We start from the raw sequence: 111957 nt of genomic DNA, 5'->3' as shown, positions 1-111957 counted from the left end.
GGGATCCACCCGGCGAAGCGCGACAGATCGAGGACGACCGCCTGCGGATAGCGCGACAGGTTGTTCACGCACAGGATGACGTCGCTGTAGTTGCGTTCCGGGCCGGGCGACATCTCGCGCAGATAGGACAGGATCGCGGGATTCGCGCTGCCGAGTTCGGTGAACGAGGCCTCACCGAAGGCCGGATGCTGCTTGCGGACCTGGATCATCCGCCGCGTCCAGTGCAACAGCGAGTTCGTCGAGTTCATCTGCGATTCGACGTTCACCGCCTGGTACCCGTAGGTGGGATCCATGATCACCGGCAGGTACAACCGGCCCGGATCGGCGCGGGAGAAGCCCGCGTTGCGGTCGGGGGTCCACTGCATCGGGGTCCGCACCGCGTCGCGGTCGCCGAGCCAGATGTTGTCGCCCATGCCGATCTCGTCGCCGTAGTACAGGACGGGGGAGCCCGGCAGGCTCAGCAACAGAGCGGTGAAGAGCTCGAGCTGGTTGCGGTCGTTCTCCAGCAACGGCGCCAGACGACGGCGGATGCCGATGTTCGCGCGCATCCGCGGGTCGGTGACGTACTCGGCGTACATGTAGTCGCGTTCCTCGTCCGTCACCATCTCGAGGGTCAGCTCGTCGTGGTTGCGGAGGAAGATGCCCCACTGGGCGGTCTTCGGGATCGGCGGGGTCTGGGCGAGGATCTCCGAGATCGGGAAACGGTTCTGTCGCCGCACCGCCATGAAGATGCGCGGCATCAGCGGGAAGTGGAAAGCCATGTGGCACTCGTCGCCGATCTCGGGTTCGCCGAAGTACTCGACGACGTCGGTGGGCCACTGGTTCGCCTCCGCCAGCATCACCCGGCCGGGATATTCGGCATCCATCACCGCACGGCACTTCTTGAGGAAGGCGTGCGTCTCAGGGAGGTTCTCGCAGTTGGTCCCCTCACGCTCGAACAGATAGGGGACCGCGTCGAGGCGGAACCCGTCGATGCCGAGATCGAGCCAGAACCGCAGGACGTCGAGCATCGCGTCCTGTACTTCGGGGTTGTCGTAGTTCAGGTCGGGCTGGTGCGAGAAGAACCGGTGCCAGTAGTACTGCTTGCGCACCGGATCCCACGTCCAGTTGGACGTCTCGGTGTCGACGAAGATGATGCGGGCTTCCTGGTATCGGTCGTCGACATCCGACCACACGTAGAAGTCGCCGTACGGCCCGTCGGGGTCGCTCCGGGATTCCTGGAACCACGCGTGCGTGTCGGACGTGTGGTTCATGACGAGGTCGGTGATGACGCGGATACCGCGTTTGTGCGCCTCGTCGAGGAAGGTGACGAAGTCCTCGACCGTGCCGAATTCCGGTAGCACCGCCCGGAAGTCGCGGATGTCGTAGCCGCCGTCGCGGAGCGGTGAATCGTAGAAGGGCGGCAGCCAGATGCAGTCGGCGCCGAGCCACGCGATGTAGTCGAGTTTCTCGGTCAGCCCCCGCAGGTCGCCGGTGCCGTCGTTGTTCGAGTCGTTGAAAGCGCGGGCGAGAACCTCGTAGAACACCGCGGTCTTGAACCAGTCCGGGTCGACGGGCAGGCTGCGCGCATGGGCGAAGTCCTCCGCCCGGCTCTCGACGAGATGACCGTCTTCGGTGTGTTCGTATTCGGGTACTCGGTCGGACGGATCCGGCATGGCACCTCCGTGCTCGTCGCGTCGCAGGATGGACTCGCCCCAGAATGCCCCGGCGGACGGATTTCCACACCCGGACAGGACGGAACGCTATGTGAGTGCACGTGTGCGCCGATAGATTGGCGGGCATGACTGCGAACCGGCCCGAAGGGCGGGTGGCCGAGCTGTGCACCCGCATGCGTTCGTTCATCGACGACGAGGTGATTCCTCTCGAACTCGTCCTGAGCCGTCACGACGACAAGGCCGCCGAGGCGCTCGTCGGGCTGAAGGCCAGGGCGAAGGAACTCGGGCTGTGGGCTCTGGGGCATCCCGAGGAGATGGGAGGGGGCGGGGTTCCCTTCCTCGACTTCGTCTACCTCAACGAGATCATCGGCCGCTCCGAGTACGGTCAGCTCGCGGTGGGATCGGTGTCCATGCAGGACGCCCTGATGATCCAGCGGCACGGCACCGCCGAACAACGCGAGCGCTGGATCCCAGGGCTCGTCTCCGGCGACATCCTGCCCTCTGTCGGCATGACCGAGCCGGAGGTGGCGGGATCCGACCCCGTGCTCGTGCAGACCACCGCCCGGCTCGAGAACGGCGAATGGGTGATCGACGGGCACAAGTGGTTCACCACCGGCGCCGCGCAGGCCGGCTACTGCACGGTCTTCGCCCGGACCGAACCCGAGTCGACTCCGCTGCACCGCAGCATCAGCGCGATCATCGTGCCCATCGACACCCCCGGACTCGAGATCGTGCGGGCGATCCCCACGATGGGGCACGACCCGAGCGATCACTACGAGGTGCGGTACGACGGTGCGCGCGTTCCCGAGGAGAACGTGCTCGGTGAACGCGGCAACGGCTTCGTCGTCGCGCAGGACCGGCTCGGGCCGGGACGGATCTTCCACTGCATGCGGTGGCTCGGGCAGGCCCAACGGGCCTTCGAACTCATGTGTGCGCGCGCCAACTCCCGCTTCGCCCACGGATCGCTGCTCGCCGAGAAGGGTGAGATCCAGCGCTACATCGCCGAATCCGCCGCCGACATCCAGGCCGCCCGTCTGATGACGCTGGACGCCGCGCGGGTGATGGATGCGGGGGAGGACGCCCGGGTCCGGATCGGGCTCATCAAGTTCCGCGGCGCGCAGATGCTGCACGATGTCGTCGACCGTGCGATCCAGGTGTACGGGGCGCTCGGTCTCACCGCCGACACGCCGCTCGAGGGGATGTACCGGCGGGCGCGCTACGCCCGTATCTACGACGGCCCCGACGAGGTGCACCGGATGTCCACGGCACGGCGGATGCTGCGCGACCCGGAACGCGTGCCGTGGCGGTAGACCGCCGGCCGCTCGTGACCGGTGCGACCTGCTCTTCGCACTAGGGTTCTTCGGCACGCCGGGAGGTCGATGCAAGTATGTGGCGTGGCATCGGGGGAGGTCGGCAACAGGGAGCGGTCGAGCGGCGCGCGGTCCGAAGGGTGATCTCATGGAACGCTTCGCGGTGGGTGCCGACGATGCGTTCGTCCTGCTCCGGAAGTTGTCCGAGGAACGCAACGTGCCCCTGCGACGGATCGCGGGGCACGTGGTCGACGCGGGCGGTGAGGTATCTATGCCAGTTCGGGCGGGAAGCCTCCCGTGGCCACCGGGCTCCAGCGGGTCGGGGTGATCCGGATCAGCGACTTGCGCTGATCGCGCATGGCCTGCCGGTACTCGTCCCAGTCCGAATGTTCCCCGGCGATGTTGCGGAAGTACTCGACGAGCGGTTCGACGTCGTCGTGGGCATCGATCACCTCCGCGGTTCCGTCGACCTGCACCCACGCGTCGTTCCAGTCGTCGGACAGCACGACGACACCGACCTCGGGCCGGCTGCGGGCGTTGCGGGTCTTGGCGCGCCGGGGATAGGTCGCGATCACGATGCGTCCGCGGTCGTCGACGCCGCCGGTGACGGGGGAGGCCTGCGGTGTGCCGTCGTCGCGTTGCGTCATGAGGATCATTCGGTGCCGGGGCCGGACGAAGTCCAGCAGTTCCTGCAGGCCGACTGCGGTGTTGGTGGCGATCTTGCGGGCCATTCACGTTCTCCTGTTCCGAAGGGTCACGACTCGAGGAGCGCCGCGAGTCGCGCGAGGTCCTCTTCCACCATGCGCGTGTCGCGGTCGAACTCGTCGTCGGTCAGTTCGATCTGCCGGACGGTGAGGACGACTTCGGCACCGTCCGGATGGGGGAGTACCCGCATCGGGTTGTGCACCGTCGTACCCGACGGCAGTGTCACCTCGTGGTCGAGCACCCCGTAATCGTTGGCGCCGACGAACCGCACGGTGACCTCGCCCATCGGGGAGTCCGCGACGAGGGCGTCGCCGATCCGCCGCACCTCGCTTTGTGCCAGACCGGCCGCCCACTTCGGCAGGTTGTCGGGATCCGCGGCGAATTCGTAGACCCGGCGCGGTGGGCATCGGACGACCCGAGCGACATGGCGGCTGCGGACGACGTGCGTGCTCATGCTCGCCACATTAGAAGTTCGGGAGGTCGATCGCCGTCGGAATGTGGGAGTTCCTGAAGCGCAACGTCTTCGGAGCGACGGCGTTCAGCCGGTACCCGGATCGGCGCGGCCCCCTTCGTCACCTTCTCGGTACTCCTCGCCGTCTTCGTCTTCGTCTTCCTCGCCCTCGGAGCGCTACTGGAGCAGACCGGTCCGACGAGGGTCGGGGGTTATTTCGGGCTCGCCGCTGCCGCCGGCGCCTGGTACACCTCCGCTGCAGGGGTGCTGAGCACGACCTTCGGGCGTGTCGTCCTGCCCACGGGCCCACGCTGACGGGGCACCTCTTCGTTCCCGTGCGGGGGCGATTTGACAGGCGCATCGGCCTTCCTGGTACAGTCCGGGGCTATGCAGCGTGCATATTTCTGGTTTAGCAGGCCGGCCCGGGGTGGGTCGGTCGGCGTGACCGCGCGCTGACTTCTTCACCTACGAGCCGGATCCAGACCGGCTCGTCGGAATCTCAGGTTCTCTCGGGTCGGAATCCGAACCACCGAGAACAGGAACCATCGATGAGCCCCAGCACCGGAACCGCGACCACCGGAATCTCCACGTCGAATCTCGACGAACAGCGCACCGTCAAGGTCAGCCCTCTCGTCGCACCCTCCGAGATCCGTGCCGAGTACGCACCCGACGCCGTCGTCGCAGCGACCGTCCGTTCGGGCCGCGCCGGCACCGTCGACATCCTGAACGGCACCGACGACCGTCTCGTCGTCGTGGTCGGCCCCTGCTCCGTGCACGACCCCGCCGCTGCGATGGACTACGCGCGCCGTCTGGCCGCCAAGGCCGAGGAGCTGCGCGACGACCTGCACGTCGTGATGCGTGTGTACTTCGAGAAGCCGCGCACCACGCTCGGGTGGAAGGGCCTGCTCAACGACCCGCACCTCGACGGCACCTTCGATATCAACACCGGTCTGAGCATCGGCCGTAAGCTGCTGCTCGACGTCTCCGGTCTCGGCCTGCCCGTCGGCTGCGAGTTCCTCGACCCGATCCTTCCGCAGTACTACGCCGACCTGGTCACCTACGGAGCCATCGGCGCCCGCACCGCCGCGAGTCAGGTTCACCGCCAGCTGTGCAGCGCGCTGTCCATGCCCGTCGGCATCAAGAACTCCACCGAAGGTGACGTGCAGGTCGCGGTCGACGGCACCCGTGCCGCAGCGGCCAGCCACGTCTTCCCCGGCACCGACCTCGACGGTCAGGCCGCGCTGATCGAGACCGTAGGCAACCCGGACTGCCACGTCATCCTGCGCGGTGGCAGCGCGGGGCCGAACTACGACGCCGAGACCGTGGCCGACACGATGGCCCGCCTGCGCAAGGCCGGTCTGCCCGAGCGTGTCGTCATCGACGCAAGCCACGGCAACAGCCGCAAGGACCACAACAAGCAGGTCGACGTCGTCACCGATGTCGCCGAGCGCATCGAGGCCGGCGAGAAGGGCATAGTCGGACTGATGCTCGAGAGCTTCATCGAGGCGGGACGTCAGGACCTGACCCTCGGCGAGGCCGACAAGCTCGACTACGGCAAGTCGATCACCGACGCGTGCATCGACTGGGACACCACCGCCGCGCAGCTCGACCGCCTCGCGCAGGCCGTGCGCACCCGTCGCGGCTGAACCGTCTGCGGCGCGAAGGGTCGGCGGAGTCGTCAGCGATGACGAACCGCCGGCCCTCGTCGGTTCGGTAGCGTCGTTTCCATGACTACGAACAGGTTGTCGATCGTCGTGCCGGCCCACAACGAGGAGCGTTACATCGCGAAATGCCTTGCGGCGCTGCTCGCCCAGAAGTCGGAGATCCACGAAATCCTGGTCGTTGACAACAATTCGACCGATCGCACCGCGCAGATCATCGAAGCCATCGCCGCCGGCGAGCCCCTCGTGCGACGGATCGTCGAGCCAAGACCGGGTGTCGCATTCGCGCGCAATGCCGGATACGACGCGGCCACAGGAGATCTCATCGGACGGATCGATGCGGACACGCGGGTTCGTCCCGATTGGGCGCACACCGTCCGCAGTTTTTTCGCCCGCGACGACACCGCCGAGGTGGGAGCGATCAGCGGACTCAGCAACTCCTACGATTCCCCCTACCGCAGGCTCAAACAGTGGTACATCGACAAACGGGTCGCGCAAGGAACATTCGGCGGGGAACGGCGGATCGACAATCTGCACGGCGCGAACATGGCACTGCGACGCTCGGCGTGGGAGCGTGTCCGGGAGGTCGTCAGTACGGACCCGAGAATCCACGAGGATCTGGATCTGGCACTGTGTCTGCGTGAGATGGACATCGAGATCGCCCAGCTGACCGATCTGTACGCCGACCTGTCGCCGCGTCGGGCCTACACCCCGCCCCGTGAGTACGCGGCCTATATCCAGTCGGGAATCGACACCTTCGAACTGCACGGCCGCCTGACGCCGGAGATCCTCAGGCTCATCCGTCTACAGTCACGTCTCCACGTCCTCGTGTATGCGGCATACCGGCCCTACGACCCCGACCTGGGCAGATTCACCCTCCGGCGAGCGATCTTCGGCTCCGGCGGACGTGCGATGCCGATCGACACGAAGGGCCGCACGCCGTCCCCCTGACGACGGGTGGCCGGGACGCCGCAGGACCGTCCCGGCCACCATCGTGGGATCTTCTCGCCTCAGGTCACCTCAGCGGCGTGAAATCGCGGCTGCCGAGATAGGGAGGACGCGGCCTCGAGGCGGCGAACGGCTCGACGAGCGTGTTCTCGACGCTGTTGAACACGACGAACAGATTCGAGCGCGGGAACGGCGTGATGTTCCCGTTGGAACCGTGCATGCAGTTCGAATCGAAGACCGTCGCCGACCCCGCCGGGCCGGTGAAGGTCGCGATACCGTGCTCGGCGGCCAAACGGGTGAGGGTGTCCTCGTCGGGCGAACCTGTCGGCGGAACGTGGGTGACCAGCGACTCCCGGTAGTAGTCGTCGGGCGTCTCACCGGCACACGAAACATACGTCTTGTGCGAACCCGGCATGATCATCAGACCGCCGTTGTAGCCGTAATTCTCGGTGAGGGCGATCGAGATGCTCAGAGCACGCGGCTTGGGCATGCCGTCCTCTGCGTGCCACGTCTCGAAGTCCGAATGCCAGTAGAACGGTCCACCGCGGAAGCCGGGCTTGACGTTGAGCCGCGACTGGTGGACGTACACATCGGATCCCAGCAGTTGCCGTGCGATTCCGGCGATTTCGGGCCTGCGGACGATCGAGTCCACAAGATCGCTGAGCCGGTGCACGTCGAAGACCGAGCGGACGTCGCCGCTGCCCTTTTCGCGGACCACACGGTCGTCGTCGCCGAGTTCCCGGCCGAGTCGTGAGGTCTCCTCCAGGAGGTTCCCGACGTCGTGGGCGGCGAGAAGTCCTTCGGCGGTGTGGAACCCGCGGCGGTCGTACTCGATCACGGCCTCGGTGTCGAGCGGCCCGCCGGCAGCCGAACCCCAGACGACGGGATCCTTCCTCTCGACGGACTCGCAGGCGGTGCGACCGCGGGTCGGATAGTCGTCGCGAACGGTCGTGCGCATAGCTCGTAGATCACCCTCTCGAAAGTCGATGACGGTTCGCTTTCGACGTTCCCACTGAAAATGCAGGAATGCAAGCCGGGCCCCGACATGTCCGCGTACCGACTCCTCGCCCATAACTCCTGGTCGAATCGAGTTTCGTTCCGGAACCGGCCGGGTATCCGGCGGCGTCGCGACGGTCGGCAGCCGATGCGCGTCAGCGGTGCTCTCGGTATGCGCGAGGGGTGTTTCCGGTCCACCTCTTGAACGCACGGCGGAAGGCGCTCGGCTCGGAGAAACCGAGCCGGGACGACAGATCGTCGACCGCTTCACCGCGTCTCAGGCCCGCGATCGCGAGGTCGCGGAGGACCTCCTCGCGCAACTGCCCCAGCGACGTGCCCTCCTGGCGGAGCAGGCGTCGCAGATGGGGAGGGCTCACCGCGAGCCTGCCGGCGATGTCCTCGGCGGTCGCCGTCCGGCCGTCGATGCCCGATTCGAAGATCCGCCGCACCTGGGACGACACCGTCGACTCGTATTCACGTTCGGAGAGAATGAGATTCGGAGAATCCCGCAGGTACTCCTCGAGTGATTCCTCGGTCTGCACGAGTGGCGACTTCAGTGCAGCATTGTCGATCTCGAGCGCGGCCCGCCCCGCACCGAAGGTCACCGGCACGCCGAAGATCGCGTCGTAACTGCGGGCCAGGACGGGATCGGGTTCGGTGTACGGCAGGAACACCGACCCGAGGGGGACACGCCCACCCACCAGCCACGCGGCGAAGCGGTGCAGCAGCATGAGAAGGAAATCCACCACCACGCGGGTCTTGTCGTCCACGACCTCCGGCAGTTCCACGTCCAGGAAGGTGGTGGACGCACCCGGGGTCAGGCTCAACTGCGGCAGGGACCGGATGACATGGTTCACCTCGATCATCCGTTGCAGAGCGTGGTCGAGATCGGGTCGGTGGATGAGGGTCAGGCACATAACCCGGAAGGTGCCGCGGGGCACGGGAGCCGCTGCGATGCCGAAGAGTTCGTCGTCGGTGATCTGCCAGACCACCTGCGTGAAACGACTGACCTGGGCGGGCGTGAGCCGGGCATGGGGATGGGTGAGCACCGCGCGGCTGATGCGTGCTGCCTCGAGGGCCGGTTGCAGATCGATGCCCTCCTCGGCTCCCACCTGTACCGCTCGCGACACGAAGTCCGACGGGATGGTCGGTCGCAACATCTAGCGCGCCTCCTGCAATCCGTTCAGACGTGCCACCGCTTCGGTGAGCACCTCGTCCCGTTTGCAGAACGCGAAGCGCACCAGATGGTTCCATGACGCGGTGTCGTCCACGAAGACGCTCACCGGTACCGCGGCCACTCCGACGCGGCCCGGAAGTTCCCGGCAGAAGGCCACCGCGTCGGTCCGGCCGAGGGGTGTCAGATCGGCGCACACGAAATACGTTCCGGTGGAGCCGAACACTTTCAGGCCGGCCTCGGAGAGTGCGTGGGACAGGAACGTTCGCTTGCGCTCGAGGTCGGCGCGCATCGACGCGATCCATTCCTGTTCGTGCGTCAACGCATGTGCGACCGCCGGTTGGAAGGGCGCCCCACCGACGAACGTCATGAACTGTTTCGCGGCGCGCACCCCGTCGATCAGCTCGCGCGGGCCCATCGCCCACCCGATCTTCCATCCGGTGACGTTGAAGGTCTTGGCGGCACTCGAGACCGTGATCGTCCGTTCGGCCATGCCGGGCAACGATGCGAGCGGGATGTGCGTGCGGCCGTCGAAGACCAGATGCTCGTACACCTCGTCGGACAGCACCAGCAGTTCGCGTTCGCAGGCGAGCTCGGCCAGGGCGGTCAGCGCTTCACGGTCGTAGACGGTGCCGGTGGGATTGTGCGGGCTGTTGACGACCAGCATCCGTGTCCGGTCGGTGACGGCGGCGCGCAGGGCGTCGACGTCGAGCACGAAACCGTTCCCGGAACGGGTCAGCGGCACGGTCCGTCGCGTCGCGCCGGCGAGCGCCACCGAGGCCGCATACGAGTCGTAGTACGGCTCCGTGAGGAGCACCTCCTCTCCGGGTTCGACGAGCCCGAGGATGGCGGCGCTGATCGCCTCGGTGGCACCGACGGTGACGAGCACCTCGGATTCGGGGTCGTGGTGCAGGCCGTACCGTGCGGCACGGTCGGCGGCGATCGCCTCGCGCAGGACCGGCATGCCGGACCCGGGCGGGTACTGGTTGACCCCCTCGGTGATGGCGCGGCGGGCGATCTCGAGCATTGCGGGCGGGCCGTCGACGTCGGGAAATCCCTGCCCGAGGTTGATCGCGCCGTGCCGGACAGCGAGTTCGGTCATCTCGGCGAAGATCGTCGAGGCGAACGGTCGTAACCGGGAGACCGTACGAACTCGTCCCGAAGTCGTCGAATCAGCCATTCCTGCAGCGTAGCGCCCGCGGTGTCACATCCGTGAGGTCTGCCTCGTCTCCATGATGTAGGCCACCTCGAACCGGCGGAGTATCCGTCGGTCGCACCGGAAGGACACCGTCATGGCACGACTCGAAGCCGTCGCTCCCGACCGCACCGGTCCGATGACCCGTGCGATGTATGCGCTCGCCCGCCGCAGGTTCGGTTCGGTCCCCGAACCCTTCGCGGTGGCCGCGCACCATCCGCGGTTGATGCGTACGAGCGGAGTCCACGAGATGCTCGCCCAACGCGCCTCCACCGTCCTGCCCGCCGCGGTCCGGGAGATCGCCGTCTACCGCGTGGCGTGGACCGTCGGATGCTCGTGGTGCCTCGACTTCGGGACGATGCTGCAGCGACTGGACGGACTCGACACCGAACGACTCGCCCACATCGCCGAGTACGAGACCTCCGATCTCTACAGCGACGACGAGAAAGCCGCGATCGCCTATGCCGATGCGATGACCGGCGACGTGGCGAAGGAGGTCACCGACGAACAGGTCGCCGACCTCGAGCGTCGTTTCGGGCAGGCGGGCGTCGTCGAACTCACCTATCAGATCGCGCTCGAGAACATGCGTGCGCGCATGAACTCGGCGCTGGGCATCCACGATCAGGGATTCAGCACGGACGCCTGCCGGGTACCCTGGGCCGACGAAGCCGGGAACGCATGACGCCTAGTCGAAGATGCTGTAGGGCAGGAGCACTCCGCGTCCGAGCTTCTCGGGGTTCGCGATGTCGTAGGCCGCCCAGATCCGTCCGTCCCGCACGGTCCACGCCGTCACGCGCGGAGGGAAGCCCGGCCGACCGTCCTCGGCCGGGCGACCGCGGTTCAACAGACCCATCTCGCCGTTGACGAGGACCGGTTCGAAGGCCGTCAACGCCTCGGCTCCGTAGAGCCGCAGCAGTCCGAGGATGAACCGCGCGACCTTCTCGGCTCCGACCACGACGTTCAGCGCCGTACGGGTCGTGCCGCCGGCGTCGCCGATCATGCGGGCGTCGGGATGGAGCGCGGCGACGACGGCGTCGAGGTCGGCGCCCGCGAAGGCCGCGACGAGCCGCCCGACGGCCTCCTCGTGTTCGGCCGGTGAACTCGGCGGTGGAACGGCCGAGACCGTACGGCGGGCGCGGGAGGCCAGTTGGCGGGCGGTCGGGGTGGCGACGCCGAGGATGCGGGCGATGTCGTCGAACGGGATGTCGAACGCGTCGTGGAGCACGAACGCCACGCGCTGTGCCGGCGTCAGGCTGTCGAGGACGACGAGCGCGGCCAGGCGGTTGTCCTCGTCGCGCACGATCTCGTCGAGCGGGTCCGGGGGAGCGAGGGAGCCGAGGGGCGCCACGACGGGTTCGGGCAGCCACTGGCCCACGTAGGTCTCGCGGCGCACCGCGGCCGAGCGCAGTCTGTCGAGGCACAACCGTCCTACGACTGTCGTCAGCCAGGCACGCGGGTCGCGCACCTCGGAGACATCCGCGCCCACGAGTCGCAGCCATGCGTCCTGCACGGCGTCCTCGGCGTCGGCGATGCTGCCGGTGAGGCGGTACGCCACCGACAGCAGGTGGGTGCGGTTCTCCTCGAATGTCTTCTGGGTGCTCTCGTCGAGCATGGGGACGATGCTAGACGCGATCGGCTGCGGGGCGAAGGGGTGTCGATCGCGCGTACGGATGCTGTCGGGCGCCTATTCTCGTCCTCGAACGGAAGGGGCGCCGTGGACAAATACGACATCAAGCGTGAGCACCGCGAGCTGTACTCGTGCTCGGCCGAGGATTTCGCCGAGGTGCACGCTCCCGAGTTCGACTACCTCGCCGTGGACGGCAAGGGTGATCCGAACGGTTCCGAGGAGTACGCCGATGCCGTCGAGGCCCTCTACTCGGTGGCGTACACCCTGAAGTTCACCTCCAAGAAGGAACTCGGGCGGGATTTCGTCGTCGGACCTCTCGAAGGCCTGTGGTGGAGTGAGGACATGACCACCTTCCTCACGCGGGACAAGGACTCCTGGTCGTGGCGCATGCTCATCGCGCAGCCGCCCTGGATCACCGACGACATGATGAACGACGCGATCGAGACGGCGGGCGACAAGGCCCGGGCGAAGAAGAATCCGCTCCCGTCCCTGCCGCGTGTGCGGCCGTTCCGGCTGGCGGAGGGCAGGGCGCTGCAGATCCTGCACGTCGGGCCGTACGACGACGAAGGCCCCGTCCTGCAGTGCCTGCACACGCAGGTGATGCCCGAACGAGGGGTGACGTTCGCCGGCGACCACCACGAGATCTATCTGTCCGACCCTCGCCGCACGGCCCCCGAGAAGCTGAAAACCATTCTGCGTCAACCTGTCGCAGGCATACAGGAGCAATGATGGCCGTCACCAGCGCAGGTCTGATGTTCTACCGCGTCGACGACACCGGTCTGCTCAGCGTGTGGCTCGTCCACCCCGGCGGCCCGTTCTGGAAGGGGAAGGACGAAGCGGCCTGGTCGGTGCCGAAGGGGGAGTACGGGCCGGAGGAGGACCCCCGGGAGGTCGCCCTGCGCGAGTTCACCGAGGAGTGCGGGGTCGAACCGCCGGACGTGCCGCTGTCGTTGCTCGGTCGCTACCGGCAGTCGTCCGGCAAGATCGTCAGCATCTACGCAGGAGAGACGACGGACGAGCTGGAATTTGTCGAAAGCAACACGTGCGAGGTCGAATGGCCGCCGAAGTCCGGTAAGCGGATCACGATCCCGGAGGTCGACGATGCGCGCTGGATCGTCGCGGCGGACGCCGAGACGAAGCTGCACAAGGGGCAACGGCCGGCAATCGACGCGTTGCGTGCACGATTGGACGACGCCGGGCGGTACTACCGCGTCGACTGAACATCCGGCAGCGCAATGGGAACGAGGAACTGCCGGGCGGAAGAACTCTCGGCCGTCGCCCTGAGGACTTCAGAACGACCTGCGCGACTTCATGGAACACGCCCGGCAACTTCCGTCCTGGTCCGACCCGGCGGAACTCGAGACGGCCGGCGAAGGCCGGCACAGCTCTGTGCCGGCCTTCGTGGTTTCTGTCGCCTTCAGTTCTTCGGTACGTCAGCCTTCAGCGAATCGATTGCGGCCTGCAGGGCGGTGGTGGCGTCGTCGGCGACCTCCGCGAGTCCCGGTTGATCGGCGACCTGCACCATCATCTGCGGGTTCATCGCGTCGACCACGACCGTTTCCGGGTTGTTCGGATCGGTGCGGACCACGACGTTGCAGGGGAGCAGGAGCCCGATCTGCCTGTCGACCGTCACTGCGCGGTGTGCCAGTGGCGGATTGCATGCCCCGAGGATCACGTAGTCCTCCATGTCCTCGCCGAGCTTCGCCTTCAGGGTGGCCTTCATGTCGATCTCGGTGAGCACGCCGAATCCCTGCTCGGACAGCGCCTTACGGGTGCGTTCGACCGCGTCGGGGAACGAGGTGTGCAGGGTGGTCGAGAGTGCGAGTGTCATGGGTGTCCTGCTTTCTCTCGGAAGGGGGAGGGGTCAGGCCAGGGCGAGGAAGAGCTTCTCGAGTTCGACCTCGGTCATCGGTTCCTTGCCGTCCTCGGCATTGCCGTTCATGCATTCCTTCAGCCCGCTCGCCACGATCTTGAAACCGGCGCGGTCCAGCGCGCGCGACACGGCTGCAAGCTGAGTGACGACGTCCTTGCAGTCCCGGCCCTGTTCGATCATGGCGATCACTCCGCCGAGCTGACCCTGTGCGCGGCGCAGTCGGTTGAGTACCAATGCGATGCTGTCTTCGTCGCCGACCATGGAGGCGTCCTTTCCTAGTTCTGCAGACCAGTGTACCCCCGGGGGTATCAAATCGGCGTGTGAGTCGTGCGACCGACGGCACCCGGCGAGCGACCCGACGATCGCGGTGGCGCGTATCAGCGTCTTTGCCGTTGACGCACCACGCGGAGCATGACGACGAAGAACGCGACGAGCGTGACGATCAGAAGAATCGGGACGACGGGCACCTCCTGTGTCCACCGGCCGAGTGCTACTTGCAGATCGAACTGCTCGTCGACACCCATCGGCCCGGTGAGATTCGCGGTGCCGTCGGTGACGAGGAAGAGCGCGCCGATGCCGATGAACAGCAGCCCCGAGATCAAAGACGTGGTATGGGTTCGCAGGGGGCCGAGGGTGATGGGACGTCCTCGTAGCCAGGTGCGCTTTCGCAGCTCGAATCGTTCCCACGCGAGGGCCAGTGCGAACAGCGGCAGCGCCATACCGAGGGCGTAGACGGCCATCAGCACGGCCCCGTGCAGCGGGTGCCCCCCGGCGACCGCGATGGTCAGCACGCTCCCGAGCAGGGGTCCGGAGCAGAATCCTGCGAATCCGTACACGGCTCCGAGCGCGAACACCGACAGGGCGCCGGAGCCGGTCAGCGAGTTCGCGGCTTGCTGCGCCGACTTCGATGCGAAGCCTCCGCCGGCAACGGTCATGATGCCGAGACCGATGAGAATGATGCCGCTGACCAGGGTGATCACGGAGCGGTGCTGGGTCAGGAGCGCACCGATCAATCCCAGTCCGGCTCCCAGGGGCGCGAGTACCGAGGTCAATCCGGCGTAGAAGAGTGCGGTGCGTGCCGCCAGGCGCCCCGCACCGTCGAAGGCATACGCGAAGAACGAGGGCAGCAGCAGCGCCGAGCACGGGCTGAGCAGGGAGAGCACGCCGCCGAGCAGAGCGCCGAGCAGGCCGATCTCGGTCACTCCGCCGCCCCGGCTGCTGCCTCGATGGCCTGATCGAAGACTCCGAGCGGCTGTGCGCCCAGGATCGGGGTGCCGTTGATCACGAACGACGGCGTACTCGATACGCCGATGGTGTTCGCCTCGAGCATGTCGGCGTAGATGGACTGGTCGACGGACGGGTCCGCGGCCTCCCGGTCGAATCGATCCAGGTCGGGCACTCCGGCCGCAGCTGCGAAGCTGCGCAGAGATTCCGGCGTCAGGTCGGGATGGCCGCGATCGGGGGAAGCTGCGTAGACGGTCGCGTTGAATTCCCAGAACTTCCCCTGTGCGGCAGCGGCGCGTCCGGCACGGGCAGCGGCCATCGATTGGTCGCCGAAGATCGGAAGATCGCGCCATTCCATGCGCAGAATGCCCTCGTCGACGTACTTGTCGATCAGAGCCGGCTCGACGTCTCGGCTGAACTTGGCGCAGAACGGGCAGCGGTAGTCGGAGTACTCGATCAACACCACGGGAGCATCCACCGCACCGATCGCCAACGGGTCACCGTCGATGCGCCGGGACATATCTCCGACCGGTCCCATCTGCGGAGCCGTCACAGGGTCGGCCGCATCTTCGGCGCCGGTGCGGCCGACGACGAGAAACGCGAGCAGAACCGCGACGACGACGCCGAGCGCGCCGAGCAGCCACAGGTCCCGCCGGGTGCGGACGGTGTGTTTCGTCGGGGTCATGCGTGCCTCCACGGTCGGTCGCGCCGGAGTGGATCGACCGCCCCGAACTACTAAGCAGGATAGTAGCTCGAGCTACTAAGCTGGTTAGTAGTTGTGCCGCTCTCCGTCGACAAGGATCCCGATGTGACCACCCCTCCCGCAGCTCTCGAGACTCGCAATCCCGCAATCGCTCAGAAGAATTCGTATCGGATCAGAGCCCTGTTCCGAGCGGTGGCCGCGGGGGTGATCACTCTTCTGGTCGTCGGCGTACCGACGGACATCCTCGCGAATCCGTGGTTCGGCCGGGAGATCCCGGTGCGCTGGTGGGAATACCCGGTGCTCGGCGCGACCGTGGTGCTGACCGCGCTGTGGTTCGGTCTACAGAACTCCCACTCCGGCAGTCCGCGGACGGCGACACCCGCGGCCGGAGTGATGCTGACCGTGTTCGCCGTGGGCTGCCCGGTCTGCAACAAAGTGGTGCTCGTCACGATCGGCGCGTCCGGAGCACTCGGATGGTGGGCCCCGCTACAGCCGATCCTCGCCGTCCTTTCGCTGGCCCTGCTCGCCGGCGCCGTTCTCTACCGGTGGCGGCGACGTCCCTGCGACGACTCCTGTGAATCGCCGATCACACGGTGAGGCAGGACGCGGTCACGATTCCGACGACGGAGACTCCCGTGAGGAATGCGGGAAGAGCGGACAAGGCCACTGCGAAAGGACGAGTGGCGAAAGGACGAGCGAGTACGCCGTGCGAACGGCCGGACCGGCGAACCGGACTCAACCACCGGAGCCTCGCGTCGAGATACCCGTCGGATGCTTCTTCTCGTGCCGCCGGATCGAGCGTCGTTGCGCACCGGATCAGAGCATCGCGGACCGCATCGTGTCCGCAGGACTGCGCGGCCCGGCGATCTGCTGCCAGCTCGACGAGCACACGTATCCACGGCGCTCCCTGGCGGCACAGCGGCACGAACGGCAACGCCGTCCTCAGGGCCCCGCTGATCGCCACCAGCACATGGTGGCGACCGCGGATGTGTGCGTACTCGTGATCGAGTACCGCCCGACGCGTCGGTGGGTCCAGCGCTTTCAGTCCCTCGCCGGCCACGACAGTGCCGTTACGGCCGCCGATGCTGTATGCCGCGCAGGCGGTGTCCTGCAACCAGATGACTTCACCCCCGGCGTGTCTCCGGATCCTTCCGAGGATGCGGACCAGGTTGAGGTGGGCAACGGTTTCGCGGCGGTGCCTGCGGTACGAACGGGACACCACCACGGCGATCCGCACGAGAACCGCGCCCGCGACCACCCACAGCGCTGTCTCCAGATAGGGCAGCCACGGCAGCAATCCTTCGTCCCGCGCCGTACGCACACACGACGCTGGTACCGGCAGATGATCGATCTGCGAGCCGGGTCGCGTGGCTACCGCCAGGGGACCGCCGGCCAGTGCCGCGACGAACAGGACCTCGGTCGACACCCACGCGGTGAGCGCACCGCGCGGATCGCGGCCCGGGGAGGCCAGATGCGAAAGCCATCGCGGCGCTGTGAAACCGAGGACGAGCGCTGCCACGAACAGTGCTGCTGCAACGATCACGAGGGCAGATTCCTGCGGTTGCGGGCCGTGGTCCGCCGGGCGGCGCGGCGCAGGATCCGGGATTCGTCCTCCGTCGCAGAACTGGCGAAGTGCAGCATGACCTGTTCGGCGTCGCCGGACGTCCGGAGCACGTGCCGCAGCAGTTCTGCCGCGGTTTCCTCGCGGCTACGGGTTGCGCGGTAGCTGTAACCACGGCCGATTCGGCTGCGGGTGACCATGCCCTTGTTGTGCAGGTTGTCCAGGACCGTCATCACGGTCGTGTAGGCCGGCGACCGGTCGGGCTCGAGGCGTGCCAGCACATCGCGTACACGAAGGGGTTCGTCGCTCTGCCACAGCACGTCCATGATCGCCGATTCCAGCTCGCCGAGGCCCATCACGTCCGTGTCACCGCTTTCGTTTCACCATCGTCCGGGCCCGGCCCGGCGAAGTTCCACTCTACGGCCTGCATGCCGTCATCGAAGGCGGCATGCAGGCCGCTGGTGAAGAAGTTCGGCGCGGCGCTCAGGGGGTGGGTCCGCGCCGCACTTCCCGACCCGCGGAGACCCACGCCCTCGTCCCGCCGGCGACGGACACTGCGGACCGTCCCGCGGATTCGAGGATCTCGGCTCCACGCTTGCTCCGGTTTCCGGACGCGCAGATCACATAGACGGTCCCTCCCGGCGGTACCTCCCCTACGCGGGCGGACAGTTCGGGGAGGGGGATCGACCGAGCGCCGGGGACGTGGCCCCGGAGGTACTCGTAGTCCTCGCGGACATCGAGCACCGGAGCTCCGGACTCCCACGCCGTGATCAGAGCGACAGTGTCGACTTCCTGCATGGTGAACTCCTCGGTTCGGGTCTGTCGAGAACGGGTGAGCGCTTCCGCGTCGTGCGTTCAGACCGCCGCCGCGGCTGTGCGAGAGTGTCCTCCGAGGCGTTGCAGTGGGCAGTGCTCGCTGCGGTTGCAGACATAGGTGGCGCCGGCGGCGACCATAGTGAGTGCCGCCGTGGCAATGCCGACGCCGGGGTGGATCTCCTGCGCGAGGATGACGGAGGACATGATCAGCACGAACCAGCCGAAGCTCTTGCGCAGGGTGTCCGGATCGACCAGCGAGGTCAGGCGGCCGCCGATGAGGCTGCCCACGACGGCGGCACCGGTGACCATCGCCGCGAGACGCCAGTCGATCTGCACGGTGGACAGATAGCCTCCGAGTCCGGCGAAGGACTTCATGGCGATCACGATCAGCGACGTGCCGACCGCGATCGGCATGGGCAGGCCGCCGAGCAATGCCAGGGCCGGCACGACGAGGAAGCCGCCGCCGGCACCGACGAGACCGGTGACCAGGCCGACCACGACACCGTCGAGCAGGATCTTGCCGACGGGCATCGCAGCGTCGCCCTCACCGGGCGCGGCCTTGTTCTTGCGGCCGCGGAGCATGGCGATCGCTGTGGCGATCATCATCACGGCGAAGCCGAGCAGCAGTACGGTGCCCGGAATGAAGCGCGAGAGCAGACCACCGCCGTAGGCGCCGACCATGCCGGCCAGGCCGAACAGGATGCCGGTACGCCACTGCACGCGGCCGGCGCGAGCGTGGGAGATCGCGCCGACCGCGCTGGTGACACCCACGACCAGCAGCGAGGTGGCGATCGCCTCCTTTGCGTCCATCCCTGCGACGTAAGCGAGTAGGGGGACGGTGAGAATCGAGCCCCCGCCACCGAGCAGTCCGAGGGTGACGCCGACCAGGACCGCCAGGGCTACGGTCAGCGCGACCATGCCAGTTTCCTTTCGGCCGGGCAGGACGGACCTCCGGTCAACTGGGTGACGACGTTCTGGAGATCCCACTGTGCCCCGCGGTTGTAGGGCAGCTTGGACAGCAGCATGCCCATCGCGCAGGTGTCCGACAGTGCGGCGAAGGTCAACCCGCCGCCGATGCCGGCAGCGAGCCACTTGAGTTTCGGCACGGCGATGCTTCCGAGAACCGAGCCCAGGACGAGCGAGCCGGCGACGAGCCGGACCTGGCGTTCGAGATCCCAGCGATCTGCGCCGCGGTTGACGGGCAGGCCGGCCGATTCCCAGCCGAGCATGCCGCCCTCGAGGATGTGGAGGTTCGGCAACCCTGCTTCACGCAGGGCCTGTTCGGCCTGGCCGGCACGCTGACCGGAGCGGCACACCAGTACGACGTTCTCGTCGAGATGGGCGCAGAACTCGTCGCGATGCTCACGCAGCAGGTCGAGGGGGACGTTGTAGGCGCCGGGAATGTGCACGGACTCGAATTCGCCGGGAGTCCGGACGTCGACGATCCGTACGGGCCTGCCCGAATCGATCGACTCGTGCAGCGAATTCGGATCGACGGTGGCGGTAGGGGACTCGGTCATGAGTGGCCTTTCGAGCGTGAGGATCGGTAGGGGTTCGAGAAGGTGCCCCCGGGGGTATTGCAGGACCATCGTATACATACCCCTGGGGGTATATGCAAGAAATGTGATCGTCCGGGCAGGGCCGGGCTCCGGGAGCGAACTGATACCCCAGGGGGTACTTGACATACCCTAGGGGGTATATGCCACGATGTCCATATCACCGGAACGCCATCCGGATCCAGCAACGGAGGAATCCATGATTCTCGAGCAGTACTACATCGAGTGCCTCTCCCATGCGTCCTATCTCATCGGTGACGAGAACACGGGCAGGGCGGTCGTGGTCGATCCCCGCCGCGACATCACCGAATATCTTTCCGACGCAGAGAAGTACGGCCTGACCATCGAGGGTGTGATCAACACCCACTTCCACGCGGACTTCGTCTCCGGTCATCTCGAGCTGGTCGACGCCACGGGTGCGTGGATCGGATTCGGTGAAGCGGCGGAGACCGACTACCCGATCCGCCGTCTGCGTGACGGCGAGAAGTTGTCGCTGGGGGAGGTCGAACTCGAGATCCTGTCCACCCCGGGCCACACCTGGGAGTCGATCTCGGTGCTGGTGCGCGAGCATTCCGGCGCCGTCCCGGCCGCAGTGCTCACCGGGGACTCGCTGTTCATCGGCGACGTCGGACGTCCCGATCTGGTCAACCTCGGCGACGGCTCGAGTGCCGATCTGGCTCGCGCGATGTACCGCACCGTGCACGAGAAGCTGCTGACATTGCCCGACGAAGTCGTCGTCATGCCTGCTCACGGTGCCGGTTCGTCCTGCGGGAAGAACCTGTCGACCGAACTCACCTCGACCATCGGCGAACAGCGCGCCACCAACCCGTCCGTGCAACCGATGAGCGAGGACGACTTCGTCGCCCTGGTCACCGAAGGTCAGCCGGCCGCACCGTCGTACTTCTCGGTCGACGCCGCGATGAACAAGCGGATGCACCCGCTTCTGGCGCAGGATCACACGATTCCCGAGCTGAGCCCCGAGCGGATGAAGGCGGAACTCGCCGCCGGCACGCGTGTCCTCGATGCGCGCAGCGTCGACGACTTCGCCGCCGGGCATCTGCGCGGTTCGATCAACGTCGGATTCGACGGGCGTTTCGCCGAGACCGGCGGCATGGTCGCCGAGGTGGGCGAGAAGATCGTACTGATCACCTATCCCGGCGAGGAGCAGGACGCCGCGGTGCGTCTGGCCCGAATCGGATCGGACGGCGCTGCAGGCTATCTGAACGTCGATCGGGACGGGGTGTTCCCGGCGGAACTGGCCGATCTGGTCGAGACCGCATCCAGGACATCGGTCGACGAACTCGACCGGTTGCTCGCCGCCGACGCGGTCACCCTCGTCGACATCCGCAATCCCGGTGAGCGCGAGTTCGGAACCATTCCGGGTGCGATGCCGATCCCGCTGGCCCAGTTGCGTACCCGCTTGGACCAGGTCCCGTCCGGCAAGCCGATCGTCGTGCACTGTGCAGGGGGATGGCGTTCGAGCGTCGCGGCCTCACTGTTGCGGGCCCAGGGCTTCGAGAACGTCACGGATCTGCTCGGAGGCTACAACGCATGGGCCGAATCCCACGTCCCCGCCTGATCGTGCCGACCCCGAGAAGGAAGCAGAACTCATGACGACGAAGAACCTCACGATGGCGGACTTCGAATCCACCGTTCTCGGCAACGACATCGTGCTCGTCGACTTCTGGGCATCGTGGTGCGGCCCGTGCCGTGCCTTCGGGCCGGTCTTCGAGAAGTCGTCGCAGGCGCACCCCGAGATCGTGCATGCCAAGGTCGACACCGAAGCCGAACAGCAACTCGCTGCCACGGCGAACATCCGCTCGATTCCGACGATCATGGCCTTCCGGGAGGGTGTGCTCGTCTACTCGCAGCCCGGGGCGTTGCCGGCGCCGGCTCTCGAGGACCTGATCACCCGGATCGAGGCCCTCGACATGACCGAGATCCACAACCGGGCTGCCGAACGACGTGCAGCCTCGCGCTCCTGACCCCGTCGCCGGGTCCGTAGCGAATTCTCATCGAGGAGGACTCTCATGTGTTACCCCGTCGCCTGTCCGAACTGCGGAAAGACCGGATGGGGTGGATGCGGACAGCATGTCGACGCCGTCCTGCGTTCCGTCCCCGCCGCCGATCGCTGCACCTGCGGTCAGGACACCGTCCCGACCCGCGCCGAGCGTCGGAGCATACGGTCGCTCTTCCGTCGCTGACCTCGGCCGCAACAGGGAGACGGTGTACGAAACCCACCCACCGCTCCCGGCCGATCGGTAGGGGGCGGAAGACGGACACGATCCGAGGCGGTGAAGCGCCCGCGCGGATCGTGTCCACCACGGCGAAGGCCGGCACAGTCGATGTGCCGGCCTTCGTCGTGTGTGGACGAGGATTCACCCACTTCGGATCACTCTGCGCACAATCGTTGTGACCACCTCTGCCGGGCGGGGATGCTGTCACCGTCGCAGAACATCGAAGGGGGACGAACCGTGTCCGAGTGTCGGTTGTGTTGTCGCTGAGCGACAGTCATACCATCGTCGCACCACCGGTGCGTAGTTCCTGTACCCGGAAGGGCCGGGTACCCATCACCGCGCCCGTACCCTCGGGCCGATACAAGGACTCGAATCCTGATGCCCGCATCCCCTCTGCGCAGAAGTAGTCTGCGCGTCGTCGCTGCCGCCGCAGCGTTTCTCACCCTCGCCTCCGTCGCGACCGCGTGCTCGGGTTCCGGGGCGACCACCACCGCGGACGGAAGAACCGTCCTCCGCTACGAAGGTTCGGCCGGCCAGGTCGGATTCCCCGAACTCGCCGAAGCGCTCGGGTACTTCGAAGACGTCGAACTGGAGTGGATCGGAGACAACGGCAACGGTCCCCAGTCGCTCCAGAACACCGCCACGAACCAGGTCGACTTCGGTGGCGCGTTCAACGGTGCCGTGATCAAGGCGCAGGCCGGCAACTCACCGCTGACCTCCGTGCTCGCCTACTACGGCTCCGACGAGCAGACCTTCAACGGCTACTTCGTCCTCGAGGACAGCCCGATCCGCACCGCGCGCGATCTGATCGGCAAGAAGGTCGGCATGAACACCCTCGGTGCCCACCACGAATTCCTGGTGCGGGAGTGGCTCGCTCAGCAGGGCCTGACCCCCGAGGAGATCGCGCAGGTAGAGCTCATCGTGGTCCCGCCCGTCAACACCGAGCAGGCTCTGCGCGAAGGACAGATCGACGTCGGGACGCTCGGCAGCGTGTTCCGCGAGACCGCGGTGGAACGGGGCGGCATCCGGCCGCTGTTCACCGACGAGTCCCTCTTCGGGTCGTTCTCCTACGGGACACTCGTGTTCCGCAACGACTTCATCGAGCGGAACCGCGATGTCGTCGCCGACCTGGTGCAGGGCACGGCCCGTGCCATCCGCTGGACCCAGGTGACCCCGCGCGACGAGGTGATTGCGAAGTTCGAGGAGATCATCGACGGTCGTGGACGCAACGAGTCGACGAGCCTCGTCGCGTACTGGCGCAGCCCCGGCGTCGCCGGCCCCGGTGGGGTGATCACCGACCAGGAGATCCGGACGTGGATCGACTGGCTCACGCGCAACGGCGAGCTCGACGAAGGGCAGATCGAACTCGACGACGTCTACACGAACGAATTCAACCCCTACGCCAACGGCACCTACGAGCCCACCAGCGGCCCGAACGGCGAACCCCTCGAGGAGGCGAAGTGAGCGAGCCCAAACTCCGGATCGACCACGTCACCAAGAAGTTCCCGGTGCGCGGCACGAACGACACCTTCACCGCGCTCGACGACATCAGTCTCGACCTCGCCGACGGGGAGTTCCTCGTCCTGGTCGGACCGAGCGGTTGCGGAAAGTCCACCCTGCTCGACCTTCTCGGTGGTCTCAGCACACCGACCTCGGGGCAGATCCTGCTCGACGGGAGGCCCGTCACCGGTCCCGGACTGGACCGTGGAATCGTCTTCCAGCAGTACGCACTGCTCCCGTGGCGCACGGCCCGTAGCAACATCGAATTCGGTCTGGAGGCGAAGGGTCTGCCCAAGCGGGAGCGTCGCGATCTCGCCGGGCACTACCTCGATCTCGTAGGCCTGCACGGATTCGGCGACCGCTACCCGCACGAGTTGTCGGGAGGCATGAAGCAGCGCGTCGCCATCGCACGCAGCCTCGCCTTCGATCCCGAAGTGTTGCTCATGGACGAGCCGTTCGCGGCACTCGACGCCCAGACCCGCGAATCCTTGCAGGACGAACTGCTCCGCATCCGGCGCGAGACCGGCAAGACGATCCTGTTCATCACCCACGGCATCGACGAAGCCGTCTATCTGGGACAGCGCGTCGCGATCCTCACGTCCCGACCGGGTCGGATCAAGACCGTCGTCGACGTCGACATCGACCGGAACGTCGACGACGTCCGCTCGAGCGAAGCATTCCGGGCGCTGCGGCACGACATCTGGTCGCTGCTGCACTCGGAGGTGGCCCGCGCGCACGACCTCGAACTCGCCACAGCAACGGAAGAGGCCCAGCATGTCCAGCACTAGTGCCGTTCTGACGAAGCCCGAGCTCGACGACCGCATCACACCCGCAGTCACGCCGGCCGGATCCTCGGTGCGCAGCGTCGGGCGGCGTACCGGTGCCCTGGTGTGGCGTTTCGTCAAGCCGGCCGTCGCGATCGTCGCCTTCCTGGCGCTGTGGGAGATCGCTCCCCGGGTCGGGCTCGTCGACGAGGTGTTCCTGCCGCCGTTCACCACCGTGGTCGGAGCGTTCCTCGACCTGATCGGCAACGGTCAGCTCGCCGACCATCTGGCGGCGAGCCTGTCCCGCGCGCTCGTAGGGTTCTTCGTCGCCGTCGCGATCGCGGTGCCGCTCGGGGTGGCGATCGGTTGGTACAAGCCGGTCGCGGATCTGCTGAACCCGATCCTGGAGGTCTTCCGCAACACGGCCGCCCTCGCGCTGCTCCCGGTGTTCATCCTGATCCTGGGTCTCGGGGAGACCTCGAAGGTCGCGCTGGTGATCTATGCGTGCACTTTCCCGATCCTCCTCAACACCATCTCCGGTGTGCGCACGGTGGATCCGCTGCTGGTGAAGTCCGCGCGATCGCTGGGTCTTCCGGCGCACCGCCTGTTCCAGAAGGTCGTGCTGCCCGCGGCCGTGCCGACGATCTTCACCGGTGTCCGGATGGCGGCGGCATCGTCGATCCTGGTGCTCATCGCCGCCGAGATGGTCGGCGCGAAGGCCGGTCTCGGCTACCTGATCACCGCGTCGCAGCTGAACTTCCGGATCCCCGACATGTACGCGGGCATCATCGCGATCTCGCTCGTCGGGCTCGTCTTCAACGGCGTCCTCGTCGCGATCGAACGCCGCCTGTCGCGGTGGCGCGCCGACCAGTGATCCCCGCCGAACCGTCCGAGCCCCGAGTCGTGGCCGCATGACGGAGGGATTCGACCCGAAATCGCTGATCACCGCGGTCTTCGTGCCGTCGGCGATCTTCGGGATCGGCCAGGGTGCCGGTGCCCCCGTCGTGGCACTGCTCGCGCGCGAACTCGGCGCGTCGGTGCCCGTGGCGGGGGTGGTCGTCGCACTCGTCGCGCTCGGCGCCGTGAGCGGCGACCTGCCGGCGGGAAGCATCGTCGCGCGGTTGGGGGAGCGTCGCGCGATCCTAGCAGGTACCGCCCTGGGAACCGTCGGTGTCCTGGTCTCCCTCACGGCCTGGACACCGGCGGTTCTCGCCGCGGGCGCGGTACTCACCGGGTTCGCCAACGCGGTGTGGGGTCTGGCGCGACAGAGCTATCTCGCCGAGGCCGTGCCGATCGAGCGACGAGCACGGGCCATGGCGGCCTTCGCCACGATGTGGCGACTCGGTTTCTTCCTCGGTCCGTTCGCCGTCGGCGCCGTCGCCACCCTGTCCCTGGCCGCCGGTGCCCTGACCGTGGGCGGTCTGGCTCTGCTCGGAGCGGCCTGCATGTTCCGCTTCGTTCCGCGATACTCGCCATGGCCGCGGCGCACACTGGAACAGGTGGCGCCGGCCGAACCGGCACTGCACAACGTCACTTCGACCCTAGGACACGTATGCGTTTCGGATTGTTCGTCCCCCAAGGTTGGCGACTGGACCTCGTCGGCATCGACCCCTCCGACCAGTGGCAGGTGATGCGCGATCTCGCGCTCCGCGCCGATCGCGGACCGTGGGAATCGATCTGGGTGTACGACCACTTCCACACCGTCCCTGCGCCCACCGACGAGGCCACCCACGAGGCATGGAGCCTCGTGTCGGCTTTCGCCGCCGTCACCGAGCGTGTGCGCATCGGCCAGATGTGTACCGCCATGGCCTATCGCAACCCCGCCTATCTCGCGAAGGTCGCGGCCACCGCCGACATCATCTCCGGCGGGCGCATCGAGATGGGGATCGGTGGCGGATGGTACGAACACGAATGGCGCGCATACGGTTACGGATTCCCGTCGCCGGGTGAGCGGCTGCGCCGACTCGACGAGGGCGTGCAGATCTTCCGACAGGCGTGGACCACGGGTTCCGCGACGTTCTCAGGTAGGCATTACACCGTCGACGGAGCCATCGTCCGCCCGCTTCCGCTGCAGGAGGGCGGTATTCCGCTGTGGATCGCCGGCGGCGGCGAGAAGGTGACCTTGAAGATCGCCGCGAAGTACGCGCAGTACACCAACTTCGACGGCACACCCGAAGGGTTCGCGCGCAAGTCGGAGATCCTGCGTGAGCACTGCGCCGAGGTCGGCACCGACTTCGACGCCATCGTGCGATCGGCCAACTACAACGTGGCGATCGGCCGCACCGAAGCCGAGGTGCAGGACCGGCTCGAGGCACTGCGGGCCCGTCTCGAACCGATCGTCGGAGCGGAGAAGGCCGACGGGGCGCTCGACGCCTTCCGGGGGATGCCCGCCGTCGGCACCCCCGAGCAGATCGTCGAGAACCTCACCGCGCTGAAGAAGCAGGGGCTCGAGTACGCGATCTTCTACGTTCCCGAGGCCGCCTACGACACCTCGGGGCTGGAACTGCTCGAGAAGGAAGTGCTCCCGCACCTCGCGTGATGCCCACTGCCCCTGAGCGCTGGAGGGGCCAGCCGTTCACGGGCCGTGTGGGTCGTCGGCCGACAATCCGGCGACCCACAACGTCCCGCGGCACGCCCCCGTCACCGCAGTTCGGGCGGCAGTTCCTTGCTCGCCAGTTCGAGGCGACGCTCGTCGGTGGCGTCGACCTGGTCCACCATCTTCAGCTTGTCCTTCAGCACGCGCCACTCCACCTCGGGGATCTGCGCGACCGCGTCGGCGATGACCTTCTGATCACGGGTACCCCAGGCGATCGGCATGGGGCCGACCATCTGCCACACCCCCGAGTCGTTGCGGGTCGTGCGGTCGGAAAGGACCGCGGCACACGGCACGCGCTCACCGATCGCGATCCGGTGACCCGGCACCGCCTCCACGTTGCGGGTGACCAGGGCGAAGTGCCGGCCGGACGTCTCGGGCTTGGCGATGTCGACGAGCGCGAGCAGCGTCAGCCCGCGGGCACGCTCGGCGGCGACGACGGCCGGGACGAGAGGGCTGTCGCGGTAGAGCTGTTCGATGGTCCCCACCTTGCGCGGCGCCCACAGCGCCACCCACACCGACGTCGCGGCCGCGACCGCCAGCACGGCGGCGACGATGTACGCCCAGGCTTCGCCGAGCAGGAACAGACCCGCCGCACCCGCGACGCACACCAGGCCGACGAATATCGCCGACCACCGCAGACGACGGACATCCGCGAGGGTCTGGTTCACGGCCTTGGCATGGGGCAGGTCCACAGGGAAGTCGAAGCGGCGCACGCCGCCAGCTTATTGGAGCCCTTGGGCCGACCACTGTCGGCCTCCGGCGGCGAGCCCGACCACGACGGGCTCGAGCAGAATGCGCACAACGGCGCTTTCGCGCGCAACGGTGACTCGGTGAGGGACGTGGCCACACACTCTGCTGTAGCAGAGATCACACAACCCTCACGGCTTCGAGCCGGACCCCCACACCAGACCTCCGGTCGCGCCCGCGACCCGTGGTCGACGTGTGCCCGGACCGGCCCCGATCACGTCAGAAAGTGGGCACCGCCATGCTCGTCGTCCTCGGCTTCCTGATGGTCGCCACGTTCATGTACCTGATCATGTCGAAACGGGCCACCCCGGTCGTCGGCCTGATCCTGATCCCGGTCGCGTTCGGCCTGATCGCCGGAGCCGGCACCGACATCGGCGACATGATCGTCGACGGCGTCGAAAGTCTCGCCCCCACAGCGGCGCTGCTGTTCTTCGCGATCATCTTCTTCGGCATCATGATCGACGTCGGCCTGTTCGACCCCCTCGTGCGGCTCATCCTGCGGCTCGTGCGCGACGACCCGGCACGACTGGTGATCGGAACCGCTGTGCTGGCGATGGTCGTCTCCCTCGACGGGGACGGGTCCACGACGTTCATCATCACCACCTCCGCACTGTTGCCGCTCTACCTGAAACTGAAGGTCAGCCCGGTCGTCCTCACCGTCGTCGCGGGCCTGGCGAACGCCACGATGAACATCATCCCGTGGGGCGGGCCGACGGTCCGTGCAGCCAGCGCGCTCGGGTTGTCCCCGTCCGACGTGTTCGTCCCGATGATCCCGTCGCTCGTCGTCGGACTCGTGGTCGTGCTGGGCTTCGCTGCTCACCTGGGCTTCGTCGAACGTCGCCGTCTCGGAAAGCTCACGTGGAAGCCCGACCTGATGCCGCTCGGCGCTGGTCCGTCCGGAGTGGGTACGACGGTCGGAAAGGGCACCGATACGACCGACGGGGAGGTCGGTCGGTTGGCTGCCGGACTCGACCCCGACCGTCCGACCCTGCGTCCGCGTCTGCTGCCCTTCAACGCGATCCTCACGGTGGCGCTGCTCGTCGTCCTCGGCCTCGACATCCTGCCGATCCCCGTGCTGTTCATGATCGCCGCCGGTATCGCGCTGGCCGTGAATTTCCCTCGCGTCGTCGATCAGTCCGCCGCGATCGCACGCCATTCGTCGAGCATCGTGTCGGTCGTCGCGATGGTGTTCGCCGCCGCCGTCCTGACCGGCGTGTTCCAAGGCACCGGCATGGTCGAATCGATGGCGTTGTGGCTCACCGGCGTCGTCCCCGACGCACTCGGCCCGTTCCTCGCCGTCATCACCGGCCTGCTCAGCATCCCGATGACCTTCTTCATGACCAACGACGCCTTCTACTTCGGGGTGCTCCCGGTGCTGGCGGAGACGGCAGCGCAGTACGGCATCGAACCGGTCGAGATGGCGCGCGCATCGATCACCGGACAGCCCGTCCACATGCAGAGCCCGCTGGTCCCGGCGATTCTGCTGCTGGTGACCCTCGCCGGGGTGCCACTGGCCGACCATCACCGCAAGGTGCTGTGGCGCGCCGGAGTGGTGTCGGTCGTGATGCTCGTCGTCGGGGTGGTACTCGGGCAGATTCCGTTCGGATGAGATCGGCCCCGGGCCACACTGGACGGATGGGACGAACGGGAGCGACGCCGTGAAACTTCGCACCCAGGTACTTCTGCTCCAGTCCGCGGTGGTGGCGGTGGCACTCGGCATCGGATTCACGGTGTTCGCCACCACCACCGAGGACCGAGTCACCGACGAGCACGGTCAGCGGGCGCTCGCGATCGCACGGTCGGTGTCCGCGGACCCGACCGTGCGGGACGAGGTCGCACGCTATTCGGCCGCCGACGACGGGGTGGTTTCCCCGGACAACCCGGAACTCGCATCCGGTGCGGTGCAGGAGGCCGCCGAGGCCGTCCGCACCGCCACCGGAGCGTTGTTCGTCGTGGTCACCGACGACCAGGGACTCCGGCTCGCGCATCCCGATCCGGAGCAGCTCGGCCGGAGGGTGAGCACCGACCCCACCGAGGCACTCGCCGGACGGGAGGTCGTGACCAGCGAGTCGGGCACGCTCGGCGATTCGGTCCGGGCCAAGGTGCCGGTGAGCGATCCCGTCTCGGGCAGGGTGGTCGGGGAGGTGAGCGTCGGCATCGCCACCGACCGGGTGCGCGCCGACCTGCGCAGCGACCTCGCCGATGCCGTCCTGATCGCGCTCGCAGCACTCGTGTGCGGTGCTGTCGGATCGTTGCTGCTCGCCAACCGCTGGAAGCGGCTCACTCTGGGACTCGAACCCGAACAGCTCACCGAGCTGGTCCGCGAACAGGAGGTCGTGCTGCACGGGATCTCCGACGGGGTCGTCGGCACCGACGCGCGCGGCAACGTCACCGTCGTCAACGCCGAGGCGCGTCGTCTGCTCGATCTCGACGACGCAATCGGTCGCAGTGTCGACACCCTCGGAATGACCCCGCGGTTGCTCGACGTGCTGCGCTCCGCGGAGGGCATCCCGGTTGCGGCGACCACCGGCGACCGGGTCGTCGTCGCCGTTTCGCGGCGTGTGGTGCGCGACGGCCGGGATCTCGGCACGGTGATGTCGGTGCGGGACCGGACCGACATCGAGACGCTCACGCGCGAACTCGACGCGGTCAAGGCGATGAGTACGGCACTGCGGGCCCAACGGCACGAGTTCGCGAACCGGCTCCACCTGCTCGACGGACTGCTCCGCCGGGGGCATGCGGAGCAGGCGCTCGAGTACATCGAACAGATCCTCGGTTCGGGTCCGCTCGGTGAACAGCTCGAGGGCATCGACGCGATCACCGACCCGTACCTGCACGCCTTCCTCGTCGCGAAGGCCGCGCATGCGCGCGAGCAGGGAGTCACGCTCGTGCTCGGCGAGAACACGTGGGTGCACGCCACCGTGCGGGCACCCGTCGACGTCACGACGGTGCTCGGCAACCTGCTCGACAACTCGATCGAGGCGGCACGCACGAGCGGGCGCGCTCCGGCCGAGGTCGAGGTGGAACTGATGGAGGACGGTGCCGACCTGCACGTGAGTGTCGCGGACACCGGCGACGGCGTCGATCCCGCGCTGCCCGACGTCTTCGCCGAGGGCGCAACGACCCGCAGCGATCCGACGGTGCCCGGTGGCCGGGGAATGGGGCTGGCGCTGGCACGGCGCATCGCGCGGCTGCACGGCGGCGACGTCGTGCTGGCGGACCGTGGCGGGCAGCGCACGCCGGAGAATCCGACCGGGGGTGCGGTCTTCCTGGCGACGCTGCCCGGGATGCTCGACGAAAGGGACACGGGATGGGCGGAACGGATCTGAAGGTCCTCGTCGTCGACGACGACTTCCGGGTCGCCGAACTCCACGCCTCCGTGGTCTCGGGTGTGGCGGGATTCGAGGTCTGCGCGGTCGCCGGGAGCATCGCGGCGGCCCGGGACGCCGTTCGGGCCGGTCCCGTCGATCTCGCCCTCGTGGACGTGTACCTACCGGACGGCTCCGGGATCGACCTGATCCGGAGCCTCGAATGCGACAGTTTCGTGCTCGGTGCCGCCGGCGAGGGCACGACGGTGCGCGCGGCACTCACCGCCGGTGCGCTGGTGTATCTGGTCAAGCCGTTCGCAAGCACCGAACTGGCCCGGCGGCTGGCGGCCTACGCGCAGTACCGCAGGGTCGTCGCGGGGGAGGAGCTCACCCAGACCGAGATCGACACGGCGCTGGCCGCACTGCGGCCGGTGTTGCCGGCCGCCCGCCCGGCACCCTCGCGTTCGATGACCGAAGAGCTCGTGATGCAGGCGCTCCGGGAATCACCGGAACCGATGTCGGCGGGGGAGGTGGCCGTGACGATCGGGGTGTCGCGCGCGACCGCACAGCGCTATCTCGCGGCGCTCGTCGCGAAGAAACGCCTGCGGATGCAGTTGCGCTACGGCACCACCGGCCGCCCCGAACAGGAATACCGGCCGCAGTGACACGAAGTCCCTGTGACGCGTCGCGCAGGGACGCTCCGCGTCAGCCGATCTGCGGTCCGAGCAGGTCGTCGGCGTCGGTGATCCGGTACGCGTAACCCTGCTCGGCGAGGAACCGCTGGCGATGCGCGGCGTATTCGGCGTCGAGGGTGTCGCGCGAGACCACGGAGTAGAAGTGGGCCTGCCCGCCGTCGTGCTTCGGACGCAGCAGCCGCCCGAGACGCTGGGCCTCCTCCTGACGCGAACCGAAGGTGCCCGACACCTGGATCGCGACCGAGGCCTCCGGCAGGTCGATGGAGAAGTTCGCGACCTTCGACACGACGAGCACCTTCAGCTCGCCCGACCGGAACCGGTCGAACAGCGCCTCGCGTTCCTTCGTCTTCGTCGAACCCTTGATGACCGGGGCGTCGAGCGCTTCACCGAGCTCGTCGAGCTGATCGATGTAGGCACCGATGATCAGTGTCGGGGCGTCCTGGTGCTGCTCGAGGATCGACTTCACGACCGAGATCTTGGTGCGCGCGGTCGAGCACAGCTTGTACCGTTCCTCGGGCTCGGCGACCGCGTACGCCATGCGCTCGGCGTCGGTGAGGGTCACGCGGACCTCCACGCAGTCGGCGGGGGCGATCCAGCCCTGGGCTTCGATGTCCTTCCACGGCGCGTCGAACCGCTTCGGGCCGATGAGCGAGAAGACGTCGCCTTCGCGTCCGTCCTCGCGCACGAGGGTCGCGGTGAGACCGAGGCGGCGGCGGGACTGCAGGTCTGCGGTCATACGGAAGACCGGCGCCGGCAGCAGGTGCACCTCGTCGTAGATCATCAGCCCCCAGTCGCGGGAGTCGAACAACTCGAGATTGCGGTATTCACCCTTCGACTTGCGGGTGATCACCTGGTAGGTGGCGATGGTGACCGGGCGGATCTCCTTCTTCTCGCCCGAGTACTCGCCGATCTCGTCCTCGGTGAGGGAGGTGCGGGCGATCAGCTCGCGCTTCCACTGGCGCCCGGCGACCGTGTTCGTCACGAGGATGAGCGTCGTCGCGCCGGCCTTCGCCATCGCGGCCGCGCCGACCATCGTCTTACCGGCACCGCACGGCAGCACCACGACACCCGAGCCGCCCGACCAGAACGAGTCGGCGGCCAGTTCCTGGTAGTCGCGCAGGTGCCAGGGGTTCGTCTCGAAGTCCAGCGAGATCGAATGGGCCTCGCCGTCGACGTACCCCGCGAGGTCCTCGGCCGGCCAGCCGATCTTCAGCAGCATCTGCTTGACGCGTCCGCGCTCGCTCGGATGCACGATCACGGTGTCGTCGTCGATGCGCGCACCGAGCATCGGGGCGATCTTCTTGTTTCTCAGGACCTCGGCGAGCACCGCCCGGTCGAGGCTGACCAGGGTCAGGCCGTGGGCGGGGTTCTTGACCAGCTGGAGGCGCCCGTAGCGGCTCATGGTGTCGACGATGTCGACGAGCAGCGCCTGCGGGACGGCGAACCGGGAATGCGAGACCAGCGCGTCGACGACCTGCTCGGCGTCGTGACCGGCGGCACGGGCGTTCCACAATGCCAGCGGCGTCACCCGGTAGGTGTGGATGTGCTCGGGGGCGCGTTCGAGCTCGGCGAACGGTGCGATCGCCTGCCGCGCCTCGTTCGCCCGGTCGTGCTCGACCTCGAGGAGCACGGTCTTGTCGGACTGGACGATGAGCGGTCCGTCGGCCACGAGTGCCTCCTGTGGATGGAAAGTAGAACTTTCCCATTCTCCAGGTTCGGGCCGTACCGCGCCACCACGACGGTGTACGGCCGTGCGTTCCCCCGTGGCGGGAACGCACGGCCGACCGGTTTCACGGCGTACTCACCGTGCGAGCGACTGCCGCACCTCCATCACGCACACCAGCGCCTCGGAGATACCGGACCGGTAGCCGGCGTCTTTCTCAGAGGTAGGAGGTCTCGAATCCAGTTCCGATTCGAGTCGTTCCTGGATCTTGTCCAGGGCATGCAGCGTCCGCTTCATTCCAGTACCGATTTTCTCTTTTCTCAGGCCGGCTGTTTCATCGCGCCGGCACGCTCGTCGAGAACGAACACCCGTGCACGCGCCAAGGCGGCGCGATATCCGTGCCGCTGTGCGTCGGTGCCCGTTTCCCGACCGGACAATCCACTTATCTTGTCGTACAGCGCTTCGAGCGCTGCGATTTCGAGATCCATGGCCTGCAACCGGATTCAGCTCCGCTTCCGCTTACGAATGAACTCGCCGGCTTCGGCGGCCTTCTGCCGCTTCTCCTGACGACGTTCCTTCAGGGACTTCGCTGGCTTCTTCGAATTCTTGCCCTTGTCGGCCATTGTCACTCCATCTTCGATGAACAACCACTCGACAAGACCACACCATACGTCATTTCCCGGAAAAAGCCAGTCGCTCGAATTATTCTGTGCGCCATCCGAACACGGCGCTGAAATGTTCCGTACTCCGGTGTCCGGAGTTGATTTCACCGTGCGCTGATCCCTGTCGGGAAGTTCCGCGCGGCCGATACCGTCACCGGCGATGCTGTGCAGACAGAGGACGTCCACAGCCCGGGCGGACGGGGGAGAGCGATGGGCCGGACCGTAATCGCAGGCCGCAGTGCCTCGCGTCGCGAACACCGTGCGTGTCGTGTCGTCCACCGATCGCGGTTCCGTGGCTGTCCGCACTGTCGCTGTTCTCCGTACCGTGACCGCTGATTTCGGGACTGCGGTTTCCGGGGCTGCTGTCCTCGCGGTCGGGCCCGCGCTCGGGTTCCCGCTCGTCTTCCGGTGGCGCACGTCGGCGTATTCGCGCGATGTCGCGCCCCTCACCTTCGCAAGGAGTTCTCATGATCGTGTCCTCACTCGTGCGCTCTCGAAGATCGCGCGCTCCGATCGTCGTCGCGGCCGCACTGAGCGTCGTGCTCACCGGGTGCGCCGGCGGTTCGACCGGGGGATTGTCCGCCGACGCCGAAACTCCCGAGGAGATTCCACCGGGGACGTCGTTGAGCATTGCCGTCAAGCCCACCCGTATCCAGCTCGAAGCGACCGGTCGTATCGACGAGTTGCCGTTCACGGTGTCGGACTGGCCCGACGTCTCGGCCGGTCCCGACGTCATCCAGGCGTTCCGCGGCGACGCCGTCGACCTCGCGGTCAATGCGGCGATTCCTCCCATCCAGGCACGTGCCACCGGGCTCGACGCCAGGATCGTCGCCGTACGCGAGAAGGATTCGCCGCAGTACTCGCTCGCGACGGCACCCGGTACAGACATCGATTCGTTGGACGACCTGCGCGGCAGGAAGATCGCGTTGTCGCCGGGGCAGGCCCAGGGTGTCGTCGTGTTCCGGATGCTGAAGTCGGCCGGAATCGGTCTCGACGAGGTGGAATTCGTCGAACTACCGAGCACGCAGTTCCTCACGGCGCTCCAGGCGAAGCAGGTCGACGTCGCACCGCTGGCGGAACCTACCCTCACGAAGTACCTGAACCAGTACGAAACCGAGGGCGCGCGAGGGGTGTTCACGCCCGAGGTCGACGCGTTGAGTGTTCTGTGGGCTCCGGTGTCCGTGCTCGAGGATCCTGCGAAGGTCGCGGCGATCAAGGAATTCATCCCGTTGTGGGCACAGGGTGACGTCTGGGCGTGGGAGAACCGGGACGAGTGGATTCGGAAGTACTACGTCGAGAGCGAGGGGGTGTCGTACGAGGACGGCAGGCGGATCGTCGAAACCGTCGGCCAGAAACCGGCATATCCCACCGACTGGGACTCCGCGATCGAATGGACGCAGGAGACCTCGGAACTGCTCGATGAGGCCGGATGGTTCGACGAGTTCGACGTCGAGCAGATCTTCGATCGCAGATTCGAAACGATTGCCGCGGAGTCGGTTCCGCAGGAGTACCGGAAGGGGTCGGATTCGTGACCAGCACACTGACACGGCCGGTGGAGGTCGGCGCCCGCCCACTGGACCCCGCCGATCAGCCACCGACGGAGGGGATCAGGCCGCTCCGGCGGCTCGGTCTCCGCAAGGCCGTCCCGTTCTCGCGCATGACCGGCGTGGTTCTGCTGCTCGTCGTGTGGGCGATCGGGTCGGGTGCCGGATGGATCGACGACCGCAAGCTCTCCGCTCCCTGGACGGTGGTGACCAGCGCGGTCGAACTCGTCGCGGAAGGAACTCTGCAACAACACATCCTGGCATCGTTGAGCCGTGCCGTGCTGGGCTTCGTGATCGGATGTGTCATCGGCACCGCGCTCGCGCTCGCATCCGGCCTGACGCGCACCGGTGAAGCACTGATCGACGGCCCTGTGCAGTTCAAGCGTGCGATCCCGACGCTGGGTCTCATCCCGCTGCTGATCCTGTGGCTCGGCATCGGCGAGACCTTCAAGATCACGGTGATCGCACTCGGGACGGTCGTGACCATCTACATCCAGACGCACAACGCTCTCACGGCCCTCGAACAGCGCTACGTCGAACTCGCCGAGGTCCTCGCTCTCACTCGCGCACAGTTCGTGTGGAAGGTGGTGCTGCGAGGAGCGCTGCCCGGATTCTTCCTCGGTCTGCGCCTGGCGGTGACCGGTGCGTGGCTCACCCTGATCGTGGTCGAGAGCATCAACGCCGTGAGCGGCCTGGGCAAGATGATGTTCAACGCCCAGAACTACGGTCAGCCGGACGTCATCCTCGTCGGATTGCTCGTCTACGGCATCTTCGGTCTGGCATCCGACGCCGGTCTCCGGTTGGTCGAGCGTCGGGCGCTCGCCTGGCGGAAGACGCTGGGCGGATGAGCGCTGTACGCATCCGCGGCCTGATCCGCGGCTTCGGCGACCGGAACGTGCTCGACGGGCTCGACCTCGAGATCCCCGACGGACAGTTCGTCGCCCTGCTCGGCAGGAGCGGATCCGGGAAGTCCACCCTGCTGCGTGCGCTCGCCGGCCTCGACTACGACGTGGAGATCCGGGGCGGCGCCCTCGCGGTACCGGAGAAGGTCTCCGTCGCCTTCCAGGACTCCCGCCTGCTGCCCTGGCTGCGCGTGCTCGACAACGTCACGCTCGGGCTCGACAGGCAGGGCAGGAGCCGGGGATCCGAGATGCTGGTCGAGGTCGGCCTGGCCGGGCGCGAGGACGCCTGGCCGCTCGAACTCTCGGGCGGGGAGCAACAGCGTGTCGCGCTGGCCCGGGCCCTGGTGCGGGAGCCGCAGTTGCTGCTCGCCGACGAGCCGTTCGGCGCGCTCGACGCCCTGACCCGCATCAGGATGCACGGACTGCTCGACGACCTCGTCCGCGCGCACCGTCCCACCGTGCTGCTCGTGACTCACGACGTCGACGAGGCGATAGTGCTCGCCGACCGGATCGTCGTGCTGGACGAAGGGCGCCTCGCCGTCGAATGCCACGTGGATCTCGACAAGCCCCGTTCCATCACGGATCCCGGTTTCCGGGACATCCGTGAAGACCTCCTCACCGCCCTCGGTGTCATCACGCAACTGTGACGAGAGACCTTTCACGACAGGAGAAGACATGACCGATCGTCGATTGCACCTCAACGCCTTCCTCATGCCCGTCGGCCATCACGAAGCGGCCTGGCGTCTGCCGGAGAGCGACCCGAACGCGAATCTCGACATCCAGCACTACATCTCGCTCACCCGCACCGCCGAGCGTGGCAGGTTCGATTCGGTGTTCCTCGCCGACAGCCCCGTGCTGTTCGCGAATCCCGAACGGCGTCCGAGCGGCAAGCTCGAACCCACGATCATCCTCACCGCGATCGCGACGGCCACCGAGCGGATCGGTCTCATCGGGACCGCGTCGACGACCTACAACGAGCCCTACAACCTCGCGCGTCGATTCGCATCGCTGGATTTCGTCAGCGGGGGACGGGCCGGCTGGAACATCGTCACTACCGCCGGTGACGACGCCGCTCGCAATTTCGGTCTCGACGGCGTGCCGGCGCACAAGAGCCGCTACGCGCGAGCCGCCGAGTTCGTCGAGGTGTCGACCAAGCTGTGGGACAGCTGGGAGGACGACGCGATCGTCGCCGACAAGGAGGCGGCGATCCACGCCGACTCCGCGAAGGTCCACACCTTCGAACACGAGGGAGAGTTCTTCTCGGTGGCCGGGCCGCTCAACGTGCCGCGGTCGCCGCAGGGCTATCCGCTGCTCGTGCAGGCGGGCTCGTCGGAGAACGGCAAGGACTTCGCCGCGCTGTACGCCGAGGCGATCTTCACTGCTCAGCCCACCTTCGAGGAGGGCAAGGCGTTCTACGACGACGTGAAGGATCGGGTCGGCAAGGTCGGCCGCGACCCGCGGCAGGTGCTGATCCTCCCGGGCATCGTGCCCGTCATCGGCGATACGGAGAATGAGGCACGCGAACTCGACGCCGAACTGGCCCGGCTGATCTCGCCCGAGTACGCGCGCCACCAGCTCGCCGACCGGTTCGGGTTGCGGCCGGGGCAGCTTCCGCTCGACGAGCCGCTGCCGGAGAACCTGCCGTCCGAGGACGAGATCGAGGGAGCCAAGAGCCGGTACACGCTCATCGTGCAGCTCGCGCGACGGGAGAACCTCACGGTGCGGCAGCTCATCGAACGACTCGGCGGCGGTCGCGGCCATCGAACCTTCGCGGGCACGGCCGAGCAGGTGGCCGACACGATCGAGCACTGGTTCCACAGCGGCGCGGCCGACGGCTTCAACATCATGCCCGCCGTGCTGCCGTCGGGGCTCGAGAAGTTCGTCGACGGTGTGGTGCCGATCCTGCAGGAGCGCGGTCTGTTCCGCACCGAGTACACCGAATCCACCCTGCGTGGGCACTACGGGCTCCCACGGCCGGAGAACCAGTTCACCGTCGGCGGGGCGTTCGTGGGGTTCGCGACGCAGCGCTGAGCCTCTCCGCCCAAGGGCCGGTGGTGGGCGGTTCCAGGCGATGCTCGATCAACCGCACCCGGGTCCGTCGTCAGTCGACCAGCGCCACCGACGTAACGCGGTGCAGGACGAAGCTGCGCACCGAGCCGGTCGCCGGGTCGAAGGCCTGCACCTGCCCGCCGCCCACCGACACCGGGTCGACGATGCGGCGCGTCGCCACACCCTGAGCGTCGACGTAGCCGAGGGTGACGCTGCGCTTGCCGTGCACGGCCAGCTGCAGCAGCGCGAGCGTCGCCGCACTGCCGGACCGGCTGCCGTCACCACGTGCCGAGGCCGTCGGTGTCGCGGACTCCGCACGGTCGCCGGCGCGCAGCGTGCGCACGAGGGTGTCGAGCTGCTCGTCGCTCGGCGCGGTGGGCCCGGCATAGCGGGCCCGGGCACGCGGCATCGCGACGCGGGCACCCCGGGGCCGTAGATCCACGATCGCTCCCGATGCGTCCTCCCCGGCGGGAGCGAAACCAGCGGCGCGCAGCTCGGTGAGCACCTCGGCAAGAGGCGCCTGCGAGATCGCGACGGTCGGGGCGACCGCGCGCAGGGCGAGCGTGGCGGCGACCGGGGCGGACAGTACCTCGGTGAGCAGAGCCGGATCGTCGGCGCGGACGAAGGACGTCGCCACACCGGCCCGCAGGCGTCCGTGGCGACGCGCGACGTCGTCGATCAGGTAGGTGAGCGACTGCGGCACCGGGGTGCGCGAATGCGTCGCGAACAGGCCGTGCAGGTCGCTCGCGCCGAGCCCGGCGTCGAGCGCGCGCCGGATACTGCTCTCGCCGATCCGGTAGACGGTCGCGGCACCGGCCGATTCGACGTCGGCGACGAGCGCGATCCGCTCGCCGAGTTCGGGGACGAGCGGTCCGGGGGCGACGACCGTGAGGTCGGCCTGGACGAGCACGTAGTCGACGGGTTCGGGGAGCACCGCTGCCATCTCGGCCTCGGCGTCGCCGCCGTGCAGCAGCGCCTTGCCCGGCGACGCGAGCATGCCGTGCGCGACGAGACCGAGTGTCGTCGCCTCGCGCACGGTCTCCACGACGCTCGTCGTGTCGAAGCGACTCGCCCAGCGAGGACGACGCCACGCCGCAGCGGTACGCAGGTCGGCGACGTCCGTGCCCGCCGCCGGCACGTCGGAGAGGGCGTCGAGCAGCAACCGTCGGTCGCGGGCGGCAGTAGGGGACTTCACCTCGTCGGACAGCGCGGCGACCGGCTTGTCGTTCTGGTCGCGCCGGCCGATCAGCCAGGGCCGGCGCGGCAGATCGAGCCAGGCACCGGCGAGCACGGCCCAGCGGTAGGCGGGGGAGGACGCGAGCCACGCGTCGGTGGCGGTGGTCGGTGCCCAGTGATCGTCGTCCCCCGGTGTCGGCGGATCGGGGAGGCCCCGCGCGATCAGACCGGCACCCGCGAGGACCTCGACGACGAGCGCCGTCTCGTCGTCGTCGAGTCCGACCGCCTTCCCGATGCGATGCAGTTCGCGGACACCGAGCCCACCGGCCTTGAGGACGGGGGCGGCTTGCGCACCGAGGGTGTCGAGAACGTCTTCGCAGTGCCGCAGCAGTTCGAGGGCGGCGCCGCCGGCGGTCGCATTGACGTCGGCGGTCGATCGGGTGGGTTTCGGTGCGCGCGGGGGAGCGAGCGCCGCCGGATCGAAGGGAGCGTCGTCGCGCAGTGCCTGGCCCACCCGGTGGGGGAGTTCGACGGTCTCGTCGTCGATGCGGAAGAGCAGTCCGGCGGCGAGCAGTTTCTGCACGGGCCGGTCGGCGGGGGTGTCCGGTGCGGCGTCGCGGGTCCGACCGATCGGGGACGTACGCGACAGGGTGTCGAGGATGCTGCGCTGCTCGGGCGGAAGAGCCGCGAGGAGGTCGTCGAGCTCCTGCCGGGACGGTTCGGTGACGTCGCCGGTGCGTCCGACGCGCCACGGAACGGCGTCCACGGCGGCGGCGACGAGACGCAGTTCGTCGGTGGACCCCCACACGAGCAGCAGCGAGCGCAGGGTGGACAGGATCCGGTCGAGATTCCTCGCGCTGATGCGGCCGGAGACCTCGTCGAGCACGGCGGCGCGGGAGACGGGGGTGTCCACCGCTCCGAGACGGGCCAGCACCTCGATGATCCCGAAGGCGGCGGTGTCGAGTTCGTCGGCCGCACGGAACACCGAGGCGCGTTGCTGAGCCCGGCTCGCGAGCACGTTCATGCTCGCCGGTGGCGGCACTACGAGATCCGGACGGGCGCGCAGCGTGGCGGCCAGATCCGTGTCGCGTCGACCTGCCAGCCAGCGGGCGAGGGAGTCCGAGGCGGTGTCGGGAGCGGGCGTGGTCGGGGACATCCCCTCCAGATTAGAGACCTGCGGTAGCAGGCCCCGAACTCACCTGCCAAAATGAGCGCATGGCTACCTCTTCGAAAAAGCATTACGTCGACCACGGATGGCCCGAGCTGGCCGACGGTGAGCACGCTGTCACCGAACTGTCGTCCACGCGTTCCGGTCCGCTCTCCCCGTACGGTGAGGACACCGTGTTCCCGTTGCCGGTCGAGGACCTGCCCTACACGCATCCGAAGACGGTGATCAACCGCTGATCCGATCGCGGATCACCGAACAGACTCTTCCGTACGGCGCCCGGTCCCTTCGTGGGGGCCGGGCGTCGTCGTGCGTGAGGGATGAACGAAGGTCGTCCGCATATGCGGAAGGGCCTCGCACCGTGAACGGTGCGAGGCCCTTCCGGGATGTTCGGGGTGTTACTGCGGGAGCACCGCGCGAACGGCGTCCAGGATGTTCGGGTCGAGCTCGACACCGGCGTCCTGGAGTGCGGTGACGCCCTGCTCGAAGCCGGCCAGGATGCCCTGGACCTCGGCGGGGACAGCGGGGGTCTCCGGAAGCTGCGGGACAGCGTTCTGGATGGCCGGCGCAGGGGTCTCGGCGGGCGCTGCGTCGACGGAGCGCTGCGTGGGCGCGCTCGACAGGCCGAGGCTCGACGAGCAGGAGGGCCATGCGCCCCAGCCCTGACCGGCGAGGACACGCTCGGCGACGGCGATCTGCTGCTCGCGGCTGGCCTGGCTGGCCGAGGCGGCGTATTCCTGGCCGCCGTAGGCGTTCCAGGTGCTCGGCGAGAACTGCAGGCCACCGTGGTAGCCGTTGCCGGTGTTGATTCCCCAGTTGCCGCCGGACTCGCACTGTGCGAGGCGGTCCCAGTCGGAGTCGGGGGCGGCAGCGGCCGTGCCGCTGAACGCGACACCCGTGACGCCGAGGACTGCGCCCGTCAGCGCGAACTTCGCGACGGTACGACCGGTATTGGTGGGCTTGCGATGGCGTCCGCTCATGTCGGTTCCGTGTTCCTCTCCGTACGCACCTACGAGGTCAGCTGTCGGGTTCGGGCTGAAGAGGTCGCCCGGCCGTGTCGCTCCGTTGGGAGCGCCTTCGGCTTCACCCCGAGGACCGTCGCGCTTGCGTCGGCCCGGGCCTCCTGGACACCGTCCGGCTGTGGGCCGATCGGTTCCTGGGAGACCGGTGGGTCCCCCGTTTCCTGTCCCCTGTGGATCGTTCGTCGGGACTTCCGGAACCACGGGACAGGAATTTGGCGCGGCGGTTCCGGACCGGTCGAGCCAGGCGGTTCGACCGGACATGACGGTAACGGTTCCGAGGGCGAAGTGTCACCAATTGATAACGCGCCGATTCGTGTGGCGACAGACGTGTGTGGCGCGGACCAGGGAATGAAGTCCCAGGTAGTGGGGTCCGGGTACCCGAAATTTCGTTTCGAGCCCTGCTCGTTATCGGCTCGTTATGTGAGAAAGATCACATGTAACTCGGACGGGCATCCACATGAACGATCTCCTTCCCCAGGGGCATCAGGGAGATCGGGATCATCTTCAGGTTGGCGACGGCGAGCGGGATGCCGATGATCGTGACGGCCATGGCGAGCGCGGTGGCGATGTGGCCGAGGGCCAGCCAGATACCGGCCACCAGGATCCAGATGACGTTGCCGATCAGCGACATGGTGCCGGCCGTCGGCTTGTCGACCGTCGTCTTGCCGAACGGCCAGAGCGCGTAGATACCGATCCGGAACGACGCGATGCCGAACGGGATGGTGATGATGAGGATGCAGCAGATCAGACCTGCCGCGAAGTAGCCGAGCGCGAGCCACAGCCCGCCGAAGATCAACCAGATGATGTTGAGCAGGATCCTCATGTCCGGTCTCCGTTCCGAGCGCGCCGGCCCGAGCGCAGCGCGAAGGCGATGGCGAGGGCGAAACCCAACGGCCATGCGAGGGTCAACAGATACAGCGCGAGTCCGGGCGTGCCGTCGGTGACCGCCGGAATGAGGAAGATGGCGACGACCGCCACCACACCGACGACGAAGCAGGCGATCGCGGCCTTCAGGAGGCCGTTACGCGGGGCTGCAGACGAATCCGAAGATGAAGTACCCACGTGACCACGGTAGTCGCCGCAAGGACGGACGGTGACGTCCGGGAGCGGGAAGACGATTCGGGGGCGGACCCACCTCTGCGGGTACACTGACAGGTGTCTACGCGTCCCGCTCGACCGAGCCGGGGCGCGTTGTTTTGCATGGTAAACGGGTTGCCCCACTGTGGGGCACAGCTTTCGAGGAGCAGGTGAGCGCGGTGCCGACCGGCAAGGTGAAGTGGTACGACGTCGAGAAGGGCTTCGGCTTCCTGTCCCAGGACGAGGGTGAGGACGTCTACGTCCGCGCCTCGGCACTGCCGGAGGGAGTGGAAGCGCTCAAGCCCGGTCAGCGCGTCGAGTTCGGTATGGCGGTGGGCCGCCGGGGTCCGCAGGCGCTGAAGGTCGAGCTCCTCGAGCAGCCCACGTTGCGGCAGGGTCGCCGCGAGGCTCCCGCCCAGCAGAAGCGCCGCGCGCCGGACGAACTGCACGGCATGGTCGAGGACATGATCAAGCTGCTCGAAGCAGCGGTCCAGCCCGATCTGCGGCGCGGGCGTTACCCCGACCGCAAGACCGGGCAGCGCATCTCCGAGGTCATGCGGGCGATCGCGCGCGAGCTCGATCACTAGGGACGAACCACGACGGGCCGTCCTCGCCGTGTGCGAGGACGGCCCGTCGTCGTATGCGGGGTCGGGACTCAGAACGTCTTGACGGCCCACACGGCGTGCGCGATCGGTTCACCGGCCTCGTCGACGACGGCCGACGGCAGCTGGATCTCCACTCCGAGCAACTGCAGCTCCGGGGAGCTCTCCACGGTGAGGGTGCGGCGTGCACCGGCCTCGAACATCGCGCCGTCGATGTAGGTCTGCCCGGTCTGCGTGTCGCCGTAGACGGTGAGGATGCGCCACGGAGCATCGGCGATCTCGTTCGGAAGCGACAGCTGCAGCGGGTAGCCGGCCGGCACGTCGAGCTGACCGATCGGGTTCTCCACGCAGTCCTCGAGATAGAGATTGCAGTGCTGCGCGGGATCGACCGTCACGGTCTTTCCCCGTGCGTACGCGGTGATGGTGGGGAGCGTGGGCTCGGCCGAATCGACCAGTTTCCACACCGTGGCGGCGACTCCCGCTACCACGACCACCAGGGCCACCAGCAGCAGCGCGAGAGTCTTCTTCGTCCGGGCCTGCAACTCAACTGTTCCAATCTTCGGTGGGGGATCCACCGGCGCGCCTCCGCCCGGCAGCCGTCTCGGTGGAGACGCGTTCGGGTCGACGGCCGCCGAATCCCGGCAGCAATGTCCCCCCACGGTATGTCAGCACCGTCTGCGCGAATCCGAGAACCAGCACGACCGAGACCACAGCGAACCCGAGCCACAGTTCGGTCGGCAACAGCACACCCATCGCTCCGCCGAACACCCAGCTGAGCTGGAGAACCGTCTCGGACCTGCCGAATCCGGACGCGATGGACTCCTCGGGAAGGTCCTGCTGGAGCGATGCGTCGAGCGAGACCTTGGCCAGCGCACTGGCGCACGCCGCCACGAGCGCCGCCAGCGCGGCGGCCAGGACGTTGCCGGTCGCAGCGACGACGGCGGACACGACGACGACCGCGGCGGTGCACCGCACGACGATGAGAGCGGGCCGTCCGAGCGCGAGTCGCGCTCCGGTCGCGTTGCCCGCGAAGTTGCCGACCGCGGCGGCGGCACCGACACCACCGAGCATCGCGGCCTGCATGAGCGGATCCTGTCCGGTGGTGTTCTTCGCGACGAACGCCATGAACAAGGTCAGGAAGCCGGTGAGGATGCGGATCGTGCCGTTGCCCCACAGTCCGGTCACCACCGCCCGTCCCAGCGGCTGCTTCCGTTTCCCGGACTTGGTGACGATCACCTCGGTCACGGTGTCGGCGTTCAGCACCTCGGTGCGCGCGTCGGAGCGGTGGTACGACAGCGTCGCCGGCACCTCACCCTCGGTGACCTCGACCCAGGCGGGGATACGCATGCTCAGATAGGCGCCGAATGCGGTAATCCCGGCGCACAGCCACAGTGCGCCCGACGAACCGAATGCCCATGCCGCGGCCGCCGCGATCGCGCCGGCACCGATCGTGCCGCCGACCAGGCCGAAGACCGTCAACCGGGAGTTCACCCGCACCAGATCGATCTCCGGTGGCAGGACTCTGGGTGTCACCGCGGATTTGAGCACCGCGAACGATTTGCTCAGCACCATCATGCCGAGCGCCGCCGGATACAACAGCCAGCTGTCGAAGTTGAACACCAGCACTACCGCGAGCACCGTGCGCAGCGCGAAGGACGTCGCCAGCGCGACGCGACGACCGTGCTGCAACCTGTCGAGCAGCGGCCCGATGAGCGGGGCGATGATCGCGAACGGCGCGATCGTGATGAGCAGATACAGCGCGACCTTCGTCCTGTCCTCACCGGTGGCCGCCGAGAAGAACAGGGTGTTCGCGAGCGCGACGGCGATGGCCGCGTCGGAGGCGAAGTTCGCCATCGTCGCGTAGGTGAGCGCCGTCAGGCCCGACTTGTCGGCGCCGTCGGCCGTGGCCGCTCGGCGGAAGGTCGCGATGCCCTTCGAGGTGAGTTCGCGGCTGCGCAGGGCCGCGACCCGCGTCACCGTCAGTTTCCGCGGCATGCGCGGAGCGCGCGGTGAGTCGGTCTCGGACGAGGACTCCGCCCGACCGGCCGCCGACGCACCCGGCGGTCGGCGCGGATGGTCGACGGGATGCAGGGGCGGCAGGGGAGTGCGACGGCCCGAGACGCGGCGCGGAGGCGGATAGTTGCTGTACCCCGAATGCTGCGAACCCGGGACACGGCCGTCCGCTCCCTCGGGGGCGGGTCGCTCGTCCGGTTCGGTCACGTCTTCGATTCTTCCCCACGCGATAGCGGCTGTAACACAAGGGCGGCACGTGGCCCGAGTGACGCGTGCCGCGATCGGTATGCCACCCGGATCACTCCACGAAACGCACTTCGAACAGCGTCGGCCAGTACTTGCCCGTCACCAGGAACCGATCGGTCCCGGGGATCCGTGCGATGCCGTTGAGGACGTCCACATCGGCTCCCGCGGGCAGCCGATCACGCAGCGGAGCCGCGTCGACCCGGGCCTCCACACGGCCCGAGGCCGGATCGATCAGCACGATCTCGTCCGTCTGCCACACGTTCGCCCAGACCCTGCCGTCCTCGGCGCACTCGAGTTCGTTGAGCTTCGACACGGCACGTCCGTCCCGGTGCACGGTGACGCGCCCGAGTTCGTCGAAGGTGACGGGGTCGCGGAAGATCAGCTCGGCCGAGCCGTCGCTCATCACCAGACGGCCGGGTTGCGCGCACAGCCCCCAGCCCTCGCCGTCGTAGTCGACCCGGCGCTTCTCGAGCAGGGTGTCGCGATCGCGGAGGACGGCCGTGCCGTCCTTCCAGGTCAGCTGCCACACCTCGTCGCCGACCACGGTGATGCCCTCACCGAAGAGGTCGTCGAGGACGGGTTCGCGGGTGCGCTCGGTCTCGGCGAGGGTGACGGTCCCGCCGTCGAGGTCGACCTCTCGGGCCGACACCCACGAGCGCCCGGCCCGGCCGGTGCCTTCGAGCAGTTCGCCCTCGTCGATCTCGAGGCCCTGGGTGAACGCCTCCGGATCGTGGGGGTGCGTGGCGACGACTTCCACACCGAGTTCGGTGGCGGGTGGACCGGGTTCGGCGACGAGATCGTCGCCGCATCCGGCGGTGGTGACGCAGACGACCGTCGCGACCGCGGCCGAGAGGAGAAGACGGGGCACGCGCCCATCCTGCACCTCGCGTGTGAGCGGTGCCTGTACGACCTTCCGCGACCCGCAGGCGCCGGAGCAGACAGGTCAGGCAGAATGGGGGTCGTGAGTGTTGCCTCTGCTTCCACTTCCCGAGGAACGAACCCCGTGGTCGATCCGGCGGTGCGTTCCGTGCTCGCCGACGCCGTCGACCTCGCTCGGGCCGCACTCGACGAACTCGGAGACGGTGGAGTCGGCGCCTATCTGGGCGTGACGCCCGAGGACGAGTGCTCGGCCACCCATCGTTTCGCCTCGGAGCTGCCGGGTTACCGCGGTTGGCAGTGGGCCGTCGTCGTGGCCGCCGCCCCGGATTCGGATCGGGTGACTGTGAGCGAACTCGTGCTCCTGCCCGGTCCCGACGCGCTCGTCGCCCCCGCGTGGGTGCCGTGGAGCGAGCGGATCCGTCCCGGCGATCTGGGTCCCGGCGACCTGCTGGCTCCCGCTCCCGACGACGTGCGCCTGGTTCCCGGCTACATGCTGTCCGGCGACCCCGAGGTCGATGAGACCGCCCTCGAGATCGGGCTGGGCCGCAAGCAGGTCATGAGTCTGGAAGGTCGCCTCGAGGCAGCGCAGCGCTGGTTCGACAGCGAATACGGTCCCGACTCGGAGATGGCGAAGGCCGCTCCGTCCTCGTGCCGCCTGTGTGGTTTCTATCTTCCGCTCGCCGGATCGCTGCGTGCGGCCTTCGGCGTCTGCGGCAACGAGTTCGCCGCCGACGGTCACGTCGTGCACGCCGAGTACGGATGCGGCGCGCATTCCGACACGACCCTGCCCACCGGCGCCGGTTCGCCGATCTACGAGGCGTTCGACGATTCGGCAGTGGAGGTCGTCGAGGTCGGACCGGCCGGCTCGGCGCCTGCGGAGTCCGCGACCACCGAGGTCGTGAGCACCGAGTCCACGCCGACCGATTTCACGGACGAGCTCGCCCCCGAGTCGTCCGAGCCGTCCCCGTCCGAGTCGGAACAGACCGACTGACGTGACCCGGCCGGACCCCGCGGATCCGTTCGGGACCGCGGCGTTACGCGAAGGGATCCTCGCGGCCTGGTCGTCGTCGCCCACCCGTCTGCGCGAGGACGCGGCGACCGAGGCCGATCATGTCCGCGCGGGTTACCGCGACCGCGTGTTGACCGAGCTCGCCCAGAACGCCGCCGACGCCGCCGCGCGTGCCGATGTACCGGGTGAGCTGCGTGTCTGGTTCGCCGACGGCCGTCTCCACGTCGCGAACATCGGTGAGCCGCTCCACGAGGGCGGTGTCCACGCGCTGACCGCACTGCGCTCGTCGAACAAGACCGGCGCCGGATCCACCGTAGGGCGGTTCGGTGTCGGCTTCACGGCGGTGCTGTCGGTCTCCGACGACATCGAGGTGCGTTCGCGCACCGGTTCGCTCCACTTCTCGGCCGAGCGCACCCGCGCGGTGCTGGCCGAGCGGAACCTGCCCGAGCCGGAGTCGGGTGTCCCGGCGCTGCGCCTCGTGTGGCCGACGGAGGCCCCGCCGGCGACCGGCAGCGACACCGAGGTCGTGCTGACCCTGCGCCCCGGGGTGGACCCGGTCGCACTGCTCGACGCCTTCCGATCCGAGGCCCACGACATCCTGCTCGAACTCCCGGGCTTGCACACCGTCCTCGTCGCCGACGACGAATTCACCCGTCACCGGCGCGAACTCGACAGCGGCCTGTGGGAGGTGCGGATCGGCGATCGCACCTGGTGGGAGTTCACCGGAGCGTCGGCGCGATGGCTGGTGCCCGTCGTCGACGGGCGGGTCGACCCGGTCCGCAGCGATGTCCTGCGTGCCCCCACCCGCTCCGACGAGGAGCTGTCACTTCCCGCGATCGTCGTCGCCGACGTCGCCATGCAACCCGACCGGAGGCGCGTGCTTCCCGGAGCCCACGTCGAGAACGTCGCCCGCGGATACGCGCGGTTCGTCGCGGCTCTGCCCGCCGAGCAGCGACTCGACCTCGTGCCCCTGCCGGGTTTCGCGCGCAGCGAGGTCGACGAACGCATCCGCGAGGCGATCCTCGACGAGTTGGCCGCCGGCGCGTGGCTTCCCGCCGCCGACCGCAGCGCCGATCTGGTGCCCGACCGGGCCGTCGCACTTCCCGGTCTCACCGACGACCTCGCCGACGTCCTCGGCGAGGTGGTCCCGGGGCTCGTGATCCCCGAGTTGTGCGGGCCGCGACATGCGTCCGCGCTGTCCGCCGTCGGCGTGCACCGGCTCGGTCTCGCGCGACTGGCCGAACTGCTCTCCGGGCACGAACGCGATCCGAAGTGGTGGAACCGCCTGTACGAGGCGCTCACTCCGCTCGTCGTCGACGCGGTCGCGGCCGAGGAACTCGCATCGCTGCCGGTTCCGCTGTCGGACGGACGGACCGTGACCGGCCCGCGTACGGCCGTTCTCGCAACGCAACTGCAGGATATCGGCCCGGTGTCCATGCCCTGGGTGCGTCTCGTCCATCCCGACGCCGCGCATCCGCTGCTCGCCCGGCTCGGAGCCGGCACCGTGACGGTCGAGGACCTGCTCGCCGACCCGGCGCTCGTCGCGGCCGTCGAGGACACCGATCCCGACGACCTCCACCCGGAGGGCGACCTCCCGGCCGGTGAGCTCGCCGACGTCGTGCTGCGACTGGTGCCGCTCGTGTCGCCCGCGGCCGTGCCCCGCGAACTCGGGGCACTGCTGCTGCCCGACACCCACGGCGACCTCGTCCCCGCCGACGAACTCCTGCTTCCCGGTGCACCGCTCGCAGAAGTACTCGTCGAGGACGCGCCCTTCGGCACCGTCGACCCGTCCGTCGTCGACCGGTACGGGGCCGACGCCCTGCGGGCGATCGGTGTGGGCTGGGGATTCACGGTCCTGCGTGCGGAACTGCCGACCGGCCCCGACCACGATCTGCCCGACGAACACCTGTGGTGGGAGCGGCTCGACGACGATCCCGAGGTGCTCGTCGCGGTGCGCGACCTCGATCTCGTCGACGATCGCCGCTGGTCGCGGGCATTGACCCTGCTGGCCGCCGAGCCCGCGACGGCCGAAGCGATCGCCGACCCCGCCGGATATACGGCGTGGTATCTGCGCACCCGCGCGTCGCTCGACGGCCGGCCTCTGGGCCACTACCGGTTCGCCGACGACACCCTCTTCGAAGGTCTGCTCGATCCCTGTACCCACCCCGACGCATCGGCCTTCCGCAGCGCCCTCGCCGGAACGCGGATCGACGACATCGAACTGGCACAGACACTGCTCGACCGGCTCGCGGACGACAGCAGGTCGCCGGGGCCGGCCGCGATCGTCGCCGCGCACGACGCGTTCGCCGCGGCGTTCTCGTCGGGTGGTCTCGATCCCGAGTCGGTCACTCTGCCCGACGGGGTGCGCAGCCTGTCGGGTGTCGTCGTCGACGCAGCCGACGCTCTCGTACCCGACCGTCCGTGGTTCGCGGCCGCGATCCCGCACGACCGCCTCGTCACCGGCGGCAGGGGAACCGCCCACGCGCTCGCGGACGTGCTCGACATCGCCGTGGCGTCCGCGGTGGTCGACGCCGAACCCGTCGAGCAGGGGAGGAGTTCGACGTGGGAGCGCGAACCGGCCGCGGTCCTGGCCGGAATCGTCGCCGGGGTGCCGCTTCCGCGCGGCGTACTTGCGCTGCACGACCGACTCGTCCTCCGCTGCTCCGGAGCCCTGACCGGTGAGGTCGAGGTCCCGTGGTGGGTCGACGCGGCCGGCACCGTCCACAGCACACCGATCGGCCTGGCCGCGGCACTCACCGCGCTCACGGCTCCGGACGTGAGAACTGAACCGTGACGCTCGATGCCGCGGTGCTCGACTGGATGGTGTCGCTCCGCGAGCCGTGGCTGACCACCGCGGTGACCGCACTCACCCACACGGGCGGGGGAGTCGCGACGAGCCTGATCGCCGCGGCGACGACGCTGCTGCTGGTGCGGGCCGATCGTCTGTCCGACGCCGTCCTCGTCGCCGGAGCGGTCCTCACGGGCTGGCCGTTGATGGTGTTGCTCAAAAATCTGTTCGGCCGTGTCCGGCCACCGGAACCCGAACGGCTCCTGGCCCTGCGCACCGAGTCGTTCCCGTCCGGACACGCGATGACCAGCGCAGTTCTGGCCACGGTGCTCGTCGCGGTCGTCGTGCACACGTGGCCGCGCGGCGATCGCCGCCGGACCGCCGCGACGATCGCGCTCGCCGGTTACACCCTCGTGATCGGGCTCTCTCGCGTCTACCTCGCGGCGCACTGGTTCACCGATGTCGTCGCAGGCTGGATCTTCGGGATCACATGGGCCCTGCTGTGGGTGTGGTTGATCACTCGGGTGCGGATCCGTCGCTGACACCGCTGTGGGCTTGTCGCGGACGGCCGTGGGTGAGGGTCAGTCCAGCCCCGCCTGGGCACCCCGGTCACCGCGTCGGGCGGCGCGACGCTGCAACAGGAAGAGCGCAGTTCCCAGCAGCCCCACCACGATTCCCGCCACGCAGACCGGAAGCACATCGTCCCGGAGTTCGCCGCCCACCACCGCCACGACGACGGTCGCCACCACCCACAGACCGGTTCCCACGGCAAGCGCGGGGCGAGGGTCGGCGAGGCGTCGGATGCGGGCTGCGACGAGCTGGGCGGGTTCCACGGTTTGCAGATTAGTTCCTTCGCGCTGCAATAATCGGTTCCCGTTGCGACGCCCCGTACTCGACGAGCGGATTTGTGGACATGGCCGTAGGCACCGACTCCAAGCGAACGTCCTTCCTGGACACCTATTTCAAGATCACCGAACGCGGTTCCACCGTGTCCCGAGAGGTGCGTGGCGGCATCGTCACGTTCTTCGCGATGTCGTACATCGTGGTCCTCAACCCGCTGATCCTCGGTAGCTTCTCCGCCGAGGACGCGAGCGCGAAGATCGACGTGATGGGCAACATCCTGCCCATCAACCAGGTCGCCGCCGTCACCGCGCTGGTCGCCGGCTTCATGAGCATCGTCTTCGGTGTGGTCGCCAACTATCCGTTCGCCATCGCCGCCGGCCTCGGCATCAACAGCCTGCTGGCGGTGACCATCGCGCCGCAGGTCACCTGGCCCGAAGCGATGGGCCTGGTGGTCATCGACGGCATCATCATCGTCGTGCTGGCCCTGACCGGTTTCCGCACCGCGGTCTTCAACGCGATCCCGGCAGAACTCAAGGCCGCCATCGCTGCCGGTATCGGCGCCTTCATCGCCATGATCGGCCTCGTCGACGCCGGCTTCGTCCGCCGCATCCCCGACGCCGCCGGCACCACCGTCCCTGTCGGCCTGGGCATCGACGGCTCCATCGCGTCGTGGCCGACCTTCGTCTTCGTCGTCGGTGTGCTGCTCATGGGTGTGCTCGTCGCACGCAAGGTGCGCGGCGGACTGCTGATCGGCATCGTCGCCACGACGATCCTGTCGATGATCATCGAGGCCATCGCCGACGTCGGCCCGTCGCTGGGCACCAACCCCAAGGGCTGGAACCTCAGCACCCCCGACGCCCCCGACTCCTTCTTCGGCATCCCGAACCTGAGCCTCGTCGGCAACGTCGACCTGTTCGGCGCGTTCACCCGCATCGGCGTGATCGCCGCGACCCTGCTCGTGTTCACGCTCGTCCTCGCGAACTTCTTCGACGCCATGGGCACCATGACCGGCCTCGGCAAGGAAGCCGGCCTGGCCGACAAGAACGGCACCCTGCCCGGCATCGGCAAGGCCCTCGTCGTCGAGGGCACCGGCGCCATCGTCGGTGGTGGCGCTTCCGCCTCGTCGAACACGGTGTTCGTCGAATCGGCCTCGGGTATCGCGGAAGGAGCCCGCACGGGCCTGGCCAACGTGGTCACCGGTGTGATGTTCCTGCTCGCGATGTTCCTGACCCCGCTGTACGAGGTGGTCCCGATCGAAGCGGCCGCTCCGGCTCTCGTCGTGGTCGGTGCCCTGATGATCGGCCAGGTCCGCGACATCGACTTCTCGGTGTTCGCTGTGGCGCTGCCGGCCTTCCTGACCATCATGGTCATGCCGTTCACCTACTCGATCGCCAACGGCATCGGCGTCGGCTTCATCACCTGGGTGATCCTGCACGCCGCGAGCGGCAAAATCCGCACCATCCATCCGCTGATGTGGATCGTCGCAGTGCTGTTCGCCCTGTACTTCTCGGTCGATCCGCTCACGGAACTGCTCACCTAGGCAGCCGACGCGTGTTTCGGGCGATGTGACGTATTCTGCACGCCATGATCTCGGATACACGCGCACTCGCCGGTGACCTCTCACTCGCCGTTGTGCGTCTGACGCGTCATCTGCGGGGGAGACGCACCGATTCCCGAGTTTCTCTGACCCAGATCTCGGCAATGGCCACCCTCGCGCAGGAAGGTGCGATGACCCCGGGGGCACTGGCAGCGCGCGAACGCGTCCAACCACCCTCGATGACCAGGGTCATCGCGTCTCTGCACGAACTCGGTCTCGTCGAGCGGACGCCGCACCCGACGGACGGACGACAGATCATCGTGACGCTGTCCGAAGCCGGGAGGGAATTGCTCGCCGACGAGGCGCAGGCACGCGAAGTGTGGCTGACCGAACGGCTCGACAAACTCGATCCCGACTCGCTCGCCACATTGCGCGACGCCGTCGGAATCCTCACGGCGCTCGTCGCTGAAGACGACTGACCGCACCGCGGTCGATGACGACTGACCGCACCGCGGTCGATGACGACCGACCGCACCGCGGTCGTGACGACCGACCCGGTGCGGGAGGGTGCAGGGCCGCTGGGAGAATGACCCGGTGGTTCACGTCATCGACATCGACGATCCTTCCGCCCCCCGGGTGGACGACTTCCGCGATCTCAACTCCGCGGACCGTCGGCCCGACCTTCCCGGTGGCAAGGGTCTGGTGATCGCAGAGGGTGTGCTGGTGGTCCAGCGCATGCTCGACTCCCGGTTCGCTGCGACGAGCCTGCTCGGGGTGAGTCGGCGGCTGGACGAACTCGCCGACGACCTGCGTGACGTCGACGTGCCGTTCTACCGCACCGATGCGGCGACCATGGCGGAGGTCGTCGGCTTCCACCTCAACCGCGGGGTGCTCGCCGTCGCGCACCGGCCCGAACCGCTCTCGCTCGACGACGTCCTCGACAAGGCGACCACGGTCGCGGTGCTCGAAGGGGTCAACGACCACGAGAACGTCGGCTCGATGTTCCGCAACGCCGCCGGACTCGGCGTCGACGGTGTGCTCTTCGGGAAAGGATGCGCCGACCCTCTGTACCGGCGTGCGGTGCGCGTGTCGATGGGGCACGTCCTCCGGGTCCCCTTCGCGCACGTCGACCGGTGGCCGTACGACCTGGATCTGTTGCGCAGCAGAGGATTCCAACTGATCTCCCTGACCCCGGACCCACGGGCGATCCCGCTCGCCGAAGCGATGACGGGGGAAAAAGTCGCGCTCCTGCTCGGCGCCGAGGGGCCGGGCCTGACCGAACATGCGATGCGGGCGACCGACGTGCGTGCCCGGATTCCCATGGCTGTCGGCACGGATTCGCTGAACGTGGCCACCGCGGCTGCGATGGCGTTCTACGAGCGGGTGCGGCTTCCGCGATGAGCCAGGCTCGCGGTCCCGCGCCCACTCCCTGGGCGACGGGGCTCACGCTGACGGCTTTATCCTTCGTCGCCACCGTCATCACCGTCGTCGCCTGCGGGCAGGTGCTCGGCCGGATCCATCCGGCCCTCGCCGTCGTCGTCAATGTCGTGACGGTCGCGGGAGTCGCGCCGACCGTGTGGTCGTGGCTCCGGGTGCAGGTACTGCGCTGGCTCGCCGCCGGTTTCCTGGCCGGTGTGCCGTTCGGCTGGCTCGCGCTGCTCGTGTCCTGAACGAGTTCTGGGTGCGATTGCCGGCGGAAAACCCCCAACCTCCATTGGAGAATTCCGACGAAGCGCACACTCGAGATGTCGGGTCATCCGGAAGGAGCATCATGACACGCAATGTGCATGCCGAGCGGGAGGAAATGTCGGTCAAGCAGGGTCTCGCCGCGGGAACGTCGGTCGGTGCCGCAATCATCATGACCTTGATCGGTGCTCTGCAACTGTTGCAGGGAATTGCTGCGGTCGCCGAGGACGAAGTCTTCGTCGCCGGCCAGGAGTATCTGTTCACGTTCGATCTCACCACGTGGGGGTGGGTCCACATCGTTGTCGGTGTCGTGATGGTGATCGTGGGCATCGCGTTGATTTCCGGGGCGACATGGGCGCGCGTCTCCGCAATGGCCATCGCCGCGCTGTCGATCCTGGTGAATTTCATGTGGCTTCCCTACTACCCAGGGTGGGCGCTTGCGATCATCGCCCTCGATGTAGTGGTCATCTGGGCGATCGCGACCTGGAACCCCCGCGCGGTGTACTCCTGACCGACTCGAGCCGGTGCCGAATCGCGCCGATTGCGCAAACCGATGTCCTCCACCCATGAACGGGCGTATGGTATATCCGGCCCTCCCCGATCAGAGGGACGGAGGTCGTCATGACTGAAGATGGACCTGCCGAAGCCCGAATCGGACAGTCGTCACGATTCGACGCCGGTATCGATGAGTGGACCGGGGGGCCGCGAGTAGTGGCAGTGCCGTAGCGGCACACCGCAGGGGGAAGCAGGATTCGAGATCTTCATTCTCCGGTGGTTTCATGGGGGCATCGTCCCGCCATCGGTTCGGCCGAGGAGGTTCGGCTATGGATTCATTCTGGGACTACGTGTGGTACACCGTCGTCGTATTCGCCTTCGTGGCATACCTGATCGTCCTGTTCCAAATCATCGTCGACCTCTTCCGGGATCACTCCGTGTCCGGTTGGGTCAAAGCGATGTGGGTCATCGGTCTGGTGCTCCTTCCGTACCTGACAGCGCTGGTCTACCTGATCGTTCGCGGTCGGGGAATGGCTCTGCGGGCACAACAGGCCCAGGCCGAGGCGAAGCAGGCCACCGACGAATACATCCGGACCGTGGCGGTCGGGAAATCCCCGGCTCAACAGATCGCCGATGCCAAGGCCCTGCTCGACTCCGGTGCGATCACGCCCGCGGAGTACGAACACCTCAAGGCGCAGGCGCTCGGCAACGCCACGACCGGACGTGACGGCGTGCCCATCGCGTGAATCGTCGTCGCGGGGAGGGCGCTGCGGACGGAGTCCTCCCGTGGTCGGCTCGTGCGTTCGACGCCTCGTCGCGTCGAGGAGTCGGCGGTCGAAAGTGTAAGGGTGGCAGCATAACCCGCAGGCACCCTTGTTCCTGAGAATCAGACCGTGACCGTTCCTCGCGAGGATCGGCGCACGGTCGATGTCTCCTTCGTACACGAGAGGATTGTCATGTCACAGGATGTACGCCCCGACCGGGGCGGGGTCAGTGTCAAACAGGGCATCGCCGCAGGCACCTCGATCGGAGCAGCGATCATCCTGGCAACTGTCGGCATCGTCCAGATCTTCCAGGGCATCGCTGCGGTGGCCGAGGACGAAGTGTTCGTGCGGGGCGTGGAATACACGTTCAAGTTCGACTTCACCACATGGGGATGGATTCACATCGTCCTCGGTGTCGTGATGCTGGTCGCCGGTCTCGCGTTGATGAGCGGTGCCACGTGGGCTCGCGTCACGGCCATCATCATCGCCGCGTTGTCGATCATCGCGAACTTCCTGTGGTTGCCGTACTACCCGTGGTGGTCGATCCTGATCATCGCGTTGGACGCGGTCGTGATCTGGGCGATCTCGACCTGGCAGCCACGCTCCGACTACTACTGACGCGACCGTGCAAGAAAACGGCCGCAACGTCCGGGGTGATCCGGGCGCGAACGTCGCGACCGAAGTTCCCCGATCGCGGGCACGGCGGTGGGCACTGCACCTCACACTTCCCGGGTGTTGGGGTGCAGTGCTTTTCGCGTGCCTGTCGTTCACCCCGTCGTTGCTTCCGCGCGGCGGGATCCTGCAGGGGATGATCTGCGGGATCGCTGCCGCGATCGGATACGGCCTCGGCGTGCTCCTCGCGTTCGTGTGGCGCGCCTTCGCCGACCGGCCTCCTCGGTCTCCCAAGGCTGCGTCGTGGTGGCTCTTCGGCGCCTGCGGGGCGGTCCTCTTCGCGGTCTTCTTCGGGCTCGGCCAGTACTGGCAGCACGAGATCCGTACTCTGATGGGGGTTTCCGAGTACAACCTGGCACTTGCGGTTCTCTCCCCGCTCGTCGCGGTCGTGATGTTCCCTGTGCTGCTGGCGATCGGACGTGGTATCCGCGCCCTGTACCACTGGGCGGCACGGACACTCGACCGGTGGATCGGGCAGCGGGCCGCGAACGTCGTGGGGTGGGTTCTCGTCGCGGGACTCGTGTACGCGATCGTCTCCGGAGTGCTCCTCGCCGGCTTCATCGACGCCGCCAATGCGGCGTTCTCGGCGCGGGACACGAGAACCGAGGAAGGTGTGCAGCAACCGACGACCGCACTCCGCTCCGGTGGACCGGATTCGGTCGTTCCGTGGGATTCTCTCGGGTGGCAGGGGCGGATCTTCGTCGGGCAGGGGCCGACCACCGAACAACTCGGTGAGTTCACCGAAGGTCCTGCCCTCGAACCGATCCGGATCTACGCCGGCCTGGCATCGGCGGACGACACCGAGGATCGCGCGTCCCTCGCTGTCGAGGACCTCACCCGGGCAGGAGGATTCGAGCGGAGCAACCTGGTCGTCGTGACGACGACGGGGAGCGGCTGGGTGGACCCGGCCCTGGTGGACTCCGTCGAGTACCTCACCGGCGGCGACGTCGCGACGGTCGCGATCCAGTACTCCTATCTGCCCTCGTGGATCTCCTATCTCGTCGATCAGTCGAAGGCGCGGGAAGCCGGACGCGACCTGTTCGACGCGGTCTACGACGTCTGGTCGAAGTTTCCCCAGGACGCCCGCCCCCGACTGCTCGTGGCTGGGGAGAGCCTCGGTTCGTTCGGCGGGGAGACCGCCTTCAGCGGCGAGTACGACCTGCGCAATCGCACGTCGGGCACGGTCTTCGCCGGACCTCCGAACTTCAACGTCCTCTTCCGGGAGTTCAGCGATCGCCGGGAGGCCGGCAGCCCCGAGATCGAACCGGTCTTCCGGGACGGCCGCACGGTGCGGTTCACGAACGACCCACAGGCGGAGATCCCGCCGACGGACGAGCCGTGGGAGGGGAGTCGGGTGCTGTATCTGATGCACCCGTCGGACCCGATCGTCTGGTGGAGTCCGCACCTGATCACGAGTGAGCCGGACTGGATCGGCGAAGCCCCCGGCCGCGACGTGCTCGAGGACATGGTGTGGATCCCGTTCGTGACCTTTTGGCAGGTCACGGCCGATCTGCCCTTCTCCACGGGTGTCCCGGCCGGGCACGGCCACAAGTACAGCACCGAGTACGTCGACGCCTGGGCTCTCGTCCTGCAATCCCCGGAGATCACGCCCGACGACATCGACGAGGTGAAATTCATTGTCGGAGCAGAGGAGTGACGAGTCCGACCGGGAGCGTCGCTCGACGGCACGTCAGTGCGCCGCGAGTCGCCGCCACCAGGAGGTCTTCGGTGCGGGGACGGGGATCTGCGGGACCGGGGTGCGCAGCGTGAAACTCCAGGTGTCGATGTTCCGCGGGTCGAGTTCGTCGTCGCGGCGCCCGACATAGCGGAACCCGAGCCACGCCCCGTGGGCCTCCTCGACGAGCTTGCGAGGGTGGAAGGGCAGGGACTCCGGGGGAGGGGGTACGTTCGGCGGCCAGCGGAGCGGATGCTCGCCCGCCCAGAACGGCCGCTCCCATACGAACGGGATTCCCTGGTCCTCGAAGAACTCGACGGTGTTCGCTCCGAAGCCGCGGCGCAGCCGGCCGCACTCCCACACGGCGAACGATCCCCACGCACCGGCCGGATCGGATGCCAGCAGGCACGTGCGTTCGGCGGCGGGCGTGCGCAACCACATCGTGGGCAGCTCCGAGGGGTGGCGTAGTGCGAATCGGGGGCTCGACACCACCGTCACACCGGGATAGCTACCGACCCGGAACTGTTCGGCGCCATCGTCCTCGCCGGTGCCCCCGGCGTCGGCGAGCGGTACCCGCGCGCCGGGATCGACCTGGAACTCCGGGAACAGACGCGACAGAAGTGCTCGCGCCGCATCGCGGTCCGGAGAGAACTCGCGCAGCACCGCTACGGGATCGGGTGCGTCGACGTACCAGAGCGTCGACACCGTCGCCGACATCGTCGACGACTTCCTCAGACGCGTCCGTTACTGCGCACACCGAGCAGCACGTCGTCCCACGAGGGGAGCGCGGGCTTGCCGCGCTTGTCCTTCGCGGGAGCCTGCGACGCGCGCGATGCATCGGCGTCGTCGGGCACCGTGACGGCGACGGTGGTCTCCTCGTCGGCGACCGGCTCCGGAGCCGGTTCGTCGGAAGCGGGAGCCTCCAGCGCGATCGGGGCGTGACGGTCGGCGTTCTCCACCTCAGTGGAATCGTCGACGTCGCGCGCCGAGTAGACCGGGGTCAGGTAGCGCAGGGGACGGCCGCAATCGGGATCGACGAGATCGGCGGCAATGTCGTCGAGCGCGGTGATCGTGCCGCCGTGAGCGTCGGGCTGGTAGCGCCAGTGCGCGCGGTTCGTGGAACGACCGGCGTGCCACCGCAACTGCGCGACCCAGAAGCCCTCGTCGTCGCGCCAGGCGTCCCACTCGGCTTCGTCGAGGCTGTGCCCGCGAGCGCGGAAGGCCTGCGTGACGATCTCGTGGAGGGTCTCGACGGCGGGACCGTCGGGGCGGACGGGATGGCCTTTCTTGGCCATGTCGGCGGCCCGGGACCGCTCGAGCAGGACGGGATAGGCGAACCGTTCGACCTTGGCGACCGGGACGCCGGCCTCGTCGGCCACCTGTTCGACCGAGGCGCCGCCGCGGATGCGGGCCTGGATCTCGCGAGGGCGGAGCTGGCTGGTCGTCTCGATCTGGATCTGGCCGAGACGGGCCAGATCTCCGCGAGCGGCCGCGCGCAGGGTGTCGTCGACGGGAATGCGGAACTTGTCCCCCGTCGTGGGATCGGCGAGCACCACATGCTTAGCATCGGGCTCGAGACCGACCACTCGAAGCTCTCGCACCTTGACCTCCTCGCGCCGATCGCGATTGACCCGCCCGACTGTAACCGACCTGGATATTTTTCGTGGCCGGACACGCCGCGCCACGCCGAGCGACATCGCAAGAAATCCGACGCGGCGCGTTATCGTCCAGGGTTCGCCGAAATGTCTCGATGCGAGGTCGAGACTATGACAACAACGGGGCCGGATCCGACATCGGACCCGGCCCCGCTGTGCGGCGTACTCAGAGCTGGGAGACGACCCAGTCGATGCACTTGGTCAGCTGCGTGACGTCCTCGGGATCGATGGCCGGGAACATACCGATGCGCAACTGGTTGCGGCCGAGCTTGCGGTACGGCTCGGTGTCGACGATGCCGTTGGCCCGCAGGATCTTCGCGACTTTCGCCGCGTCGACGGAGTCGGCGAAGTCGACGGTGCCGACGACCTGCGAACGCAGCGACGGATCGGCGACGAACGGCGTCGCGTACTCGGAGGCCTCGGCCCACTCGTACAGGCGCGAGGACGAATCCTTCGTGCGCGCCACGGCCCAGTCGAGACCGCCGTTGCCGTTGAGCCACTCGATCTGGTTCGCGAACATCAGCAGGGTGGCCAGTGCCGGGGTGTTGTAGGTCTGGTCCTTGCTGCTGTTGTCGACGGCGATCGGCAGCGACAGGAACTCGGGGGTGAAGCGACCCGATTCCTTGATCTCGGCGACACGCTCGAGCGCGGCCGGGCTCATCAGCGCGATCCACAGGCCACCGTCGGCGGCGAAGCACTTCTGCGGGGCGAAGTAGTACACGTCGGTGTCGGAGATGTTCACCGGCAGGCCGCCGGCACCCGAGGTCGCGTCGATCGCGATCAGGGTGTTGTCGGAACCGGCGGGACGCTGCACCGGAACCGCGACACCCGTGGAGGTCTCGTTGTGCGCCCAGCCGATGAGGTCGGCCGATGCGTCGGCGACGATCTCCGGAGCCGAGCCCGGCTCCGAACCCACGACGATCGGATCGCCGATGAACGGGTTCTTCTTCGCGACCGTCGCGAACTTCGACGAGAACTCGCCGTAGGTGAAGTGCTGCGAGCGCTCCCGGATCAGACCGAAGGCCGCAGCGTCCCAGAAGGCGGTGGTGCCGCCGTTGCCGAGGACGACCTCGTAGCCCTCGGGCAGGGAGAACAGGTCGCGCAGACCCGAGCGGACACGGGCGACGACGTCCTTGACCGGCTTCTGCCGGTGGCTGGTGCCGAACACCGAAGCGCCGACATCGACCAGCGACTGCAGCTGCTCGGGACGAACCTTGGACGGGCCGCAGCCGAAGCGGCCGTCTGCGGGCTTGAGGTCGGCGGGAATGATCGGTGACGCGTCTGCCATCGGAATGCGTGTCCTAAGAGTCGAGGGACATGGTGCACAGGCAGTCTAGACCGCCCCCTCGGAGCCTCCGCCGGGCGCTGGTCGGCCCGGCCGAGGAAGAGGCATCAGCGATGCGTGATCGAATCCCAGCCCGTGACCTCGGAGGCAGGGCGTGGATCGGGGCCGGTGTAGATCGCCGCGGGACGCACGAGCTTGCCCAGACGCTTCTGCTCGAGGATGTGGGCGCACCAGCCGGCGGTCCGTCCGCAGGTGAACATCGCGGGCATCATCGCCGCGGGGACCTCGGCGAAATCGAGGATCACCGCAGCCCAGAACTCGACGTTGGTCTCGATCGCCCGGTCGGGACGACGCTCGCGCAGCTCGGTGAGGGCGGCCTGCTCGAGCGCGGCCGCCGCCTCGAAGCGCGGAGCGTCGAGCCGCTGGGCGGTGCTGCGCAGCACCCGGGCGCGGGGGTCCTCGGCGCGGTAGACGCGGTGACCGAAGCCCATGAGCTTCTCCTTGCGGTCGAGGATGCCCTTGACCAGACCGCGCGGATCGCCGGTGCGTTCGGTCTCCTCGATCATCGGCAGCACGCGGGCCGGCGCACCGCCGTGCAGCGGGCCGGACATCGCGCCGACCGCGCCGGAAAGCGAGGCGGCCGCGTCCGCGCCGGTCGAGGCGATGACCCGGGCAGTGAACGTCGAGGCGTTCATGCCGTGCTCGGCCGCCGAGACCCAGTAGGCGTCGATCGCCTCGACGTGCTTGGGATCCGGGTCGCCCTTCCACCGCACCATGAAGCGCTCGGTGACGGTGCTCGCCTCGTCGATGTGCTGCTGCGGCACGGCGGGCTGGTAGATGCCGCGGGCGGACTGCGCCACATAGGACAGGGCCATCACCGCGGCGCGGGCGAGATTGTCGCGGGCCGTGGCGTCGTCGATGTCGAGCAGCGGACGGAAGCCCCAGATGGGTGCGAGCATCGCCAGACCGGCCTGGACATCGACACGCACGTCGCCGGTGTGGATCGGCAGGGGGAACGGCTCGGCCGGGTGCAGACCGCGACCGAACTCGCCGTCGACGAGCAGGGCCCACACGTCGCCGAAGGTCACTCCCTTCTCGACGAGCTCTTCGATGTCGACCCCGCGATAGCGCAGTGCGCCACCGTCCTTGTCGGGCTCGGCGATGTCGCTCGTGAAGGCGACCACGCCTTCGAGTCCTGCGACGAAATCCTCGGGAACTGACGCGCGCGCTGCCATGACGGTTGGGCTCTCCTCGTTCGAGCACGGCCCGGTCCGAGCCGCGCTGCCGGTGGAATGAGGTCACCGTCAGGTGTGATCGGCGCCCCACTCGGGTCGTCGGGAAAACTGTAGCCCCCGTGGTCCGAGCGTCGCCGCCCGGATGCCGGGAGTACCGTCGTCGTTCGTGCCGTCCGATTTCCCGTTGCCGCGCCCCGAGGGTGACGACCTCGCGCGTATGCGTGTCGACTACAGCCCGGCAGGGCCGACCGACGAGTCCCCGGCCGACCGCGATCTCACCCCCGGCGATGTCGCCGAGGGCTGGCTTCCGCTGGTGCGTACGTGGTTTGCGAACGCGGTCGCCACCGCGGTGCCCGAGCCGAACGCGATGGTGCTCGCGACCGTCGACGAGCGCGGCCACCCGGCGACCCGCACCGTGCTGTGCAAGAAGATCGACGCCGACGGTCTGACCTTCTTCACCAACTTCGAGTCCGACAAGGGCCGCCATCTGGCCGGGCACCCCTACGCCTCGGCGACCTTCCTCTGGTTGCCCGTCTACCGGCAGGTGACCGTACGCGGGCCGGTCGTGCGCGTGCCCGACGAGGAGACCCTCGCGTACTGGCAGACGCGGCCGCGCGGATCCCGCCTGGGCGCATGGGCGTCGCAGCAGTCGCGTCCGGTGGCGGAGCGCGCCGATCTCGAGCACGCCCTCGTCGATGCCGCCGAGCGCTACGAGGTCGACGACGACATCCCGGTGCCGCCGTTCTGGGGTGGATTCCGCATCGTGCCCGAGTCCGTCGAGTTCTGGCAGGGACGACCCAACCGGTTGCACAACCGGATCCGGACCCGCCTGGTGGACGGTCGCTGGATCGCCGAGCGTCTGCAACCGTGAGGCGCCTGCTCGCCGACACCACACCGCTGCGCAACAAGGACTACGCCCGGCTGTGGTGGGCCGGGATCGTCACCGTCATCGGTGCGCAGATGGCGGTCGTCGCCGTACCCCAGCAGATCTACGAGATCACCCGGAACTCCGCTTATGTGGGGTTGACCGGCGTGTTCGGACTCGTGCCGCTCGTGGTGTTCGGCCTGTGGGGTGGAGCGCTCGCCGACGCGATGGACCGCCGGAAACTGCTCATCGTCACCTCCACCGGTCTCGGTGTCACGTCGCTGTTGTTGTGGGCGCAGGCCGCGATCGGTCTGAACAACGTGTGGGTACTGCTCTGTCTCTTCTCGGTGCAGCAGGCGTTCTTCGCCGTCAACCAGCCCACCCGGGCGGCGGTGATCCCGCGGTTGCTGCCGGTCGGGCAGATCGCGGCGGCCACCTCGCTGAACATGACGGTCGTGCAGTTCGGGGCGATCGCCGGTCCGTTGTTCGCCGGCGCTCTCATTCCCGTCGTGGGTCTGTCCACCCTCTACCTGCTGGACGCGATCTTCCTGCTCGCCACGCTGTGGGCGGTGGTCCGACTCCCGGCGATTCCGCCGCTCGGTGAGGTCACCAAGGCCGGATTGCGCGCGGTCTTCGACGGTTTCCGGTACCTGTCGGGCCAGAAAATCCTGCTGGCGTCGTTCGTCGTCGACATCGTCGCCATGGTGTTCGGGATGCCGCGCGCCCTGTTCCCGCAGATCGCCCACGAGTCGTTCGGCGATCCGGCGCAGGGCGGCTTCGCCCTCGGTCTGCTGTTCGCGGCCATGTCGGTCGGCGCGGTGATCGGCGGCGTCTTCTCCGGATGGCTGCCGCGGGTGCAGCGCCAGGGTCTCGCCGTGATCGTGTGCATCGTCCTGTGGGGCGTGGCGATGGTCGGCTTCGGTGTCGCGGTGTGGTGGGCCGAGCCCGACGGCAGCGGTCTGCTGCTGTGGGTCGCCCTGTTCTTCCTGGCGTTCGGCGGGGCGGTCGACATGGTGTCCGCGGCCTTCCGCTCGACGATGCTGCAGACCGTCGCCACCGACGAGATGCGTGGCCGCTTGCAGGGCGTGTTCATCGTCGTCGTCGCGGGCGGACCGCGCATCGGCGACGTGCTCCACGGCGCCGCCGCAGCGGCCGCAGGCACGGCCGTCGCGGCTGCCGGTGGCGGCGTCCTCGTCATCGTCGGCACGCTCGTGTGCGTCGTCGCCTTCCCGGCCTTCGTGCGCTACCGGGTCTCACGCACTCTCGGATGACGCGCCTGCGGAGTCGCACGGCAAGGGAGCACGCAACTCCGTGACGGCGATGCGCGCGGCCTCACCGATCGCTGCATCGACGACCGGCAGTACGGGATCCGCGCGGGCGGCGCGGGTGAACACCGCGACGGCGATCGGATACTCGCCGGGGAACTCGACGACCGCCACCTCGTTGCGGATGATGCCGATCGTGCCGGTCTTGCCGGCGATCGCGACCCCGCGATGCGGGAAGCCCGACGCGATGCGGTGCGGCCAGACCTGGGCGCGCATCACCTGCTGCGCGAAGGCGGTGCTCTCGGGCGAGAGCACCGAGCCCGACCACACGGTCTCGAGCAGCCGGGTCATCTCCTCCGGGATGGTCGCGCTCGTGTAGGCCGGGTCGTACGCCGAGACCGTCCAGGCCGCGTCGATGTCGGTGAGCGCCCGGAACGCCTCGACGGTGGTGCGGGTGTCCGTCTCCTCGACGAGGCGCTGATAGACGTCCGCCGTGCCACCGATGATCCGGGTCCGCGTGAGTCCGAGGCGCGCGAGGAGTTCCTCGACGGTGGTCGTGCCGATCTCGCCGAGCAGCACATCGGCCGCCGCGTTGTCGGACACCGTCATCATCGATGCGGCCACGTCGCGTCGGCTCATCGTCACCGGATCCCGGAAGCTCGCGATCCCGGTCGGGCCGGGGGTGCAGTCCGACGGCACGATCCGCAGCTGCCCGGATGCGTCGAGTCGGCCGGCGTCCACCTCCGCGCAGAACGCGAGGAACAGCGGAAGCTTGTACACCGACGCGAGGACCACGCGTTCGTCCCCGCGCACCGACAGCGTCGCCGCACGTGGATCCGAACACCGGCGGGCGTGCAGCCATCCCGTGCACCCGGCATCCGCGAACACCGCGCGGATCCGGTCGACCGCCGTGTCTCGCCGTTCCCCGCCTTTCACCGGACGCGTTCCTTGAACAGCACGCGGTCGAGGGCGTCGACGTGCGCACCGACGTCGGCGTCGGCACGTCGCACGATGCGCACCCGCAGGGCCAGCGCGGACGGAGCCCAGTCCAGCCAGGCCACGCCGGGCACCGAGCCGGGCGGTGAGGTCGACATCCCGAAGTGGGTACCGGCGGCCACGGCGGCGAGCACCGCGCGGTCGTCCGCCGCCGGGGTGGTCTCGACATCGAGTCCGCGTTCGCGCAGCAGATCCTGCGCCGCGTCGAAGGCCGCCGGGTTCCCCGTCCGCGGCGGCGCGGCGAACGTCAGGTCGGAGAGCATCGGCAGACGGGGCCGGTCGGAGCGGGCGCTGCGGTGGTCGGCCGGCACGACCAGCCATCGCCGGAGTTTGACCACCGGGCCGGCCTCGAGTCCTTCGGTCAGAGTCGGATGCTCGACGACGGCGAGATCGCACATGCCCGAGCGGACGGCGTCGACGAGTTCGACCGTGCTCGCGGAACGCGTCGCCACCGTCGCCTCACCGCGTCTGCTCAGAACGGTGACGCACAGGGTGACCAGGCGATCGGGTAGTACGCGGGTGGCACCCCAGTGCAGAAGACCCCGGGCGCGGGCGACGCGCCCGGCCTCGGCGAGGAAACGATCGGCGTCGTCGACGAGGAGACGAGCGCGGGGGAGCAGTTCCGCTCCGGCGGGCGTGAGGACCGCTCCCTGCCTGGTGCGATGCACGAGTTCGGAACCGAGATGCTGCTCGAGTTTCCGAAGTCCTTGTGACAGAGGAGGTTGCGTCATGTCGAGCACCGCCGCGGCCCGGCCGAAGTGTCCTTCCTCCGCGACGGTGACGAAGAACCGGAGGTGGCGGATCAGGTCCATGGCAGGGGATTCAATCAGCACGGGCGGACGATTCACCGACCCGGCGTGTCGCGCGGCCGGATCCCGTCCGTCGTCCCCGCCTCCAACAGCGGCGATAGTTCTTCCGACTCGTGCGGACGGCGGGTGGGTATTGGCGGGGCGACTCCCGTCGGTGGTGTCCTGTCGGCATGACTTCCACCGATTCACTGCACCGGAAAGGATTGTCGCGCAGGGGTTTTCTCCACTCCGCCCTCGCCCTGTCCTCCGTCGCCGCGGCGGCGGCCTGCGGGTCGCCGGACGGTCCGGTCGCCAGGGGGCCGTCGACGACGGCCGATTCGGTACCCGGCACACATCTGCTCGCCGCCGGTGTCGACGAGCGTCTCCGGGAGATCGAGGACCGCTACGCCGTGCGGCTCGGTGTGGTCGCGCAGTCGCCGGTGACCGGGCGCGTCCACACCTATCGGGCCGACGAACGGTTCGCGATCTGTTCTCCGTTCAAGGTTTACGCCGCCGCCGCGATCCTGCGACTCGAGGCGGAAGGATCCCTCCGTCTCGACGAGACCCTCCCGATCGACCCGGAGGACATCGTCGTCAATTCGCCGGTGACCTCGGAACATCAGGGGCGCGTACTGCCGATCGACCGGCTGTGCGAGGCCGCGCTCACCCGCAGCGACAACACTGCCGGAAACCTGATGCTCCAACGGATCGGCGGACCCGGGGCCGTCACCGCCTTCGCCCGTTCCGTCGGGGACGAGACCACCCGGCTCGACCGCTGGGAACCCGAACTCAACGAGGCGGCACGGGGCGACGAGCGCGACACCACCACCGCTGCCGGACTCGCTCGCGGCTTCCGGGAGGTGCTCCTCGGCGCGGGGTTGCCCGCGCCGCAACAGCGGACACTGCTCGGCTGGATGCGCGCCACCACCACCTCGGACACCCGGATCCGCGGGGGATTGCCGCCGGGATGGACGTCGGCGGACAAGACGGGCGGGGGCAATCACGGGACGGTGAACGACGCCGGGGTGGTGTGGTCGCCGGACGGGCAACCGCTGCTGCTGGCGATCCTGTCGGACTCGACCACCGGCGACCCCGACGCACCCCTCGAGGGCGCGCCCGTCGCGGAGACCACCGCCGTGCTGGTCGACGCACTCTTCGCTGTGCCGTGAGTACAGTGTCCGGCGTGGGGCGCCGGATACGCGCAGATCCCCGCGTAACGACCTTGGTGAGACCCGGGTAGTATTGCCGCAGGTTATCGGCGTGTGCCGGCCTTGCGGCGCAGTCGCGGAGGGTGCGGGCGAGCGTTCGGAACCCACATGGACGACATACCGATCGGGGACTTTCGGCGGACCCTGCCGCAGCGCATACCCCGCGCTACGGCTAGGTTCTACGTGAATGTCCGGAAGTTTCTCGTAGGTCTGAGCTTGAGAGGGATCCTTCGTGCCCGCTGAGAATGACACCAACCCCACCCTCAGCTACCCCGGTGGCGAACACACGATGTCGATCGCCAAGGCGACGGAAGGCAATGACGGTATCGAGCTGGGCAAGCTCCTCGCGGCGACCGGGTACACCACCCTCGACCCGGGTTTCGTCAACACCGCCTCCACGAAGTCGGCGATCACGTACATCGACGGCGAGAAGGGCATTCTGCGGTACCGCGGATACCCGATCGAGCAGCTCGCCGAGAAGTCGACGTTCATCGAGGTCAGCTACCTACTGATCTACGGTGAGCTGCCGACTGCGGAGCAGCTCGAGGTCTTCACCGACAAGATCCGCCGCCACACCCTCCTGCACGAGGATCTCAAGCGGTTCTTCGACGGCTTCCCGCGCAACGCGCACCCGATGCCCGTCGTGTCGAGCGCGGTCAACGCCCTGTCGGCGTACTACCCCGACTCCCTCGATCCGGACGACTCCGAGCAGGTCGAGCTGTCGACGATCCGTCTGCTCGCCAAGCTGCCGACCATCGCGGCCTACGCCTACAAGAAGTCGGTCGGTCAGCCCTTCCTCTACCCCGACAACTCGCTGTCGCTGGTCGAGAACTTCCTGCGCATGACCTTCGGCTTCCCGGCCGAGCCCTACGAGATCGATCCCGAGATCGCTCAGGCGCTCGACATGCTGCTCATCCTGCACGCCGATCACGAGCAGAACTGCTCGACGTCGACGGTGCGCCTCGTCGGTTCCTCGGACGCCAATCTCTTCACGTCCATCTCGGGCGGCATCAACGCACTGTGGGGCCCGCTGCACGGCGGCGCCAACCAGGCCGTGCTCGAGATGCTCGACGGCATCCACAAGTCCGACGGCGACGTCAAGGACTTCGTCCGCAAGGTCAAGAACAAGGAAGACGGCGTGAAGCTCATGGGCTTCGGGCACCGCGTCTACCGCAACTACGACCCGCGGGCCGCGATCGTCAAGAAGACCGCCGACCGCATCCTCAAGAAGCTCGGTGCGGGCGACGAACTGCTCGAGATCGCCATGAAGCTCGAAGAGGCCGCCCTCACGGACGACTACTTCATCGAGCGCAAGCTGTACCCGAACGTCGACTTCTACACGGGCCTGATCTACCGTGCGATGGGCTTCCCGGACCGCATGTTCACCGTGCTGTTCGCCCTGGGTCGCCTGCCCGGCTGGATCGCGCACTGGCGTGAGATGCACTCGGACCCGACCCTGAAGATCGGCCGTCCGCGTCAGATCTACACCGGTTACACCGAGCGCCCGTACACGTCCCTCGAGGAGCGCTGAACCCTCGGAGCGACCGGAAAGATCGACCGAATCCCGACGAGGAGACACGCATGACAAAGCCTGAAATCGAGTTCCAGGAGGGTCCCGCCCCCACCCAGTTGGTCATCAAGGACCTGGTGGTCGGCGAAGGTGCCGAAGCGGAGCCCGGATCGAAGGTCGAAGTCCACTACGTCGGGGTCGAGTTCGATACCGGTGAAGAGTTCGACTCGTCGTGGAGCCGTGGTGAGTCCATCACCTTCCCGCTGTCCGGTCTGATCGCCGGCTGGCAGGAGGGCATCCCGGGTATGAAGGTCGGCGGCCGTCGCCAGCTGACCATCCCGCCGGAGCTCGCCTACGGTCCCGCCGGGTCGGGCCACCGCCTGTCGGGCAAGACGCTCGTGTTCATCATCGACCTGCTCGCCGTGCAGGTGCCGCCGGAGGTTCCGACGGTCGAGCCGGCGACCGGCCCGGCGCCCGCCGATCTCGTCATCGAGGACATCACCATCGGTGACGGCGACGAAGCGCAGCCCGGCGGCGTGGTCGACGTGCACTACCACGGCGTGGAGTACGACACCAACGATGTGTTCGACTCGTCGTTCGCTCGCGGCGACTCCGTCCGCTTCCCGCTCGGACGACTGATCCCGGGCTGGCAGGAAGGCATTCCGGGCATGCGCGTCGGTGGACGCCGCAAGCTCACGGTGCCCCCGCAGCTCGCGTACGGACCGGCCGGTTCCGGGCATCCGCTCGGAGGCAAGACGCTGGTCTTCGTAATCGATCTGCTCGGCGTCGGATAGCCGGACCTGCAACGACATCCGAGGCCCGCAACACCGGTGAGACCACCGGGGTTGCGGGCCTCGTCTTCGTTCAGTTACGGGGCGCCCCGAGCATCGACAATGCGAGGCCGACGTAGTTGCGGGCCAGATCGTCGACGTCCACGCGGCCGGGCCGGTACCAGCGGGCGACGTCGATCCCCAGCGACAGGATCGCCAGTGCTGCGGTGGGCACGTCGCCGACCCGGAACGCGCCGATGTCGACCCCCGAGGAGATGACCTCACGGACCACCGCGTCGGTGCGCCTGCGGATCTCCGCGATCTCGCGGTAGTGCTCCTCCGACAGCGCATGCAGTTCGTACTGCGCGACCCGGCAGGTGGTGTGGTGCACGGCGTGGATCCGCACGAAACGGTCGACGATGGCGCGGATCCGCTCGATCGGGTCGGTGGAACTCGTGGCGGCGCTCTCGACCTCCTCGAGGACGTGGAGGTGCCCGTTGCGGCCGGCCTCGAAGAGCACGGCCTCCTTGGACGGGAAGTGCACATAGAGCGCTGCGGGGCTCAATCCTGCGCCGACGGAGATGTCTCGGGTGGTGGTCGCGTGGTAGCCGCGGCGTGCGAAGGACTCCACCGCGGAGGCGACCAGCCGGCGCGCGACCTCGGATCCACCGCTCGGGAGCGCTGCGACAAGAGAGGCGTCGGGGGTCTGCTCGGGTGTGTCGGTCACGGGGTCCGTCCTGCGGGTCGCGGAGAAGGCGTCGTTGACATCATGCACCGTCGTTGGTCTACTGAGTGAGCGCTTAGTTCGTTCCTGCTGAGTTCGTTCCTGCTACGGCCGATATCCGAGTCGCCCGAAAGGATCCTCGATGCCTTCTCCAGTCCTGTCCCGCCGCGACCTGGACTTCCTCCTGTACGACTGGCTCGACATCGAGTCCCTCACCGCTCGCGACCGCTTCGCCGAGCATTCACGGGAGACCTTCGACGCCGTACTCGACCTGAGCGCCGACATCGCCACCAAGCACTTCGCTACCCACAACAAGAAGGGCGACGCTCAGGAGCCTCGCATCGGCGAGGACGGTCGCGTCGAGATCATCCCCGAGGTCAAGGACGCGCTCGACCTGTTCTGCAAGGCGGGACTACTCGCCGGCGGGTTCGACGAGGAGCACGGCGGCATGCAACTGCCGGTCGCCGTGCAACGTGCCTCGATGGCGTGGTTCCAGGCCGCGAACGCCGGCACCTCGGCGTATCCCTTCCTCACCGCAGCCAACGCGAACCTGCTGGTCACCCACGGCAGCGACGAGCAGATCGAGACATTCGTGCCGCCGATGCTCGAGGGCCGCTTCTTCGGCACCATGTGCCTGTCCGAACCGCAGGCCGGTTCGTCGCTCGCCGACATCACCACCAGGGCCGTGCCCGCCGCCGACGGCACCTACCGGCTGACCGGCACCAAGATGTGGATCTCCGGCGGCGACCACGAACTCACCGAGAACATCGTCCACCTCGTCCTCGCCAAGATCCCCGGCGGGCCGGACGGGGTGAAGGGCATCTCGCTGTTCATCGTCCCGAAATTCCTCGTTGAGGCCGACGGCACGCTCGGCGAACGCAACGACGTCGCGCTCGTCGGCCTCAACCACAAGATGGGCAACCGCGGCACCACCAACACTCTGCTCAACTTCGGCGAGGGTGTCCACACCCCCGGCGGCGAGGCCGGTGCGGTCGGCTACCTGCTCGGTGAGCCGCACAAGGGCCTGTCGTACATGTTCCACATGATGAACGAGGCCCGGATCGGCGTCGGCTTCCTCGCCACCTCCCTCGGCTACGCCGGGTACCTGCAGTCGCTCGACTACGCCCGTACCCGCACGCAGGGCCGGCCGCTCGGCGCCAAGGATCCGGCCTCGCCGCAGGTGCCGCTCGTCGAACACGCCGATGTGCGACGAATGTTGTTGGCGCAGAAGTCCTATGTCGAAGGCGCTCTCGCGCTGGGGTTGTACTGCTCGAAGCTCGTCGACGTGCAGCGCACCGCCGAGAGCGACGACGAGCGCACCCGCGCCGGTCTGCTGCTGGACCTGCTCACGCCCATCGCGAAGTCCTGGCCGTCGCAGTGGTGCCTCGAAGCCAACAGCCTCGCGATCCAGGTGCTCGGCGGCTACGGCTACACCCGCGAGTTCGACGTCGAGCAGTTCTACCGCGACAACCGACTCAACCCCATTCACGAAGGCACGCACGGCATCCAGGGCCTCGACCTACTCGGCCGCAAGGTGATCATGCAGGGCGGTGCCGCTCTCGCGCTGCTCGGCGAAGCGGTGGGCGAGACGATCGCGCGGGCGACGCAGGCCGGGGGCGACGCCGCCGCCTACGCCCAGCAGTTGGGCGCGGCCGTGGCGCGCGTCGCGGAGACGACCGCGACGCTGTGGTCCACCGGCGATCCCGCTGTGGCCCTGGCCAACTCGTCGGTCTACCTCGAATCCGTCGGGCACGTGGTGGTGGCGTGGATGTGGCTCGAGCAGCTTCTCGCGGTGGGCGACCGCGAGGGCGACTTCTTCGACGGGAAGCGCGCCGCCGCACGGTATTTCTTCCGTTTCGAACTGCCCAGGACCGGTCCGCAGTTCGATCTGCTCGCAAGCCTCGACCGCACCACCCTCGACGTGTCACCGTCGGTTCTGTAACGACACCTTCCAGATGACCGTCACCGACCCGCCGACCGGTAGCGCATGCCACCGGTCGGCGTAGTCGTCGAAGGTGTCGACGATCCGGTCGACCACCGGGGTGATATCGTGCGCGGACACATATGCCGGAAGGCCCGACGCCAGGCCGCGTCGCGCCTCCCAGACGGGAACGGCGATGCGCGCCAGTGTCTCCGACCTGATCATGTCGGCCTCCGCGCGCGGCGGCATCGCATGCTTCTTCGAGCGCCGACGCCGACCCGCTCTGGTCCGCTCCGCATTGTCGACGGGCCAGAACATGCCGTTGTCGCCCGCGGCCAACTGCCCGAAGACACCGAGTTCGATACCCGCCTCGTTCTCGACCAGCAGGTGCACGAGGTCGTGGGGGAGATAGGGGTGACCGCCCGGGCCGTTGCGCGGAGCGAGCTCCGGACCGATGTCGCGGTGCACCGCGATCTCGTACCCGATCCCGGGGCCCTTCGTGAAGACGACGCGCATGTTCGTCACGTTAGGCCCGCGGGTGGAAGATCGCATCCGATTTTCAGGCGGATGCGCGCTCGACGAGCAACGACAGGGCGTGACGCACCGTCCTCGCGAGCACGTCCTGGGGATCACCGTCGAAGCGCTGCTCCTCGCTGCGGGTGCCGTCCGGACCGGTCGTCGCGAAGCACACCGTGCCTGGCGGGCGGCCGTCCTGCGGGTCGGGCCCACCGGCTCCGCTCACGGCAACAACGATGTCCGCGCCCAGGAGGCGGGAGGTGCTCTCCGCCATCGTGCGGGCCGCGCTCTCGGACACGACGGGGCCCTCCGGAACCTCGAGCAGGCCGTACTTGACCTCGCGCGAGTACGCGACGATGCCGCCGCGGAACCAGTCGGAGCTGCCCTTCGCGGCACCCAGGCGGGCTGCGAGCGTGCCCGCGGTGAGCGACTCCGCGCAGCCGAGCGTCAGCTCCTTGTCGGAGGCGAGCTGTGCCAGCTGCTCGATCAACTCGTCGGAGGTGTCCGTCCCCTCCACCACGTCGTCATCGGCCATGCGTGTCTCCTTCCAGAGCATCGGGTCGCACCCAGCGGGTGAGCAGGGTGCCGTCGTCGTCGCACACCAGGTGCGCACGTTGCAGGGGTGTCAGAGCGGCCGTCGGCGAATGCGCGATACGCGCGGCGCTGCCGGCGGCCAGGACCGGAGCCCAGGTCAGACACAGCTCGTCGACGACGCCGTCCTCGATCATGCGGCCGAACAGATTCGGTCCGCCCTCGCACAGCACCCGGAGCCATCCCGCCTCGCCGATCGCCGCGAGCAGGGAGGGGCCGTCGATCACTGCGTCGGCGATGACGCGGACGTCGCCTCCGGCGGCCTCCACCGCGCGCCGGGCGGTCTCGGGGGCCCGTGCGGTCGTGAAGACCACGGGCGGGATCGTTGTGTCGGTGAACAGACGCAGGTCGGGCGGCAGGTCGCACGAGGCGGTCACCACCGCGACCGGCGGTATCGGAGCGAGTCCGGCCTCCTCGCGGCGCACGCGCAGGGCCTCGCTGGTCCTCGCGCCGCCGTAGTTCTCGGCCCGCACGGTGCCTGCGCCCACGAGGATCACATCGGCGAGTTCGCGCAGCAGCCCGAAGACCTTCTTGTCGGCGGGCGAGCCGAGGGCGCCCGATCGTCCCTCGACCGCCACGGCTCCGTCGAGGGAGGACACGAAGTTGATCCGCATCCACGGCCGGGACAGGTCGTCGGGATAGGCGTAGAGAGCGCGCAGCGCCGTGTCGTCCACGTGCTGCGTCGCATCGGTGCCGTCGAGTCGTCGCATGACGCCGATCAGACCACTCCCGCCCGCCGGATGCACGTCACGCGCCGTGCCCGGCGTCGAGATCACCCACGGACTTGAAGGTCATGAGGCGGTCCAGGTCGCCACGGAGCTCACCGCGTTCGGGTTCGAGGAGGAAACCGCCGTGGTCGCCGGTCGTGAAGGTCTCGAGGATCCGGCCGACGAACCACGCGCGCGGGCCGTCCAGCACGGGTAGTGCGTGGGGTCCCTCGTGCCACGAGCAGCGGTCGAACTTGTCGATGTCGTCGCCGGTGTGCTCGCCGAACAGCGCTGCCAGTTCGCGGTCTGCCGGGGTCAGGACGTGCACGGCGAGGTGCTTCGCCTTCGACGCCACCCGGTAGGTCCGGTTCTTGTTCGACAGCGCCACCAGGAAGCGGGCCGGATCGATCGCGGACTGGGTCGCGAAACCGATCAGGCAACCGCTGCGTTCCTCGCCGTCGAATGCGGTGACGATGAACATCGGGTAGTCGAGCTGCGAGGCGATGCCCGCGAAACCGTCGGCGGATCCTTCGAGTGGGGTGTCGGCCATGAGCCGAATCGTACGGCCGTCACACCGATGCGGCTGTGGTTCGGCCGCGGTGCGGCTGTGAGTTTGGTCGGTGTGCGAGGTGGGGTACCCGCCGCAGTATGGACGCCGAGCACAGAGGTGATGGATCGTCGGGTGCCACCCTCGCCCCCGATGACCCGCGCAAACCCGACTCACCGACCGATCTGTCCACGCCGTCGTGGAAATATGTGCTGCGCAGGACGATTCGGGAGTTCAGTCGGGACCAGTGCACCGATCTCGCAGCCGCACTGACGTACTACGCCGTCCTGTCGCTGTTCCCTGCGCTGCTCGTCGTGGTCTCGTTGCTCGGCGTGTTCGGCCAGGGACAGACGACGGTCGACACCGTGCTCGGCATGGTCGAGGACCTCGGCCCGTCCTCCGCCGTCGACACCCTGCGAGGACCGATCGAACAGCTCGTGTCCGCACCGACAGCCGGATTCGCCCTGATCGTCGGTATTCTCGGCGCGCTGTGGTCGGCCTCGGGATATGTCGGCGCCTTCGGCCGCGCCATGAACCGGATCTACGAGATCGAAGAGGGCCGGCCCGTCTGGAAGCTGCGTCCGCTGATGCTGCTGATCACCGCTGTGGCCCTGGTGGCCGCCGGGACGACCGCCCTGATGCTCGTGATCAGCGGCCCGGTCGCACGCACGATCGGCGACGTCATCGGCCTCGGCGACACCGCCGTGACGGTGTGGAACATCGTCAAGTGGCCCGTGATGCTTGCGCTGGTGGTCATGATCGTCGCGGTGCTGTACTACGCGACGCCCAACGTGTCCCAGCCGAAGTTCCGCTGGGTCAGCCTCGGATCGCTCATCGCGATCGTCGTGTGGATCGTGGCTTCGGTGGCATTCGCCTTCTACGTCTCGAATTTCGGCAGCTACAACAAGACCTACGGCTCACTCGCCGGTGCGGTGATCTTCCTGTTGTGGTTGTGGATCACCAATCTGGCCCTGTTGTTCGGTGCCGAGTTCGACGCCGAGATGGAACGTGGCCGCCAGCTGCAGGCCGGTATGCCTGCCGAGAAGACATTGCAACTGCCCGAACGTGATTCGCGCGCGAGCGAGAAGAACGCCGCCAAGCTGGAGGAACTCGTCGAGCACGGGCGGAAGCTGCGCGAAGCCCACAGCGCCGACGGCTCCTCCGGAGAGGCGGCCGACCCCGTGGGCCCTACCGGGCCCACGACGGAAAGGAATCCGCGATGACGACACCCGGCAATGCGCGCCCCGTAGCCGAGCAACCGAAGAACCTGTCCACTGTCGAACTCACCGAGCGGCTCACCGAACAGGTCTCGACCCTCGTGCGGACCGAGGTCTCGCACGCGCTCGAGGAAGTCAAGTCCAAAGGCACCCGCATCGGTGTGGGCGTGGGGATCTCGGGTGCGGGAGCGATCCTGTTGTTCCTCGGTCTGGCGACCCTGATCGCGACGGCCGTGCTCGGCCTCGCCACCGCCGTCGAACCGTGGCTCGCGGCCCTCATCGTCGCGCTCGTGGTGCTCGCGGTCGGTGGCATCCTCGCCGCGGTCGGTGCCTCGAAGGCGAAGAACGCCGCACCGCCCGTGCCGGAACGCACGGTCGCCAGTGTCCGCGCCGACATCGACGCCGCGAAGGGAGCAACGAAGTGACCGCATCCGACAACGGTGGTCGTCCGGACGAGGTGGCCGACATCGAACGTCAACGGGCCGAACTCGCCGCGACCGTCGGCGAACTCACCGACAGACTCGACGTGCCCACCCGGGTCAAGCAGTCCGCGGCTGAACGGGCCCAGGAAGTCCGCAACCGGCCCGATCTGATCGCGGTGGCCGGCGGGGTCCTTGCGGCCGTGCTCGTGCTGGTGCTTGTGAGGCGCAGACGGAAGAAGTGACGTAGGCGTACTCGAGCGGACGGATACTCGTGTTCTGCACCGAGTATCCGTCCGCTGCTGTGTGCAGGCTCAGCGGGGCGTGCCGTCAGCCGCCGAGCTGTTCCTTCAGCGCGTCGAGCACGGCCGGGTCCTCGATCGTCGACGGCACGGTGTACTCCTCGTGGTCGGCAATCTGCCGCATGGTCTTGCGGAGGATCTTGCCGGAGCGCGTCTTCGGCAGGGCCTGGACCACGGTCACGTCGCGGAAGGTCGCGACCGCACCGATCTGGTCGCGGACCATCGTGACGAGTTCCTGACGCAGGGTCTCGGGCTCGATCTCCACACCGGCCTTGAGCACCACGTAACCCGAGGGGCGCTGGCCCTTCAATTCGTCGCGGATGCCCACCACGGCGCATTCGGCGACAGCGGGATGCGAGGCCACCACGGCCTCCATGCTGCCGGTCGAGAGCCGGTGCCCGGCAACGTTGATCACGTCGTCGGACCGGCCGAGGACGAAGACGTAGCCGTCCTCGTCGACATAGCCCGAGTCGCCGGTGAGGTAGTAACCGGGGAAGGTGTCGAGGTACGACCGGCGGTACCGGTCGTCGTCCTGCCACAGGCCGGCCAGTGTGCCCGGCGGCAACGGCAGGCGGATGACGATGTTGCCCTCGGTGTTCGGATCGACGCGCTTGCCCTCTCCGTCGACGATCTCGACCCGGTAACCCGGCACGGGGACAGTGGGGGAGCCGGCCTTGAGCGGCATCGCCTCGAGCCCACGCAGATTCGCCGCGATCGCCCAGCCCGTCTCGGTCTGCCACCAGTGGTCGACCACCGGGCGGCCGAGCACCTTCGTCGCCCAGTGGTAGGTGTCGGGGTCGAGGCGCTCACCGGCGGCGAAGAGCGTCTGCAGCGAGTTGATGGGGTACTTCTTCAGTTCCTCGGCGTTCGGATCCGCCTTGCGCACAGCGCGAATCGCCGTGGGAGCGGTGAACAGTGCCTTGACGCCGTTCTCGGCGATGATCCGCCAGAACGCACCCGCATCGGGGGTGCCGACGGGCTTGCCCTCGTACATCACCGTCGTTGCTCCGACCAGCAGCGGGCCGTAGACGATGTAGGAGTGGCCGACCACCCAGCCCACATCGGACGCGGTCCACCACACGTCGCCCGGATCGATGTCGTAGATGTTGCGCATCGACCACGTCAGGGCCACGGCGTGCCCACCGTTGTCGCGGACCACGCCCTTGGGCTTCCCGGTGGTGCCGGAGGTGTAGAGGATGTAGAGCGGGTCGGTCGCCGCGACCGTCACGGGCTCCGCAGGGGACGCGTCGGCGCACAGTTCGTCCCAGTCGAACCACGCCGCCGAGGACGTCTGGTAGTCGGCCGCCGATCCGGGGATCTGCTCGCGGTTCTTCACGATCACGGTGTGCGGCGGGGTCGGCGACAGGCCGATCGCCTGCTCGACGATCGGCAGGTACTCGACGGTGCGGCCGGGTTCGAGACCACCGGAGGCGGTGACGAGCACGACCGGCGTGGCATCGTCGATGCGGGTCGCGAGTTCCTTCGCGGCGAACCCGCCGAACACCACCGAGTGCACCGCCCCGATGCGGGCGCAGGCGAGCATCGCGATGGCGGCCTCGGGGATCATCGGCATGTAGACGATGACGCGGTCGCCGGCGGCGACACCCTGGTCGCGCAGCACACCGGCGAACTTCGCGACCTCGTCGAGCAGTTCGGCGTAGGTGTAGGTGCGCTTGGCCGGGACCATCGCCGAATCCCAGATCAGGGCCGGGCGGTCGCCGTTGCCGGCGTCCACGTGCCGGTCGAGTGTGTTGACGCTGGTGTTCAGGGTGCCGTCCGGGAACCACTTGTACGACGGTGCCGCCGAGTCGTCGAGAGCTCGCGTCGGCGCGCTCTCCCACTCGACCGCGCGGGCGGCCTCGAGCCAGAATCCCTCCGGATCCTCGGTGCTCCGACGGAACGCCTCCTCGTACGAGCCCATCGTTCGTGTCCTTCCTCGACGGCGGTTGTGGCCCGAACCACTCTATGTGACCTGCAAGGGGGTGGCTGCAGGTCTGCGTCGGACGGACACGACCAGGCGACGAACGGACGAAGTGCCTACCCTGAGCCGCATGACCTCGATCGCGGAAGACCTGCTGCTCCTGCTTCTGGACGACGAATCGGGAAAGGCTCTCGTCGACGGAGTGAAACTGCCCCGCGTTCTCGCGGGTGCGGTGCTCCTCGAACTCGCCCTCGACGACGTGGTGGCGGTCGACACCGAGGGGGAGCAGGTGAAGAAGGGGCGGATCGCGATACGCACCGAGGCACGACCCGCCGATCCGATCCTTGCCGAGGCAGTCGAGCGTCTCGGCTCGGGCAGGCCGCTGAAGCCGACGTCGGCCATCGAGAAACTGCAGAAGGACCTGCAGGAGAAGCTTCTCGCGCGGGTCGTCGAGCAGGGCTGGGTCTCGGAGGAGCGCGGGAGGATCCTCGGCGTGTTCCCGACGAAGAAGTGGCCCGCGATCGATTCCACCCACGAGCAGCGCGTCCGCGACCTGATCCGCGCGGCGTTGATCGACGGCCTGACCCCGGAGCCACGCACCGCGGCGCTGATCGCGCTGCTGTCGGCGGCGGATGCGGCGCCGAAGGTATTCCCGGACGCCGACAAGCGGACGGTGAAGAAACGGGCGAAGGAGATCGCGCAAGGCGAGTGGGCGGCCAAAGCGGTGCGCGACGCCGTCGCGTCCGTCAACGCGGCGATGACTACGGCCCTCATAGCCGGCGGAGCGGTCGCGGGTTCGAGCTGATCCGGATCGCGCCGCGTCAGGACGGGACGCCGAGCTTCCGGTACCGCTCGATCCGTCGCCGGTAGCGGTCCTCCGCGGGTTCCTCGGTGAGGATCGCGAGTTCGCGGGCCACCGCGGCACCGATCCGCTTGACGAACGAGACGGGTTCCTCGGTGGCGTCCGGATGCTCGGGGACGACCGCGTCGACGACACCGTTGCGCAGCAGATCGCGGGAGCGGATCCCCTGATCCTGCGCCATGGCCGGTGCGTGGGTGGTGTCGCGGTGCACGATCGCACTCGCGCCTTCGGGCGGGAGCGGGGCGAGCCAGCCGTGCTGCGCGCACAACACGCGGTCGGCGGGCAGCAGGGCGAGCGCGCCGCCTCCGGTTCCCTGACCGAGCAGCACCGAGACCGTCGGGGTGGGCAGAGTGACGAGATCGGCCAGGCAGCGGGCAATCTCGGGTGCGAGCCCGCGTTCCTCTGCCTCCTTCGACAGCGACGCGCCGAGGGTGTCGATGACGAGCACGAGCGGCAGGCGCAGTTCGTCGGCGAGACGCATCGCGCGGCGGGCCTCGCGCAGTGCTCCCGGCCCCATCGTGCGTTCGGGTGACTGTCCCGCACGGTCCTGGCCGAACATCACACACGACACGCCGCGGAACCGGGCGAGGGAGAGCAGGACGGTGCGATCGGATTCGCCCTCACCGGTCCCGGACAGGGGGACCTGCGCGGAGGCGGCGTGACGCAGCAACTGCCGGATACCGGGCCGTTCGGGCCGTCGGCTGAGCATCACCGACTGCCAGGCCGGGATGTCGGGCACGTCGTCGACGGTGGTGATCGCCGGACTCGACGTCACCTCGGGCCGGTTGCCCTCGACGAGTACGCGCAGCAGCCGGTGCACGACCTGACGCACACCGCCGAGGGGCACGACCCCGTCGATCACGCCCTTGCGGTACAGGTTCTCCGCGGTCTGGACGTCCTCGGGGAAGTTCTCCTGGTAGAGCGCCTTGTAGACGCGCGGACCGAGGAACCCGACGAGCGCGCCCGGTTCGGCGGCAGTGACGTGCCCGAGCGACCCCCACGACGCGAACACCCCGCCCGTCGTCGGATTGCGCAGGTACACGAGATAACCGAGATGTGCGGACTTGTGCGCAGCGACGGCGGCGGCGATCTTCACCATCTGCACGAAGGCGAGGGTGCCCTCCTGCATGCGGGTGCCACCCGAGGTGGGCGACGCGAGCAGGGGCAGTCCCTCGGCGGTCGCGCGTTCGACGGCGGTGACGATGCGTTCGGCGGCGGCGACACCGATCGAGCCTGCGAGGAAGGAGAATTCGCACACGATCAGAGCGACCCGGCGGCCGTGGACGGTGCCCGAACCGGTGAGCACGGATTCGTCGACCCCGGACTTCTCGGCGGCCCTGTCCAGATCGGCGAGGTACTTCTCGCCGGCCCCGACATCGATCGGCGGAACGTCCCAGGAGACGAAGCTTCCCGGGTCGAGCACCTTGTCGATGAACTCCTGCGCCGAGATCCTGCTACCGGCCACGTCGCCTCCACCTGTCCTCGTCCGTCGCGGTCAACCTATACCGACGCGAACGAGGGGGAGGACATGTGCGTGTTCTTGCGACACACCGCATATATCCTCCCCCTCGTTGTGGGATCGGCTATCGGCCGAGCGCTTCCTTCCACGTGACCGTCCGGCCGATGCGCAGGATCGACCGCTGGTAGATGCGCGCGGCGATCACACTGAGCATCGCGATCGCGGCGACCATCAGCACGATGGTGCCGACGATCTGCACCGGCGTGGCCACGCCCGCCGCGATGCGCAGCGGCATGAGGATCGCGGAGAACGGCGGGATCCAGCTCAGCGTGGTGCTCCATCCGGCCTCGGGGTCGTCCACCGACGAGAACGCCGCGAAGAACATCGCGAGAATCAGCATCACCAGCGGACCCGAGGTGGAATTGACGTCCTCCTGCCGCGACACCATCGACCCCGCCGCCGCGTAGAGGACGGCGAAGAACGCGAAGCCGAGGACGAACCAGCCGAGGGTGCCGGCGAGCACGCCGAGGGCGGTGCCGGTGATCGTGAGGGTGTCGGTGGCGAGCGCCGTGCCGACACCGACCGCGCCGTAGGCGGTGAGCTGCAGGAGCCCGACCGCGCCGATGCCGAGGATCTTGCCCCACAGCAGCTGCAGCGGACGCAGCGTGGACAGCAGCAGTTCGACGACACGCGAGGACTTCTCCTCGACGACACCCATCGCGACGTACATGCCGAACATCAGGATCTGCATGTACAGCAGGATCACCGCGATGATCGAGAGGATGATGCGTTGTCCCTGTTCGGGGTCCGGCGGGTCGATGGCGTCGACGGTCACGGTCGCCGCCGAGACGTCGGCCGCGACCGCGGCGGGATCGACGCCGCGGTCGGTCAGCGCGGCGACCTGGGCCTGCTGCACGACAGCGGCCTCGACGACCGCGCGGACGTCGGTGTCGAGTTCCGATTCGGTGATCGCTGTGACGGATGCGCCCTCGCCGGGGACGAGCGCGACGTCGAGATCGCCGGAGGACACCTGCTCACGGGCGGTGGCGGCGTCGGGAACGTCGGAGACCTCGAGCGGAGTGCCGACGGTCTCGCCGAGCGACTCGATCGTCGTCTGCAGCGCGGGCGCCCCCACGACTCCGACGGTGGGCCGGTCGTCGTCGCCGCCGGACAGGATCGAGGTGGCGACGATACCGACGACGATCGCGACGAGGATGATCGCGTTGCTGATCAGGAAGCTCTTCTTCTGAACCTGCGTGACGAACTCGCGCGACGCGACGAGACCGACCGCGCGGGCGTTGCTCAACGGGGCGCTCATGCGGAAACCACCTCTCGGAACAGCTCGGTCAGGGATGGGCGTCGGAGCGAGAACTCGTGGACCGGGCCGGTGGCCAGGGCCGCCTTGAGGATCAGCTGGTCGTCGGCGCCGGGGGTGACGGTGAGCACGGTGCGCTCGTCCTCGTACTCGGCGTGCGTGACGCCCGGCAGACCGTGCGCCCAGCCTCGGGGTGCCTGCGGCGCGTGGACGACGAGGAGCGCGTCGCCCTTGGACCGCAGGTCGTCGACGGTGCCCACGGCGCGCATCCGACCTGCGCCGATGATGCCCACGCGGTCGCACAGGCGCTGGACGAGGTCGAGCTGGTGGCTCGAGAACACCACCGGCACGCCATCTTTCGCCTTCTCGAGCAGGACGTCGCTCATGACGTCGACGGCTACCGGGTCGAGGCCGGAGAACGGCTCGTCGAGGACGAGGACCTTCGGGTCGTGCACGAGAGCCGCGGCGAGCTGCACGCGCTGCTGGTTGCCGAGCGACAGGGCGTCGACGGTGTCGCCGAGACGTTCTGCGATGCCGAGCCGTTCGGTCCACCGTTGCACCGCCTCCGACGCCTCCGACTTCGAAAGGCCGTGCAGCCGAGCGAGATAGGACAGTTGCTTGCCGACCTTCATCTTCGGATACAGGCCGCGTTCCTCGGGCATGTACCCGATGTTGCGGCGCATCTCGAGGTCGACCGGCTTCCCGTCGATGCGGACCTCGCCGGAGTCGGCGGCCAGGACGCCGAGGGTGATCCGCATAGTGGTGGTCTTGCCGGCGCCGTTGCTGCCGACGAAACCGAACAATTCGCCGGGGCGGACTTCGAAACTCACGCCGTCGAGAGCGACCGTGTCGCCGTAGCGCTTCGAGAGATTGTCGATCGTCAGTGTCACAGCAGGTCCTCCGGATCGTCGTCGGGGCGGGTCCAGGCGAGCAGAACGGCGGGCAGGCAACCGCTGAACAGTATCGAGGCGAGAGCGAATCCGCCTGCGGAATAGGCGAGTGCCCGATGGTCGATCGAGTCGATCGCCGGGCTCCACAGCAACGCGAAGATCGGGATCATCAGCAGGCCCTGCGCCACGGACAGACCGATCGAGCGGGCGCTGTTGCGCTCGGCGATCTCGCGTTCATCGAGGGCGCGACGGGGTGCATCGGACTGCCTTCCCGACACGATCTGCAGACACGTCCAAGTGGGCAGGAACACCAGCGTCACCGGCAGCCAGGCGATCGCCGCCGCCATCGTGAAGTACGACGCGATCGACGCGACGAACATCAGCGCGATCAGCACCATGACGGCGACGGCGAGGATGCGGCGGCGACGGCGGGTACGCCAGTTCGGCATCCACCCCCCGGTGATCTCCTCGTTCTTCAGGAACCTGCGGGTGCGGTACTCCTCGTAGCGATCGAGCAGGGATTCTGTGGTCATCTCAGGCCTCCTTCCGGGGCTTGTACAGCTCGGTCGACAACGGCGTGAACTCGGTACGGGAGAAGACGGCTTCGACCGGTAGTCCGAAGACATCGCAGATGCGGAAGGCGAGATCGAGGCTCGGATAGTGGTCGCCGCGTTCGAGTGCTCCGACGGTCTGCGGGTTCACATCGATGAGCGCGGCCAGTTGTGCGCGGCTCATGCCACGCTCCGCGCGCAGGACGCGGATGCGGTTGTAGATGGGGAGAGCTTCCCCACGACGTACCGGACTCATGGAACAAAGTGTTGTGAAAACCCAACGCTTTGTCAATGGGAGAGGATGGATCGATATGTCGTAGTGTTGTCAGTCGTCGTCGGCGAAACCGCGGAGACGGTCGAGTTCGCGGCGTTCCTTCTTCGTCGGACGGCCCGCCCCGCGGTCGCGGCGGGGGAGCGCCGCGAGGATCTCCTTCGGTGGAGGCGGGGGACTGTGATCGATGTAGGCGGTCGCGGCGATCGGTGCACCCACGCGCTTGTTCACGAGCTGGGTGACTTCGACGATCTTCTCCGTTCCGTGCGCGCGTACGCGGACCTCGGCTCCGATCGTCACCGGCGTCGACGGCTTGGCCGTCACACCGTCGACGCGGACGTGCCCGGCGCGGCACGCGCTCGCCGCGGCGGACCGGGTCTTGAACAGCCGGACCGACCACGTCCAGCTGTCCACGCGCACGCTTCCACCCATCTACATCAACTCCTCGCTCAGCTTCCCGTCGTCGAGCATCCATCGACGTGTCGTCCGTGTGGTCTCCAGCATGCGGCGATCGTGCGTGATCAGCAGTAGGGTTCCCTCGAAACTGTCGACGGCCTGCTCGAGTTGCTCGATCGCCGGCAGATCCAGGTGGTTGGTGGGTTCGTCGAGCACCAGCAGATTGACGCCGCGTGCCTGCAGCAGTGCGAGTCCCGCGCGGGTGCGTTCGCCCGGCGACAGCGACGACGCCGTCCGCAGGACGTGGTGCCCTTTGAGGGCGAACTTCGCCAGCAGGGTCCGCACGTCGGCGTCCGGCCAGTCGGGCACGTTGCGCCCGAACGCCTCGACCAGCGGTTCGTCCCCCTCGAACAGGCTGCGGGCCTGATCGATCTCGCCGACGAGAACACCCGACCCCAGCGACGCGCGACCGGTATCCGGTTCGATCGTGCCGAGCAGCAACCGGAGCAGCGTAGACTTCCCGGCGCCGTTCGGGCCGGTGACGACGATGCGTTCGCCCCACTCGACCTGCGTGGTGATCGGCCCGAGGACGAAGTCGCCCCGCTGGACGACGGCCTCGCCGAGGGTCGCGACCACCGTGCCGCTGCGTGGGGCGGCGGCGATGCACATGCGCAGTTCCCATTCCTTGCGCGGCTCCTCGACGACGTCGAGCCGCTCGATGCGCCGCTGCGTCTGACGCGTCTTCGCCGCCTGCTTCTCGGTGGCCTCCGCGCGGTGCTTGCGTCCGATCTTGTCGTTGTCCTTGGACTTGCGGCGCGCGTTGCGGACGCCGTGTTCGAGCCAGTTGCGTTGCATCCGGGCGCGTTCCTCGAGCTGCGACTTGGTGTCGGCGAACTCCTCGTACTGTTCGCGCGCGTGTCGGCGCGCCACCTCGCGCTCGACGAGATACGCCTCGTACCCGCCCTCGTAGACCGAGATCTGCTGCTGCACGGGATCGAGTTCGACGATGCCCGTCACCGTGCGCGCGAGGAATTCGCGGTCGTGGCTGACGACCACCAATGCCGTGCGTGTCTCGTCCACGAAGCGTTCGAGTCGTTCGAGGCCGGCCAGATCCAGGTCGTTCGTCGGTTCGTCGAGCAGGAGCACGTCGTAGCGCGACAGCAGCAGTGCCGCCAGCCCGGCGCGGGCGGCCTGGCCACCGGAGAGCGCCGTCATCGGAGCGTCGAGGCCCGCTTCCAGGCCGAGGTCGTCGATCACCTTCTCGGCGCGCTCGGCGAGGTCGGCCCCGCCGAGCGCCAGCCACCGTTCGAGCGCCGGGGTGTACTCGTCCTCGTCGGAGTCTCCGAGTCGCTCGGCAGCGGCGTTCATGACGTGTTCTGCCGCCGCGACACCCGTGCGACGTGCGAGGAAACCGAGGATCGTCTCGCCCGGCACCCGTTCGGGTTCCTGGGCGAGATAGCCGATGGTGGCGTCGGGCGGGCTGAGGACCACCGAGCCGGTGACATCGGCGTCACCGATCCCTGCGAGGGTCGTGAGCAGCGTCGATTTCCCGGCGCCGTTGGCCCCCACGAGGCCGATCACATCGCCGGGTGCGACGGTGAGATCGAGTCCGTCGAACAGGACACGTTCCCCGCGGGAGGCCGACAGGCCGTTGATACGAAGTGTTGCGCTCACGCTCCGAGTATCCCGGGTGCGACGAATCCGAGGTCCGGCGCGGGTCGGTACCGGCCACGAGCGGCCCCTCAGCCGCCGCACTCCGCGGGCACGATCCCATCGTCGCCCACCGGGACGGCGTCGAGTGGATTGTCGATCTCGTCGCGCCGCGTCCGGGCCGCGACGATCACGATCACCGCGGCGACGGCCGGCACCAACCCGGCGATCGCGAAGGTCGGCGCGAGCCCGACCGTGAGGGCCAGCGGCCCGGCCACGGCCATGGACAGCGGCATGAACACGATCGAGACGAAGAAGTCGAGACTCGAGACCCGACCGAGCAGGTGCGCGGGCACCCGCCGTTGCAGCAGCGTTCCCCACACCCCCGGGTGACCGATCAACCGATTTTTCCGTGAGCGTCGCCGTCAGCGTGCGGGTCCGACTTCGAGAACGATGTCTGCGGAACGCCTTTCGTCGTTCTCGGTGGTCCACTCGATCGACACGACGTCGCCGGGACGGTGACGGAGCAGACGTTCCTCGAGTTCTCCGGTCGACGAGACGCGCTCCCCGTCGAACGACACCACGACGTCGCCGGCGTCGAGACCGGCGTGATAGGCGGGACTGTCGTAGGACACCCACAGCACCTCGGCCCCGAGATCCTGCCCGTCCTTGCGGGCGGTGGTGACGCTCGCGCCCAGCCGGGGCGTCGGGCCCACGTGCACCGATCCTTCGCTCACTCCCGTCCGCACCTGCTCGACGACGGTGATCGCCTCGATGATGGGCACGGCGTACGCCTCGGGGGTCGTATCGGGCGAGGTGTCGATGTTCCGCTGCACCGCACCCGCGGTGTTGATCCCCACGACCGTTCCGTACTCGTCGACGAGCGGCCCGCCGGAATCACCCGGCCGGATCGGGGCATCGGTGCGGATCATCCCGGTGAGGCGGTGACGTGAACCGTCCGTGGCGTCGCGCACCACCACATTGCGGTCGAACTCGACGATGGTGCCGGGGGTCGCCACGACGACCCCACCGCCCTGGGAATTGCCGAAGGCCGTGACCCGGCTGCCCACCGGCGGCAGGTCCTCGGCGATCGCGGCGGCCGGAAGATCGCTCGCGGTGCCGAGCCGCAGGACGGCGAGATCGCGCTCGCGGTCGTAGCCGAGGACCTCCGCGTCGTAGATCAGACCGTCCGCGCCGCTCACCGCGCTGATATCGGTGGCTCCGCTCACCACATGATGGTTCGTGACGACCGTGCCGTCGGGGGTGATCACGATCCCGGTGCCCGTCATGCCCGTCCATCCCGCGCTCGCGTCGATCGTCACGACGACCGGCAGGGTGCGCGCGGTGAGTTCGTCGGCGGTCAGCGGTGTCGGGGAAGGAGCGACCGGCGCCGGCGGTGGGGGAGGGAGTGCGACGTCGACCAGGGCCGGTGCCGATGCGACGAGACTGGCGGTGGTCGCGAGCGCGACCAGCAGCACCGATCCGCCCCGCCCGCTCACTGCTGCGGCACCTCGCCGGTGAGATGGTCGACCAGTTCCCGGGCCGCGGCGCGACCGGCGCGGTTCGCTCCGATCGTGGACGCCGACGGGCCGTAGCCGACGAGATGGATGCGCGGATCCTTCGCGACGCGGGTCGCGAGCCGGCCGTCCATCGTGATGCCGCCACCGGCGTTGCGCAACGACAGCGGTGCGAGATGGTCGAGGGAACTCCGGAATCCGGTGCACCACAGGATGACATCGACGTCGAGTGTCCGGCCGTCGCTCCATCGGACGCCGGTCTCGGTGATCTCGGAGAACATCGGGGACCGCTCCAGCGCGCCGCGTTCGCGCGCGGCCCGCAGCGCCGGGGTGAGCGGGAGCGCGGTGACGGAGACGACCGATCCGGGTGGCAGTCCGCGTCGTACCCGATCCTCCACGAGCGCGACGGCGGCGTGACCGCGCTCGGCCGTGAAAGGTTCCTCGCTCCAAGCAGGTTCGCGTCGCGTCACCCAGGTGGTCTCGGTGACGCGGGAGATCTCGTCGAGGAGCTGGACCGCGGAGATGCCGCCACCGACGACGAGCACGTGCTGCCCGGTGAACTCCTCGGCCGTTCGGTAGTCCTTGGTGTGCAGCTGCCGTCCGGTGAATCGCGCGGCGCCGGGATACCAGGGGACGAAGGGGCGCTCCCAGGTGCCGGTCGCGTTGATGATGCCGCGTGCCGCGTAGACGGCCGATTCGGTCTCGACCCGCAATCGCTCGCCGCGGTCGCACACGACCCGCACGGTGGTGGGGCGGTGGACGGGAAGGTCGAACTCCTTCTCGTAGGCGGCGTAGTACTGCGGTACCGCAGAGGCTGCCGGAACCTCGCCCGCGGAGGTGTCGACGACGTCCGCGAACGCGAGGCCGGGCAGGTCGTGGACGCCGTTGACGGTGCTCAGTGTCAGTGACGGCCAGCGGTCCTGCCATGCCCCGCCGGGGCCGAACGAGCGGTCGAGGACGACGAATCCTGTTTCGGGTGCGACTCCGAAGCGGGTGAGGAAGTAGGCGGTCGACAGGCCGGCCTGCCCGGCGCCGATCACGACGATGTCGACCGGCGCCGCATCGGCGGTCTGTACCTCGGCCGCATCGAGTGCCTCGTCGGCGAGCATCGCGAGCCTCCCTCTCGGATCGTTGTCCTTCATCATGCCGCGATCGCGGCCGGTGCGCGGAGGGAACGCTGTCCGCAGCCGTAGAAATGTGATATCACTTTAATATCGCTTTGATCCTGGGAGGTAGGAACATGGATGTCGTGCAGTCGCCCGTGACCGTCGAGCGGCCGGGTGCCTCGTCCAACGGCTGGTCGGTACTGATCGCCGCTCTGGTCGCAATCGCCGTCGGCGCCGGTCTGATCGGCTGGGGAGCAGTGGATGTCACCGTTCCGCTGATCGTCGCCGGCGCCGTCATCGTGGTGCTCGCCCTCGTGCCGCTCGCCGGACTCGTCCTCGTCGAACCGAACGAGGCCCGTGTCCTCCAACTCCTCGGCAGCTCGTACACCGGCACCCTGCGCGAACCCGGTCTGCGCTGGATGAACCCGCTCAACACCCGCCGCAAGATCTCCACCCGCATCCGCAACCACGAGACGGGCAGAGCCAAGGTCAACGACGCCGACGGCAACCCCATCGAGATCTCGGCGGTCATCGTGTGGCAGGTCGAGGACACCGCGCGCGCCGTCTTCGACGTCGACGACTTCGAGGAGTTCGTCGCCGTGCAAACCGAGGCCGCGGTCCGCCACATCGCCGGTTCGTACCCATACGACGCTGCGCCGGAAGTGATGTCGCTGCGTCAGAATGCCGACGAGATCACCACCAAGCTCTCGGCCGAGGTCCACGACCGCGTGCAGTCCGCCGGTATCCGCGTCATCGAGACCCGCATCAACCAGCTCGCCTACGCACCCGAGATCGCCCAGGCGATGCTGCGACGTCAGCAGGCCGGCGCTGTCATCGCCGCCCGCGAACAGATCGTCAAAGGTGCCGTCTCGATGGTCGGCACCGCCCTGGCCCGCCTCGAGGCCGAACACACGGTCGAACTCGACGAGGAACGCAAGGCCGCGATGGTCTCGAATCTCCTCGTCGTGTTGTGTGGAGACCAGAGTGCTCAGCCCGTCCTCAACACGGGATCGCTGTACCAGTAGGGATCATGCGGCATGGTCGAACGTAAGAAGGTGCTGCTGCGCCTCGACCCGGCAGTCCACGACGCGCTCGCGCGGTGGGCTGCCGACGAGTTGCGCAGCACCAACGCCCAGATCGAGTTCCTGCTCCGGCGGGCCCTCACCGAGGCCGGCCGGATGCCGCGCGAGGTGGGGCGCATACGCGGACCGGGCCGTCCGCGTGCCGATGCCCACGACGAGGAGTGAGCAGACATGGCCGGCACGGCACGACGGGGAGGCACCACCGACGAGACGGGTCGCTACGCGGTGCTCTATCCCGCGCTCGCCGAGGCGGCCCACCGCGTAGGCGCGACCGCGATCGGTCTGATCGACGTGGGACGCCCCGCGGCGCTGAACCTGTGCGTCGACCGCGTGGGCATCACCTACAGCGACGGGGTGTTCCTGGGCGACCCGGATTCTCCTGTGCAGGAGAGCTGTTCGATCGTCCACGGCGGGGCGGTTCCCGACCGGACGATGCCTTCGGTGGTCAGGCGCGTCGCCGTGACACGGCACCGCCCCGACGTCGAGGACGCCCTGCTCGCCGAGGACCCACCCGTCCGGTTCTACGGCGACGTCGTGGAACTACTGTCCGAGGCGATCGCGGCGGTACCCGAGGATGCCCTGGTCGTCGTGACGACTACCAGGGCTCTGTCACGTCTGCCGATCCCGCGGCGCCCGTCGTTCGTCGACCGCCTTCGTGAGGCGGCCACGGGACGAACGGTCGCGTGGGTGTCGGCCGAGGGTGTAGGTGTCGCGCCGTCGGTCCCGACGCTCGGTGATCGTCCGGCCTCCGGCCACAGCATCGTCGGCATCGCGTTGTACGAGGGCGCCGAGCATCGGGTGGACGCGGTGGCGCGCTGCTGGTCGCGAGGCCGAATTCTCGACTGGTTCCACTGATCTCGATTCCACTGTTTCGGTGGTTCCACCCCCGCTCGGCGGGGTCGGATCCACCGAAATCGGATCAGGCGGCGAAGGTCGGTAGCAGGGTTCGCGTGATGCGAGCGGGCCAGTCCTCGTCCACCTCGCCGCGAAGCGCCTGCTCGGCGAAGTAGGCTCCGACCACGCAGTCCAGGAAGGTCTCCACATCGAGATCGGCGCAGACGGTTCCGTCGTCGCAGTGGCGTCGGATGGCCTCGGCGAGCATCTGCCGGTGGCGCATCAACAGAGATCGCATCAGCTCGGTGAACCACGGTTCCTGTTCGGTGACGAGCGCCGCGAGCCCACCGAGCCCGATGCCCTCGTCGACGGAGAGACGGGACTGCTCCACCACCCACCGCAGGAGCTCTTCGACCGTGGCCTCCGGTTCCGGGGGTGCCGATCGGGTGAGGGGTTCCATCACCGCCTCAGCATCTCGCTGCGATCCCGGTACCGGCGGTAGATCGTCGTCCGGGCCATGCCGGCGACGTTCGCGACCGCTTCGATCGTGACGGCCTTCGGCCCCTTCGTGCGCAGCAGCAGGAGCACCGTGTCGGCGATCCGCTGTTCGGGTGAGGTGTCGTCGCGGCGTCCATCGGCCTTCGGCCTCTTCTTTCGGGTGTCGGGTCGGCCGCTCTGGCGAGCATCTTCGCGCCGTGGTCGTTGGTCGATCCGGCGCCTCGCCCACACTCGCGGGGAGGGTGGAATGATGCGGGGTGTTCGGTGACGAAGGGATGGGGCGACACATGATCGGGATCAGCCGCGACGGCGACGTCGTGACCGTGGAACTGCAACGCGAAGAGCGTCGTAACGCGCTCAACACGCAGCTGTGCGTGGAGATCCGCGAAGCGGTGGACAAGGCCGTGGCGGACGACGCGCGTGTCGTGGTGATCACCGGGCGGGGCACGAGCTTCTGCGCCGGGGCCGATCTCTCCGGCGACGTCTACGCCGAAGGGTTCACCGACAGCCTCGCCGAGATGCTGCGCACCATCGTCGAGGCTCCGATCCCGGTGATCGCGGCCGTCAACGGCCCGGCCATCGGTGCCGGCACCCAACTGACGCTCGCGGCGGATCTGAGGGTCGTGGCGCCCACTGCACGATTCTCGGTTCCTGCTGCGCGCCTGGGTATCTCGGTGGATCGATGGACGGTCCGGCGACTCGCCTCGCTCATCGGCGGCGGTCCGGCACGCGCAGTCTTCCTCGCCGCCGAACCCGTCCACGCCGAGGAAGCCCTCACGCGTGGACTCGCCAATCGCATCGGCGACCTCGCCGACGCGCAGGCATGGGCGCACGAGATCGCGAAGCTCGCGCCGCTGTCGCTGAACGCGATGAAGTTGTTCCTCAACGACGACGGCACCCGCGACGAGGCCACGCCCGAGCAGACCGCCGCACTCGCCGCGGCGTGGCTCAGCGAGGACGCCCAGGAGGCCAGGCTCGCTCGTGCCGAGCGCCGCGACCCGACCTTCCGCGGACGATGAACATCCGGTCCGCCGTCTCGGCAGCGCTCGCCGGAGCAGGCACGCTGTGGGTCGCGCGCGCCGTGAACGGCCTGCCCGGTTCCATCGGCGCCTCGGTCCCCGACATCCGTCCCTACGCCGCCGCGTCGCCCCGCTACCGCGACGGTCGTTTCCACAACACCGACCCTGCGTCCGTGCTCGGCGCCGAGGCGGCGGGCGGTTTCGCGAAAGACCTGCTCACCCGCGGGTCGCGGGGGAGACCTCGCACCGAGGTGCCGTTGTCGACCTATCTCGCGCCGGTCGACGCGGCGGAACTCGCCGTGACGTGGTTCGGGCACTCGACCGCCCTCGTCGAGGTCGACGGCTACCGGGTGCTGTGCGACCCGGTGTGGAGCGAGCGCGTGTCACCCTCACCGACTGTCGGCCCGGCACGTCTGCATCCGGCGCCGGTCGAACTGCAGACCCTGCCGCGCCTCGACGCGGTGGTGATCTCGCACGACCACTACGACCATCTCGACCGATTCACGGTCGAGAGCCTCGCCGTGCTGCAGCCGACCGTCCGGTTCGTCGTGCCGCTCGGGGTGGGCGCGCACCTGCGCCGCTGGCGGATCGCCGAGGAACGCATCGTCGAACTCGACTGGGACGAACACGTCGAGGTGGACGGCCTGCGCATCACGTGCACCGAGGCCCGGCACTTCTCCGGGCGCGGCCTGCAGCGCAACATCACGTTGTGGTCGTCGTGGGTGTTCACCGGGCCGACGCGCCGGGTGTTCTTCGGCGGCGACAGCGGGTACACCCCGCGGTTCGCCGACGTCGGCGAGGCCTACGGCCCGTTCGACCTGACATTGCTGCCCGTGGGCGCCTACGACAAGCGATGGCCCGACGTGCACATGAACCCCGAGGAGGCGGTGCGCACGCATCTCGACCTCGGTGGCGTCGACCGTCACGACAGTCTGTTGGTCCCCGTGCACTGGGGAACCTTCGACCTCGCCTTCCACGCCTGGTCGGAGCCGATCACCCGCTTGCTGCCCGCCGCGCGGGAGTCGGAGGTGATCACGGCGGTGCCGATGCCGGGTCAGCGGATCGACGTGTCGAAGTCCGATGCGTCGAAGTCCGTCGCGGTCGATCCGTGGTGGCTCACGTCGAGCTGATCCCCCTGCCACGGCACCGGTTGTTCGCTTTCGTGCCCTAATCTGGTTCGTCATGGCAGTAGAAGAGCCCACGACGGTGGTGGGAACGGGCGAGGCACCGGTCCTCGCATCCGACCATGCAGCCACGGGGCTGTCCACCGAGCAGGTCGCCGAGCGTGTGGCACGTGGCCTCACCAACGATGTCCCCGACCGCGCGTCCCGATCGGTCAAGGACATCGTCCGGGCCAACGTGTTCACCCGGATCAACGCGATCCTCGGGGTGCTGCTGCTGATCGTGCTGGCCACCGGCTCGATCATCGACGGCATGTTCGGTCTGCTGATCATCGCGAACAGCGGCATCGGCATCATCCAGGAGGTGCGTGCCAAGCGCACCCTCGACAAGCTGGCCATCGTCAGCCAGACGAAACCCGTCGTGCGCCGGGACGGCATCGCCGCACCGATCGCTCCGCGCGAGGTGGTGCTCGACGACATCATCGAGCTCGGCCCCGGCGACCAGCTGGTCGTCGACGGCGAGGTGGTCGAGGCCCAGGGTCTCGAACTCGACGAGTCGCTGCTGACGGGTGAGTCGGATGCCGTGCACAAGGTGCCCAGCTCGACGGTGATGTCGGGCAGCTTCGTCGCCTCCGGCTCCGGCTCCTACCGTGCGACGAAGGTCGGCCGCGACGCCTACGCGGCGCGACTCGCGGAAGAGGCGAGCAAGTTCACGCTCGTGAAGTCGGAGCTGAACGCGGGCATCAACAAGATCCTGCGTTTCATCACCTACCTGATGATCCCGGCAGGTCTGCTCATCATCTACAACCAGCTCTTCTCCAGCGGCGAGTCGCTCGGCCCCGCGCTGAGCGGCATGGTCGCCGCCCTCGTGCCGATGGTGCCCGAGGGTCTCGTGCTCATGACGTCCATCGCGTTCGCGGTCGGAGTCGTCCGCCTCGGACGTCGTCAGTGCCTCGTGCAGGAGCTACCGGCGATCGAAGGCCTCGCGCGCGTCGACGTGGTGTGTGCCGACAAGACCGGCACGCTCACCGAGAACGGCATGCGCCTGTCCGATCTCGAGTCCCTCGACGGCAGCGGCCTCGACGAGGCCCGCGCCGCCCTGGCCGCGCTCGCGGCCGACGACCCGCGTCCGAACGCCAGCGTCCTCGCGATCGCCGAGGCGTTCCCCACCGCCCCCGGCTGGGGCGAGCCGACGGCGGTCGCGCCGTTCTCGTCGGCGAAGAAGTGGAGCGGCCAGTCGTACGGCACCCACGGCAACTGGCTGCTCGGCGCACCCGACGTGCTGCTCGACCCCGGCACCGAGGCGGCGCGACGCGCCGAGGAACTCGGCTCGAGCGGGCTGCGGGTGCTGCTCCTCGCATGCAGCGACCGCCCGGTCGACGACGAACTCGCCCCCGGCACGGTCACGCCCGTCGCGCTCGTCGTCCTCGAACAGCGGGTGCGCCCGGACGCGAAGCCGACCCTCGAGTACTTCGCCGGCCAGCAGGTCGACGTCAAGGTCATCTCCGGCGACAACGCGATCGCCGTCGGTGCGGTCGCCTCGTCGCTCGGCCTGCCGGGTAGCGCGTCTCCCATCGACGCGCGTTCCCTGCCGGAGGGCGAGAACGAACTCGCCGACGTCGTCGAAGGCTCGACGACCTTCGGCCGGGTCCGTCCCGATCAGAAGCGCTCGATGGTCGGCGCGCTGCAGTCGCGCGGTCACACCGTCGCGATGACCGGCGACGGCGTCAACGACGTGCTCGCCCTCAAGGACGCCGACATCGGAGTCGCGATGGGGTCGGGCAGTCCCGCGACCCGCGCGGTCGCACAGATCGTCCTTCTCGACAACAAGTTCGCGACGCTGCCCTACGTGGTGGCCGAGGGTCGCCGGGTCATCGGCAACATCGAACGCGTCTCCAACCTGTTCCTCACCAAGACGGTGTACTCGGTGCTGCTCGCCTTCCTGGTGGGCGTGTCGGGTGTGCTGTCGCAGGTGTTCGACTTCGAGCCGTTGCCCTATCCGTTCCTGCCCCGGCACGTGACGATCGCGGCGTGGTTCACCATCGGCATCCCCGCCTTCCTGCTGTCGCTGGCACCGAACAACGAGCGGGCACGCTCGGGCTTCGTCTCCCGCGTGATGCGACTGGCGATCCCCTCGGGCGTGGTCGTCGGTGTGGCGACCTTCGTCTGTTACGTGCTCGTCTACGGCGGCCCGGAGCAGACCGAGCAGCAGAAGATCCAGGCCGGCACCTCGGCCCTGATCACCCTGCTGATCATCGCGCTGTGGGTGCTCGCCGTGGTCGCCCGCCCGTACCAGTGGTGGAAGATCGTGCTGCTCGCCGGTTCGGTGCTCGGTTACGTGATCCTGTTCTCCGTGCCGTTCACCCGGGAGTTCTTCGCGCTCGATCCGTCGAACGTCGCGTACTCGACGATCGCGGTGACGTGTGGGCTGATCGGAGTCGTCCTCGTCGAGATCCTGTGGTGGGTGTCGGGACGCCTGCACGGTGAGCGCCGGCGCCTGTTCGCGGCCCCCGACGATCTGCTCCCGGGCGTACACTGACTCGAAGCACATGGTTCGGTGTGCCCGGACCCCACGGCAATCTGCACGAGGGAAGGACCGCGCTATGGGTTTCATGGATTCGCTCAAGGGCCTTGTGAACAAGGGCAAGGATTACGCCGAGAAGAACCCCGAGAAGGCCGACGGTTTCATCGAGAAGGCCGGCGACCACGTCGACGGACGTACCGGCGGGAAGTACGCCCAGCACGTCGACAAGGCGCAGGACGCCGCCCGCAGACATCTGGGTACTACCGGTAATCCCGCTCCGGGAGCGCAGCCGGAGCCGGGCGGGCAACCGGGTCCCGAGGGCGGCCCCGGGCCCGAAGCGCAGCCGGGACCGCGTCAGCCCTGATCACGACAGGTACGGCAGTACGGTGTCGCCGAAGGTGTCGATGAACGGACGCTGATCCGGCCCCACATGGTGCAGATAGATCTCGTCGAAACCGAGTTCGGCGAATTCGCACAAGCGGTCGACGTGTTCGGCGGGATCGTCGGACACGATCACCGCGCCCTCGAGAGCGCCGTCGTCGAGTTCGGCGGCGTGGGCCTCGAATTCCTCGGGCGTGGCGAGTTCTGCCATGAGTTCCGGCGGTAGGGCGTTCGTCGCCCACTGTTCCCGCGCGATCTCCCGAGCGCGTTCCCGCGTGGGCGCCCAACTCAGATGGACCTGCAGCACGGTCCGTCCGCGACCGCCCCCGTCGCGGTAGGCGCCGAGGATCCGCCGCAGGTCCTCGAGCGGGGCGTTCACGGTGACGAGACCGTCGACCCGGTCGGCGAAACGACCGGCCGTCTCGGGAGTCAGTGCGGGCAGCAGAATGTCGGGAGGAGTCTCCGGCCGGTCCCAGACCCGTCCGCGGTCGACCTCCACCGCGCCGTCGTGGTCGACGACTTCGCCCGCGTGCAGGCGTCGCACGATGTCGAGGTTCTCACCGAGGAGTTGCTGCCGTTCCTCCTTGGGTGGCCAGGCGACTCCGGACATGCGTTCGTTGCAGTGCTCGCCGCTGCCGAGTGCGAACCAGAAGCGCTGCGGGAACATCGATGCCAGAGTGGCGGTGGCCTGGGCGGTGACGACCGGGTGGTAGCGGAAGCCGGTCGCGGTGACGACACCGAAACGTAGGTCCGTGGTGGCCAGGGCCGCTCCGAGCCACGACCACGCGAACCCCGAGTGTCCCTGGCGGTGCGACCACGGTTCGATGTGGTCCGAGCACATGGCCGACCCGAAACCGGCCGCTTCTGCGAGCCGGACGTCCTCGAGCAGGCGGGATGGGGACGCCTGTTCGTGCGAGGCGTGAAAACCTATCAGCGTCATACCTGTCCGCTCCTCCGGTCGATCGGCGATCAGTACTTCTCGATGAGGGTCAGTGCAGCCGTCATGAGTGCGAGATGGCTTAGTCCCTGGGGGAGATTGCCGAGGAAGGTGCCGTCCTCGGCAATCATCTCCGAGTACAGGCCCGGGCGAACACCTTCGCGTCGGCGCCCTGATCGCGCACCACGCGGAGCAACCAGCTCATCACGGTGTGCACCTCCTCGCGATCGCCGAGACGGATGAGCGCGTGCAGGGTGTAGGCGGCGTCGCGCACCCAGGCGAAACGGTAGTCCCAGTTCTTCTCGCCGTCCGGGATTTCCGGAACGGACGAAGCCGCCGCCGATCGAGCGGCGGGCGAGCTCACCCCACGGCAACCGCCCGGCGACACCCGTGTCGATCGAATCGGTCACCCGGACCCGGCCCTGCGCGGTGGTGAAGACGGTGCTCAGCACGTTCGTACCCGTCACGTATGCGCGTTCTACGGTGAACTCGGCGACAGGCTGCAACTCGACGGAACCGCCCGCCGGTGCATCGAGCAGTCGTGCGAAGACCGGGTGCGAATCGAGGAGCGGAACCGGATACCAGTCCACCGAACCGTCCTCGGCGACGAGGGCGACGGTGTCACCGTCACCCAGCGCGGCATAGGTGCGCAGGTCCGCATAGCCGTCGTCGTCGCGGGCTGGGATCACACGCACTCCTCGCTGGGGCCGGGTATACGGCGGTCGATCGGTTGCATACCCCGGCCGCGTCGGGGCAAACGACCTGCCGGTCTCGCTGCGAGATCGGGTGTGCGGGCGCGTCGTGGAAGCAGGAGGGGCGGGGCGAACGGCATCCGGCAGGGCGGCCGAAGAAGAAGACGTGGCCGCCGTGTATCCGGGATTCGTTGTGCCACAGCGAATTTTTCACATCTTCTCGACATTGTGCAGGTAAGGGCGTGCAGCTATCGTGCGCCGTATACGTGGTGCAGACATCACCCGTCGTGCGACGACGAAGGGATCGGACGATGACCGCAGCGGCCTATGCCGAGTTCCTGCCCGAGAACTACCGATCGGCCTGTCGAGAACCGGAGTCCACCTGGTGGGACTGGCGCGGTCGCCGCGTCCACATCGCCCGCAACCCTCGCCCCGATGCTCCGGTGCGCGTGATGGGAATCCACGGCGCGGGCGGCCATTCCGCGGCGCTCTGGTCGTTCGCCTCGCTGGCCGCGGACGACGACGTGGACATCCTCTTCCCCGACATGCCCGTCTACGGACGGACCGTCGAACCCCGTCCCTCGCAGGTCCGGTACTGCGATTGGATCGACCTGCTCTGCGACCTCGTCGCAGCCGAACGCGCCGACGATCCCCGGCCGCTGGTCCTCTTCGGCGCGAGTATGGGCGGGATGATGGCCTACGAGGTCGCGGTTCGCACCGGGCAGGTGGCCGCGGTGATCGCGACCTGCCTCCTGGATCCCGGCGATGCCGAAGCCCGGGCGGCTGCAGCCCGATGGGGCTTCGCCGGAAGGATGGCACCCTCGGTTCTGCCGCCCGTGGCCCGGGTGGCGGGTGATCTCCGGTTGCCGATCAGATGGCTCGTGCGGATGAACCGGATGAGCAACGACCGTGACCTCACACGCATGTGCGAGTCCGATTCTCTCGGGGGAGGGGTCCGGATCCCGCTGGGATTTCTGGCCGACTGGTTCACCTACCCGCACACCGCACCCGAGGACTTCACCGCAGTCCCGGTGACGCTCGTGCATCCCGCCGCCGACCGCTGGACCCCACCGGAAACCAGCCTGCGGTTCCTCGACCGCATCTCCGGGCCGACGCAGGCAGTCCTGCTCGAGAACTGCGGGCACTGGCCGATCGAGGAGCCCGGCCTCACTCGGCTGATCGCCGCGACGCGCGCCGTCATCGCAGGGGTGGCCGAACAGGCGTAACCACGGAGCCGGCACCCGGACGCGGGTTCCTTTCGGGCGGCCGCCGGCTGTGTCACCATCACACCGTGAACCGGACACCTGGCACGGTGCCGTCGCGATGAACGGCGCGTGGATCCTGCTGGTCGTCATCGCCGGGATCGCGGTGACCGCCGTCGCGTCGCGTCGCGACCTGCAGGCTCCGCTCGTGCTCGTCACCGTCGGCGCACTGGTGTCGTTCGTGCCGGGTCTGCCGCGGCTCGAACTGGATCCGGAGGTCATCCTCGGGGTCGTCCTGCCGCCGCTGCTGTATTCGTCGGCCCTGCGGTTCTCGGTCCCTACCTTCGGGCAGTATCTGCCGTCGATCCTGCGGCTCGGGATCTACACGGTGCTCGTCACGGCGTTCGTCGTGGCGTGGACGGCGTCCGCGATGATGGCGACGCTGACCTTCGGTGCGGCACTCGCTCTCGGCGCGGTCGTCGCACCGACCGACGCGGTCAGTGCCGTCGCCGTGGGACAGCGACTCGGACTGCCGAAACGGGTCATCGCGGTGCTGACCGGGGAAGGTCTGGTCAACGACGCCACCGCCCTGACCCTGTTCACCGTTGCGATCTCGGCCGTCACGGGAACGCACATCCTCGCTGATTCGCCGGTACTGTTCTTCCTCTACGAGGTCGCGGGCGGGGTCGCTGTCGGTCTGGCGCTCGCGTATATCGTCCACCTGATCCGCGCCCGGATGTACGACTCGCCGCTCGAGACCGTGCTGGGGCTGGTGCTGCCGTTCGCGGCCTATCTCGCCGCCGAGGAGATCCACGCCTCGGGAGTGCTCGCCGTCGTCGCTGCCGGACTGTTCATCGGGCACCGTGCCACCGAGGTCTCGGTGAGCACGCGACTGCAGGAACGCGCGGTGTGGAAGAGCGTCGACGTGGTGCTCGAGACTTTCGTCTTCGCCTACATGGGCCTGCAATTCCGGTTCGTCCTCGACGAGGTCCGCGACAGCGGCGCCGACCTGCGCCTCGCGTTGCTCGGTGCAGTGGTGATCCTGCTCGTCGTCATGATCGTGCGACCCGCATGGGGTCTGCTGCACTGGGGGCGACGCGCGCTCGTGCGGCGCGCCGGATCCGAACGCCTCGGCCGCGACCAACTGAACTTCCGGGAACATGTCGTGGTGTCGTGGGCGGGCATGCGTGGGGTCGTCACCCTCGCCGCAGCCGGTGGGGTGCCCGTGGTGATCGCATCGGGTGCTGCCTTCCCCGGCCGCGAGATGATCCAGATCTCCGCGCTGGTCGTCGCCATCGGCACACTCCTCATCCAGGGCGCGACGATGCCGTGGCTCATCCGCAGACTCGACGTCACCGACCCCTACGAGCGGCTGCGGACCGAGGAACAGATGACCGTGGCCCGCAGGATCTCGGCCGAGTCGAGCGACCGGGTTCTCACCGAACTCGCCGCGCATCCACCTGACGGCGTGGACCCGGAGATCTACGACAGACTTCTGGCCAAGGCACGCAAGTCACTCCGATCCCGGCAGGAGGCGGAGACCGTCGAGGACACCGCGGAGGACGCCGGAACACGACTGGCCGCGTTGTTCGACGACATCCGGCGAGCGTCCCTGCGGGCGCGACGACAGGATCTCATCGACGCACGTGATCGCGGGGAACTCGACGACGAGATTCTCCGCGACGTGCTGGAGAGTCTCGATGTCGACGAGGCAGCCGTCGAGGAACGCATCCGCCGCCGTCAGGACGGCAGTGCACAACAGTAGGACGACAGCGCGCAACGGTAGACTTTCCGCAAGTGAACACCCCGCACGGCCCGGAACAGGTGCCGCACGATCCCCGCACCGACGTCTCCGTTCGGTTCGCTCTCCGGTCACCTGCTCGTCTGAAGACCGAACTCCTGGCCGGCCTGGTCGTGGCGCTCGCCCTGATCCCGGAAGCCATCGCCTTCTCCGTGATCGCCGGCGTCGACCCCCGGGTCGGGCTGTTCGCCTCGGTGACCATGGCCATCACCATCGCGATCGTCGGGGGACGGCCCGCGATGATCTCGGCGGCGACCGCGGCCGTGGCACTCGTGATCGCCCCGGTGTCCGAGCAGTACGGGGTGGACCATCTCATCGCGACGGTGATCCTCGGCGGCGTCTTCCAGGTGCTGCTCAGCTTCCTCGGCGTCGCCAAGCTCATGCGGTTCGTGCCGCGCAGCGTCATGGTCGGCTTCGTCAACTCGCTCGCGATCCTCGTCTTCGTCGCCCAGATCCCGCACCTCGTGGACGTGCCGTGGATGGTCTACCCGCTGGTGGCGGCAGGTCTGCTGGTGCTGGTGTTCCTCCCGAAGATCACCGAGGCCGTGCCGGCTCCGCTCGTCACGATCGTGCTCCTCACCGCCGTGACCGTGGCCTTCTCGCTGAACGTGCCGGACGTCGCGGACCAGGGTGAACTTCCCGAGAGCCTGCCCACCCTCTTCTTCCCGGACGTGCCGCTGACCTTCGAGACCCTCCGGATTCTCGCGCCGTATGCGCTCGCGATGGCCCTCGTCGGCCTGATGGAATCGCTGATGACGGCCAAGCTCGTCGACGACATCACCGACACCCGGTCGGACAAGACCCGCGAGGGCTGGGGCCAGGGCGTCGCCAACATCGTGACCGGATTCTTCGGTGGCATGGGCGGCTGCGCCGTCGTCGGCCAAACCATGATGAACGTCAAGGTCTCCGGGGCACGGACCCGTCTGTCCACCCTGGCGGCCGGCGTGTTCCTGCTGATCCTCGTGGTCGCGCTCGGCGACATCGTCGGTCTGGTTCCGATGGCCGCCCTCGTCGCCGTGATGATCATGGTGTCGATCGCGACGGTCGACTGGCACAGCGTCCACCCGCGGACGCTGCGGTTGATGCCGCTCAGCGAGACCGTCGTCATGGTCGTCACCGTCGTGGCCACGGTGAGCACCGGCAACCTCGCGATCGGAGTGTCGCTCGGAGTGCTCACCGCGATGGTGCTGTTCGCCCGCCGGGTCGCGCACATGACCACGGTCGAGAGGACCCTCACGAGCGACGACACGTGCACCTACCGGGTCACGGGGGAACTGTTCTGGGCGTCGAGCAACGATCTCGTCTTCCAGTTCGACTACATCGGCGACCCGGAGAACGTCGTCGTCGACCTCACCGCCGCCGACATCTGGGACGCGTCCACCGTCGCGACCTTCGATGCGATCCAGCAGAAGTACGCGGCCAAAGGCAAGACGGTCACCATCGTCGGACTGGACGGCGCGAGCCTAGAACGCCTCCGCCGGTTGTCCGGCCGACTCGGTGGGGAGAACTGACTGCGCCTCCCGGGAGCAGGCTGCCGTTGTCGAGGCGCAACTCGACGGCGATCGATTCGACGTAACGTGAGCGCATGATCGCGATCGAGCTCGCCGCGGTGGTACTGCTCCTGGTGCTGGTCGTGGTCTCGGTGGTGCTGTGGACCCGGCGGGTGGTCACCACACCCGCCGAACGGGCGGTCCACGCGACCCTGCACACGGCGTCCCTCGCGGCGCGCCCCCTGCGCGCCGGGCTCGACGCGTCGTCCGCGAAGGAGGCCGCTCCGCACCTGCGGATGCTGCTGGCCGAAGCGCGCGCGGTGGCGCTGCTGGACGAGAACGGCGCCCTGCTCGCCTGGGACGGCCCGTTCGAGGAACTGACGGACGCGATGATCACCGCCGCGGGCCGTGCCGTCGCCGACAAGCGTCGCGTGCTCGTCGGGCACCACGACCTGCGACGAGACCACGGCGACCTCGCGGCCCGCGCACTGATCGCCCAGCCGCTCGTCGTGGAGGACATGGGTGTGGCGGGGGTGCTCGGCGTCGTGACGACCGTCGAACCCGGCCCGGCGCTGCTCGGCGCGATCACCGAGGTGGCGCGGTACGCGTGCAGTCAGATCGAGCTGGCCGAACTCGATGCCTCCCGCGCCCGGCTCGACCGCGCGGAGGTCCGCGCGCTGCGCGCCCAGATCAGTCCGCACTTCATCTACAACGCGCTCAACACTGTGGCGTCGTTCGTCCGGACCGACCCGGACCGGGCCCGCGAACTGCTGCTGGATTTCGCCGACTTCACCCGCTACTCGTTCCGCGCGGCCGGTGAGTACACCCTGCTCGCCGACGAACTGCGCAACATCGACCGGTACCTGACGCTCGAACGTGCCCGCTTCGGCAATGCCCTCGAGGTGCGCCTGCAGATCGCGCCCGAGGTGCTCAACGTGACGCTGCCCTTCCTCGCTCTGCAGCCGCTCGTCGAGAACGCCGTGCGGCACGGGATCGCGGGCAAGGAAACTCGCACGGGCACGATCACCATCACCGCGGCGGACGAAGGCACCGACTGCGTCATCAGCGTCGAGGACGACGGGATCGGCATGGACCCGGAGCTGCTGCGATCGGGCACGCTCGACGCGATCGCCGAGAGCGAGCACGGCAGCGGTGTCCGCGAGTCCGCGCACGTGGGTCTCGCCAACGTCGACGACCGGCTGCGTGCGGCCTTCGGTAACGACTACGGCCTCGTCGTCGAGACCGCGCCGGGGGCCGGCACCCGGGTGAGCATGCGCGTGCCGAAGTTCAGGGCGGGTATCCGGCCGTGAGGAACACCGGGCATGGCACGATGGATTCGCCGTGAACGAGATCACAGACAACCTGACCGTGCTGGCGGTCGACGACGAACCGCCCGCCCTCGACGAGCTGGCCTACCTGCTGCGCGCGCAGGAGGAGATCGGCGTCGTCCACACCGCGGGAGACGCGACGACCGCTCTGCGCGTGCTGCGCGACGGAGGCATCGACGCGGTTTTCCTCGACATCAACATGCCCGGACTCGACGGGCTGGAACTCGCAGGCATCCTGCGCAATTTCGCGGTGTCCCCGGCCGTGGTGTTCGTGACCGCGCACGACGATCGCGCGGTCTCGGCGTTCGACCTCGGCGCCGTCGATTACGTCCTCAAGCCGCTGCGGGAGGAACGACTCGCCGAAGCGGTCCGGCGGATCGCCGAACGCAGCCGACCCGCGGCGCAGGCCGCATCCGACACCGGCCAGAGCGACGACGTGATCCCGGTCGAGCTCGGCGGTGTCACCACGCTCGTGCCGCGCTCGTCGGTCCACTGGGTCGAAGCCGAGGGCGACTACGCGCGACTGCACACCGCGACCGGTTCGCACCTGGTGCGGATCCCGATATCGACGCTCGAGAGCCGCTGGGCCGATGCCGGCTTCCTGCGCGTTCACCGCTCCTTTCTCGTGGCGCTGCCGCTCGTCACCGGTATCCGCAGTGTGGGTTCGGGTCTCGTCGTGTGCCTGCGCAGCGACAGCAACTCCCCGCCCGTCGAACTGCCGGTCAGCCGCCGGCACACACGGGAACTCAAGGACCGGCTCATCCGCGGTCCGATGCAGTCGTGGACGTCGCGATGAGCACCACCGGCGGATCGCCCCCGCAGCGGCAGCGTGTTGTCCTCGCCGAACGGCGCGGGGCGCGCATGGTCCGCACCCGGGTCGAGGTGCAGCAACAGACCGAGGTGGGCGACGCGATGGTCCGCGGGCTGGTCCGGGCACAGCTCGGGCTCGCCCTGCGGGTCGCGCTGTTCACCGTGTGCCTGCTGGGCACCATTCCGGTGCTGTTCCATGTCGCTCCCGGTCTCGCCGTGGTGACGGTCCTCGGGATCCGCCTGCCGTGGGTGTTGCTCGGTGTGGTCGGTTATCCGATCCTGCTCGGTATCGCGTGGGTGTATCTGCGCCTCGCCGAACGCAACGAGCAGGATTTCACCGACCTCACCGACGATTGACGACCCCGTGAGCGGATCGATTCCCGTCGTCACCGTCGTCGGTCTCGTCGCCGCGGCGATCGCCACCGTCGCGATCGGTGTGTACGGCGTGCGGATGGCGCGCACCACCTCGGACTTCCTCGTCGCCTCCCGCAGCGTCGGGCCACGCTGGAACGCCGCAGCCATCTCCGGTGAATACCTCTCGGCGGCATCCTTTCTCGGGGTGGCCGGGCTCGTCGCGAAGTTCGGTGCCGATGCCCTGTGGTATCCCGTCGGTTTCACGGCCGGCTATCTGGGTCTGCTGCTGTTCGTCGCTGCGCCGCTGCGACGTTCGGGTGCCTACACCGTCCCGGACTTCGCGGAGTTCCGGCTGGGGGAGAAGTGGCTGCGCACGCTGTCGATGATGGTCGTGGCGATCATCTGCATCCTGTATCTGGTGCCGCAGTTCCAGGGCGCGGGACTCACGCTCAACATCCTTCTGGGAGTGCCCGACTGGGTGGGCGTCGCCGTGGTCGGGGTGATTGTCGTGGCCAACGTGGTCGGCGGTGGGATGCGCTCGATCACGTTCGTGCAGGCCTTCCAGTACTGGCTCAAGCTCACCGCGGTCGCCCTGCCCGCACTGGTCCTCACGTTGCACTTCGTCGGCGACCACCGGGCCGTCGACGAACCCGTGCCGCCCACCGTCGCGGAGATCACGACCGTCGACGTGACGATCGACGTGGTCGTGCAGGTCGCCGAGCCGTTGCCGGTCGTGGTGACCGGGGAGATCGACGGCCGATCGGTCGCAGGTGACTTCGAACTCGAGCCGGGAGAGCACGTCCTCGGGGCAGGCACCGAACTCGTCCTCGATGCCGGTTCTCCGGTGCCGGTGGTGGCCGGTGCGCCGACCGACAACGACAGCTGGGCGTCGCCGGGGGCCGGATTGGGGGCGAGCAGCGAACATCCGTTGTTCCAGGTCTACTCGCTGATGCTTGCGACCTTCCTCGGAACCATGGGTCTGCCGCACGTGCTGGTGCGCTTCTACACGAACCCGGACGGTCGCGCGGCGCGCATGACGTCCTTTGCCGTGATCGGGCTGCTCGGGCTGTTCTATCTGTTCCCGACGCTGCTCGGAGTGTTCGCGCGCCTGTACGTCCCGCAGTTGCTCATCACGGGACGGTCGGACGCCGCGGTGCTCTTGCTGCCGGGATCGGTGCTGTCCGGATGGGGCGGGCAGTTGCTCGCGGCCCTCGTAGCCTCGGGCGCGATCGCGGCCTTCCTGTCGACCTCCTCCGGGTTGCTGGTCAGTGTCGCGGGCGTGCTGTCCACGGACGTGCTGCGCGGACGGGTGCGCGACTTCCGGATCGCCGCGGTGCTCGCGGGCGTGGTGCCGCTCGTGCTGGCGCTGTCGGTGACCTCGCTCGACCTGTCGCGTTCGGTGGGACAGGTCTTCGCGATCGCTGCGTCGACGCTGTGTCCGCTGCTGGTCCTGGGGATCTGGTGGCGTGGCCTCACCGCGATCGGTGCCGCGGCAGGGATGGTCGTCGGTGGTCTCGTTGCGGGGGGCGCCGCCCTGGCCACCGTGCTGCTGCCGATCGATCCGTCGGTGGCCGCAGGGTGGCCGACGGTGCTCTCTGCCTATCCTGCGGCTTTGAGCGTGCCGCTGGCGTTCGTCACGATGATCGCGGTGAGCGTGCTGACGCGTCGGCAGGTCCCTCGCGACGTGGGCCGGACGTTCTCCCGCATGCACGTGCCCGAGCGGCTCGGCATGGGCCGCGACCGCGAACTCGGAGCGTTCGGCGACCGGGGGCGGGGACCCGGGGAGAGGCGCCGTTCGTCGCGGTGACGTGACCGTTCGTCGCACGAGGACACCCCTCGTCGTTCCATCTCTTGCCTCCTCTGTTCGTGTGACAACCGTCTCATTAGCGTTGTGATCATCCTCACCTCACACGACGACCAAGGAGTCGGTAGTGACCACAGCACCACTCAGCGAGAGTGGCGTACCCCAGCAGCGACGGATACCGACGCCGCAGGAGTTCGTCACGATGCAGGAGAGCCCGGAGTTCCAGGAACTGCGCAGCCGTCTGCGCCGTTTCGTGTTCCCGGTGACGGCGTTCTTCCTGGCCTGGTACGCCCTGTACGTCCTGCTCGCCACCTACGCGGACGAGTTCATGGCGACGAAGGTCATCGGCAACATCAACGTCGGGCTGATCCTGGGTCTCGGCCAGTTCGTCACGACCTTCGTGATCACCGCCGTCTACGTGAAGTTCGCCGGCCGTGAGCTGGATCCGCGTTCCGCCGCGATCCGCGAGGAACTGGAAGGACCGCAGCAGTGACCGTTCTCGCGCAGAGTGGGGCCGACGTCGGTAACCCGATCCTCAACATCGCCATCTTCGTCGCGTTCGTCGTCGTGACGATGGGCCTGGTCATCAAGGCCAGCCGCACGACGAAGAAGGCCTCCGACTTCTACACCGGCGGTGGCCAGTTCTCCGGGCCGCAGAACGGCTTCGCCATCGCCGGCGATTACCTGTCGGCCGCGTCGTTCCTCGGTATCGCCGGTGCGATCGCCGTCTACGGATACGACGGCTTCCTGTACTCGATCGGCTTCCTCGTCGCATGGCTCGTCGCCCTACTGCTCGTCGCCGAACTGCTCCGCAACACCGGCCGGTTCACGATGGCCGACGTGCTGAGCTTCCGGCTCAAGGAACGCCCCGTCCGCATGGCGGCGGCGCTCTCGACCCTCGCGGTGTCGCTGTTCTATCTGCTCGCACAGATGGCCGGCGCCGGCGGACTCGTCGCGCTGCTGCTCGACATCGAGGGCAAGGCCGGCCAGGCGATCGTCGTCGCGGTCGTCGGTGTGCTCATGATCGTGTACGTGCTCATCGGCGGCATGAAGGGCACGACCTACGTGCAGATGGTCAAGGCCGTGCTGCTAGTCGCCGGGGCGGGCCTGATGTTCGTGCTCGTCCTGTTCGCGGTGCGGGGCAACTTCTCGCAGCTGCTCGCCGACGCTCAGGCGATGGTGTCGAGCTCGTCGAACGAGGCCGTCGCGCAGCGTGACGTGCTCGCTCCCGGTGCCAAGTACGGCATCAGCAACATGACGCAGATCGACTTCCTCTCGCTCGGTCTCGCGCTGGTCCTCGGCACCGCGGGCCTGCCGCACGTGCTGATGCGCTTCTACACCGTGCCGACCGCCAAGGAAGCACGTCGTTCGGTCACCTGGGCCATCGCCCTCATCGGCGCCTTCTACCTGTTCACCCTGGTGCTCGGTTACGGTGCCGCGAAGATGGTCGGCCCCGACGCGATCCTCGGCGCTCCCGGCAAGGAGAACTCTGCGGCTCCGTTGCTGGCCTTCGAACTCGGCGGCACTCTGTTCCTGGCGATCATCTCGGCCGTCGCCTTCGCCACGATCCTCGCGGTCGTCGCCGGCCTGGCCATCACCGCCTCGGCATCCTTCGCCCACGACATCTACGCCAGTGTCATCAAGCGTGGCAACGCCACCGAGGACGAGCAGGTGCGGGTCTCGCGGATCACGGTCGTCGTGATCGGTCTGGTGGCGATCGTCCTCGGTATCCTCGCCATGGGACAGAACATCGCCTTCCTGGTGGCCCTGGCCTTCGCGGTCGCCGCCTCGGCGAACCTACCCACCCTGCTGTACTCGCTGTTCTGGCGAAAGTTCAACACGACCGGCGCCCTGTTCAGCATCTACGGCGGTCTGATCAGCTGCCTCGTGCTCATCGTGTTTTCCCCGGCGGTGTCCGGTGCACCCTCGGCGATGTTCCCGAACGTGGACTTCTCCTGGTTCCCTCTGTCGAACCCGGGCATCGTGTCGATCCCGCTCGCGTTCGCGCTCGGCATCGTCGGCACCTACGTCGGACGCCGCAAGCAAGAGGACCGGTACAAGCAGGCGGAGATGGAGGTCCGCTCGCTCACCGGCGTCGGTGTGGAGAAGGCCGTCTCCCACTGATCCTCTGCGCCGCGTGGCCCGCTCCCGAGCCGGGGGCGGGCCACCGTCGTGTCGGGGCGCCCCGCCGGCGGAACGGACCGTCTACTGTTGCGGACCATGGCGAAACTCGAAGTGTCCACCGACCTTCCGCTCGACCCGCACGCAGCGTGGGAGCACGCCTCCCGCCTCGAGTCGTTCGGGGAGTGGCTGAGCATCCACGACGGGTGGCGCAGCGACCTGCCGGACACCCTCGCCGAGGGAACCACCCTGCAGTCGGTGGTATCCGTCAAGGGCATGCGCAACCGCGTCACGTGGACCATCGTCGAGCTGGACGCGCCGCACCACGTGGTGTTGAAGGGGACCGGCAAGGGAGGTACGAAGTTCTCCATGCGACTCGCCGTTGCAGCTCGCGGGGACGGTTCGACGCTGTCGATGAAGATCGACCTCGGCGGTGCGCCCCTGTTCGGTCCGATCGGATCGGGGGTTGCGCGCGCCCTGCACGGCGACCTGCAGTCGTCGCTCGACACCTTCGCACGCCGCTACGGCGGGAACTGACGCCTCTGGACACGTCCCCGGGAAAGGCGTAGACCCGTAAGGACAACCGCGGCCCGCCCGCGGATCGGATACGTCGCCGAGTGCTCGGTACTCGACGCGAATGCGAGGTCGACGCCCATGTCCGAGGATCACGGCCCGGGTAGCGGCGGGCATGCCGCCGAATCGCGGTGGTGGGCGTGGGCGGCCTGTCTCGCCGTGACCGCGGCGATCGTGGTGCCGCTCGCGGAGGCGGGTCTGCGCGGCGTCGTCGCACTGCTGCTGGTCGCGGTGGCCGGCGCAGCCCTGGCCGTTGCCGGGGCCTACTGGTTCCTCACCCACCGGGGCGTGATCCGCGGGGCAGCTCTGGCCATGACCGTCCTCGCGCCGGGGGTCGTGATCGTCGTCTTCGCGGCGTCGGGTCACCTGGGGGTCGCCGTCGTGTCGGTGCTGCTCGTCGCTGTGGCGGTCGCGTGCGGACGCCGTGCCCTGCGGGCCGATCGCGTGAGCCCGCAGCCGGAGTTCCCGGCCGTTCCCGTACAGCACCCGTTCTTCGTCATGAATCCACGCTCAGGCGGGGGCAAGGTTGTCCGTTTCGACCTGCAGCACAAGGCCGAGGAACTCGGGGCCGAAGTGGTGTTGCTGAGCGGTCCGCAGCAACTCGACGTCACCGAGCTGGCGGAGAAGGCCGTCGAGCGCGGGTCGGACCTGCTCGGCGTCGCGGGTGGTGACGGAACGCAGGCCCTGGTCGCGGCGGTCGCGGCGGAACACCGGCTTCCGTTCGTGGTGATCAGCGCCGGAACCCGCAACCATTTCGCTCTCGACCTCGGACTGGATCGGGAGGATCCCGCCGCGGGTCTGGACGCCCTCCGGGACGGGGTCGAACTGCGCGTCGATCTCGGCCGGATCAACGGGCGGCCGTTCGTCAACAATGCGTCCTTCGGTGTCTACGCGGAGGTGGTCCGGAGTCCGCAGTACCGTGCCGACAAGACGGCGACGGTGCTGCAGATGCTGCCCGATCTGCTCGGTGAGCAGGGCCGGCCGGGCTTGCGGGCACACATCGACACGGAGGCCGTCGACGGGCCCCAGGCGGTGTTGATCAGCAACGGTCCGTACGCCTTCGACGACCTGGCAGGTATGGGCCGACGTCCCCGTCTGGACAACGGCCGGCTCGGCGTCGTCGCGATCTCGGTCTCGAACGCACGCCAGACGGTCGGCCTGTTCCGCCGCACCCACGACCGAGGACTGTTGCAGCGCACGGCGACAGAAGTGGTCGTCGATGCGGACGTACCGGAAATTCCGGTCGGAGTCGACGGCGAGTCGGTGATGCTGTCGACACCGGCACGATGCACGATCTCCACCGGAGCGCTACGAGTTCGTGTTCCCCGCAACCGTCCGGGAGTGCGTGTGCCATCCCCGCGCCTCGATTCCGCCCGATTGCGGAAGATATTGTGGCCGAATTGAACTCTTCGGATCTCACATTCCGGCGTATCCCACGACTTCAATGGAGGGATGTGCAGATGGATGGCGTATACCGGTGATCCCGTCCTGATGGACGACCTGCTCTTCCGGCCGGTGCACTCCCTGATCGACCAGAGCCTGCATTCCAAGATGGGCGCAACTACCACGAACGGGGACGGCTTCGGCATCGGCTGGTACGGAGAAGGCCCGAGGCCGGCATTGTTCAAGTGCGTCGAACCCGCCTGGAACGAGAGCAACCTCCGCGAGCTCGCCACGCAGATCCGTACGCCGTTGATGTTCGCGCATGTCCGCGCCTCGACGGGAACTCCGGTGCAGCGCAACAATTGCCACCCCTTCCGCTACGACAACAGGTTGTGGATGCACAACGGGGCGGTGCACGGATTCCACCTCATGAAACGGGACCTGGCGATGGCCGTAGATCCGGGTCTCTACGACGCGATCCGGGGATCGACGGATTCCGAGATGCTGTTCTACCTCGCGCTCACCTTCGGCCTCGCCGACGACCCGTTCACCGGCGTGGCGAAGGCCGTCGGTTTCGTGGAGGACATCGGAGCACGCATGGGCATCGAGAATCCCATGCAGGGAACGATCGCCACCACCGACGGCAGCTGCGTCTGGGTGTTCCGGTATTCGACGGAGCGGAAGACACGCTCGTTGTTCTACTCGGCCGACATCAAGGCGATACGGGCGCAGCATCCTGAAGTGGAAGTGCTGTACCAGCTGGGGGACGACACCCGCTTCGTGGTGTCCGAACCCCTCCGCGATCTCGAAGGGGCTTGGCTGGAGGTTCCCGAGTCGAGCGCGGGTGTCGTTCGGGGGAGCGATCAGGAGTTCCGGCCGTTCGCGCCGATCTCACCCGTGCGCTCGATGTGATCACGACGAATTCCCCGCTACAGACGTCGCTCCCGCCGAATGCGGCAACGATCAGGTCGTCGGTTGGTTCCCAGGGTTGCGCGCGGGCCTGATCACCAGTTCCAGAGCGAGCAGTGCCAGTACCGCACCCAGCACGATGAGCGTGACCACGAGTCCGGTGGGATAACGCCAGAACATCACGAGCAGTGCGGCCGCTCCGATGATGACCGATCGGATGGCGGTGCGGGCGCGGAAAGCGGTTTTCTCGAAGGGATTCGGCGAACGGGGCTGTCGCAGTCGCTGAACGGCATCGAGGCTGCGGCCGAGCCCACGCCGAACGGTCCGGGCGGAGGACGAGCCACCGGTGAGGTAGGCACCGAGAGCGATCACCAGTCCGAGCACCGCGACCGCCCGAAGGCTGGTCCGCAGCGGCATCAGCACGGCATCGATGATGGCTGCTGCCGCCTCCGGCGATAGGACGTCGGGCGGGACATCGTCGAGATACAGCGACCGGACGATGATGAGCGCGACCGCCAGAACGAACATTCCTACGACCAGTGCGAGGCCGACGAAGGCGAGTGCGCGTAGGCGACGGCCCGGCGGCGCGACGGCGACTGCGCCGGCAGCAGCGGCGAGAGTGATCCAGGGCAGCACATCCGAAATGTTGTCGAGAGTGTTCACCGCCCGCTGCGCCCGGACCAGTTCCGGTGATCGGAACAGGACCAACTGCTTGTCGACACTCGGGATCTTCTCGGCGAACGTGAAACCGCGGTCGAGAAGACGTTCCTTCACGTTGTCGATCACCGTGCCGAGAGAGATGCTCACCGTGCCCGAATCGTCGACCGTCACCGACGACGGTCCGACGTTCCCGGTCACGACCGC

Annotated in this window: 120 protein-coding genes, 3 pseudogenes and 1 riboswitch (2 of these 124 only partly in view); of the genes and pseudogenes, 67 read left to right on the top strand and 56 right to left on the bottom strand. The window is 68.2% G+C overall.

Annotation, left to right across the window (positions count from 1 at the left end; all coding sequences use genetic code 11):
• On the bottom strand, positions 1-1655 hold the 5' portion of the coding sequence (gene treS / locus BLV31_RS21780) for a maltose alpha-D-glucosyltransferase (protein WP_033096804.1). Its footprint begins 169 nt before the window's first position; the window shows 1655 of its 1824 coding nt (coding positions 1-1655); the start codon lies at positions 1653-1655; its stop codon lies beyond the left edge, outside the window.
• A gap of 125 nt (positions 1656-1780) precedes the next feature.
• On the opposite strand from treS, the gene BLV31_RS21775 reads away from it, so the two are divergent.
• Entirely contained in the window at positions 1781-2965 is a 1185-nt protein-coding gene (locus BLV31_RS21775; RefSeq protein WP_174556312.1) for an acyl-CoA dehydrogenase family protein, read from the top strand.
• Between the two features lie 148 nt (positions 2966-3113).
• Positions 3114-3293 (top strand): ANTAR domain-containing protein, encoded by a 180-nt coding sequence (locus tag BLV31_RS25630; RefSeq protein ID WP_232512404.1) that lies wholly within the window; start codon positions 3114-3116, stop codon positions 3291-3293.
• Here the strand turns inward: BLV31_RS25630 and BLV31_RS21765 are convergent.
• Both BLV31_RS21765 and BLV31_RS21760 read right to left on the bottom strand, forming a co-directional pair.
• Positions 3235-3696: a PPOX class F420-dependent oxidoreductase gene (locus BLV31_RS21765; protein WP_006551722.1), complete on the bottom strand. Its 462-nt coding sequence runs from the start codon at positions 3694-3696 to the stop codon at positions 3235-3237. The genes BLV31_RS25630 and BLV31_RS21765 overlap by 59 nt on opposite strands.
• 23 nt (positions 3697-3719) lie before the next feature.
• Positions 3720-4124 (bottom strand): SRPBCC family protein, encoded by a 405-nt coding sequence (locus tag BLV31_RS21760; protein ID WP_024103059.1) that lies wholly within the window; start codon positions 4122-4124, stop codon positions 3720-3722.
• Positions 4125-4223: 99 nt separating this feature from the next.
• On the opposite strand from BLV31_RS21760, the gene BLV31_RS25960 reads away from it, so the two are divergent.
• The 3 genes from BLV31_RS25960 (at position 4224) to BLV31_RS21745 (ending at position 6733) form a co-directional block, all read left to right on the top strand.
• Positions 4224-4436: a GPR1/FUN34/YaaH family transporter gene (locus tag BLV31_RS25960; protein WP_081263361.1), complete on the top strand. Its 213-nt coding sequence runs from the start codon at positions 4224-4226 to the stop codon at positions 4434-4436.
• Between the two features lie 233 nt (positions 4437-4669).
• The gene (locus BLV31_RS21750; RefSeq protein WP_039587629.1) at positions 4670-5767 is read left to right on the top strand and encodes a 3-deoxy-7-phosphoheptulonate synthase; all 1098 of its coding nucleotides are present in this window, start codon (positions 4670-4672) and stop codon (positions 5765-5767) included.
• A gap of 81 nt (positions 5768-5848) precedes the next feature.
• Positions 5849-6733 carry a glycosyltransferase family 2 protein gene (locus BLV31_RS21745; RefSeq protein ID WP_064060235.1) on the top strand — a complete coding sequence of 295 codons (885 nt, stop codon included), beginning with the start codon at positions 5849-5851 and terminating at the stop codon, positions 6731-6733.
• 64 nt (positions 6734-6797) lie between these two features.
• Here the strand turns inward: BLV31_RS21745 and thpD are convergent, their stop codons facing one another.
• The 3 genes from thpD to BLV31_RS21730 all read right to left on the bottom strand — a co-directional run bounded on the left by thpD (position 6798) and on the right by BLV31_RS21730 (position 10080).
• Complete coding sequence (gene thpD, locus BLV31_RS21740) at positions 6798-7688, bottom strand: ectoine hydroxylase (RefSeq protein WP_064060234.1); 891 nt, start codon at positions 7686-7688, stop codon at positions 6798-6800.
• A gap of 193 nt (positions 7689-7881) precedes the next feature.
• Positions 7882-8886, bottom strand: a complete 1005-nt coding sequence (locus BLV31_RS21735) for an AraC family transcriptional regulator (RefSeq protein ID WP_006551717.1) — start codon at positions 8884-8886, stop codon at positions 7882-7884.
• A complete protein-coding gene (locus tag BLV31_RS21730) occupies positions 8887-10080 on the bottom strand; it encodes a pyridoxal phosphate-dependent aminotransferase (protein ID WP_033096801.1) in 1194 nt (397 codons plus the stop codon).
• A gap of 112 nt (positions 10081-10192) precedes the next feature.
• On the opposite strand from BLV31_RS21730, the gene BLV31_RS21725 reads away from it, so the two are divergent.
• Positions 10193-10777, top strand: a complete 585-nt coding sequence (locus tag BLV31_RS21725) for a carboxymuconolactone decarboxylase family protein (RefSeq protein ID WP_064060233.1) — start codon at positions 10193-10195, stop codon at positions 10775-10777.
• 3 nt (positions 10778-10780) lie between these two features.
• Here the strand turns inward: BLV31_RS21725 and BLV31_RS21720 are convergent, their stop codons facing one another.
• Positions 10781-11707 (bottom strand): sigma-70 family RNA polymerase sigma factor, encoded by a 927-nt coding sequence (locus BLV31_RS21720; protein WP_064060232.1) that lies wholly within the window; start codon positions 11705-11707, stop codon positions 10781-10783.
• A gap of 102 nt (positions 11708-11809) precedes the next feature.
• Between BLV31_RS21720 and BLV31_RS21715 the strand changes: the two genes are divergently transcribed.
• Positions 11810-12451 (top strand): GyrI-like domain-containing protein, encoded by a 642-nt coding sequence (locus BLV31_RS21715; protein ID WP_006551712.1) that lies wholly within the window; start codon positions 11810-11812, stop codon positions 12449-12451.
• Positions 12451-12942: an NUDIX hydrolase gene (locus tag BLV31_RS21710; RefSeq protein ID WP_006551710.1), complete on the top strand. Its 492-nt coding sequence runs from the start codon at positions 12451-12453 to the stop codon at positions 12940-12942. Before BLV31_RS21715 ends, BLV31_RS21710 begins: the two co-directional genes overlap by 1 nt.
• Before the next feature lie 197 nt (positions 12943-13139).
• Here BLV31_RS21710 and BLV31_RS21705 read toward each other — a convergent pair whose 3' ends face one another.
• The 4 genes from BLV31_RS21705 to BLV31_RS21690 all read right to left on the bottom strand — a co-directional run bounded on the left by BLV31_RS21705 (position 13140) and on the right by BLV31_RS21690 (position 15504).
• Positions 13140-13553, bottom strand: coding sequence for a DUF302 domain-containing protein (locus BLV31_RS21705; protein ID WP_006551709.1), 414 nt, complete (start codon positions 13551-13553; stop codon positions 13140-13142).
• A gap of 33 nt (positions 13554-13586) precedes the next feature.
• Positions 13587-13856, bottom strand: a complete 270-nt coding sequence (locus tag BLV31_RS21700) for a metal-sensitive transcriptional regulator (RefSeq protein ID WP_006551708.1) — start codon at positions 13854-13856, stop codon at positions 13587-13589.
• 116 nt (positions 13857-13972) lie between these two features.
• On the bottom strand, positions 13973-14797 hold the full coding sequence (locus BLV31_RS21695) for a cytochrome c biogenesis CcdA family protein (protein WP_033096797.1): 825 nt from the start codon (positions 14795-14797) through the stop codon (positions 13973-13975).
• A complete protein-coding gene (locus BLV31_RS21690) occupies positions 14794-15504 on the bottom strand; it encodes a DsbA family protein (RefSeq protein WP_033096796.1) in 711 nt (236 codons plus the stop codon). Before BLV31_RS21690 ends, BLV31_RS21695 begins: the two co-directional genes overlap by 4 nt.
• Before the next feature lie 123 nt (positions 15505-15627).
• On the opposite strand from BLV31_RS21690, the gene BLV31_RS21685 reads away from it, so the two are divergent.
• Positions 15628-16119, top strand: coding sequence for a hypothetical protein (locus BLV31_RS21685; RefSeq protein WP_232333437.1), 492 nt, complete (start codon positions 15628-15630; stop codon positions 16117-16119).
• Here the strand turns inward: BLV31_RS21685 and BLV31_RS21680 are convergent.
• The 5 genes from BLV31_RS21680 to BLV31_RS21660 all read right to left on the bottom strand — a co-directional run bounded on the left by BLV31_RS21680 (position 16109) and on the right by BLV31_RS21660 (position 19419).
• Positions 16109-17065, bottom strand: a complete 957-nt coding sequence (locus tag BLV31_RS21680; protein ID WP_033096794.1) for a M56 family metallopeptidase — start codon at positions 17063-17065, stop codon at positions 16109-16111. The genes BLV31_RS21685 and BLV31_RS21680 overlap by 11 nt on opposite strands.
• The gene (locus tag BLV31_RS21675; protein ID WP_081263359.1) at positions 17062-17439 is read right to left on the bottom strand and encodes a BlaI/MecI/CopY family transcriptional regulator; all 378 of its coding nucleotides are present in this window, start codon (positions 17437-17439) and stop codon (positions 17062-17064) included. Before BLV31_RS21675 ends, BLV31_RS21680 begins: the two co-directional genes overlap by 4 nt.
• 127 nt (positions 17440-17566) lie before the next feature.
• On the bottom strand, positions 17567-17881 hold the full coding sequence (locus BLV31_RS21670; protein ID WP_006551700.1) for a rhodanese-like domain-containing protein: 315 nt from the start codon (positions 17879-17881) through the stop codon (positions 17567-17569).
• Positions 17882-17938: 57 nt separating this feature from the next.
• Complete coding sequence (locus BLV31_RS21665; protein WP_064060231.1) at positions 17939-18817, bottom strand: sulfite exporter TauE/SafE family protein; 879 nt, start codon at positions 18815-18817, stop codon at positions 17939-17941.
• The gene (locus BLV31_RS21660; protein WP_006551698.1) at positions 18805-19419 is read right to left on the bottom strand and encodes a rhodanese-like domain-containing protein; all 615 of its coding nucleotides are present in this window, start codon (positions 19417-19419) and stop codon (positions 18805-18807) included. The genes BLV31_RS21665 and BLV31_RS21660 overlap by 13 nt, the downstream gene beginning before the upstream one ends.
• Positions 19420-19654: 235 nt before the next feature.
• Here BLV31_RS21660 and BLV31_RS21655 point away from each other — a divergent pair, with 235 nt between their 5' ends.
• The 8 genes and pseudogenes from BLV31_RS21655 (at position 19655) to BLV31_RS21625 (ending at position 26495) form a co-directional block, all read left to right on the top strand.
• Positions 19655-21034: an MBL fold metallo-hydrolase gene (locus BLV31_RS21655; RefSeq protein WP_006551697.1), complete on the top strand. Its 1380-nt coding sequence runs from the start codon at positions 19655-19657 to the stop codon at positions 21032-21034.
• Positions 21035-21065: 31 nt separating this feature from the next.
• Positions 21066-21440: a thioredoxin gene (trxA, locus tag BLV31_RS21650; RefSeq protein ID WP_006551696.1), complete on the top strand. Its 375-nt coding sequence runs from the start codon at positions 21066-21068 to the stop codon at positions 21438-21440.
• Between the two features lie 45 nt (positions 21441-21485).
• Complete coding sequence (locus BLV31_RS26075) at positions 21486-21659, top strand: DUF8730 family Cys-rich protein (protein ID WP_496559996.1); 174 nt, start codon at positions 21486-21488, stop codon at positions 21657-21659.
• Positions 21660-22070: 411 nt separating this feature from the next.
• Positions 22071-23156, top strand: coding sequence for an ABC transporter substrate-binding protein (locus BLV31_RS21645; RefSeq protein WP_006551694.1), 1086 nt, complete (start codon positions 22071-22073; stop codon positions 23154-23156).
• Positions 23153-23980, top strand: a complete 828-nt coding sequence (locus BLV31_RS21640) for an ABC transporter ATP-binding protein (protein WP_006551693.1) — start codon at positions 23153-23155, stop codon at positions 23978-23980. The genes BLV31_RS21645 and BLV31_RS21640 overlap by 4 nt, the downstream gene beginning before the upstream one ends.
• Positions 23967-24830 carry an ABC transporter permease gene (locus BLV31_RS21635; RefSeq protein WP_064060230.1) on the top strand — a complete coding sequence of 288 codons (864 nt, stop codon included), beginning with the start codon at positions 23967-23969 and terminating at the stop codon, positions 24828-24830. Before BLV31_RS21640 ends, BLV31_RS21635 begins: the two co-directional genes overlap by 14 nt.
• A 37-nt stretch (positions 24831-24867) precedes the next feature.
• A pseudogene (locus tag BLV31_RS21630) lies at positions 24868-25419 on the top strand (MFS transporter); the annotation flags it as partial.
• Positions 25420-25508: 89 nt separating this feature from the next.
• Positions 25509-26495 (top strand): LLM class F420-dependent oxidoreductase, encoded by a 987-nt coding sequence (locus BLV31_RS21625; protein ID WP_006551691.1) that lies wholly within the window; start codon positions 25509-25511, stop codon positions 26493-26495.
• Positions 26496-26596: 101 nt separating this feature from the next.
• On the opposite strand, the gene BLV31_RS21620 is transcribed toward BLV31_RS21625, so the two are convergent.
• Positions 26597-27265, bottom strand: coding sequence for a DUF3239 domain-containing protein (locus BLV31_RS21620; protein WP_033096788.1), 669 nt, complete (start codon positions 27263-27265; stop codon positions 26597-26599).
• Between the two features lie 272 nt (positions 27266-27537).
• Between BLV31_RS21620 and BLV31_RS21615 the strand changes: the two genes are divergently transcribed.
• The 3 genes from BLV31_RS21615 to BLV31_RS21605 are packed head-to-tail and all read left to right on the top strand — an operon-like array spanning position 27538 to position 31272.
• Entirely contained in the window at positions 27538-28908 is a 1371-nt protein-coding gene (locus BLV31_RS21615; RefSeq protein WP_024103076.1) for a CitMHS family transporter, read from the top strand.
• A 49-nt stretch (positions 28909-28957) separates the two neighbouring features.
• Positions 28958-30628, top strand: coding sequence for an ATP-binding protein (locus BLV31_RS21610; protein ID WP_064060228.1), 1671 nt, complete (start codon positions 28958-28960; stop codon positions 30626-30628).
• Complete coding sequence (locus BLV31_RS21605) at positions 30610-31272, top strand: response regulator (protein ID WP_006551688.1); 663 nt, start codon at positions 30610-30612, stop codon at positions 31270-31272. Before BLV31_RS21610 ends, BLV31_RS21605 begins: the two co-directional genes overlap by 19 nt.
• Positions 31273-31312: 40 nt before the next feature.
• On the opposite strand, the gene BLV31_RS21600 is transcribed toward BLV31_RS21605, so the two are convergent.
• The 4 genes from BLV31_RS21600 to BLV31_RS24820 form a co-directional block, all read right to left on the bottom strand.
• On the bottom strand, positions 31313-32971 hold the full coding sequence (locus tag BLV31_RS21600; RefSeq protein ID WP_064060227.1) for a DNA repair helicase XPB: 1659 nt from the start codon (positions 32969-32971) through the stop codon (positions 31313-31315).
• Positions 32972-33103: 132 nt separating this feature from the next.
• Complete coding sequence (locus BLV31_RS25150; protein ID WP_019289943.1) at positions 33104-33262, bottom strand: hypothetical protein; 159 nt, start codon at positions 33260-33262, stop codon at positions 33104-33106.
• A 23-nt stretch (positions 33263-33285) separates the two neighbouring features.
• Entirely contained in the window at positions 33286-33453 is a 168-nt protein-coding gene (locus BLV31_RS25145; RefSeq protein ID WP_019289942.1) for a hypothetical protein, read from the bottom strand.
• A 15-nt stretch (positions 33454-33468) separates the two neighbouring features.
• Positions 33469-33906, bottom strand: coding sequence for a hypothetical protein (locus tag BLV31_RS24820; protein WP_139192988.1), 438 nt, complete (start codon positions 33904-33906; stop codon positions 33469-33471).
• 188 nt (positions 33907-34094) lie between these two features.
• On the opposite strand from BLV31_RS24820, the gene BLV31_RS21595 reads away from it, so the two are divergent.
• The 4 genes from BLV31_RS21595 to BLV31_RS21580 are packed head-to-tail and all read left to right on the top strand — an operon-like array spanning position 34095 to position 38104.
• Positions 34095-35159: an ABC transporter substrate-binding protein gene (locus tag BLV31_RS21595; protein WP_064060226.1), complete on the top strand. Its 1065-nt coding sequence runs from the start codon at positions 34095-34097 to the stop codon at positions 35157-35159.
• Entirely contained in the window at positions 35156-36019 is an 864-nt protein-coding gene (locus BLV31_RS21590) for an ABC transporter permease (protein WP_064060225.1), read from the top strand. Before BLV31_RS21595 ends, BLV31_RS21590 begins: the two co-directional genes overlap by 4 nt.
• Positions 35995-36720 (top strand): ABC transporter ATP-binding protein, encoded by a 726-nt coding sequence (locus tag BLV31_RS21585; RefSeq protein WP_064060248.1) that lies wholly within the window; start codon positions 35995-35997, stop codon positions 36718-36720. Before BLV31_RS21590 ends, BLV31_RS21585 begins: the two co-directional genes overlap by 25 nt.
• 28 nt (positions 36721-36748) lie before the next feature.
• Positions 36749-38104 carry an LLM class flavin-dependent oxidoreductase gene (locus BLV31_RS21580; RefSeq protein WP_064060224.1) on the top strand — a complete coding sequence of 452 codons (1356 nt, stop codon included), beginning with the start codon at positions 36749-36751 and terminating at the stop codon, positions 38102-38104.
• Positions 38105-38174: 70 nt separating this feature from the next.
• Here BLV31_RS21580 and BLV31_RS21575 read toward each other — a convergent pair whose 3' ends face one another.
• On the bottom strand, positions 38175-40454 hold the full coding sequence (locus BLV31_RS21575; protein ID WP_064060223.1) for a helicase-associated domain-containing protein: 2280 nt from the start codon (positions 40452-40454) through the stop codon (positions 38175-38177).
• Between the two features lie 59 nt (positions 40455-40513).
• On the opposite strand from BLV31_RS21575, the gene BLV31_RS21570 reads away from it, so the two are divergent.
• Positions 40514-40702, top strand: coding sequence for a hypothetical protein (locus BLV31_RS21570; RefSeq protein WP_006551681.1), 189 nt, complete (start codon positions 40514-40516; stop codon positions 40700-40702).
• A 159-nt stretch (positions 40703-40861) separates the two neighbouring features.
• Here the strand turns inward: BLV31_RS21570 and BLV31_RS21565 are convergent, their stop codons facing one another.
• The 3 genes from BLV31_RS21565 to BLV31_RS21555 all read right to left on the bottom strand — a co-directional run bounded on the left by BLV31_RS21565 (position 40862) and on the right by BLV31_RS21555 (position 42547).
• Complete coding sequence (locus tag BLV31_RS21565; RefSeq protein WP_006551680.1) at positions 40862-41443, bottom strand: transglycosylase family protein; 582 nt, start codon at positions 41441-41443, stop codon at positions 40862-40864.
• Positions 41444-41453: 10 nt separating this feature from the next.
• A riboswitch (cyclic di-AMP (ydaO/yuaA leader) is annotated at positions 41454-41594 on the bottom strand.
• Between the two features lie 321 nt (positions 41595-41915).
• A complete protein-coding gene (locus BLV31_RS21560) occupies positions 41916-42308 on the bottom strand; it encodes a YccF domain-containing protein (protein WP_006551679.1) in 393 nt (130 codons plus the stop codon).
• Positions 42305-42547 carry a hypothetical protein gene (locus tag BLV31_RS21555; protein ID WP_024103084.1) on the bottom strand — a complete coding sequence of 81 codons (243 nt, stop codon included), beginning with the start codon at positions 42545-42547 and terminating at the stop codon, positions 42305-42307. Before BLV31_RS21555 ends, BLV31_RS21560 begins: the two co-directional genes overlap by 4 nt.
• A gap of 194 nt (positions 42548-42741) precedes the next feature.
• On the opposite strand from BLV31_RS21555, the gene BLV31_RS21550 reads away from it, so the two are divergent.
• Positions 42742-43149 (top strand): cold-shock protein, encoded by a 408-nt coding sequence (locus tag BLV31_RS21550; protein WP_006551677.1) that lies wholly within the window; start codon positions 42742-42744, stop codon positions 43147-43149.
• Between the two features lie 68 nt (positions 43150-43217).
• Here BLV31_RS21550 and BLV31_RS21545 read toward each other — a convergent pair whose 3' ends face one another.
• The 3 genes from BLV31_RS21545 to BLV31_RS21535 all read right to left on the bottom strand — a co-directional run bounded on the left by BLV31_RS21545 (position 43218) and on the right by BLV31_RS21535 (position 46291).
• Positions 43218-43706 carry a DUF2771 domain-containing protein gene (locus tag BLV31_RS21545; protein ID WP_006551676.1) on the bottom strand — a complete coding sequence of 163 codons (489 nt, stop codon included), beginning with the start codon at positions 43704-43706 and terminating at the stop codon, positions 43218-43220.
• 1 nt (position 43707) lies between these two features.
• Complete coding sequence (locus BLV31_RS21540; protein WP_064060222.1) at positions 43708-45384, bottom strand: MFS transporter; 1677 nt, start codon at positions 45382-45384, stop codon at positions 43708-43710.
• 91 nt (positions 45385-45475) lie between these two features.
• Positions 45476-46291 carry a glutaminyl-peptide cyclotransferase gene (locus BLV31_RS21535; RefSeq protein ID WP_006551674.1) on the bottom strand — a complete coding sequence of 272 codons (816 nt, stop codon included), beginning with the start codon at positions 46289-46291 and terminating at the stop codon, positions 45476-45478.
• A gap of 135 nt (positions 46292-46426) precedes the next feature.
• On the opposite strand from BLV31_RS21535, the gene BLV31_RS21530 reads away from it, so the two are divergent.
• Genes BLV31_RS21530 through BLV31_RS21520 form a run of 3 tightly spaced genes read left to right on the top strand, consistent with a single transcriptional unit; the run spans position 46427 to position 50641 of the window.
• A complete protein-coding gene (locus BLV31_RS21530) occupies positions 46427-47293 on the top strand; it encodes a DUF3027 domain-containing protein (protein WP_139192987.1) in 867 nt (288 codons plus the stop codon).
• 1 nt (position 47294) lies between these two features.
• Positions 47295-50105: a sacsin N-terminal ATP-binding-like domain-containing protein gene (locus tag BLV31_RS21525; protein ID WP_064060221.1), complete on the top strand. Its 2811-nt coding sequence runs from the start codon at positions 47295-47297 to the stop codon at positions 50103-50105.
• Complete coding sequence (locus BLV31_RS21520) at positions 50102-50641, top strand: phosphatase PAP2 family protein (protein ID WP_064060220.1); 540 nt, start codon at positions 50102-50104, stop codon at positions 50639-50641. The genes BLV31_RS21525 and BLV31_RS21520 overlap by 4 nt, the downstream gene beginning before the upstream one ends.
• Positions 50642-50680: 39 nt before the next feature.
• On the opposite strand, the gene BLV31_RS21515 is transcribed toward BLV31_RS21520, so the two are convergent.
• Positions 50681-50932: a DUF2530 domain-containing protein gene (locus BLV31_RS21515; protein WP_006551670.1), complete on the bottom strand. Its 252-nt coding sequence runs from the start codon at positions 50930-50932 to the stop codon at positions 50681-50683.
• A gap of 80 nt (positions 50933-51012) precedes the next feature.
• On the opposite strand from BLV31_RS21515, the gene BLV31_RS21510 reads away from it, so the two are divergent.
• The 8 genes from BLV31_RS21510 to BLV31_RS21475 all read left to right on the top strand — a co-directional run bounded on the left by BLV31_RS21510 (position 51013) and on the right by BLV31_RS21475 (position 57753).
• Positions 51013-52482, top strand: coding sequence for an NCS2 family permease (locus tag BLV31_RS21510; protein WP_033096781.1), 1470 nt, complete (start codon positions 51013-51015; stop codon positions 52480-52482).
• Between the two features lie 44 nt (positions 52483-52526).
• Complete coding sequence (locus BLV31_RS21505; RefSeq protein WP_006551668.1) at positions 52527-52958, top strand: Rv0880 family HTH-type transcriptional regulator; 432 nt, start codon at positions 52527-52529, stop codon at positions 52956-52958.
• 115 nt (positions 52959-53073) lie between these two features.
• The gene (locus BLV31_RS21500; RefSeq protein ID WP_064060246.1) at positions 53074-53880 is read left to right on the top strand and encodes a TrmH family RNA methyltransferase; all 807 of its coding nucleotides are present in this window, start codon (positions 53074-53076) and stop codon (positions 53878-53880) included.
• Positions 53877-54149 carry a DUF2537 domain-containing protein gene (locus BLV31_RS21495; RefSeq protein WP_019289927.1) on the top strand — a complete coding sequence of 91 codons (273 nt, stop codon included), beginning with the start codon at positions 53877-53879 and terminating at the stop codon, positions 54147-54149. Before BLV31_RS21500 ends, BLV31_RS21495 begins: the two co-directional genes overlap by 4 nt.
• A gap of 101 nt (positions 54150-54250) precedes the next feature.
• On the top strand, positions 54251-54676 hold the full coding sequence (locus tag BLV31_RS21490; RefSeq protein ID WP_064060219.1) for a DUF7144 family membrane protein: 426 nt from the start codon (positions 54251-54253) through the stop codon (positions 54674-54676).
• 313 nt (positions 54677-54989) lie between these two features.
• Positions 54990-55406, top strand: coding sequence for an SHOCT domain-containing protein (locus tag BLV31_RS21485; RefSeq protein ID WP_019289925.1), 417 nt, complete (start codon positions 54990-54992; stop codon positions 55404-55406).
• Positions 55407-55616: 210 nt separating this feature from the next.
• Positions 55617-56042 (top strand): DUF7144 family membrane protein, encoded by a 426-nt coding sequence (locus tag BLV31_RS21480; RefSeq protein ID WP_019289924.1) that lies wholly within the window; start codon positions 55617-55619, stop codon positions 56040-56042.
• Positions 56043-56169: 127 nt separating this feature from the next.
• Entirely contained in the window at positions 56170-57753 is a 1584-nt protein-coding gene (locus tag BLV31_RS21475) for an alpha/beta hydrolase (RefSeq protein WP_064060245.1), read from the top strand.
• A gap of 33 nt (positions 57754-57786) precedes the next feature.
• On the opposite strand, the gene BLV31_RS21470 is transcribed toward BLV31_RS21475, so the two are convergent.
• The 4 genes from BLV31_RS21470 to BLV31_RS21455 form a co-directional block, all read right to left on the bottom strand.
• Positions 57787-58488 (bottom strand): DUF6928 family protein, encoded by a 702-nt coding sequence (locus BLV31_RS21470; RefSeq protein WP_064060218.1) that lies wholly within the window; start codon positions 58486-58488, stop codon positions 57787-57789.
• 14 nt (positions 58489-58502) lie between these two features.
• Positions 58503-59372: a septation protein SepH gene (gene sepH / locus BLV31_RS21465; protein WP_024103094.1), complete on the bottom strand. Its 870-nt coding sequence runs from the start codon at positions 59370-59372 to the stop codon at positions 58503-58505.
• Between the two features lie 220 nt (positions 59373-59592).
• Positions 59593-60714: a phosphoserine transaminase gene (gene serC, locus BLV31_RS21460; RefSeq protein WP_006551659.1), complete on the bottom strand. Its 1122-nt coding sequence runs from the start codon at positions 60712-60714 to the stop codon at positions 59593-59595.
• A gap of 104 nt (positions 60715-60818) precedes the next feature.
• Positions 60819-61946, bottom strand: a complete 1128-nt coding sequence (locus tag BLV31_RS21455; RefSeq protein WP_064060217.1) for a citrate synthase 2 — start codon at positions 61944-61946, stop codon at positions 60819-60821.
• A 184-nt stretch (positions 61947-62130) separates the two neighbouring features.
• On the opposite strand from BLV31_RS21455, the gene pdxH reads away from it, so the two are divergent.
• Together pdxH and BLV31_RS21445 are read left to right on the top strand one after the other, a co-directional pair.
• Positions 62131-62817: a pyridoxamine 5'-phosphate oxidase gene (gene pdxH, locus BLV31_RS21450; RefSeq protein ID WP_174556313.1), complete on the top strand. Its 687-nt coding sequence runs from the start codon at positions 62131-62133 to the stop codon at positions 62815-62817.
• On the top strand, positions 62814-64082 hold the full coding sequence (locus BLV31_RS21445) for an MFS transporter (RefSeq protein ID WP_006551656.1): 1269 nt from the start codon (positions 62814-62816) through the stop codon (positions 64080-64082). Before pdxH ends, BLV31_RS21445 begins: the two co-directional genes overlap by 4 nt.
• On the opposite strand, the gene BLV31_RS21440 is transcribed toward BLV31_RS21445, so the two are convergent.
• Both BLV31_RS21440 and BLV31_RS21435 read right to left on the bottom strand, forming a co-directional pair.
• A complete protein-coding gene (locus tag BLV31_RS21440) occupies positions 64065-65012 on the bottom strand; it encodes a serine hydrolase (protein WP_064060216.1) in 948 nt (315 codons plus the stop codon). The two genes, BLV31_RS21445 and BLV31_RS21440, sit on opposite strands and share 18 nt — an antisense overlap.
• A complete protein-coding gene (locus BLV31_RS21435; protein ID WP_064060215.1) occupies positions 65009-65884 on the bottom strand; it encodes a LysR family transcriptional regulator in 876 nt (291 codons plus the stop codon). The genes BLV31_RS21440 and BLV31_RS21435 overlap by 4 nt, the downstream gene beginning before the upstream one ends.
• Positions 65885-66051: 167 nt before the next feature.
• Here BLV31_RS21435 and bla point away from each other — a divergent pair, with 167 nt between their 5' ends.
• From bla to BLV31_RS25620, 4 genes and pseudogenes are all read left to right on the top strand, one after another.
• Complete coding sequence (gene bla / locus BLV31_RS21430; protein WP_232512401.1) at positions 66052-67029, top strand: class A beta-lactamase; 978 nt, start codon at positions 66052-66054, stop codon at positions 67027-67029.
• Positions 67030-67300: 271 nt separating this feature from the next.
• Positions 67301-68599, top strand: coding sequence for a citrate synthase (locus tag BLV31_RS21425; RefSeq protein WP_006551650.1), 1299 nt, complete (start codon positions 67301-67303; stop codon positions 68597-68599).
• A 50-nt stretch (positions 68600-68649) separates the two neighbouring features.
• Positions 68650-69000 (top strand): annotated as a pseudogene (locus tag BLV31_RS25625) (FKBP-type peptidyl-prolyl cis-trans isomerase); the annotation flags it as partial.
• Between the two features lie 6 nt (positions 69001-69006).
• Positions 69007-69372, top strand: a complete 366-nt coding sequence (locus tag BLV31_RS25620) for an FKBP-type peptidyl-prolyl cis-trans isomerase (RefSeq protein WP_039958015.1) — start codon at positions 69007-69009, stop codon at positions 69370-69372.
• 70 nt (positions 69373-69442) lie between these two features.
• Here the strand turns inward: BLV31_RS25620 and BLV31_RS21415 are convergent, their stop codons facing one another.
• A complete protein-coding gene (locus BLV31_RS21415; RefSeq protein WP_037217077.1) occupies positions 69443-70075 on the bottom strand; it encodes a TetR/AcrR family transcriptional regulator in 633 nt (210 codons plus the stop codon).
• A 139-nt stretch (positions 70076-70214) separates the two neighbouring features.
• On the opposite strand from BLV31_RS21415, the gene BLV31_RS21410 reads away from it, so the two are divergent.
• Positions 70215-72014, top strand: a complete 1800-nt coding sequence (locus BLV31_RS21410) for an acyl-CoA dehydrogenase (RefSeq protein ID WP_064060213.1) — start codon at positions 70215-70217, stop codon at positions 72012-72014.
• On the opposite strand, the gene BLV31_RS21405 is transcribed toward BLV31_RS21410, so the two are convergent.
• From BLV31_RS21405 to BLV31_RS21390, 4 genes are read right to left on the bottom strand one after another with little or no spacing between them, the layout of a single operon-like run.
• Entirely contained in the window at positions 71997-72509 is a 513-nt protein-coding gene (locus tag BLV31_RS21405) for a hypothetical protein (RefSeq protein WP_064060212.1), read from the bottom strand. The genes BLV31_RS21410 and BLV31_RS21405 overlap by 18 nt on opposite strands.
• A 43-nt stretch (positions 72510-72552) precedes the next feature.
• Complete coding sequence (locus BLV31_RS21400; RefSeq protein ID WP_006551643.1) at positions 72553-73044, bottom strand: CinA family protein; 492 nt, start codon at positions 73042-73044, stop codon at positions 72553-72555.
• Positions 73034-73810, bottom strand: coding sequence for a pyrimidine reductase family protein (locus BLV31_RS21395; RefSeq protein ID WP_024103101.1), 777 nt, complete (start codon positions 73808-73810; stop codon positions 73034-73036). The genes BLV31_RS21400 and BLV31_RS21395 overlap by 11 nt, the downstream gene beginning before the upstream one ends.
• A gap of 37 nt (positions 73811-73847) precedes the next feature.
• Entirely contained in the window at positions 73848-74357 is a 510-nt protein-coding gene (locus tag BLV31_RS21390) for a flavin reductase family protein (protein ID WP_064060211.1), read from the bottom strand.
• A 98-nt stretch (positions 74358-74455) separates the two neighbouring features.
• Here BLV31_RS21390 and BLV31_RS21385 point away from each other — a divergent pair, with 98 nt between their 5' ends.
• The 3 genes from BLV31_RS21385 to BLV31_RS21375 are packed head-to-tail and all read left to right on the top strand — an operon-like array spanning position 74456 to position 76235.
• Positions 74456-75577: a YihY/virulence factor BrkB family protein gene (locus BLV31_RS21385; RefSeq protein WP_024103103.1), complete on the top strand. Its 1122-nt coding sequence runs from the start codon at positions 74456-74458 to the stop codon at positions 75575-75577.
• Positions 75574-75996 (top strand): phage holin family protein, encoded by a 423-nt coding sequence (locus BLV31_RS21380; protein WP_006551639.1) that lies wholly within the window; start codon positions 75574-75576, stop codon positions 75994-75996. Before BLV31_RS21385 ends, BLV31_RS21380 begins: the two co-directional genes overlap by 4 nt.
• Positions 75993-76235, top strand: coding sequence for a DUF3618 domain-containing protein (locus BLV31_RS21375; RefSeq protein WP_060652010.1), 243 nt, complete (start codon positions 75993-75995; stop codon positions 76233-76235). Before BLV31_RS21380 ends, BLV31_RS21375 begins: the two co-directional genes overlap by 4 nt.
• 85 nt (positions 76236-76320) lie before the next feature.
• On the opposite strand, the gene BLV31_RS21370 is transcribed toward BLV31_RS21375, so the two are convergent.
• The gene (locus BLV31_RS21370; protein WP_064060210.1) at positions 76321-78213 is read right to left on the bottom strand and encodes a propionyl-CoA synthetase; all 1893 of its coding nucleotides are present in this window, start codon (positions 78211-78213) and stop codon (positions 76321-76323) included.
• A gap of 130 nt (positions 78214-78343) precedes the next feature.
• Here BLV31_RS21370 and BLV31_RS21365 point away from each other — a divergent pair, with 130 nt between their 5' ends.
• The gene (locus tag BLV31_RS21365) at positions 78344-79018 is read left to right on the top strand and encodes a GOLPH3/VPS74 family protein (protein WP_064060209.1); all 675 of its coding nucleotides are present in this window, start codon (positions 78344-78346) and stop codon (positions 79016-79018) included.
• 16 nt (positions 79019-79034) lie between these two features.
• On the opposite strand, the gene BLV31_RS21360 is transcribed toward BLV31_RS21365, so the two are convergent.
• The 10 genes and pseudogenes from BLV31_RS21360 to BLV31_RS21315 all read right to left on the bottom strand — a co-directional run bounded on the left by BLV31_RS21360 (position 79035) and on the right by BLV31_RS21315 (position 88233).
• Positions 79035-80540, bottom strand: a complete 1506-nt coding sequence (locus tag BLV31_RS21360) for a carboxyl transferase domain-containing protein (RefSeq protein WP_064060208.1) — start codon at positions 80538-80540, stop codon at positions 79035-79037.
• Positions 80541-80658: 118 nt separating this feature from the next.
• On the bottom strand, positions 80659-81852 hold the full coding sequence (locus BLV31_RS21355) for an ABC transporter permease (RefSeq protein WP_064060207.1): 1194 nt from the start codon (positions 81850-81852) through the stop codon (positions 80659-80661).
• Positions 81849-82739, bottom strand: coding sequence for an ABC transporter ATP-binding protein (locus BLV31_RS21350; RefSeq protein ID WP_006551633.1), 891 nt, complete (start codon positions 82737-82739; stop codon positions 81849-81851). The genes BLV31_RS21355 and BLV31_RS21350 overlap by 4 nt, the downstream gene beginning before the upstream one ends.
• A complete protein-coding gene (locus tag BLV31_RS21345; RefSeq protein ID WP_006551632.1) occupies positions 82736-83272 on the bottom strand; it encodes a hypothetical protein in 537 nt (178 codons plus the stop codon). The genes BLV31_RS21350 and BLV31_RS21345 overlap by 4 nt, the downstream gene beginning before the upstream one ends.
• A 1-nt stretch (position 83273) precedes the next feature.
• The gene (locus BLV31_RS21340) at positions 83274-83546 is read right to left on the bottom strand and encodes a helix-turn-helix transcriptional regulator (RefSeq protein ID WP_033096769.1); all 273 of its coding nucleotides are present in this window, start codon (positions 83544-83546) and stop codon (positions 83274-83276) included.
• A 69-nt stretch (positions 83547-83615) separates the two neighbouring features.
• Complete coding sequence (locus tag BLV31_RS21335; protein ID WP_006551630.1) at positions 83616-83993, bottom strand: RNA-binding S4 domain-containing protein; 378 nt, start codon at positions 83991-83993, stop codon at positions 83616-83618.
• Positions 83994-85631: an ABC-F family ATP-binding cassette domain-containing protein gene (locus tag BLV31_RS21330; RefSeq protein ID WP_064060206.1), complete on the bottom strand. Its 1638-nt coding sequence runs from the start codon at positions 85629-85631 to the stop codon at positions 83994-83996.
• Between the two features lie 68 nt (positions 85632-85699).
• Positions 85700-85990: pseudogene (locus BLV31_RS21325) on the bottom strand (MFS transporter); the annotation flags it as partial.
• A gap of 42 nt (positions 85991-86032) precedes the next feature.
• Positions 86033-87106, bottom strand: a complete 1074-nt coding sequence (locus BLV31_RS21320) for a S1C family serine protease (protein ID WP_072740563.1) — start codon at positions 87104-87106, stop codon at positions 86033-86035.
• Positions 87103-88233, bottom strand: a complete 1131-nt coding sequence (locus BLV31_RS21315) for an NAD(P)-binding domain-containing protein (RefSeq protein WP_006551626.1) — start codon at positions 88231-88233, stop codon at positions 87103-87105. The genes BLV31_RS21320 and BLV31_RS21315 overlap by 4 nt, the downstream gene beginning before the upstream one ends.
• A gap of 131 nt (positions 88234-88364) precedes the next feature.
• Here BLV31_RS21315 and BLV31_RS21310 point away from each other — a divergent pair, with 131 nt between their 5' ends.
• Genes BLV31_RS21310 through BLV31_RS21300 form a run of 3 tightly spaced genes read left to right on the top strand, consistent with a single transcriptional unit; the run spans position 88365 to position 90167 of the window.
• A complete protein-coding gene (locus BLV31_RS21310; protein WP_006551625.1) occupies positions 88365-89255 on the top strand; it encodes an SPFH domain-containing protein in 891 nt (296 codons plus the stop codon).
• A gap of 12 nt (positions 89256-89267) precedes the next feature.
• Positions 89268-89477: a type II toxin-antitoxin system antitoxin gene (locus tag BLV31_RS21305; RefSeq protein ID WP_006551624.1), complete on the top strand. Its 210-nt coding sequence runs from the start codon at positions 89268-89270 to the stop codon at positions 89475-89477.
• A 6-nt stretch (positions 89478-89483) separates the two neighbouring features.
• Positions 89484-90167: a DUF2332 family protein gene (locus BLV31_RS21300; protein ID WP_064060204.1), complete on the top strand. Its 684-nt coding sequence runs from the start codon at positions 89484-89486 to the stop codon at positions 90165-90167.
• 64 nt (positions 90168-90231) lie between these two features.
• On the opposite strand, the gene BLV31_RS25615 is transcribed toward BLV31_RS21300, so the two are convergent.
• Positions 90232-90609, bottom strand: a complete 378-nt coding sequence (locus BLV31_RS25615) for a TetR family transcriptional regulator C-terminal domain-containing protein (RefSeq protein WP_232512399.1) — start codon at positions 90607-90609, stop codon at positions 90232-90234.
• On the bottom strand, positions 90606-90875 hold the full coding sequence (locus BLV31_RS25610; RefSeq protein ID WP_232512397.1) for a TetR/AcrR family transcriptional regulator: 270 nt from the start codon (positions 90873-90875) through the stop codon (positions 90606-90608). The genes BLV31_RS25615 and BLV31_RS25610 overlap by 4 nt, the downstream gene beginning before the upstream one ends.
• A 56-nt stretch (positions 90876-90931) precedes the next feature.
• On the opposite strand from BLV31_RS25610, the gene BLV31_RS21290 reads away from it, so the two are divergent.
• The 4 genes from BLV31_RS21290 to BLV31_RS21275 all read left to right on the top strand — a co-directional run bounded on the left by BLV31_RS21290 (position 90932) and on the right by BLV31_RS21275 (position 95672).
• Entirely contained in the window at positions 90932-91663 is a 732-nt protein-coding gene (locus BLV31_RS21290) for an enoyl-CoA hydratase (protein WP_064060203.1), read from the top strand.
• Positions 91660-92793, top strand: a complete 1134-nt coding sequence (locus tag BLV31_RS21285) for an MBL fold metallo-hydrolase (protein WP_064060202.1) — start codon at positions 91660-91662, stop codon at positions 92791-92793. Before BLV31_RS21290 ends, BLV31_RS21285 begins: the two co-directional genes overlap by 4 nt.
• Positions 92794-92845: 52 nt before the next feature.
• Positions 92846-95323: an HAD-IC family P-type ATPase gene (locus tag BLV31_RS21280; protein WP_064060201.1), complete on the top strand. Its 2478-nt coding sequence runs from the start codon at positions 92846-92848 to the stop codon at positions 95321-95323.
• A gap of 64 nt (positions 95324-95387) precedes the next feature.
• A complete protein-coding gene (locus tag BLV31_RS21275; RefSeq protein WP_064060200.1) occupies positions 95388-95672 on the top strand; it encodes an antitoxin in 285 nt (94 codons plus the stop codon).
• Here BLV31_RS21275 and BLV31_RS21270 read toward each other — a convergent pair whose 3' ends face one another.
• Together BLV31_RS21270 and BLV31_RS26055 are read right to left on the bottom strand one after the other, a co-directional pair.
• A complete protein-coding gene (locus BLV31_RS21270; RefSeq protein WP_064060199.1) occupies positions 95673-96629 on the bottom strand; it encodes a TIGR03885 family FMN-dependent LLM class oxidoreductase in 957 nt (318 codons plus the stop codon). It abuts the gene before it with no gap.
• A 29-nt stretch (positions 96630-96658) separates the two neighbouring features.
• Positions 96659-97315: a trehalase-like domain-containing protein gene (locus BLV31_RS26055; protein ID WP_428839079.1), complete on the bottom strand. Its 657-nt coding sequence runs from the start codon at positions 97313-97315 to the stop codon at positions 96659-96661.
• 314 nt (positions 97316-97629) lie between these two features.
• Between BLV31_RS26055 and BLV31_RS21260 the strand changes: the two genes are divergently transcribed.
• From BLV31_RS21260 to BLV31_RS21205, 12 genes are all read left to right on the top strand, one after another.
• Positions 97630-98544 carry an alpha/beta hydrolase gene (locus BLV31_RS21260; protein ID WP_064060197.1) on the top strand — a complete coding sequence of 305 codons (915 nt, stop codon included), beginning with the start codon at positions 97630-97632 and terminating at the stop codon, positions 98542-98544.
• A gap of 97 nt (positions 98545-98641) precedes the next feature.
• Entirely contained in the window at positions 98642-100285 is a 1644-nt protein-coding gene (locus BLV31_RS21255) for a Na+/H+ antiporter (protein WP_064060196.1), read from the top strand.
• Positions 100286-100317: 32 nt separating this feature from the next.
• Positions 100318-101832, top strand: coding sequence for a SulP family inorganic anion transporter (locus BLV31_RS21250; RefSeq protein WP_006551614.1), 1515 nt, complete (start codon positions 100318-100320; stop codon positions 101830-101832).
• A gap of 74 nt (positions 101833-101906) precedes the next feature.
• Positions 101907-103121 (top strand): sensor histidine kinase, encoded by a 1215-nt coding sequence (locus tag BLV31_RS21245; protein ID WP_064060195.1) that lies wholly within the window; start codon positions 101907-101909, stop codon positions 103119-103121.
• Positions 103122-103152: 31 nt separating this feature from the next.
• Positions 103153-103935, top strand: a complete 783-nt coding sequence (locus tag BLV31_RS21240) for a LytR/AlgR family response regulator transcription factor (protein WP_006551612.1) — start codon at positions 103153-103155, stop codon at positions 103933-103935.
• Positions 103932-104306 carry a hypothetical protein gene (locus tag BLV31_RS21235; RefSeq protein ID WP_064060243.1) on the top strand — a complete coding sequence of 125 codons (375 nt, stop codon included), beginning with the start codon at positions 103932-103934 and terminating at the stop codon, positions 104304-104306. The genes BLV31_RS21240 and BLV31_RS21235 overlap by 4 nt, the downstream gene beginning before the upstream one ends.
• 7 nt (positions 104307-104313) lie before the next feature.
• A complete protein-coding gene (locus tag BLV31_RS21230; protein WP_064060194.1) occupies positions 104314-106110 on the top strand; it encodes a sodium/solute symporter in 1797 nt (598 codons plus the stop codon).
• Positions 106111-106234: 124 nt separating this feature from the next.
• Positions 106235-106600: a DUF485 domain-containing protein gene (locus BLV31_RS21225; protein ID WP_019289889.1), complete on the top strand. Its 366-nt coding sequence runs from the start codon at positions 106235-106237 to the stop codon at positions 106598-106600.
• A complete protein-coding gene (locus BLV31_RS21220; RefSeq protein WP_019289888.1) occupies positions 106597-108231 on the top strand; it encodes a monocarboxylic acid transporter in 1635 nt (544 codons plus the stop codon). Before BLV31_RS21225 ends, BLV31_RS21220 begins: the two co-directional genes overlap by 4 nt.
• Before the next feature lie 96 nt (positions 108232-108327).
• Positions 108328-108765 carry a type II toxin-antitoxin system Rv0910 family toxin gene (locus tag BLV31_RS21215; RefSeq protein WP_016695006.1) on the top strand — a complete coding sequence of 146 codons (438 nt, stop codon included), beginning with the start codon at positions 108328-108330 and terminating at the stop codon, positions 108763-108765.
• A gap of 117 nt (positions 108766-108882) precedes the next feature.
• Positions 108883-110205, top strand: coding sequence for a diacylglycerol/lipid kinase family protein (locus tag BLV31_RS21210; RefSeq protein ID WP_064060193.1), 1323 nt, complete (start codon positions 108883-108885; stop codon positions 110203-110205).
• A gap of 60 nt (positions 110206-110265) precedes the next feature.
• Positions 110266-111096 (top strand): class II glutamine amidotransferase, encoded by an 831-nt coding sequence (locus BLV31_RS21205; protein ID WP_064060192.1) that lies wholly within the window; start codon positions 110266-110268, stop codon positions 111094-111096.
• Positions 111097-111147: 51 nt separating this feature from the next.
• On the opposite strand, the gene BLV31_RS21200 is transcribed toward BLV31_RS21205, so the two are convergent.
• Positions 111148-111957: the 3' portion of a hypothetical protein gene (locus BLV31_RS21200; RefSeq protein ID WP_064060191.1), read on the bottom strand. The gene runs 582 nt beyond the window's last position; the window shows 810 of its 1392 coding nt (coding positions 583-1392); its start codon lies beyond the right edge, outside the window; its stop codon occupies positions 111148-111150.

It is taken from the genome of Rhodococcus pyridinivorans, assembly GCF_900105195.1.
Classification (GTDB): Bacteria; Actinomycetota; Actinomycetes; order Mycobacteriales; family Mycobacteriaceae; genus Rhodococcus; species Rhodococcus pyridinivorans.
This window is presented reverse-complemented; position numbering and strand designations above follow the sequence as displayed.

Excerpts from the sequence above, each read along its gene's own strand:
- BLV31_RS21385 (WP_024103103.1), top strand. The coding sequence starts at position 74,456 with ATGGACGCCGAGCACAGAGGTGATGGATCGTCGGGTGCCACCCTCGCC.
- BLV31_RS21215 (WP_016695006.1), top strand. The coding sequence starts at position 108,328 with ATGGCGAAACTCGAAGTGTCCACCGACCTTCCGCTCGACCCGCACGCA.
- BLV31_RS21735 (WP_006551717.1), bottom strand. The coding sequence starts at position 8,886 with ATGTTGCGACCGACCATCCCGTCGGACTTCGTGTCGCGAGCGGTACAG.
- BLV31_RS21705 (WP_006551709.1), bottom strand. The coding sequence starts at position 13,553 with ATGACACTCGCACTCTCGACCACCCTGCACACCTCGTTCCCCGACGCG.
- BLV31_RS26075 (WP_496559996.1), top strand. The coding sequence starts at position 21,486 with ATGTGTTACCCCGTCGCCTGTCCGAACTGCGGAAAGACCGGATGGGGT.
- BLV31_RS21480 (WP_019289924.1), top strand. The coding sequence starts at position 55,617 with ATGTCACAGGATGTACGCCCCGACCGGGGCGGGGTCAGTGTCAAACAG.
- BLV31_RS21625 (WP_006551691.1), top strand. The coding sequence starts at position 25,509 with ATGCGTTTCGGATTGTTCGTCCCCCAAGGTTGGCGACTGGACCTCGTC.
- BLV31_RS21775 (WP_174556312.1), top strand. The coding sequence starts at position 1,781 with ATGACTGCGAACCGGCCCGAAGGGCGGGTGGCCGAGCTGTGCACCCGC.
- BLV31_RS21660 (WP_006551698.1), bottom strand. The coding sequence starts at position 19,419 with ATGACCGAGTCCCCTACCGCCACCGTCGATCCGAATTCGCTGCACGAG.
- BLV31_RS21510 (WP_033096781.1), top strand. The coding sequence starts at position 51,013 with ATGGCCGTAGGCACCGACTCCAAGCGAACGTCCTTCCTGGACACCTAT.
- BLV31_RS21725 (WP_064060233.1), top strand. The coding sequence starts at position 10,193 with ATGGCACGACTCGAAGCCGTCGCTCCCGACCGCACCGGTCCGATGACC.
- BLV31_RS21290 (WP_064060203.1), top strand. The coding sequence starts at position 90,932 with ATGATCGGGATCAGCCGCGACGGCGACGTCGTGACCGTGGAACTGCAA.
- BLV31_RS21745 (WP_064060235.1), top strand. The coding sequence starts at position 5,849 with ATGACTACGAACAGGTTGTCGATCGTCGTGCCGGCCCACAACGAGGAG.
- BLV31_RS21400 (WP_006551643.1), bottom strand. The coding sequence starts at position 73,044 with ATGGCCGATGACGACGTGGTGGAGGGGACGGACACCTCCGACGAGTTG.
- BLV31_RS21275 (WP_064060200.1), top strand. The coding sequence starts at position 95,388 with ATGGGTTTCATGGATTCGCTCAAGGGCCTTGTGAACAAGGGCAAGGAT.
- BLV31_RS21280 (WP_064060201.1), top strand. The coding sequence starts at position 92,846 with ATGGCAGTAGAAGAGCCCACGACGGTGGTGGGAACGGGCGAGGCACCG.
- BLV31_RS21340 (WP_033096769.1), bottom strand. The coding sequence starts at position 83,546 with ATGAGTCCGGTACGTCGTGGGGAAGCTCTCCCCATCTACAACCGCATC.
- BLV31_RS21235 (WP_064060243.1), top strand. The coding sequence starts at position 103,932 with ATGAGCACCACCGGCGGATCGCCCCCGCAGCGGCAGCGTGTTGTCCTC.
- BLV31_RS21245 (WP_064060195.1), top strand. The coding sequence starts at position 101,907 with ATGATCGCGATCGAGCTCGCCGCGGTGGTACTGCTCCTGGTGCTGGTC.
- BLV31_RS21720 (WP_064060232.1), bottom strand. The coding sequence starts at position 11,707 with ATGCTCGACGAGAGCACCCAGAAGACATTCGAGGAGAACCGCACCCAC.
- BLV31_RS25145 (WP_019289942.1), bottom strand. The coding sequence starts at position 33,453 with ATGGATCTCGAAATCGCAGCGCTCGAAGCGCTGTACGACAAGATAAGT.
- BLV31_RS21315 (WP_006551626.1), bottom strand. The coding sequence starts at position 88,233 with ATGCTCGCCGACGAGGCACTCGATGCGGCCGAGGTACAGACCGCCGAT.
- BLV31_RS21260 (WP_064060197.1), top strand. The coding sequence starts at position 97,630 with ATGACCGCAGCGGCCTATGCCGAGTTCCTGCCCGAGAACTACCGATCG.
- BLV31_RS21455 (WP_064060217.1), bottom strand. The coding sequence starts at position 61,946 with ATGGCAGCGCGCGCGTCAGTTCCCGAGGATTTCGTCGCAGGACTCGAA.
- BLV31_RS21395 (WP_024103101.1), bottom strand. The coding sequence starts at position 73,810 with ATGCGACGACTCGACGGCACCGATGCGACGCAGCACGTGGACGACACG.
- BLV31_RS25150 (WP_019289943.1), bottom strand. The coding sequence starts at position 33,262 with ATGAAGCGGACGCTGCATGCCCTGGACAAGATCCAGGAACGACTCGAA.
- BLV31_RS21595 (WP_064060226.1), top strand. The coding sequence starts at position 34,095 with ATGATCGTGTCCTCACTCGTGCGCTCTCGAAGATCGCGCGCTCCGATC.
- BLV31_RS21390 (WP_064060211.1), bottom strand. The coding sequence starts at position 74,357 with ATGGCCGACACCCCACTCGAAGGATCCGCCGACGGTTTCGCGGGCATC.
- BLV31_RS21470 (WP_064060218.1), bottom strand. The coding sequence starts at position 58,488 with ATGTCGGCGACGGTGTCGACGCTCTGGTACGTCGACGCACCCGATCCC.
- thpD (WP_064060234.1), bottom strand. The coding sequence starts at position 7,688 with ATGCGCACGACCGTTCGCGACGACTATCCGACCCGCGGTCGCACCGCC.
- BLV31_RS21505 (WP_006551668.1), top strand. The coding sequence starts at position 52,527 with ATGATCTCGGATACACGCGCACTCGCCGGTGACCTCTCACTCGCCGTT.
- BLV31_RS21305 (WP_006551624.1), top strand. The coding sequence starts at position 89,268 with ATGGTCGAACGTAAGAAGGTGCTGCTGCGCCTCGACCCGGCAGTCCAC.
- BLV31_RS21495 (WP_019289927.1), top strand. The coding sequence starts at position 53,877 with ATGAGCCAGGCTCGCGGTCCCGCGCCCACTCCCTGGGCGACGGGGCTC.
- BLV31_RS25630 (WP_232512404.1), top strand. The coding sequence starts at position 3,114 with ATGGAACGCTTCGCGGTGGGTGCCGACGATGCGTTCGTCCTGCTCCGG.
- BLV31_RS21380 (WP_006551639.1), top strand. The coding sequence starts at position 75,574 with ATGACGACACCCGGCAATGCGCGCCCCGTAGCCGAGCAACCGAAGAAC.
- BLV31_RS21565 (WP_006551680.1), bottom strand. The coding sequence starts at position 41,443 with ATGAGCGGACGCCATCGCAAGCCCACCAATACCGGTCGTACCGTCGCG.
- trxA (WP_006551696.1), top strand. The coding sequence starts at position 21,066 with ATGACGACGAAGAACCTCACGATGGCGGACTTCGAATCCACCGTTCTC.
- BLV31_RS21655 (WP_006551697.1), top strand. The coding sequence starts at position 19,655 with ATGATTCTCGAGCAGTACTACATCGAGTGCCTCTCCCATGCGTCCTAT.
- BLV31_RS21310 (WP_006551625.1), top strand. The coding sequence starts at position 88,365 with ATGGATGTCGTGCAGTCGCCCGTGACCGTCGAGCGGCCGGGTGCCTCG.
- BLV31_RS21580 (WP_064060224.1), top strand. The coding sequence starts at position 36,749 with ATGACCGATCGTCGATTGCACCTCAACGCCTTCCTCATGCCCGTCGGC.
- BLV31_RS21670 (WP_006551700.1), bottom strand. The coding sequence starts at position 17,881 with ATGCAGGAAGTCGACACTGTCGCTCTGATCACGGCGTGGGAGTCCGGA.
- BLV31_RS21710 (WP_006551710.1), top strand. The coding sequence starts at position 12,451 with ATGGCCGTCACCAGCGCAGGTCTGATGTTCTACCGCGTCGACGACACC.
- BLV31_RS21485 (WP_019289925.1), top strand. The coding sequence starts at position 54,990 with ATGGATTCATTCTGGGACTACGTGTGGTACACCGTCGTCGTATTCGCC.
- BLV31_RS21405 (WP_064060212.1), bottom strand. The coding sequence starts at position 72,509 with ATGCGCGTCGTCTTCACGAAGGGCCCCGGGATCGGGTACGAGATCGCG.
- BLV31_RS21210 (WP_064060193.1), top strand. The coding sequence starts at position 108,883 with ATGTCCGAGGATCACGGCCCGGGTAGCGGCGGGCATGCCGCCGAATCG.
- BLV31_RS21700 (WP_006551708.1), bottom strand. The coding sequence starts at position 13,856 with ATGGTCGGCGACGAAGACAGCATCGCATTGGTACTCAACCGACTGCGC.
- BLV31_RS21205 (WP_064060192.1), top strand. The coding sequence starts at position 110,266 with ATGGCGTATACCGGTGATCCCGTCCTGATGGACGACCTGCTCTTCCGG.
- BLV31_RS21355 (WP_064060207.1), bottom strand. The coding sequence starts at position 81,852 with ATGAGCGCCCCGTTGAGCAACGCCCGCGCGGTCGGTCTCGTCGCGTCG.
- serC (WP_006551659.1), bottom strand. The coding sequence starts at position 60,714 with ATGGCAGACGCGTCACCGATCATTCCCGCCGACCTCAAGCCCGCAGAC.
- BLV31_RS21645 (WP_006551694.1), top strand. The coding sequence starts at position 22,071 with ATGCCCGCATCCCCTCTGCGCAGAAGTAGTCTGCGCGTCGTCGCTGCC.
- BLV31_RS21750 (WP_039587629.1), top strand. The coding sequence starts at position 4,670 with ATGAGCCCCAGCACCGGAACCGCGACCACCGGAATCTCCACGTCGAAT.
- BLV31_RS21435 (WP_064060215.1), bottom strand. The coding sequence starts at position 65,884 with ATGGACCTGATCCGCCACCTCCGGTTCTTCGTCACCGTCGCGGAGGAA.
- BLV31_RS21285 (WP_064060202.1), top strand. The coding sequence starts at position 91,660 with ATGAACATCCGGTCCGCCGTCTCGGCAGCGCTCGCCGGAGCAGGCACG.
- BLV31_RS21635 (WP_064060230.1), top strand. The coding sequence starts at position 23,967 with ATGTCCAGCACTAGTGCCGTTCTGACGAAGCCCGAGCTCGACGACCGC.
- BLV31_RS21575 (WP_064060223.1), bottom strand. The coding sequence starts at position 40,454 with ATGTCCCCGACCACGCCCGCTCCCGACACCGCCTCGGACTCCCTCGCC.
- BLV31_RS21270 (WP_064060199.1), bottom strand. The coding sequence starts at position 96,629 with ATGACGCTGATAGGTTTTCACGCCTCGCACGAACAGGCGTCCCCATCC.
- BLV31_RS21760 (WP_024103059.1), bottom strand. The coding sequence starts at position 4,124 with ATGAGCACGCACGTCGTCCGCAGCCGCCATGTCGCTCGGGTCGTCCGA.
- BLV31_RS21615 (WP_024103076.1), top strand. The coding sequence starts at position 27,538 with ATGCTCGTCGTCCTCGGCTTCCTGATGGTCGCCACGTTCATGTACCTG.
- BLV31_RS21370 (WP_064060210.1), bottom strand. The coding sequence starts at position 78,213 with ATGGGCTCGTACGAGGAGGCGTTCCGTCGGAGCACCGAGGATCCGGAG.
- BLV31_RS21490 (WP_064060219.1), top strand. The coding sequence starts at position 54,251 with ATGACACGCAATGTGCATGCCGAGCGGGAGGAAATGTCGGTCAAGCAG.
- BLV31_RS21570 (WP_006551681.1), top strand. The coding sequence starts at position 40,514 with ATGGCTACCTCTTCGAAAAAGCATTACGTCGACCACGGATGGCCCGAG.
- BLV31_RS21675 (WP_081263359.1), bottom strand. The coding sequence starts at position 17,439 with ATGGGCCTCGGCGAGCTGGAATCGGCGATCATGGACGTGCTGTGGCAG.
- bla (WP_232512401.1), top strand. The coding sequence starts at position 66,052 with ATGACTTCCACCGATTCACTGCACCGGAAAGGATTGTCGCGCAGGGGT.
- BLV31_RS21560 (WP_006551679.1), bottom strand. The coding sequence starts at position 42,308 with ATGAGGATCCTGCTCAACATCATCTGGTTGATCTTCGGCGGGCTGTGG.
- BLV31_RS21765 (WP_006551722.1), bottom strand. The coding sequence starts at position 3,696 with ATGGCCCGCAAGATCGCCACCAACACCGCAGTCGGCCTGCAGGAACTG.
- BLV31_RS21730 (WP_033096801.1), bottom strand. The coding sequence starts at position 10,080 with ATGGCTGATTCGACGACTTCGGGACGAGTTCGTACGGTCTCCCGGTTA.
- BLV31_RS21665 (WP_064060231.1), bottom strand. The coding sequence starts at position 18,817 with ATGGTCGCGCTGACCGTAGCCCTGGCGGTCCTGGTCGGCGTCACCCTC.
- BLV31_RS21335 (WP_006551630.1), bottom strand. The coding sequence starts at position 83,993 with ATGGGTGGAAGCGTGCGCGTGGACAGCTGGACGTGGTCGGTCCGGCTG.
- BLV31_RS21410 (WP_064060213.1), top strand. The coding sequence starts at position 70,215 with ATGCCTTCTCCAGTCCTGTCCCGCCGCGACCTGGACTTCCTCCTGTAC.
- BLV31_RS21300 (WP_064060204.1), top strand. The coding sequence starts at position 89,484 with ATGGCCGGCACGGCACGACGGGGAGGCACCACCGACGAGACGGGTCGC.
- BLV31_RS21605 (WP_006551688.1), top strand. The coding sequence starts at position 30,610 with ATGGGCGGAACGGATCTGAAGGTCCTCGTCGTCGACGACGACTTCCGG.
- BLV31_RS21255 (WP_064060196.1), top strand. The coding sequence starts at position 98,642 with ATGAACGGCGCGTGGATCCTGCTGGTCGTCATCGCCGGGATCGCGGTG.
- BLV31_RS21365 (WP_064060209.1), top strand. The coding sequence starts at position 78,344 with ATGACCTCGATCGCGGAAGACCTGCTGCTCCTGCTTCTGGACGACGAA.
- BLV31_RS21345 (WP_006551632.1), bottom strand. The coding sequence starts at position 83,272 with ATGACCACAGAATCCCTGCTCGATCGCTACGAGGAGTACCGCACCCGC.
- BLV31_RS21690 (WP_033096796.1), bottom strand. The coding sequence starts at position 15,504 with ATGACCCCGACGAAACACACCGTCCGCACCCGGCGGGACCTGTGGCTG.